Genomic DNA, 115,343 nt, shown 5'->3' on the forward strand with positions numbered 1-115,343 from the left:
TTCTTCAGCCATTGCCGCGATTCAAGTTCTCCTTGTTGCTTTAAGAGATCAGGGCGAAGTAATGACTGATTCTAACGATAGCTTGTCGTCTGGTGCAGGAGCAGTTCTATGATCGTTGGTATTGCTTTTGTTGTTCTGGTTTTGATCGGCATGCCCATTGGCTTTGCCTTAGGGTTGGCAGGTGTTATCGGGCTTATTGACATGGGGGGTGGGGCCTTTTTTGCACTGGCACCAAGCAAGATGTTCAATGGCCTGAATATCTTTCCTTTCCTGGCTATGCCTTTTTTCATCCTTGCTGGTGAGATCATGAACCATACCGGGATTACTCATCGTCTGGTAACGCTGGCGCAGGCGTTGGTTGGACATTTTCGGGGTGGATTAGCGCATACCAATATGCTTGCGTCTGTTTTTTTCGCCGGGTTGACGGGGGCGGCAACGGCTGATGCTGCCGCTTTTGGCAAGACACTTGTCCCGGCAATGGTCAAGCGAGGTTATAGCCGGGATTATGCCTGCGCGGTAACTGCAGCGGGGTCCATTATTGGTCCAACTATTCCACCGTCTGGTTTAATGGTTGTTTATGGCTCTTTGATGGGCGTTTCCATCGGTGGATTGTTCGCCGCGGGAATTCTGCCGGGTTTATTGATCTGTCTTGTTTGCATGATTGTTATTGCAGTCGGTGTTAAGGCGAACAATCTTCCGGAAGCTGAAGAAAGAGCGAGTTTCAAAGAGCTGTTGCAGATCTTCAGATCTTCGATACTGGCGCTTTTCATGCCGATTATCATTCTTGGCGGCATCCTGGGGGGGATTGTTACGCCGACAGAGGCTGCGTCTATCGCGGTCGGTTATGCACTGTTTATCGGTGTTGTTGTTTATCGAGCGATCACAGTTTCCGATTTTATCGGAATGTTGATCCGCACGGCCCGAATTACAGGTGTGATCTTTGTTATTATTGCCTTTGCCGCGATTTTAGGCTGGTGGATGAGCTTCAATCGTATTCCACAGGAAATTGCCGAAGCCATTCTGTCTATTTCGGATAATCCTTACATCATTATTGCTTTGGTTATTGTTCTGCTATTGGCGATTGGGATGGTGATGGATATCACAGCGATTCTGATCTTGCTGGCCCCGGTTCTTGTGCCGTTGACGGAACAAATCGGCCTGGAGCCTATTCATGCCGGGATTATTTTTGTCCTTGCCTTGAACATATCCTTGATGACACCGCCCGTGGGTGCCTGCCTTTTTGTCTTGTCCTCTGTAACGGGGGAACGGTTGGAACGTATTGCGGCAAAGCTATGGCCTTTCCTGATTGCCGAAGTCGTTATCCTGTTCATTTTTGCTTTTTGGGAGGATCTCGCCTTGGCCCTTCCGCGATTACTGGGATTTGCCTGATCCCAGCGAGATGAGGAGTGGCGACTGCTCCTTCACTTCTTAGAAACAACAGACGCAAGTTTGAAAAAGAAATAAATATAGGGAGACGTAAAATGAAGTTACTGAAAAAAGTGGCGACATCTGTTGCTGTGGGTGCACTGCTTTGTTCCAATGTTACAGGGGCAATGGCGGAACCAAAGGTTCTCAAATTCGGTCACGATAATAAAATGGACCCGTTTGAAAATCCCGCTCATGCCTGTACTGCTGTTTTTGCCAACATTGTTGAAGCTGATACCAACGGTTCTATCGAGGTTGAGGTCTATCCTTCGAACCAGCTCGGGTCAGCGAAAGAGCACGTTCAGTTGGTGCGGGATAATGTGATTCAGGCGACATTGACTTCCACTGGGGCAATCTCGTCTTACTATCCGCGCATTGATGTTTTGAACCTGGCTTTTGCTTTCGATCACAACGCCGCGACATATGATGTTTTTGATGGTCCCTTTGGTGCGGAGCTTTCCCGAGATATTGAAGAGACAGTGAGCGGTGTGAAGGTATTGGGTTTCCCTGATACAGGTGGTTTCTTTGCGGTGACAAACTCCAAGCATCCGATTAAAAATCTGGAAGATTTCAAAGGCATTCGTGTACGCACAATGACTTTGCCATCTCATCAGAAGATTATTCAATCACTTGGGGGTGAAGCTTACCCCTTGGCGTGGGGAGAGGTCTATTCCGGTTTACAAACAGGTGTGATTGACGGGCAGATGAACCCGGTGCCGATTATCTCTTTTGCCAAGTTCTCTGAAGTTCAGAAATACATGACTTTGACCAACCATCTTTTTGCGCCTTATACCTTTATGGTGTCCAAAACCTTCTGGGATGATCTGACTGCTGATGAACAGCGTGTTTTGAATTACGCAGCCAATTCCTGTGTGGTTGCCAGCCGTGGCCTTAGCCGTGTGATTGAAGCTTCTGATCGCGGCTTGGCTGGTTTGAAAGACAAAATTGAGGTCACAGCCCTATCAGCAGAATCTCGTGAGCAATTTAAATCTGCCGCACAACCGGTTGTTCTCAAACATGTCGAAGAAACGCTGGGTGAGAAAGGCGTTACACTTTTGGATCTGTTCCAGGAAGAATTGGGTAAAGCCAATACGCGTAATTATCTCAAATAATTGCCAACTTGACCCGAGGGAGTTTCTCCCTCGGGCTTTATTTAGAATATTTACACGATTAATTTACGAGGACTTCCTGTGCGAATATTTTGCGCATCAATCGCAACCGAGACAAATACCTTTTCTCCTCTGCGTGCCGATCTGAGTGATTTTAAGGAGAGCTTCTATGCGGCGCCGGGGGAACATCCTGAAACCCCAACGCTTTGCAGTGCTGTTTTTCCGGTGTGCCGAAGAAGAGCGAAAGAAGAGGGCTGGGAGCTTGTTGAAGGTACGGCGACCTGGGCAGAGCCGGGGGGCATTGTGAATGCCAAAACCTGGGATGCATTAAGAGAGGAAGTTCTGGAGCAATTACGAAAGGCTCTTCCTGTTGATGCTGTTATCCTTGGGTTGCACGGGGCGATGGTGGCCCAGAATTGTCAGGATTGCGAAGGTGCGTTACTAGAGGCCATCCGGGAAATTGTTGGTTCTGATGTTGTTATCGGGGCGACCCTTGATCCTCATAGTCATCTCTCGCAAAAGCGCGTTGCGAATGCAGATATTCTTGTTGCCTTCAAAGAGTTTCCTCATACCGATTTTGTTGAATGTGCCGAGAGTTGTGTTGATCTGGTTGTACGTACGGTGAGAGGAGAAATTTCCCCCGAGCTCCACGTGGCTGATTGCAACATGATCGAAGTTCTACCGACAAGCCGTGAACCAATGCGCAGTTTTGTTGATAAGATACAAGAGCTCGAAGGCCAAAACGGTATTTTATCCGTCTCGGTTATTCATGGTTTTATGGCCGGGGATGTGCCGGACATGGGAACAAAAGTACTGGTTGTTGCTGAACAGGAACAGGGTCATGCCCGGTTATTGGCCAAAGACCTCAGTCAGGAACTGTTTTCATTTCGTGGCAGAACACGTCCGGAGTTTTTATCTCCGGCAGAGGCGGTCGCGCGAGCAAAGGCTGCGCCAAATGGCCCGGTTGTTATCGCTGATGTCTGGGATAATCCCGGTGGTGGTGTTCCCGGTGATTCAACAATTCTTCTCCGTACCTTGGTTGCGCAGGAGGCCTTTGATGCCGCTGTTGGTACTATCTGGGATCCAATGGCTGTAAAAACGTGTATTTCTGCGGGTGAGGACGCTACGCTCAAACTACGTTTTGGCAGTAAGATGTCTGATACAGCAGGCCCCCCGATAGATGCGGATGTGACAGTTCTAAAAATTGTTCAGAACGCAACTCAGGATTTTGGTACATCCATTGTTCCGTTGGGCGATAGCGTCGCGATTGACTATATGGGAATTACGGTGATTCTTAATTCCAATCGCAGTCAGAGCTTTGATCCGAGCCTTTTCCGAAACCTTGGCGTTGATCCGAAATCGAAAAAAATTCTGGTGATTAAATCTACCAATCATTTTTACGATGCCTTTGTTCCCGTGGCGTCGGAAATTCTCTATGCCAGCGTTGACGGACCTTATCCGAATGACCCCAGAACAACGGATTACAAATTTGCCCGTACAGACATTTGGCCGAGAACAGAGAAGTGCGTTACGTAATCTTCTTTCCGTTTTCTGCAATATCCCAGAAAAGCCCGGCCATGTTTCTTAGGCCATCTCTTACGATCGGTTTGAGCAGGTGCTCATTGGGGGCATGTTGTGAACAACCGCCGTAAGAGTGAGGCACCCATACTGTTGGAAGTCCAAGAATTTCACTAAAGGTTTCGTTGGGAAGTGACCCGGCGAGATTGGGCAGTATGTGTGGGGGATTTCCGTTCGTACTTTCTATAGATCTTGCGGTAAACTGGACCCATGGGTGATCAGGGTCAAGGCGCGTTGCTTGGAAAAAAGCTTCTTTGCTTGGAATGATTTCAACCGAGGGAAAACCGGCTTTATCAAGATGTCTGCGCAGTGCAGGCAAAATATCATCCGTATTGGTTCCTACCACAAAGCGAAGTTGACAATGGGCGCTTGCATGGCCTGCAATGGCATTGACCGGCGCTTCGGGAACACCGCTTTTCATGGCAAGAACTGCAAAGGAATTCCAGCCAAAGGCACGTTGTGCCGGATCCAATCCTTCTTCTCCCCAGTTCAAATTGATTTCCGGGCCTCCATCTATGGGCAGATCCTTCAAGATTTTTTTGATGTCGCTTGTCAGGCTTGTCGGTCGCCATTCGGGGATTTCAATCTGACCTCTGGCATCTGTGATTGTTGCTATGGCGTGCGATAGTATTATCGCTGGATCCGCCAGCAACCCACCCCAGTTTCCTGAATGGTTAGCGCCTTCTCGTAAGTTTACAGAAAGATCAAAGTTAATGGCACCACGTGTCCCCATGAACAGGGTCGGTGTATCAGGTTGAAGCCTTGGACCGTCAGATGCAATCAAGACATCTGCTTTTAATAGATCTTTGTGACATTCAAAGAATTGGGCAAGGCCGGCTGACCCCGTCTCTTCCGACGTTTCTATGATGACTTTCAGGTTAAAGCCAAGAGATTCTCTTTCTTCTAGCAAACAAGATAGAGCTGCGAGATTGATAAGGTGCTGCCCTTTGTTGTCAGCAGTTCCCCGTCCATAGATTTTTTCGTCCCGGGTGACGACTTTGAACGGGTCCAGTCCTTCCTGCCATTGATCCGTCTGCGCACGTATAACATCGCCGTGGCCATAGGTAAGTATCGTTGGTTGATCAGGGGATTCCTGTCGTTCTCCGACTAGAAAAGGCCCCCCGGCAGGATCAGGGTTTTCGTATATGTTGCTCTTGATATCCAGTTTGTCCAAGAGTGGTGTTATTTCTTTGCTAAGATATCTGTAAAGTTCAGATCGTTGATCTGGGTTCTGGCTTTCAGTTTCAACAGCAATTAGGCGTTCGAGTTCTGCGAGAAAATGGCCATTGTCAAAATAATCTTCTGCCCGCTTTATGGTTGCTTCACGTGTTGCCATTATTTTGTATCTCTCTCTGCAACAGCATCGCCCCAGGGGGACATAACTTCTGTACATCCAGAGTTCACACCGTTTTCTCTGGAAACACCAGCCGGACAGGCAAAGGCGTAGGGAAATACGGTTCGCTTTGTTGTGGTGACGGTGTGTTTTTGGGATAGCTCAGAAATAATTTCGGGGGCGAGATCCTCATCAGCGATAATAACGTCACCACCGGAAACATCCATTCTGGGATGGTGGAAAGCGTCTTCGAGACTCATATTGTAATCTGTCATAAAAGAAGAGAGTTGCATAACGGCAGGCATGATTTTTCGCCCGCCCGAGGCACCAATCGCAAAACGTTGCAGACTCTGTTTATCTGTCCCTTGTTCTCTGATTACCTGCTCACCGATAACGGGACAGACATTCATCAAGCAGCGTTTGTTAGGTGCCAGAGAGTTCGGGTGCCCCTGTTCCGGATCAAACCACATGATGCCATTGTTCATAAGCAATCCGGTGCTTGGTGAAATAACACGAGATCCAAAAAGAGAAAGAAGAGTTTGGGTCATGGAGACCATGTTGCCTTGTCGATCAACGATAGAAAAATGTGTGGTACATGACGGGGCATGGGGCGCATCTTGATCCCCCATTGTTACAAGGCGTTTTTCGTATGCTTTGCTTAAGGCCTCGGCATAGGCGCCGAAGCTGTTCGCTGCCGGAGAACTGCCGGGGGTAAACATGTTTTCCATCTGGCACAAAGTATCCGCGAGCGTGGGCCCCGCTGTGAGTGTCGGTGTCGCAAAAATACGGCTGTCTCTATATGGAATAGTCAGAGGATCTTCGAATTCAATAGCATAGGATGCAAGGTCATCCAGTGAGAGAAAACCACCTTTGTCTTGAATGTCTTTTACCATCAATGCGGCGATATCCCCCCGATAGAAATCTTCGGGACCTTGTTCCGCCAAATGAGTAAGTGTGTTGGCAAGCAAGGACTGGTCTATGCGCTTTTCAGACAAGGCTGTCCACCCCGCGATGGTTGGCCATTGCCTGTCTTCCAAAAATGTTGCCGCTGCATCAGGATCTTTGGATAGAGCTTGAGTGGCTGATGCGATAATTAGGGCTGCATACCAATCAACGAGCAGTCCTGATTTTGCTTCTTTGATGGCTGGTTGTAGCAAATCTTTCCATGGCATCTTACCAAACGCGTTATGAGCTTTCCCCGCGCCAGCTACTGTGCCAGGAACTGCGATGGACAGAGGTCCTTGTACGTTAAGATCCCCCTTTACTGCTCGCCAAGGGAATAAGTCGGCAGCTTTTCCGTCTGCCGATAAAGGAAACGCATTGGGATCCAGAGACTTTGGTGATTTCATTCCATAGGTGAGGGCATAGGATTTTTGTTCAGCCTCGCGCCATATCATCATGGCACCGCCACCGGCCGGACCACTCATCCAAGGTTCGAGAACTCCCATTGCAAAGGAAACGGCTACGGCAGCATCCACAGCATCACCGCCCTGCTCGAGAATGTCTGCACCTATTTCCGCGGCTTTTACATGCTGGGCAGCGACAATACCACCTTCTGATTTTGTGGCAGGTTTACGGACGGTTTGAGATCTGGAAAAGCTATGTGACACAGGGAGAACTCACTGTAATTTTTGAAAGGCAGGTATGATTGGAAAAGTTATTCTGGCGATCTTATGGTGTCAGGTCAAAGATTTGCTGAAACGCATTGTGGTATAATGATAGACAAAGAAACAAACGTCGGATTCTGAAAATTAACCATATATATTCATTCTGGTTATATGCTGGAAGAAATTCAGACGAAAAGTGTTTTGATCAACGATTAAGAACACAAACTGATTTATAACGGGGAAGGGGAGAAGAATGATCGAGATCATATCGTTACTGGCAGCATCCGTAATAGCGGTTTTGTTGTTTAGTCGATTGGGTCTCGGGTCTGTTCTAGGGTATCTCGCTGCCGGTGCTTTCATTGGCCCTGCTGGTCTTGGCTTGGTGAATGATGCGGATTATATGCGTCATATCGGTGAATTCGGTGTTGTCTTCCTTCTCTTTTTAATCGGTATTGAAATTAAACCCCAACGCCTTTGGGTTTTGCGTAAGCTGGTATTTGGTCTTGGTGGGCTTCAGGTCACCGTTTCGGGTTTGATTATTGCTGCTCTTAGCTACTTTGCTTTTGGCATCGCGCGGGAAACGGCACTGGTTATCGGTTTTGGCCTGGCACTTTCTTCCACGGCTTTTGGCGTTCAAATTCTCGCTGATCAGCATCAAACGACCAGTCATTGGGGACGAACCAGTTTTTCTATTCTTCTTTTTCAAGATCTTGCCGTCGTTCCCTTATTAATTCTTTTACCTCTGTTATCGTTTGGTGAGATGCGGTTTTCTGTTTCTATGGGATTTGCGCTTCTACAGTCGGTGGGCATTTTTATTTCGGTTCTTATTGCCGGGCGTTATGCGATCAATCCGATGTTGCATGCTATTGCACATAGTAAAAACAGCGATGTTTTTGTCGCAACCGCACTTTTGCTTGTACTTGGTTTCGCATGGATTATGGAGCTTGTCGGATTGTCTATGGCGATGGGTGCCTTTATTGCCGGAGTTCTTCTTTCTGAATCAGAATACAAACAACAGATCGAAGCGGATGTTATGCCATTCCGCGGTCTATTGCTCGGGCTTTTTTTTATGAGCGTGGGCATGTCTTTTGTGCCGGAAACAGTTCTTGATAATTTGGAAACGGTTATTTTTGGTGCTGTTGCTCTTATTGCCGTCAAAGCCCTGGTTATCATTGTACTGGCGAAGATCTGGAAAACGCCTTTAGCGATTGCTGTTAAGTGTGGGTTCTTACTCTCCCAGGCCGGAGAGTTCGGGTTTGTGCTCTTTACTCTTGGCGATAGCTTGGGTCTGTTACCAGAAGACATGATGGAAACATTGATCGCTGTTATTGTTTTGAGCATGGTGACAACGCCAATGATGGTCAAGCTGGGGGAACTACTTGCAGGATGGCTTAAATCCCCTGCATCCTCGGCGATGGAGGTTTCTGAACCTGTGCCGGAACGTCCAGTTGTTGTCGCTGGGTTTGGGCGTGTCGGTGAAGTGATCGCCGGAATGTTGCGTAAGGTTGAAGTGTCAACTGTGGCAATTGATATGGACGCCAAGAAAGTCGCTGAAGGACGCCGTCTTGGTTATAACGTGCTTTTTGGGGATGCCAGTCGTCCGGAAATTTTGAAGTCTGTCGGGGCAGGTCGAGCGCGTTTGGTTGTGATAACATTGGATAACTACAAAGCGGCCGAAGGAGTCGTGCGCACAATGAAGCGGCTCTATCCTGATGTACCGCTGCATGTACGGGTCAGAGACTGGCCGGATGCTGATCATTTTACGGAACTAGGCGCGTCCCATGCTATCCCTGAGACTGTGGAAGCGAGTTTGAGGTTAGGAGCGTCGGCTCTGGAAGCGGCAGGTGTTGGAGAAGAAGAGCGACGCACGCTGTTTGATTATCTTCGAGAAGGAGATTACGAGAAACTTCGAGATTACCATAAACTCTAGTGGTGCCAGTGAATGCCGTATTTATCGGCAATCCATTTGTATTTTGGGCTAGTGGTGACAGCGTAGATGATCTTTTCCAATGTTAAGGCAGAGATCGAGGCGTTTTTCCTTACAATACCAACAAAGTTATATTCTTGGTCGTAATTTTTAGAAATCACGATCCTATCTGCATTTTCTCTGTTTTCTCTTAGATATTTCTTGAGGAAAGTTTCAGTGACGACACCGATCTCTATACGGTTTGCCAAGACTTGTTTTATGATTTGTTCCTGATTGGTGACCAAGTTTATGTCAAAGCGCTTATTTAGTTTCTGAGGGTCAGTTTCAAATTTTGCAAAACGGTAGTGATAACCAAGGATGGCACCAATTTTCTTTGATGAAATATCTTGAAAGAAGTCTGTTTTTTTCTGTGTGCTATTCGAGCTGATATAACGCTCTCCTCCTTTTAGATAGATATTGGTTGTCTCAACATTCTCAGAACTCCATCCCCAGTTCACATGATCGAACAGAGATACGTCATATAAGCCCTTCTGAAACATATCATGACGACGGCGTGGGCTTGTTTCTACAGTTTCGAATTTATACTCAGACTGAACATCATTCATCGCTGATATCAGATCCAGCCCAAGGCCTATTCTGGGATGATTTTTTTCAACAATAAAAAAGGGAGGGAAATGATAAATGCTGGTTTTTATTACTTTGGGATTGGCTTGGGTTTCTGTTGTTGCGGCAAGAACCATGAAAATACCAAAGCAGAAAAAAAGAAGCTCTTTTCCCTTGCCTTTCCAGTATTTTAAAACGGGGTTCTTGGGGGGCATCGTTTGCAATATCCAAGTTGAAATATGTTAATTATACTGTGAAATTTGAGAGGAAAGCTATCTTTTTTCGCTACGGCAAAAATCAGAGATATCTTTTGAGGAGAATGGTTTATGAACAAGACTGTCTATGATGATATTATTATCCGCTCAGCAGAACGGGATGATATGTCAAAAATTGTGAAGATGGCTGCAGAATTTGTGGACTATCTCTCCTCGTTGGGGGAACCACGGGCTAACTTTGATGCAGAAACCAATCTGGAAAAGCTCTTAAAACATGGCTTTGGAGCAAAGCCTCTCTTTTCTACACTTATAGCTGAGAATAACGGCGATGCTGTAGGATATGCGATTTATAGTTATGGATTTTGGGCAGATAGTTTTCAGGGAACTATTTTTATGACGGATCTATTTGTACGCCAAACTTGGCGTTCACAAGGTATTGGTCAAATAATGATAGAAGAGTTGCAACATATAGGCCGGAATAATGATTGTGAGTTGCTTATGTGGACGGTTTGGAATGATAATTCCCTAGCACGTAAATTTTACGATAAACTGGGGGCGATCTCTTTAGATGATGAGATTTTTATGAAGCTGGATATTTAACGGTTGGTTTTGTCACCATAATTTTCACGCATAAAAATAATCCTAATCTACTATATAAAAAATGCTTAGGACTGTACCAGATAACACCAAATAGGTATTATTATGGTGATGATGAGAAAGAGTCGTTTAAGTCAATGGAAATAAGCCCGTTTACAGGAATATTTTGTAGCGGGAACAACAGCGAGATGTGCTGTTTCTCTGGTTGGTGTAAATTTTAAAACATCAGCTTATTACTATCGGCGCTTCCAAACATCTATTGCAGTTTCCCGTGTAAAGGCTACGACCTTTGTTCCCATGTCGATTGAGGATTGAATTGATTTAGAAATTATCCATAGGAATTTAGGTTATTAATTTGATTAACTCGTTAATCTTAATTGGTTTAGATATATATTTGTTTGCCCCCATATCTAAGTATTTCTTTTCTGCGCCAGACATGGCATCAGCTGTAATTACAAAAATAGGTATATCTTTGAATGGTTGGTCTGATGCTCTTATTATTTTGATAGCCTCGTCACCGTTCATAATGGGCATTTGGATATCCATTAATACGAGATCAAACGTTGTTTTCTCAAGGGCTTCAATTGCCTCTTGTCCATTGTTTGCAATGGTAACTCGTTTGTCCTGTTGTACGAGTATGTCTGTTAAAAGCCTTTGATTAATCGGGTTGTCTTCTGCAACAAGTATGTTGTTAAATATCTGTCCTGAAACGAGGGCCGATTTGCCGTTCAGTTGTTCTGAAGGTTGTGATGTAATCTTTTTCGTATTTTCATTTTCACTAATTTTGCGTAGCGGTAGCGTAATTGTGAAATCTGTACCAATATCAATTTGACTGTTGAGCTCAATCGTTCCGCCCATAAGATCAACAGTGCCTTTGGTAATTGATAAACCGATACCGACGCCTCCGTATTCTCGAATAGACGAGCTGTCGGCTTGATAGAACCGTTCAAATATTTTGCCTTGAATCTCGTTTGGAATGCCGCAACCTGTATCTTTTACACAAATTACGACGTTTTTATTTACGTACTCTGCAGTGATATCAATGTGACCGTCATCTGTGAATTTGACGGCATTAGATAGGATACTTACAAGAATTTGTTTGATCCTTAGGAAATCACCAATGTATCTACCGTCATGTTCTTGTTTAATGATTATACGGTGTTTTAGTTTTTTTTCTTGTAATACGGGTTCAACGGTTGAAACAGCTTGTTCTATAACACTTTTTAAATTGAATGGTGCATTGTTAAGCTCCATGTTACCGCTCTCGATTTTCGAGAGGTCAAGCATGTCGCTAATAATAGATGATAAATTATTGCACGAAGATAAGATGATATCAGTATAGCTTTTTTGTTCATCGTCGAGCTGAGTTGTGTTTAACAGCTGTGCCATACCACAAATGCCGTTCATAGGTGTTCGTATTTCATGGCTCATATTTGCTAAAAATTCATCTTTTAATTTGTTTGAAGCTTCAGCACGGTTTTGTCTTATCCGAGCAACTTCCATTTCCTTACGAGCAATTTCAGCCTCTTGGAACAGTATTCTCTTTTCTTCTGTTTTTTCTTTTTCGATTAATTGTTTGTTTTTAATCATACTCTCTTTAAAAACTTGAACTGCCGCTGCCATTTGGCCAATTTCATCTTTATGGCCTTGCCCGGGAATATCAATATTACAATTACCTGCCGCTAAAGTACCCATCGAATTTGTTATCTCTTGAACGGGACGTGTAATTCTACTTCCTATTGCCCATGCGCTTATCGTACCGACAATTAATCCTGTTACCGTAATAACCAGGGTTGACCACAAAGCGTAATCGCTTGCAATTGTCGCTTTTGGCCCAAGGATGTCTTGTTCCGATTTGATGCTCAGTTTCAAGTTTTCCATTTCAGTTGCGACACGCGGACCTATCTGATCTAAAATACCTGATATGATGCTATTACGTTGAATAATAATATCATGAACTGCGATCAATGATGTGCGGTATTGCGATGCCAGTTGGCTTAAAGATGTGGTTATTGCTTGTTGAGTTGCATCTTGTGTATTGTTGGTTATTTGAGCAATATTTCTGCGCATTTGAAGCGATTCTGAAATCGCTCTGTCGTATTCATTTTGATCGTTTGTAACTAGAAATTTATACGCATAAAGGCGTAGTAATAATAAATTCCTCTGAATATCATTCATTCTGATCGCGGTTAAAATGTTCTTATTTTCAGAAGCATTTTCCATGATTGACGCCAGTTTTTGCTCTATTTGTGGGCCAATCACATCAAGGGAATTTATTACAAGTTTATTTCGTTTGTTTTGTAGATCAAGAACTTGTTCAAAAGCTAAAAGATAGGAACGTAAGTTTTGATCGGCACTGTCTACGATTGATAATCTTGATTTGTCCTGAATTAAATCATGGAATGTGCTATTAAGATCTAGTGCTTTATTAGCACGTTCTCTTACTTGAGTAGCATTCTTACTTGATGCGTCAATAATGAAATTCTTTACTGCCAAGCGAGCTTCTAATAAATTGGCTTGAACTCTACCTGCCTGATTGGTCTGTAAAGCAATAGAGCGGTATCGTTTAAAGTTTATATTGTCGTTGTTAACATTAATACTGCTAATAGTGCCTGTAATAAGTAGAAGAAAAAGTGTAATACCAAAACCACCAAAGACTTTCGTGGTAATATGGACGGATTTTAAAAAATCTAACACTCTTTTCCCTCACGTTTAAATCTTTATAAATTGTAATGCTCAATTTATTTGATGGGGTTTTTGTTTTTGATATAAAAGTTTTAAAACATAGTATAATTACAAAAACTGATGGGTATTTGAATTGATTTAAATCAATTATATGTGTTTTGAGAGAATTATTCCTGCTCTTAATTTCCTCATCTTGATCGAAGTCTCCAAGCTCAAATTATAGATATAATTTTGCAACAAAGGTATTTGTTGCACTGACTCTTCAATTCTGACTTAGTGCGAATACAGCTCTAGAAAATCTAAGATGTTGATTTTAATGATAATAGATTTACCGGATATCTCTGGTGAAATAATACATATCTGTTGAAAGGATCAGTGTTTCACTTTACCTCGGCCCTTTTTAATCTCACCGCGTTGTTTCTTTTTATCCGTCCGTTTGGTTTTCGCTGATTTTGAAGGTTTGGTTGGTCGGCGAGATTTTTGTTGTATTGTGGCTTTTTTGATTAAATCTGTAAGTCTGTCACGCGCATCCTGACGGTTTCGTTCCTGGGTACGATAGCTGTTTGCCGTAATAAGTATTTCGCCATCTTGTGTCATCAGGTGGCTGGCAATGCTCTTTAAGCGATTGAAGACAAAAACAGAAATAGCGGCGCTGGTTTTTGCGTTAAATCGTAATTGTACAGCAGTGGATACTTTGTTCACATTCTGCCCGCCAGAGCCTGAGGCTCTGATGAACGTTTCTTCGAGCTCTTCCGGGGCAATTTGTATAGTATTGGTAATTTTTAACATGATACTGCCTGCTATTGCCTGCGGAAAGCCCGTGTGATTTCACTAGAGCTGGTTGGCCCCGTCTATTGCGTTGATTTTAGGTATTTGTTCTATCAATCTAATATTTTCATGGGTAAGGTATCTTCTAAATTGAGAGATCTTCGGGGAAATAAGTAACAGGATCTCCTGTTGTCCAGACGGGATATTTTTTCAAAATAGTTTTGAAACGGGAAGAGCCGAGGAATTCATTCAACCAGGATTTCAGATACGCATAATCTGTCTGATCGAACCATGTGCGATCAACATTGGCGAATTGCCTGATAAAAGGTGCGATCGCCATATCTGCTAATGATCTTTGTGATCCAAATAGAAATGAATTTTTTGTGAGCAACTTGTCTAGTTCATCCAAAAAATTTTCTGCCTGTGTACGATGTGTTATAGGGTCGACCTCTTCATAACGTGGGGCGTATTTGTATCGATCCAGATGTCCCTTGAACTCGTTCTCACAGCGATTTATAAGATTGAGCATTTCATCCAAGGTGCCGATTTCAGGGCTGAGCCAGTTTTCCGGGTCATTTTGGTTAAGTGCCCAGAGCATAATATCAAGACTTTCTTCCAGAACGTCGCCATTGGGCAGTATGAGAACAGGTACTGTGCCTTTTGGTGAGGCCTCTAGCATTTCCGAAGGTTTGTCGCGTAAAACGATTTCTCTTAACTCACAAAGTTGCTGACTGCTTTGCAAGCCGAGTCTGGCTCGCATGGCATAGGGGCATCGTCTAAAGCTGTATAGAAGAGGAGTTTTTTGCGACATAATTAATCAGCCTAGAGAGAAAATAACTTTATAGGTTTACCGCTATCTTTCTATCTTTTCAATGCCTTATAAAGCGAACAATTTTGCTGTTTTAATGGGAAATTATTCTCTAGGTACTATTGCGAATAGCTATGAACTCTATATGTAAATATATATTTACAATAAGCGAGACAAGTCGTTGTAATTTTTACTCGCATTCGTTCATAAAGGTAATGGTTTAGTTGCATGCACAAAAATGTAACAGGGCTAAGAAATGAAACAGGATGGCATTCTGCTGTTGCAGTGCCAGTTGATGGGTCAATTTATAGAATGAAACCGAACTACGACAGATTGACAACACTGGATTTTCTGGACACCTGTCCAGACAGTATTCGGGCGTTCTATGAATATTGGGATTCAAAGCGTAAAGAGCGCTCTATGCCGTCACGTGCTGATCTCGATCCGGTTGAGATGAAGTCATTTCTGGCGAGTATGATATTGGTTGATGTAAAAAGAAAACCGCTTGATTTCATATATCGTCTTGTTGGCACAAAGGAAGTAGAGGCACGTGGATTTGATCCAACCGGGCGTACTGTCGCCGATGGTAGTTTTGGCGCAACAGTAGAAGAGGTTTTGACAAACTATCGTATTGTATCAGAAAAGAAATGCGTGGTTTATGACCGCGAAGGCGTTCCATCTGATATTCCGAACTTATGGCAAGGTGATGCCATTTTGCTCCCACTTTCGGATGATGATGAAACTGTAAATATGGTTGTTACATTCACGGATTTTATTCATCTTTAGCGTATAAATAAATCGTTTTGTGATACAAAAGAAAAAAGGCTGCCGAATAGACAGCCTTTCTTTTTGTATCGTTTGTTGCAAAGCGAGTTTTATGCCGCTTGACGCTTGGTAAACTTTTTCTGGGATCTGTTTTCACCATTGGCATTCTGAGCCTGACGTCCACCAAAGTTACCATTGCCGTTACCAGCGGAACGACCACGTCCACCCGGGCCGCCATTACGATTGGAATCATTGCGACCAGGGCCACCACGGCCACGGTTGCCGCCGGGTTTGCCAAAGTTACGGCCACGACGGTTGTTTGGTCGTTGGGAGTTTGCATCACGTTTGCTGATTTCAACGTGGAAAGGATGATCCTTTTCAACGGTGATATCCTGACGGATGGATTTTTCAATACGTTTCAGAGTACCGATTTCTTTTGGTGAGCAGAATGAATAGGCGTCACCTGTCGCTTCAGCGCGGCCTGTACGACCAATACGGTGAACATAGTTTTCCGGATCAGTAGGTAGGTCGATATTCACAACAACCTTAATGCCTTGCACGTCGATACCACGGGCTGCAACATCAGTAGCAACCAGAACATCAATATCACCGCGACGGAATTTATTCATCACCTTGGTTCTGATGCGTTGTTGCTTGTCACCGTGGATTGCATCCACACGACGTCCATCTTCGCGAAGGGCGTCGGACCAACGATCACATTCAGCTTTTGTTTGCATGAAAACAAGAACGCGTTCGCCCGGGTGTTTGTCCAGAATGTGGCTCAGAAGAGCTTGTTTCTGTCCGCCGTGAACATAAAATGCCCGTTGCGTAACGTTTGCAGCAGTTGTTGATTCTTTAGCCGTTTCAATGCGAACCGGATCTTTCAAAAGCTGTGTAATCAGGCGATCTACAGATTTTGGCATTGTTGCAGAGAACAGAACGGTTTGGTGTTCAGTTGGCAGGCTGTTTGCTATTTCAACCACTTCATCTGAGAAACCAAGATCGAGCATGCGATCTGCTTCATCAAGAATAAGCGTTGTTGTGTGATCAAATTTAACAGATCCGCGATTGACGTGATCGATCAGACGACCTGGTGTTGCCACAAGAATATGCACGCCGCGATTAAGGTCGCGGAACTGTGGGAACATTGGTGCGCCACCAGTAACCGTTGTGTAACGGATAGGTAGAAATTTAGACAGGCCGCGAAGAACGTGGCCAATCTGCATGGCGATTTCACGTGTTGGCGCAAGAATCAAGGCCTGGGGATGGTTGGCAACGTAGCGCTCATTTCGTTCAAACAGACGCTGTAAAAGCGGAAGAACGAAGGCTGCTGTTTTACCACCACCTGTTTGGGAAAGGCCAATAACGTCTTTGCCTTCCATAAGGGCAGGAATAGTTTTGGACTGAATCGCAGTAGGCGTCGTGAAACCTTGTGCGTCGATAGCACGTTGAAGCGGCTCAATCAGATTGAGCTCGGAAAACTGAGTCATGCAGGAAAGTTCCTTTAAAAGCATGGTGAAGGCTATACCTGGATCAATCTAGCTCTTCGCCGCACTTTTGGAGACATCAATGTCCAACACAAGGATAAGCGCTATCGATCTAGGCGGGATTATTACGCAATCCCATCAGAGCGAAAAAACATGTGCCGAAACACCACGATTTCTCGCGAAGTGACGCTTGAATATAGGAAGGGTCTCTTTGGGTCAAGCCCGATCCGCCGATATCTTTTGCATGGCGCCTATGCGTTGACAGTCATAGGTGGCAGGATTGGATACTGATTTATTGAAATATTTGGAGGGGTAAAGACACAGGATACTCTCTCGCCGGCGATAAAAAGTTGCCTGTTCCAACCCCTTCGACTACCGTATTCGCCATAATAATATAAGGAGGTTCCGGACTTTTAGTTGCTTTTAGTTTCGGGCCAATAATTCTGGGACGTATTGACGAGGCAAGTTCTTGGCTCGTTTTTCAAGGGGCGAAAAATGAAAAAAAACAAACATCTGTTACCAATGTTGATGGCGGGTGCAATGGCACTTAGTGCCGGTTTTGCATCTCCGGCTCTTCAGGCTGCGGAACCTGTTAAAATTGGTATGATCACAACATTATCCGGCGGAGGCGCTAGCCTTGGTATTGATATCCGTGACGGGTTCATGCTTGGCCTGAAAATGAAAGATGGCAAACTTGGAGGCGTTGAAACGCAAGTTATCGAAGTTGATGATGCCCGTAAGGTCGAAAACGCCAAGCAGATTGCAACGCGTATGATCAAGCAGGACGATGTTGATATTGTAACGGGGATTGTCTGGTCCAACCTGGCGATGGCTGTTGTTCCAAGTGTGACTCGTGCAGGCAAGTTTTACATCAGCCCCAATGCAGGTCCTTCTGCTTTGGCGGGTAAGAAATGCCATGAAAACTATTTTAATGTCGCATGGCAAAATGACAATCTGCACGAAGCTGCTGGGCAATATGTGACCGATAAGGGCTTGAAAAATGTGTATCTCATGGCCCCGAACTATCCGGCTGGTAAAGATGCGATTGCCGGATTTAAGCGGTTTTATAAAGGTAACGTCGCGGGCGAAGTTTATACGAAACTTGGCCAAGTTGACTATGCAGCAGAGCTGGCGAACCTGCGTGCGGCGAAACCGGATGCCGTTTATTTCTTCTTGCCAGGTGGTATGGGTATCAATTTTGTGAAGCAATATTCGCAGGCTGGTCTTAGTGCTGATACGCCGCTTTTCGGCCCAGCGTTCTCATTTGACGAAGGTATCCTGAAGGCTGTTGGTGATGCGGCTATTGGTGTTTACAACACATCACAGTGGAATAAGGACATTGATAATGCGGCAAATACATCTTTTGTAGAGGCATTCAAAGAAGCTTATGGGCGGAACCCATCTCTCTACGCCAGTCAGGGATATGATGCTGCGCTTTTAATTGATTCAGCAATTACTTCTGTTGGCGGGGATCTGTCTGATGACGACAAGTTCCGCGATGCCCTTCGCAAGGCTGAGTTTGATTCAGTCCGTGGCAACTTCAAATTTGGATCAAATCAGCACCCGATCCAGGACATCTATGTACGTGTTGTTCACAAAGATGGAGACACTGTCACCAACAAAATTGTGAGCAAAGTCTTCACGGCTCACCAGGATGCTTACGCGACAGAATGTAAGCTTTAAGTATCGCCAAAGCCTAATGATAGGCCCTTAATTAATGAGTATCAGGACTGGTTTCCATCTGGCGCAAGCGTTTTGCGCACTCAGAATGACAACCGGTCCTGATTTTATGTGAGGGTGTCTGGCTTGGTCATGTCTGGTCGTATCTGGCCATATTTGGAATGTATTTATGTTAACGATAGAGCTGTTTTTTGAACAGTCGCTGAACGGGCTTCAACAAGGAGTAATGCTTTTCCTTATGGCAGCGGGGTTGACGCTGGTTTTTGGAATTATGCACCTCATTAATCTGGCCCATGGTTCTCTCTATATGATCGGGGCTTATGTCGCAGCCAGTGTAACGCAGGCAAGTGACAGTTTTACCCTTGGTATTTTGGCTGCTTTAGTTGCGGCAGGGCTGACGGGAATGTTGTTGGAGTTCTCTGCGTTGCGAAGATTATATAACCGTGATCACCTTGATCAGGTGCTCGCAACCTTTGGCATGATACTGTTTTTTAATGAGCTCGTTAAAATTCTGTGGGGGCCTCAAGCTCTCTTTCTATCAACGCCGGAATTCCTTTCAGGAACACTTGAATTTATTCCCGGCGCTCCGTATCCATCCTATCGGCTGTTTATTATTGGGGCGGGCCTTGTTGTGGCTTTGCTTTTGCGTCATCTGATCATTCACACCCGGGTTGGTATGTTGATCCGGGCGGGGGCAACACACCGTGAAATGGTGGGTGCCCTAGGGGTGAATATTGATGAGCTTTATACAATTGTCTTCGGGTTAGGGGCGATGCTTGCGGGCCTTGCCGGGGCGTTGGCTGGTCCGATGCTGGCGGTAGAGGTTGGGATGGGAGAAAAAATTCTGATCCTTACCTTTGTGGTGATTATTATCGGGGGAATTGGCTCTGTCCGTGGTGCATTGGTTGGTGCGTTACTGGTGGGGATGGTTGATACCTATGGGCGTGCCTTTTTACCGACCATTATGCGAGAACTTCTTGACCCTGCATCTGCGGATACCGTTGCCGCTTCCATGTCATCTGTTGCTATCTATGTGTTGATGGCTGTGGTGTTGATCTGGAAACCCCGTGGTTTGTTTCAGGCATACGGGAGCTAGATGGTCATATGTTTCTTAGTAAAATTATCGGCTCTGATGCCAGTTTTAGAACTAAAATCGTTACCTTGTTGGGGCTTTTGATCCTCTTTGCCGTTCCACTTCTTGCAAACCTCTTCAATGAACCTTTCCTGGTTGATATCGCAAGCCGGATCCTGATTTATGCCCTCGTGGCTGTAAGTTTGGATCTCATCCTTGGGTATGGTGGGATGGTTAGCTTTGGTCATGGTGCTTTTCTGGGTTTGGGGGCCTATGTCGTTGGTATCTTGACCCATCATAGCTACGAAGGAACCGCGGTGGCCTTTTTGCCGGGGGACTGGCAGGGGACAACACAGGCATTTGTTCAATGGCCACTTGCAATGATCCTTAGCGGTTTGTTGGCATTGATTATCGGGGCCTTGAGCCTGCGAACATCAGGCGTTTATTTCATCATGATAACGTTAGCCTTTGCCCAGATGCTGTACTTTTTCATGATCTCTATTCCGACCTATGGTGGTGAAGACGGCCTTAATATCTGGGAGAGAAGTGAGATCCCTCTGTTGGATCTTTATGACGCCAAAAGCTTTTATTTCATTTGTTTGGTTCTTCTGCTTTTGTGTCTTTGGTGTTGTTCGCGGATTGTAAAAAGTCGCTTCGGCATGGTTCTGCGCGGATGCCGCCAAAATGAAGTCAGAATGAAAGCTTTGGGATATCCTGTATATCGCTACAAGCTGATGGCTTTTGTTCTGTCAGGCATGATTGCCGGACTTGCAGGTGCGCTTTTGGCGAACCATACCGAGTTTGTTGGCCCCGGCCTGATGCATTGGACCCGTTCTGGAGAAATTATGATTATGGTTATCCTCGGGGGAATGGGGTCACTCATAGGGCCTGTTCTCGGTTCCGCGACTTTGTTGATGATGGAAGAAGTTTTGGCAGGTCTGACAGAACACTGGATGATTTTTCTGGGACCGATGCTGGTCTTGATTGTTCTCTTCGCGCGGAAAGGGCTTTATGGGCTTTTGATCGGGAAAGGGACAGATAATGGCTGATCCAATTCTTGAAGTAATTAGTCTGACAAAATGTTTTGGGGCTATTGCCGCGAGTGATGGCCTGACTTTTTCGGTAAAACGCGGAACTATTCACGGATTAATTGGCCCCAATGGTGCCGGTAAATCCACGGCGATTGCACAACTGTCGGGTGAACTACAATCTGATACAGGGCGTGTTCGTTTTGACGGACAGGATGTGACCCGCTGGGCCGTGGATAAACGGGCGAGATCGGGATTGCAGCGGTCATATCAGATAACCAGTTTGCTACCGGAATTCACCGCTGAAGATAACGTGGCAATGGCGATACAGTCTCAGCAAGGTCATAGTTTCCGCTTTTGGGAGAATGCGCGTAAGGACAATAGCTTGCGTACGCCGTCACGGAAAATACTGGAACGTGTCGGTCTCTCTGATTTTGCAGATAATCCTGCCATGGATCTGGCGCACGGACAGCAAAGACAGCTGGAGCTGGCCATGGTTTTGGCAACAGCGCCGTCTATGTTGTTACTGGATGAACCGATGGCAGGCATGGGGCAGTCGGAATCCCTTCGTATGATGGAACTTTTACGTCCTCTGAAGGGGGATGTCACCATGTTGCTAGTGGAACATGACATGGATGTTGTTTTTGCTCTTGCCGATATGATCACAGTCTTGGTCAAAGGACAGGTCTTGTTAACGGGAACACCTGACGAGATTAAGAACCATCCCGAGGTACGGCGTGCTTATTTGGGGGACTATTAAATGGGTGATTTAAAGCTCTCAGGCGTTGAAACCAGTTATGGCACCAGTCAGGTTCTGTTCGGCGTTGATCTGGAAATCAAGTCCGGAGAGGTTGTAACCCTGATGGGCCGCAATGGTATGGGGAAAACCACCACCGTTCGTTCGATTATGGGACTGACACCTGCGAAAAGAGGCGAAATATCTTTTGGTGGTGTCGTGATTCAGAATTCTCGAAGTCATAATATAGCGCAGTTGGGTATAGGGTATGTTCCCGAAGGGCGACAGGTTTTTTCGAACCTCACCGTGTTGGAAAATTTGGTTGCCACCGCAGCTAATCACGCGGGTGTTGATGATCCCTGGACTGTTGATATGGTCATGGATCTGTTCCCACGGCTCCGAGAGCGAGCCAAGCAATATGCCAGAACGCTTTCAGGTGGAGAACAACAAATGTTAGCGATTGGCCGTGCCTTAATGACGAACCCGAGTTTTATGATCTTGGACGAAGCGACAGAAGGGCTTGCACCGATTATTCGCGATGAAATATGGCACGTTCTGGAACACAATCTCAAAAAATCCGGACAGGCAATTCTTGTGATTGATAAACATCCGGAAGCAATGGCCCGTATTGCTGATAGGCATTATGTTATGGAAAAAGGTCGGGTTGTCTGGTCTGGTGTTTCAGAAGAACTTCTGGCGAATAAAGATATGCAGCATCGGTATCTGGGGGTGTAAGTCGTGATCATAAATCCCGAATTAGACAAGCTTTACAATGTGCGGGCAGCGATCCCTAATCACACGGATATTTTCGCGGATTGGGAACAACGATCTGTTGAGTTTAGTCAGAATGTGAAGGGGCAACTGGATTTACGTTACGGCAAAGGGCCGCGCGAAAAGCTTGATCTTTATTTAGCCTCGGAAAAGAACGCCCCGTTGCATGTCTTTATTCACGGTGGTTACTGGCAAGCAATGGATAAGAGCCAGTCAAATTTTCTGGGGAAAACTTTTCTGGACGCTGGGATTAATGTGGCCATGATTGGCTATGATCTTTGCCCCGATGTTACATTGAGAGAGCTTGTTGAAGAGATTAGGCGGGCTTTTGTCTGGTTGTGGAACCATGCTGAAGAGTATGGGTATGATCAAGGGAAAGTACAGATATCTGGCCATTCAGCAGGGGGGCATTTGGTCTGCATGTTGCTGGCAACGAACTGGTTGAGCTATGGCCTGCCAACAGATGTAAATCCTATTCACAGTGCAATCGCTATCAGTGGCCTTTTTGATCTTACACAGCTGGTCCCAACGTCTATTAATGCCAAGTTGGGTTTAGAGTTGGAAGAAGCAAAATTGCTAAGCCCCTTGTTTGTTGATCCACAAAATATCTGCCCTTTGTTGCTCGTTGTTGGCAGTGATGAAAGTAGTGGGTTTCATCAACAGTCTGATAATTTGAGTGTAGGGTGGGGGGAGAATTTCGAACAGCTTGATCGTATGAATGCGGTAAACTGTCATCACCTATCGGTTGTCGCTTTACTAGCTGAAAAACAAAGTTCCCTATTCCAATGGGCGATACGCCATTTGGGCAGCTGACCTTAGGCTGAGTATCTGGACATTATTCGCCGTTGGCTTGGTATAATAAACCTGTAAAAGTAACCTGAGATATTAGTCCCATTCGGGAAAATGGCCTTGCTTTGACAGGTCGGTTATCTGTGCTTCCAGCTTTTGCATGAAGAGATCTTTTTCTCCTTCCCAGAGTTGAGCATTTCCAACAAATATATCGCAAAAGAAGGGCACAAATACAGCGTCACCTTTGGGGAGAGCTTTGCCTAGCCCATGTAAGAATAGTGGCGTTATGGGGATCTCGGGGAATTTTTTACTGATGAGCGAGATGCCCTTTTTGAACTTTGTTAGTTCTTCAGGAACACCACGTGATCCTTCTGGATAAATAATAAGAATCTCATTATTGCGTAAGGCTTCAAAAGCTTGGTGTAACGGGTTTCCGCCTTTAGTCGCACGCTGGATAGGGATGATGCCAATAATTTTGGTGGCGAACCAGGCCAGGAATGGATTGCGCAGAAAGTAATCCGCAGCGGCAACTGGGCGTACTCTGGATAAGAGGCTTAGAGGGAAGAGGGACAGGATCACTAGTGTATCAAGGTGCGAATTGTGATTGGCAATAATCACAGCAGGTCCTTGGGTCGGTAGCGCTTTCCTGTTGCGGATATTAATCCCCAACCCGATCAGTACTAATGGGCGGACAAGTAGCATGAAAAAGAGTGATCTGAGAAGAGTATTGATCATCGTTAGTAGTAAAAATAGCGAAGGAAATGGAAGAAGACCGGGGCTGTGTAAGTCAAACTATCTACTCTGTCGAGCAAGCCGCCGTGCCCGGGTATTGTGCTGCCGGTATCTTTGACTTTCAGATCTCTTTTTATTGCTGAAATGGTGACGTCACCAATAAAACCTGTGAAGGAGATAATAACGCCGGCAAGGGCTGCCATGTGCAGGGACATTGGTGAGATTACAAGGGATAATAACATGGACAGTAGGGCTGTTGAGATAATGCCGCCTAAGAAACCAACCCATGTTTTCCCCGGACTTACCTTGGGAATAATTTTAGGGCCACCAATCAATCGTCCCCACACGTATTGAGCGACATCATTAAACTGTGTCAGCAATACGAGTAAGAACAATAGCGCAGCACCGCTTTTATCGAAAATGGGTGTATGATTTTCCGAGGCTGTTTCTGGTAGAACTATCAGATAAGCGGCATGGGAAAGACTGAAGACTGTCATCATCAATCCCCAGTTCAGAGTGCCAATAGCTTTGAGGAAACCGTCGGTCTCTCCCTTTAAAACCATTCGGAAGGGAAGGAAAAGGAAGACCCAAACGGGGATGAAGATAATGAACATGCCGTACCAACCGCTATAGACCCAGTAGTACTGCAAGGGGATGGCAATATAGGCCCAAAAGAGTACGCGCCGATCCGCGCGCCGCGTCGGGATCATCGACAGATATTCTTTTAGTGCCAAGTAAGATATCAGGCCAAGGAAGATAACCGATAATGCACGGTTTATGCAGATTGCAAAGGTAAAGATAGTGATCATATACCACCAGGACTTTACCCTGAGCCAAAGTTCCAGATGTTTTTCCGGCGCTTGTCCTCGACGCATCAAGGAAACAATAACTGTTGCCAGGCACAAGAGTACATAAACGCCAGCGATAATGTAGAGAAGATCTTGTGTAATAGGTAGCTGTTCTAGCAAGTTCATGATGTTTCCCCTGCTTCAATCAGTGCCTGTTTTGCCCGATTAAAGATTGTGTAACAAGACAGAACGATTAAAACAGAAAGTAATATATTCAACCACAGCACAGGTACAAAGCCCAAGGCGATCACGACGGCAATAAAACCAAAGACAAAAGCGCGATCACTTTTTCCAAAGGGACCGTCGTATCGTCTGGATGCTCCAATCTGAATAGAGACAACCCCGATCATTTCAACAAGAATTCCGAGTGTTACAATTGCAATGATCAGATAGGCATCTATACCGGGTATCAACGCAAAAGGTAGATATAAAAGGGCATCAGCGATAACATCTGTGAGCTCATTGAGTATAGCCCCGAGATTACTTTTTTGATTAAACTCCCGCGCCATCATGCCGTCTATGGCATTTAGAGCCATGCGGATAAATAGCAATACAGGCAAAAACAGCAAAGGCGCTGGGCTAGCCGGGTTAAACAGGATCGCGGCCCCACCAATCGCCGATAATAAAGTTGCGAAGATAGTGACTTGGTTTGCCGTTATCCCCATGACTACAAGCTTGCTACAAAGAGGGCGTAGAAGATTTTGGAACCTGGGTTTTAAATCATAAATAGTAATCACGTTTGGCCTGTGCTGATTATTTTTGACTCAGATAGAGTAAAATCACCATAAGGTGTTGGTGATCGGCTTGTAAATGTTTACGGCGTTATTCAATCAGGCGTTTTTTCAGCTTACTGTCTGGCAACAGACAACTGTCTGCCCGTCCAAATAAACGGTATCGGTTTTGTGCGATCAGATCATAAAGCCAAGTGTCCAGCGGAGAGGGAATATATTTTGCTAGACTAAGGAACTTTGCAGGATAGGGCAGTAGAGACGTGGTTTGCGAAAATGCAGACATCTTGGCATAGGCTTTGCCTCTTGAGATCAAAAGATTGGTTTCGAAATTTACGGTATCCAAGCCATAGTGTTGGAACAGTGCCTGGCCTAAACTGGATTGCCCTGTTGTAAACTGAAATTCTTCGCGTTTATCGTGCCTGATTACAAATTGGATAAAAGCAGAGCAAAGGGCACATTCACCATCAAAGACAATTGTCGGCCTTGTGTCATCAAAATCAGAGGCCTTGAGGTCATTGCGATAACTATAGGCTTTAAAAGGTAACGCGTTTGTCGACATAGGCTTTTCCCTTTTGAATTGAATACCAGTATTAACCAAACAGAAAATAAAGAAAAGTTGTTAACCTATTTGTGATATACTCTTTTGGTAGAGGGTTAAAAACATCAGCAAGACTGATGAATCTAACGAGGTTGGCGATGAAATCGCGCGTGTGTTCCGTTGTTTTCCTAGGCATCTTTGCGTGCTTCTGGGCGCAGGTTACTATTGCGGCTGGTTGTGAGAGATCTTACTCTATTGCTTACTCTAATAATTATATTCCCTATCAATACATTCCCAAAAATTCAGTTCTGACCGGATTAGATATTGATGTTGTGAAGTCAGTTATGTCTGAAATGGGTTGTGAATATAATTTGCTTTTGATGCCTTCCAAGCGGGCGCAAATGCTTTTGAAACGTGGAACACTGGATATTATGCCTGCGGCTTCGATCACCGTCGAACGCTCAGCCTATGCCTATTTTTCGGAATCCTATCGTGATGAGACAGTGGCGATGTTTGTTCGTGCTTCCGACTACAACAGCTATAAAGGTTATAAGCTTACGGACGCAGTCGATCAAAAATTAAGCATTACGGCTGGATTAGGAGGCTGGTATGGCCCCGAATATGGCGAAGAAAAGCAGCGAGCACTTGATGTTGGTGTATTGAGATTGAACGCAGAGACAGAGGTTCGTATCCAGCAACTATTGAATAACCGTGTGGATATGGTCATTGCTGATATGTATGTGGGATATCATCACGCCATAAAAGCGCGACGTTTAGATGCCATTCGGCCTTTACCCCATTTACTCAATGCTGATCCGGTTCACTTCATGCTGAGTAAAGAATCTGTGTCTCCAGGCTTTGTCGCAAAATTTAATCAGGCTTTGGCTACTGTTTTGAAAAGTCAAGCATACAAAGAACTTCTTGAGAAATATCAACCGGTTGAGGGTGCGCCATCCAATTAAGGAGCTTACTTACCCTTTGATTACGTAAAGAGTATGTACAAACCAAACCCACCAATAATGATGCCTGACGCGATGTTGATAGTGGAGATAATTTTGGGTGACAATCGTGTGCGTAAAACGCTGCCGATGAAAGCAATAACGATCCACCAACCCAGAGATCCGAAAAAAATTCCAACAGCGACAATCCACTTCCCTTCGTGAGAAACCTCGTCTCCTAATCCAGCAAATATCGCCAGAAAGACCAGTATGGTCATTGGGTTTGTCATCGTCAGGCCGTAGGCCGTAGTAAAAATCAGAATTAGATCTTTTGATGCAATGTTTTGGGGGAGTGGTTTGGATTTAGCAGCTTCTTTGCCTTTTTCCACTTTCAGGAGACTATGAATTGCAAGCGCGAGTAGGCCAACGCCACCGATCAAACGGATAGTTTCATTATAGTCCAGCAGGACTGTCATCAAGGCAGAGAAACCCAGTAAGGCAACGATGCCATAGGTCATGTCTGCTATGGCAATTCCCAATCCAGTCGCAATGCCAGATTTAATGCCTTTTTCCAGGCTGAGTTTTAAGCAAAGAAGTGCCATGGGGCCAACAGGGGCGGCAATGGCAAGGCCCATTAGAAGGCCTTTGAGGATAAGTGCTAACATTGTTTGATCTCTTCATTGGTTTGTTGAGCCAATGAAAACAATGTTTTGGCCAATGTTTACAGCGGCGATTAGGTTGGAAGGGCTGTTGTTTCTTTTTCACTTTGTAAAACAACGAGAGTTTCTGTTTGAGCGATACCTGGTTGTCGCTTGAGTTTTTGAGACAAGAAACTTTGCAGTCCTTTGGTGTTTTTGACGCGAACCTTGGCAAGATAGTTATGTTGCCCTGTCACGTGATGAAGCTCTTGTATTTCAACAAGGCTTTTCATTTGCTGTATAAAAGCCTCTTCATCGGCATCTTGGTGGAGATCAATGAAAAGGAAAGCGAGAAGCTCTAATCCTAAAACTCCTGGATCTAGGACAGCGCAGTTTTCTTTTATTGTGCCGTTGGTTTGAAGTTTACGCACACGATCGTTAACCGCTGATACACTCAGTTCTGCATGCTCTGCCAGAGTGGTCATCGAGGTTTTGTTGTCGCTTTGTAAGAGTGACAGTATTTTTCGATCCGTTTCATCCATTATAGAATATTGGGTGTATTTTGCTGGTGAGTCAATAAATTATCCTGATTATTTAAGTTTTTTCAGGAATATGTTTTGTAAATCAAAAGAATTGTATTGTTTTTGCCTGTTCGACTCGATTTGTTGGGGGAGTGTGTGAAGATAAAGAAAAAGCCCTGAAAGTTTTTCAGGGCTTTAGAGGAATAAAAAAGAATGAAGCTACTTAGGATATCTTCTTCCATACAGAAAGCTCTGCAAGCGTATGCTGGTATTTACGCTTGGTTTCCCGAATAACAAAAGGAACATCGACGGGTTGATCTGTGAGCTCAAACTCTGGAGCAAGTGCATCGCGCAATCCGTCCAGTGTTGTGTAGTTCTCACCGGTGTTCGCTTTAAAACCACCCAGCCAGTTATCTCGCTCAGTAAAGTCTTTTAACCAGGTGTAGGGGGATGCGAGGATCAAGTAACCACCAGATCTTATGCGATCCTTTATTGAGGCAATGAATTTTTGGGGATCATAGAGCCGATCAATAAGGTTACCGGCGAAAACGAGGTCGTAGTTCGTATATTTAGAGGCAAGATTACAGGCATCTCCCTGCATGAAGCTTATTTTGTCTTTGATATCTGGATAACCCTCAAAATCATCCAGATTGATTTCTTTGTAACTGACCAACTCACCTTCATCCTGGATGGTGTAGCGTTGTGTTCCTTTTTGTTGTAGTGCTGATGGGGCCTGAATCAACCGGGCAGAAAAATCGATCGCATCAACATGGTTGTATGCTTTTGCCAGTTCAAAAGATGCACGCCCCGTTGCGCAACCAAGATCAAGTGCTCTTTCTCGTCGAGCTTCTTTTGTATGTGTCAGGCAAATTTGTGCACAGGCAACGGGGAAGTTCGGAACCTTAAAGTATTCCTCGCCATAGTGGAATTCGATATATTGTGCGACGATATCGTCGGTCTCATACATGTTAACCTCGGTTTCGTGGAGCTCTGGTGCTTCGACGTAGCGCAGGCCTGAATATTGAAAAAAGTGGCGACGAAAAGCATATCGGGAATCTTTGAGTGCATAATTCCCTGTAGAAATCCAACAACCGCCTTTGAAGACATTGTGTTTACCATCAAAGGTCGGCGTTGAAAAATCGTCATAGATCGGATGTACTGCAAAGCCTTCATATCCGTCAATTGCAGTTTCTGTCCATTGCCAGACATTCCCGATTATATCAAAAAATCCTTGAGCGAATTCATTTCTGTTTACTGGGCAGGGTGACATTTCCTGCTCCAGATTAATATTTCCGGGGGCTTTGTGCCATGTGGATTGATCGTTAGGCTCCAGTGTGCGGAGCTGATACCACTCTGCTTCTGTTGGCAATCTAATTGAGAGTCCGGTTTTCTCTGACTTCCAATTGCAAAATGCCTTGGCTTCAAGGTAGTTGATATCGACTGGCCAGTTCCAAGGCATTGGAATGACTTCAAGCATTGTCCGGTATCTGAATTCACCGTTATGTTTGACCCAGTAGGCAGGCGCCTTTGCTTCGCGATAGGAAACCCATTTCCAGCCTTCTTCGGTCCAAAAATTTTCTCGACCGTAACCATTGTCTTTTACAAACTCAAAATACTCTTGATTTGAAACTAGATATTTACTGGCTTTGAAATCTTTGATCTCAACTTTATGATATCCATATTCGTTATCCCAACCAAAGTGCTGGTTGTTTTGACCTTTTCCTAACGTCAGCTTGCCGCCGTTTATGGGGAGGAGATCATTTTTGGGTGCTTCACCACTGCTTTGGCAAATCTTGCTCCAGATACGGTGTGGACGAATTTTATCCAACGGAAGTTCCCGTATGAGAACCGCTGAGGTTTCAAGGTGGATACGTTCGTGCTCAATCCCCATCATAATGATCCACAAAGGATCTGTTTGCTTGATGGGGACGGAAAGGTCACAGGTGCGAATAAAGTGGTCAACCAGTGTTCTTACTTTATCCCGGTAAGCTTTTACTTTTTTCGGGGTTGGCCAAGTGTAATTATTTTCATTTAGATCATCCCAGGACATTTCATCGACGCCGATAGCCAGCGTTGATTCCAGCGTTTCGTCAATTCGAGTATCTATAAATTTGGCAACGTTAAGTTTATTGATAAAGAAAACAGCCGTATGTCCGTAATAAAAAATCAAGGGATGGCGCAGTGAATTGGCCCGGGTATAAAAAGCATTGTCTCCTTTAAGGCACTCAAAAAGCGTTTCATAAAGGCTGAATGTCTTGTGGAAATAGTCGAGTATCTCCTGACGTTTTTCTTCCGGATTTCCTTGATCAAGAATGGTCGTATGTGTTTTTAGTAAGTTACTGTCTGAAAGGATAATACTGTTATCTTGGTGGTGTACGGCATCGGGTGACATACCGGGCTCCCTATTTTATTTGTTGGCGAACAAAACAAGTACAAATTAGACATATAGTTTCCGCCCGAGGGATTACATCAGTTCTAACAAAAGTGTGATAAATTTCGGTAGTTTTTCTGATTTTGGTAACTGGCTTGAAAAATAACCAAGTAATCATAATGTTTTAAGTTGTGTTTCTTATGCCTTTTAGGTGAAATCTATCTCTTGCTATTTTATTCAGGTGAAAGCTGTGTCAGGACATATTACACAATCGACAATTTTGAATGCTTACGATTTGATAAAAGAACATGTTCGCCGTACGCCTATTTTAAGAGTACCTGCCGGAGAACTCGTCGATGATGTCTCGATAACGTTAAAGTTAGAGCAGATGCAGCACTCCGGATCTTTTAAAGCCAGAGGCGGATTTAATGCTCTCTTGTCTGGTGGTGTACCGGCGACAGGTGTCATTGCTGCTTCTGGTGGCAACCATGGCGCTGCGGTTGCTTACGCAGCAAATAAACTAGGGGTACGTGCCGAAATTTTTGTACCTGAAATAGTATCTCCTGCAAAACTTGCAAAGCTGGAACAGTATGGTGCCCGGATTAATGTTATTGGGGCAAATTTCTCTGAAGCTTTGGTTGCGTGTCTTGAGCGTCAGAAAGAAACAGGTGCCAAGTTACTTCATGCCTATGATCAACAGGAAATTGTTGCTGGTCAGGGAACTGCTGGCCTCGAATTTGAAGAGCAAGCACCGGAGATTGATAGTCTGTTAGTGGCTGTTGGCGGCGGCGGATTAATTGGAGGTCTTGCGTCCTGGTATCGTGGCAAAATCAAAATTATTGCTGTCGAAACCGAAGGAACAGCGACGCTGCACTCTGCATTGAATGCAGGTCAGCCCGTTAGTGTTTCTGTCTCTGGTCTTGCAGCGGATGCTTTGGGGGCTAGCCTGATTGGTGACTATGGTTTTGACGCTGGGCAAAACTTTGTCCACCAATCGGTTCTTGTTACCGATGCCGATGTCAAAGCCGCGCAGGATTGCCTTTGGAACAATTATCGTCAAATTGCAGAACCAGGTGGTGCAACGGCCTTGGCTGCATTGTTGTCCGGTGTTTATGCTCCTGACAAAAACGAGAAGGTTGGCGTCTTGATTTGTGGCGGCAATGCTTCGCTGTCAGGTTTTTAGTGCAATTATTTGATTTCATCTGAAAACCCAAAAAAAACGACTAACCAAATAAGTGGTTAGTCGTTTTCTTTTGAATAGACCCTTCCGGGGGGAGGAGCGGCCTATTCCGTAACCTTCGGGAGAGTTTAGGTTACTTTAGACTTGCAACGCCAAGAGGAACGTCGAATTTTTCACACCAAACATAAATTTCGTTAAAGTTTGCTGGGTTAATACTTGCAGGCAGGCTGTATTCCTGTTTACCTGTTTTGCTTTTAAGCGGTGCGAAGATTGTGCTTTTGTCCACGCCATCTTTACCAAAGGCTAGTTTGGGATCCGGCGCGCCATCAAGTGAGAAGTTATCCGCAAGAATGACAATGTAGCTGCCGTCACTTGCTTTTTTAATCTCAACATTACCTGTGGTTATGTGGTCGCTTCTGCCTTCAAAAGATCCTTTTGAAACGCTACCGCCTGCGTGGGCAGATGTGATTGAGAAAGTTGTTGCTGCCAAGAAAGCTACGGCGAGGAATTTGAATAAACGTTTCATTTTTTATCTCCACAATAAAGAAGTACTGAACGGTCTTAATCAAGCCATCCATTATCTGATTTAGATCACTACCCAATCGGACACTTGATCCGGCTTCCTAGCTAATATAGTATTAGGAACTGATCAGTCCAAAACACAAAAGCGTGATGATGATGTTATATCAATGAGATCTAATATCTAAGAGGCATCATTTGATTAAATGAGTAAGCTTAAAAGGTAAGATGATTTGGCAAGACCACGTGAGTTCGATGAAGCGGATGCCTTGGATAGAGCAATGCAGGTTTTCTGGACGAAAGGCTATGAAGGGACTGGAATCAGTGACCTTCTGGAAGCCATGCAAATTGGCCGGGGGAGTCTTTATAAAGCTTTTGGCGATAAAAAAGGGTTGTTTCTGGCTGCGTTGAAACAATACGAAAAAAACTGTATTGAACCGGGTTTGCAGTTTTTAAACGATAGAAATATCCCTGATGGTGCGCAACGTATTCAGATGCTGTTGGAAACGGTTGTTGCTGTTGTTGAGAGTGACAATGACCGCCGAGGATGTTTCCTGTGTAATACTGCTGTTGATCAAGCCCCCCATGATCCGGAAATAAGTAAGACCTGTCAGGATATGATGGGGAAAATGGTACAGGGATTTTATGGAGCCCTGAAAGATACAACTCGACATAAGAATCTCGGTGAAGAGGCTTTACAAAAAAAGGCAATGGGATTGAATATTGCCTACAACGGTCTTCGCATTATGGTCAAAGCAGGATATGCACCGGAAGATGTACGAAAAACAATTAATACGATCTTGGCCGAGTTTGATCTGCTGACATAAAGCCGTCTTTATAGTTTAGGCAAACTTATACGGTCTCTTAAATAATTGTCGGGAAAATAAAGCCTAACAACCTTAATTGTGGCTTTTTTAAATTCATGCCTTGCTGAACTCTATCCCATGCCTTAGCGTCCTTTTGTCTGCGATAGATAAGATGATTTACCGTTGGCAATATCCCCTAAAACGCCTGAAAATGAGGTTGGCATGTCTTCTCAACGCTGGGCAATTCTGTTCTTGATAGTTGCACAACTTCTTTGGGCGGGGAACTTTGTTGTTGGTCGGGCCGTTTCAACAGAAATAGCGCCTCTGACACTTTCTTTCTGGCGCTGGACGCTTGCGCTTGCTTGCCTTCTCCCCTTTACAGTTGCTTCGTTAAAAAAAGATTGGCATCTGTTCCAACCGGTTATTGGGAAGATGATTATCCTGGGACTGTTGAGTGTTGCCAGCTTTAATACGCTTCTTTATTTTGGGCTGCAAACAACGGCCGCAACCAATGCTGCGCTGTTTAATTCGATGATTCCGGTTATCATTATTGGACTGTCATTTGTGTTTTTTGGTGACAGAATCCGGTCAATACAGGCTGTTGGAATCGTGATCTCTTTTTGTGGTGTGTTGACACTTCTCGTTCGAGGACATCCTGAAAACCTGTTGAACCTCACTTTGAATAAGGGGGATCTGTTCGTTCTTGGGGCTGTGTTGAGTTGGTCCTTGTATTCTTTGCTGCTCCGGTGGAAGCCGACGGGTGCATCACCGTTCTCGTTCATTTTGTTAAATGTACTTATTGGTGAAGCGGCTCTTGCGATGCTCTACTTACCCGGCTGGATAGAATCTACCCCATTGGAAATGACAACAGATAACCTGTTGGCAGTCTTTTATGCGGGCGTACCGGTCTCTATTGTTGCCTTCATTTGCTGGAACGAAGGGGTTAAACATGTGGGAGCCAGTTTGGCCGGGCAATTTATTCATCTCTTGCCTGTTTTTGCCGCAACGCTAGCTATTTTATTACTTGGGGAAAAACCGGAGATATATCACGCTGTTGGGGCTGTATTAATCGGGTTTGGAGTTTGGTTGTCGGTTCGAAAAAAACGTAAACCTGTGGTGGTTTCTTCCCAATAGTTGGTCAGACGACCGATACAAATCTGATAATCAAAGGGTATCAAAGATAAAGAGGTTATATGAGGCTGCTATCCAAACTGTTTACAGACATTGGGAATAGGGCCTCTCTGATTTTGGCGCTGAGTTTGCCTCTTTGTGCCTACCTGCCTTCCGCTGTTAGTAAGATGTTGTTGCCTTATATGACGCTTATCATCATTGGTCTTATCTCTTTGGCTATGATCAGGGTCGATTTAACACGCGTCATTGGCCATTTAAATAACCCGATTTCTTTGTCGCTTGCTCTACTAATTTTAATGCTTGTTTTTCCTTTGGGTGTGAATTGGATCGCGCTGTATTTTTCCCTTTCAGCTCCAATCCATATCGCGTTGGTTCTGATGGCTTGTGCACCGCCTTTGGGGGCTGCACCAAATCTTGCGTATATTTTGAAGCTTGATGGTGAATTGGTGTTCAATATCACCTTGGCAGGAACTGCAATTATTCCGCTAACAGCACCTTGGATTATCGGCATTACGCTAGGGGATCAGATGTTTTTTGATCAATGGGCACTTTTTCAAAAATTACTGATCACCGTGGGAAGTTCTTTTCTGATTGCGATTATCGTTCGAAAGGTCTTAGGGCGAGAGTGGATTAAAAAAAGTGGTACGCAGCTGGATGGCATAAGCACTGTTATAATGGTGCTGTTTGTGGCAACGGCAATGGCTGGTGTATCTGAAATTATAGAGAGAGATCCTTTGTATATGCTCTTTCTATTAAGTATTGCTGTTGCATCTAATTTTGGTGCCCAATTTCTATTTTCGATCATCGGGATTTTGGTTCGACGTGTTTGTCGCCCGTTTAATTCAATCAAGGATGTGAAAAGAGAGAGCGTCTTGTCTTTTGCGATGATTGCGGGCAACAGAAATTTAGGACTTGTTGCGGCAGCTATCCCGATCACTTTTCTAGAGGAAATACTTCCTTTTTTAGCTCTTTATCAAGTGCCAATCTATTTAACACCTATGGTGGGTGGCGTGTTGTATGGATATCTCTTGAGAAGAAAATAGTGGTTGAGAAGGCACTAATGATTGTCTGAACGTTATTCTTTTAACGAGTACGATTCGTAAGGGAATTAAAAAAAACGTTCAATATAATTTTATTTAATACATTGATAAATATTGAGTATTTTAATTTTAATTATTTATGACAATCAAGTTGTTCTCTTTTTGTTCTCTTTAGTGTATTTTTTGATTATGGAACAGATCACAGAGAAAACATCCGAAAATCAGGAAGGACTTGCAAAGGGCATTCTTCATCCCGATGCCCGTCGCGGACGTGGGGCAGTAACAAACCGGATGGGACGATTTGAATCATACCAGCGTGAGCGAACAGATGATGGTTGGGGTAGTCTGGACGAAGGTGAAAGATTGCAAACAGAGATCTCTCCTGACCCAAGTCGCTCTGTGATTTCAAAAAACAAATCTCCGGATATACCTTTTGAGCTATCTTTCAACCCATATAAAGGATGTGAGCATGGTTGTATCTATTGCTTTGCAAGACCGACGCATGCTTATCTAGGCCATTCACCGGGCGTTGATTTTGAACGCCTGATTTACGTAAAAGATGCCGCTGCCGAGTTGTTAGGTAAAGAGCTATCCAAAAAATCATACAAGTGTCAGGCCATTGCATTTGGTGCCAATACGGATCCCTATCAACCCATTGAACGCGAGCAAAAAATTACCCGACAAGCTCTGGAGGTTTGCGAAGCTTTTAATCAACCCGTTGGTATCATCACCAAAGGGTATCTGGTGATGCGGGATGCCGATATCCTACAGCGGATGGCACAGAAGAATCTGGTATCTGTAGCTATATCAGTAACAACCCTGGATCGTAAGTTGGCACGGGCGATGGAACCCAGAGCGAGTACTCCGTCTAAGCGTCTTGATGCTGTCCGGCAGCTGACGGAACTAGGCGTACCCGTATCTGTTTTAATGGCACCGATTATTCCAGCGTTAAATGACCACGAAATTGAACGGGTTCTCGGGCTTTCTGCGCGTGCCGGCGCAGTTTCCTGTAGCTATGTTTTACTACGGTTACCAGGTGAGATCAGGGACCTGTGGGTTGAGTGGCTGTGTCTGCATTATCCAAACCGGGCTAATCGTGTCATGGGAATATTGAAATCAATGCGGGGCGGGCGTGACTATGATGCGCGATGGGGAAAACGTATGCGAGGTGAAGGTGTTTTTGCGCAATTGATTGCCGATCGTTTTGCTTTGGCCCGTAAACGCTATGGATTGAACAAAAGATCCCTGCGGTATCTTGATGTCAGCCAGTTTACAGTTCCGCCTGATTTAAAGAAAACCGAATGCAAGAAGAGAACTCTTTCTTCTGATCAATTGGACCTGTTTGGCTGATGCTTCTTCAGAGCAACTTAATCCTGAGCACGCAAATAATACATGATATCAAGAGAAGGAGGAGGAACATCGGTCTGGCTTAAAAGGCAGTGCACTTGACCACGGTGATGCGTTTGGTGATTAAAAGCGTGTCGAAGAAGGGCGCTCATGGGGTCGCAGTGAGTATTGCCGGCAACATTGGTATAGGTAAGGTTATCATCCAGTGTGGTTTGAGCAATGTTTTGAGCATATTTGATAATGCGTAAATCTTCCGCCTCACGTGCTGTTTGTAAGCTGGCAAAGTCTTGATAGAGGATGTCGGATAAAGATAAGCTTTCTGGAGAGGCCTCGAAACGACCAAACCAAATCTTGTCACCAACAAGGATGTGGTTCAGCGTGTTATGGATTGATCCGAAAAAACTGGGGCGTTGCGCTTTGTAATCTGCTTCTGACAGTTTTGAGCAGCTTTTGTAAAGCGTTTGATTTGCCCAATGATTATATTCGGCGAGTTGTGCAAGTTCGTTAGGCGTCATGTGCTGAGGATCCCAATTTTTGACATAATGTTGAGCTATGTAGTGTGTGGTTAAATCGTTATCTTTTCAATATTATATTATCGTAATTTATTCATCTAAAAGGTTTTTTTGTGACTGACAGCATAAACAAAGATCATTTTGAAATACGTCTTGTCGAAAAACAGGAAATTCAATTTTTATGCGATCTAGCTGCGGGAGAAGGCTGGAATCCAGGTTTGAGAGATATTGAGTGTTTTTATCAGGCGGATAAAAGCGGCTTTTTTATCGGGCTATTAAACGGTGAGCCCATCGCGTGTATCTCTGCTGTTAAATATGGCGAAGATTATGGGTTTGTTGGGTTTTATATTGTCAGGGAACCCTGGCGTGGAAAAGGTTTTGGGCTTGCTATATGGGACTATGCGTTGGATAGCCTGAGTGGCAGAGTCATTGGCTTGGATGGTGTTGTTGATCAACAGGATAATTACATTCGTTCAGGCTTTAAGCTTGCACACCGTAATATTCGCTTTGAAGGAACGGCAAAGGCCGAAGGAAATAAAGCTAAAAGCCTTGTTGACGTGAAATCCTTGCCTTTTGAACAGATCGCCGCTTTTGATGCAGGCTGTTTCTTCGAAGAGCGTAAGAATTTTTTAAAGGCTTGGTTCGGAGAAGAAGGTCATGTTGGATTTGCCAAAATCAATGGCAAGGAAATAAAAGGTTACGGCCTCATCCGACCCTATTGTGATGGTTATAAAACGGGCCCTTTATTTGCTGCTGATCCAACTGTGGCGAATGATATTTTCAATGCCTTATGCACCGAAGTTGAAGGCAGTAACATCATTCTGGATGTACCAGAAAATAACACGAATGGGCTATTGCTGGCAGAACATTACGGGCTTGAACAAAGCTTTGAAACGGCCAGAATGTATAAGGGGGGTAATATTGATCTGCCGTTGGAGAAAATTTACGGGATCACCTCGTTTGAGCTAGGATAGTGATTCTGTAAGATAATACTGGGTAAGATGTGCTGCGACGTTGTGAAGCGTCACTTTGTTATCGTATGAAGCGTAATTAAAGGCTATTTATCATTCCATAACAAATCGGCCCGTTCTTTTTGAGCAGGATGTCGAAAAACAATGTGGAATTTAACATGCACGATACAGCAGAGAAAATTTATCCCAAACTGTCTTCTATGAAGACAGGTACCCGTGGGAAATGCCCTAGGTGCGGTGAGGGGAAAATCTTTGACGGATTTTTGACTGTTGCCAAAGGATGCAATGTTTGCGATCTTGACTATTCCTTTGCTGATCCTGCTGACGGTCCTGCTTTTTTTATTCAGATGCTGTTTTGTATTCCTGTTGTTGTCTTTGCCCTTTGGTTCGAGGTCAAGTTTGAGCCTGCAATTTGGGCGCATCTCTTAACAACAATGCCCTTGCTACTGTTAACCTGTATTCTTCCTTTGCGTCCCTTGAAAGGATGGTTGATTGCAAGCCAGTTCTTCTTCAAGGCCGAAGAAGGTCGGTTGGTTGTCGAGGGCGACGAAAAGTAAAACTCAATTCAAGATGTTTTAAAGTTGATCACAAAAGCTCTTAATCTAAGCTTCAAGTTCTCGGTTAAGAACCAAAGATGTTTTCAATTCGCTTACGACAGTATTGGCAGAAAGTCTGTTGCGCACATCATTGAGGGCTTCGGGGGTTTCTGCCATGACCTCGACCAGGAGGTCTGGTTCGCCAGCCAGGGAATAACACCGGATTACTTCCGGAAAACTGGATATTTCGGTGATTAAATCTTTTGCAGGTGTATGTGTCAGGTTCAAAAACAGGAAAGCCCGGAAACCACGGGTTGATGCATTTTTTAGCTCTACTCTGTATCCAGTAATGATTTGATCGTCTTCGAGACGTTGCAGACGGTGGCGAACAGTTGATCTGGCAATATTGGTTTGTGTCGCAATACCTTTGATAGTTTCGCGCGCGTTGTTACGCAATACCTGTAAAATCTGGCGATCAGTTTTATCTAAATCACGCATCAAAATGCCAATATCTTCTGCCAATTGCAAATACCGGGCAGAGAATATCAGGCACCTGTCATAAAAACAATCAAACGCGCATAATGGCGAAAGATGTGGGCGTTTATTTTTTTTATACTGCTTTCAAATAATTAACTGCAGTACAGGGTGCATGATATGTCTGTTGATAAACTCCATGTTTATACTGAAAGTGAAGCCGAAGCTCTTTTTCAGGAGTTTTATGGTATTGCAGCAAAGGCTTACAGCTTGCCAAGTGAGAGGGATCAGAACTTTCGAATGGATGCTGTGGAGGATAAGAGCTTTGTTCTTAAGCTCTATGCACCAGAGACAGATCTATGCTGGTTGGACGCACAGGATCAGTTGCTAATTGAACTGGCAAGTCAGGATGCTGGTCTACCGTTACCGAGAATAATTGAAAACAGAAAAAAAACGACAACCCATAAGATCACGGATTGCGACGGACAGGTTAGATTCATCCGCGCATTGACCTGGTTGAATGGAGAAGTTTGGAATAAAGTAGCACAGTCGCAGGATTTGGATTTCTCTCAAATTGGGGCATTGATGGCGCGTATGGATCTGGCGTTAAAATCTTTTATGCATGCCGGGGCCGACAGAACCTTTTTGTGGGATATTGCTCAAGCATCGGCACACACGGCTTTTATTGACTTGATTGAGGATGTCGCCATACGCGATGTCGTAGCATCTATTCTGGATAAATTTTCAAAAGAAACGGCGAGTGCTTTGAGCCGATTGCCACGGCAAATCATTCACAACGATGCAAATGACTACAACATTCTCGTGGATAAACGGGGCGAGATTAGTGGTCTTATTGATTTTGGTGATTTCATTCAAAGCCATCGGATATGCGAAGTCGCTGTTGCTTGTGCCTATGCCATGTTGGCCCAGAAGGATCCCGTCGGACGGATTTGCGATGTTGTGTCGGGGTATCACAGGGTAAATCCGCTTCAGGAAGAAGAGCTTGCCATTCTTTATGATTTGATCAGAGTGCGTCTAGCTGAATCATCCTGTATGGCAGCCCAGCAATATTCAGCCAATCCGGAAAACGAATATTTGTTGATCAGCCAGAAAGACATCCGGGATCTTCTGCTCAAGATGGAGCAAATCAATTCACAGGTTGTTCATTATCGTTTGCGTGACGTCTGTGGTTACGAGGCCTGTGCCGGATCACGGAAGCTGGAACAGTGGCTTTTGACCAATGCCGATAAAATCGGACCAATTTGCCAGCACAATCTTTCGCCTGAAAATGTACTGGTTCTCGACCTCTCTCCCCTGTCAGTAAACGACGAGGGGATCCCCCGCAGTGCTGAAGAAGCCACTGATGTTATCTTTGCTATGATGAAGGAAGCGGATACTGCCGTTGGGATTGGCAGCTATCTGGAAGATCGTGATGTGTATAAAGGGGACTTTTTTGAGACAGTAGATCCGGACGAAAAACGCACCGTTCATCTGGGTATTGATCTCTTCCTTCCTGCCTATGAGCCGCTCTATGCGCCGTTAGATGGTATTGTCCGTGTGCATAATGATAACACGCGGGATTATGACTATGGCCCGGTTGTGATTCTAGAGCACCAGACAGATGAGGGTCAGGTATTCTACACAAAATACGGTCACCTGAGCCGGACATCTTTGGAGCTTTGGGAGGATGGCAAGGCCTTTAAGAAGGGAGATGTAATCGGCTATCTCGGCCCCTATCCTGAAAACGGAAACTGGGCCCCCCATGTTCATTTCCAGCTTTTGCTAGATCTGATGGGAATGGAAAACGATGTCTGCGGTGTGGCTGCGCGCAGCGAAATCAATGTCTGGTCATCTGTTTGCCCAAGTCCAAATCTCATTCTCGGTATGAAAAGCAAATGTCAGGGAGATGTGTCGAGAAGCCCTAAAAGCATCCGTGAAGAACGCGCCAGGCATTTAAGTCCGAACCTGAGTTTGTCTTACGCGGAGCCTCTTAAAATTGTTCGCGGTGAAGGACAGTATCTCTATACTGAGCAGGGTGAAGAGTATTTGGATATGGTGAATAATGTTTGCCATGTAGGGCATTGTCACCCTCGTGTTGTTGCTGCGGCCACCGGGCAAATGCCTGTTCTCAATACAAATACGCGCTATATGCACGACAATATTGTCAACTATGCGCGTGAACTGTTAGCAACCTTTCCGGACTCTCTTGAAGTTTGCTTTTTTACGAACTCTGGCAGTGAGGCCAATGACCTCGCGCTGCGCCTGTCGCAGAACTATACGGGGCAGAAGGATATGCTGATTGTTGATCACGCATACCATGGAAACCTGACGTCTCTCATTGACCTCAGCCCTTATAAGTTCAATCGCAAAGGGGGCAAGGGCTGCCCGGATCATGTGAAAATCTGTCCGATGCCTGATGGATATCGTGGTTCGGTAAAATGGGATGATCCTGATTGTGGCGAGAAATACGCTGATATGGCAATTGAACAGCTAGAGGCATTACAAAAACAGGGGCGGAAACCTGCTGCCTTTATTGCAGAATCTTTGCTGGGGTGTGGTGGGCAGATTGTTCTGCCAGATGGGTATCTGAAACGTGTTTATGGGGCCGTACGAAGTGCGGGTGGACTTTGTATTGCGGATGAAGTTCAAGTTGGTTTTGGCCGCATCGGAAGCCATATGTGGGGCTTTGAGCTTCAGGATGTGGTGCCGGATATTGTTACCCTTGGAAAGCCGATCGGAAATGGTCATCCCCTGGGGGCTGTTATTACAACCCGGGCGGTTGCGGATGCTTTTTTCAATGGTATGGAATATTTTAATACTTTTGGCGGAAACCCGGTTTCCTGTGCAATCGGGCGGGAAGTGTTACAGGTAATCCGGGATGAACGTTTGCAACATAACGCTGGAAAAGTCGGGCAACATATTCTGGACGGCCTGACAGAAATGATGGATCTCTATCCGCTCATCGGTGAAGTTCGCGGGCGGGGACTCTTTATCGGGGCTGAACTGGTGTATGATCGGGACACCTTGGAACCAGCAACGGCTGAGGCCAGCAAAGTTGTTAATTTTATGAAAGAAAGAAATATTCTACTTTCAACGGATGGTCCCTTGGACAATGTCGTGAAGATCAAACCGCCGGTTTGCTTTACGATGGAAAACGCAGATCAATTCCTGAAAGAGTTTGATGACTGTATGGCTGTGATTAGTCAGGCCTGATCCATCTTAAGAGATGTTATGTGTTAACCCAAAGGAGCTTGAGCGGTTTCAAGTTCTTTTGGGTTTTCGTTTGCGCATTCAGTAGTATAGTGAGTGCTTAATCACAATTGGAATTGAGTTGATTAAGTTATGCGTGATGGCACGGCGACAAAAAACAAAATCAATCGAGTGGCGATGGAGCTCTTTGCCGAACAGGGGGTGACGGAAACCACGACCAAAGATATTGCATCCGGAGCGGGCATTGCCGAAGGTACAATATATCGCCATTACAAAAGCAAAGATGAATTGGTGAAAAAACTCTTCCTGTCGCTCTATGAAGAGCAGGGGAATTATTTACGCGACATTGCTGCGAGTGAAAAAGATCCCAAGCAGAAAATTGCCGACATGATTGCTCGGTTTTGCCAGCTGTTTGCAGAGGACAAGGCGCTGTTTACCTTCTTACTTTTGACGCAGCATGGACAGCTGAAAGAAGTTCCGGATGACATGGTAACCCCCGTCGTTGTCTTGCGAGATATGATTGCCCAAGGACAAGGCATTGGAATAATAAAGCAGGGTGATCCTGATCTGATGGCGGCGATGGTTTTGGGTGTTGTTGTTCAACCCGCTGTCTTTCATGTCTATGGGCGCCTAACACAAGACTATAAAAGTTTTACGCAGGATCTGACAGAAGCTGCGTGGGGTGTTCTTGGTCTTACTTGATAAGTACGTGTAATTTTCAGGTTTGCTACTGTATCTTCTGTTTTCGAGGCCATTTGGTGAAGACAATCAGGTTTCCGCCCAGAGCCAGTATAACGCCCAGAACTGCTGTCTCTGTCCAGACATAGCCTTCAAAAATGGTTGAGAGTGACAGGGCGACAATTGGGAACAAAACAGTGGAATAGGCCGCTTTTTCCGCACCGATCTTGCCAATAAGCTTAAGGTACATGGCGAAACCGATTACAGTCCCCGGGATGGCGAGATAAAAAAGAGCTCCCAGATATTTGTAAGAATTTTCTACGTCAAATGAGTAGCCTTGAAACAGACACCAAAGCCCAAGAGTTACACTGCCATAAACCAAAGCATAGGAGTTCGAGACAAGGACGTTACGTCCCGCCTTTTGCTGATGTTGCGAGACCAGATTGCCAAGAGAGAAGCAATAGGTTCCGGCAATGGATAAAAACAAACCCAGTAGGCCGGAATTGGACCAAGCACCCTGTTGCCAACTTCCCGGTTGAATATCATTCCAGAAGAGAGCGCAAACACCCAAAACGCCCAGGCTCGAACCAGCAAGGGATTTTATCGTTGGCGGTTTTTGTTGAAAAACAAAGGCGTTGATCATATTGAAGATGCTTGCCAGCGAAAAAACAACGGCGATCAGGCCACTTGGTAGAAATTTTGCAGCGTTATAAAAGAAAATAAAATTCAGGCAAAAGAGGCACCAGCCCTGTAGAACAAACCATTTATGCTGTTTGAGAGGAACCCAAGTGAGTTTCCTTAAGGCAAGCATAAAGAGGATTTGTACTAACGCTGCCAAAGAGAACCGATAAAAGGCTGAAACTTCGACCTGTATTGTTCCGATCTGGAAAGCAATTGCTAGCCAAGTGGTTCCCCAAATGAGGACTGTTCCCAGATACAGCAGTATGCTCACCAAACCATCCAGACAATTTACTGTTCGACATATGTTCAAGTCATAGAACGGAGAACTTGGGATGTATATCAGCTTTCTCTGCTTTTTTCACATTCTTGCGGTTAAGTGAAAACTGAACCCTTCTCAAAAGGAAATAAGGTGATTAAATTGAAGGAAACTTGTTTCGGCGAAAGTCATGCGACCAGAAGAGCTTTATGTATATAAAACCCTGAAAAAAGTGGGGGCGCAATCCAGTCAGACTCTTGATGTTGGATCGGGGCTCTCTTTGTCTGCATGGCACAATGACGGCGGTTATGCGGTATATGAGAAAGCAAGTCATCACACGCTGAGTTATTATCTGCAGGGTGGCAAGGGGACGCGACGCCATAATGGAGAACGCTCACTGGGGAAGGGACATCCGGGTGCTGTTTGCATCATGCCTGCGGGTGTTCGTTCTGAATGGAGCATTGAGGCCCCTTTCAAGTTTATGCATCTCTATTTTGATCAGGCAGAGTTCGACCATATTGCTTTGGAAAGCTATGGTATTGATCCTAATCTGGTTGAGCTGGAAGATGTGGCCTTTCAAAGTGATCCTGTTATTGAACAGTTGTTTCGCCAGGTTATTCTGCCTTTGGATTGGCAGAACCCAGCTGATAGAATGAGCCTGTCTCATGCTGGACAGCTTTTGGTACAGCATCTCTTTCGCCACTATAGTAATAAAAATGCCGAACCGACGTTTGTCCGGGGCGGATTGTCTCCCTTTGTGATAAAAAGAGTTAAGGACTATATTGAAGAGGCTTTGGATCAGGGATTGGTCATTGAAGATCTGGCTGCAGTTGCTGAGTTGAGCCCTTTTCACTTTACGCGCATGTTTCAACTGACAATGGGGGTTAGCCCACATCAGTATGTTTTGTTGCGCCGTGTGGAACGAGCCAAGGATTTACTAGGCGATACTCATAATACGTTGAGTGCAATTGCGCTTCAATGTGGCTTTAGCAGCCAAAGCCATCTGACAACACGCTTCCGTCGAGCTACGGGCTTAACGCCGAGTAAATTCCGACAGCTATCTTAAGAATTTTATCTGCCTTAAAATTTTATCTGGCCTTGTTAATCTCTCTGGGTTCAAAGCCCGTCTCATGTTATGGCATATTTAGTCGATAACATTCTTGTCTAAAGGGGGAAGTAAGATGGCTTTGCCGGAAGATCAAAACAAATCTTTTCATGTCGTTGCTGTCGTTGGGAGTTTACGAAAAGATTCTTATAATCGTGCCTTGCTGAAGGAAGCGATCAGGGCTGCACCGGAAGGTGTGACCATCGACGTTTTTGATCAACTAGCAGATATGCCATTTTTCAACCAGGACCAGGAAGACATTGAAACACCTGCTGCGGCGTTGGCTTTTAAAGAGGCTATTCGCAAAGCGGATGGGATGCTTGTTGTCACCCCCGAATATAATAGTGGTTTACCCGCGGTTTTGAAAAATGCCATTGATTGGGCTTCTCGAGGGACACCGTCTGTTTTCAAAAACCTTGCCGTGGGTATTATGGGGACCAGTCCGGGGGCTTTGGGCACATCAAAAGTGCAGCAGCAATTAAAGCAAAGTCTTTCAGGGCTGGGGGCCTACCCTTTGGCGGCACCAGATTTTGTCTTGCCGTTATATAAAAGTCAATTTGATGATGAGATGAAATTGAATGACCCCAAAACGGTGACACGGATAACAAAATATCTGGATCGTTTGCGGGAACTCGGACTCTGCCTCAATGCCATCCGACCTAAATTATAGAGGTATAAGGTGGTGTTGTATTTCTGAAACATAAAACATAACCAAGAGGTTTACAGTGCCTGTAGCTAGTTTGGGGATGAGTGATGCAATTGCAATGCAGCTCAGAAGTGACATTCTCCGGGGTGAGATCGTTGGCGGGGACCGTTTACGTCAGGATCATATTGCTGCGCGATTTGGTGCAAGCCATGTCCCTGTACGTGAGGCGTTACAGAAGCTCGGTGCAGAAGGTTTGGTGCTTTTCCAACCGCGTCGAGGAGCAATGGTTACACCACTAACGCAGGAAGATGCTCAGGAAATTACGGACATGCGGGTTGAACTGGAATGTTTGGCTCTTAAAAAAGCAATGACTCTTTTCAAAATAACTGATCATGAAGAGGCACGAGAGGCTATTGCAAGAGGTAACACATCAGAGGATCTTGATCAGCTAATGTCAGCGAACTGGGATTTTCACCGGTCAATTTATGCCGGAGAGCAACAACCCAGATTAATGAATTCCCTTAATGAGTTGTGGTTGCATAATGAGCGTTATCAGCGATTGGTGTTCGAAACAATGCCCTACAAATTAAAATCTCAGCAAGAACATGTAGATATTTTGACGGCGGTTGAGTCTGATAAGTGTGATGACGCGGTTGACTTACTTGTGAAACATATCTGTGAGGGCGGAGCGATGATGACACAAATCTTAAGAGATCGGCTGGCTTGAATTTCCTTGCCGCGAATAGTTTTTTCTCGACTGGAAAGTTTATAATTCGGATGTTAAATCTAGAGGCGCAATATAAATAGCCATGCATAATATTGCCATAATATTGGTGCATTTCGTTTAAACATACTCTTACCTCCCACAAAAAGGTTCTCTCGTGTCGTTTCAAAATTATTGCCAGACTGTTGTGAAAAACTTTGAAGCTCTCAGTGCTTTGGGGGATGTCATGGATGAGGCTGCTGATATTTGGGTGCAGGCACTTAAGCGTGGTAATAAAATCATCTTCTGTGGTAATGGAGGCTCGGCTTCAGATTCACAACATCTGGCCGCTGAGTTGGTAGGACGTTACATTATCGAACGTGATTCTCTTCCCTCTATCGCCTTAACCGTAGATACCTCTGCTTTGACGGCGATTGCAAATGACTATGGATATGAACAGGTCTTTGCACGTCAACTAAGTGGATTGGGTAGAGAGGGCGATGTTTTTGTTGGCATTACGACAAGCGGTAACAGTGGGAATATTGTTGCCGCCGTTGATGTGGCAAAAAAGATGGGGATAACAGTGATGGGCTTTACCGGGCAAGGTGGCGGCAAACTTGCCGAGCTTTGTGATCTCTGTATCAAAGTACCATCGGATACAACAAACCATATTCAGGAAATGCATATTGCTGTTGGGCATTATATCTGCGGTGTGACGGAAATTAGATTGCGTGACGAGAAATAAACAACATGCTTTGTGTTGTTAGCTGTAACTCTTCCAGAGTAATTCTCTTTAATTCCAGGATTATACTAAGGTTCTTAAGGTGCTCTATTTTTGAGAATAAGCATATATACTGCTTTTTGACCTACTCAGATTAAAAAACAAAAACTTCACGACATGAACAGCGGCAAGCTTTGAGCGTCTTTAATCGAATTAACTTCCTGGATTTGGTAATTCGAACTGGATAGCTGTTTTGAGAGTGTGACTTCTCCTTCGCGAGAACCGTGCCCGGTTAAAACATGCAAGCCTCCTGCAAGCCCTGCTTTTTTTCCTGCTTCAAGATCTGAGGCTCGATCACCGACAATCCATGATTGTTCCATGTTGATGGACAACATGTTTTTTGCCCGCATCAGCATACCGTTATTGGGCTTTCTTGCTTCGTGATTTGGGTGTCCGCCCCAAGTTGTTTGGCCCTTTTGGTGAAAGGGACAGGCATAGACCGCGTTTACATAGGCGCCTTGGCTTTCTAGTTCTTTGTGCATTTTGTTTTGGACGAGCAGAAAATCCTGCCAACCAAAATAACCATAGGCAATTCCAGCTTGATTGGTGACGACAACCACGGGGATATTTCGCTTGTTTGCTGCTTGAATCGTCTCGGCAGCACCAGGGATGAGTTCTACATCATCCGGATTTTGAAGATAGTTCACTTCTTTAACGATAACGCCATCACGATCCAGAAATAGAGCAGGAGTATTGTCTGACACCGTTCGGCCTCTGATGTCCCTTTTCTCACACCAGATGCCATCTTCCTGAATATGAGGCAGCGTTGTGTAAGGAAAATTGGGATCATTAAAAAGGATGTTCATGTCTCTCATTTTATCCGGGAATCTGAAGAAGAATATATACCCTGAGTATCTTGCAGAGGACAAATTCTCAAGTTCATAAAACGAAGAAATTAAATTTAAATACATTTTTTAAGTGTTATTTATGATTTTTTCTTTGATTTTGAGAGAAGGAAGTTAAAGAGATATTTTATTAAAATATTGATATAAAATACAAATTTTAATTTTAATTAATAACATTAAAAATATGTGTAATATTAATATTTATCTTTCCATGTTGTTAAATAGGGTGTAATAACTATTTAACAGATTGAGATGGTGTTGATTTTGTTTATCAACATATTTTTAGTGTTTAATTTGTAGCTCTAAGTTTGACTAAGAACTTGACATTTGCTGAGTTTGTGGCTGCTTTGGGGCTGTATTTTTGTATTTATCTGCTTGAGAGCAGTAATTCGGAGAAAACGGTGAGCGATCCGTATCTGACACACTTGAAACAGCTGGAAGCTGAGAGCATTCATATTATTCGAGAGGTCGCGGCAGAGTTCCGTAACCCTGTGATGCTCTATTCCATTGGTAAAGATTCTGCCGTTATGTTGCATCTGGCACGTAAGGCTTTTTACCCTTCAAAACCTCCTTTTCCTCTGATGCATGTTGATACGACATGGAAGTTCAAGGAAATGATTGCTTTCCGTGACAAGATAGCTGCGGAATATGGGTTTGATCTCATCGTACATACTAATGAAGATGGACGTGAAAAGGGAATGAACCCCTTTGATCATGGTTCAGCGCTTTATACGGACGTGATGAAAACCGAGGCTTTGAAACAAGCGCTGGAGAAATACAAGTTTGATGCTGCTTTTGGGGGCGCGCGGCGGGACGAAGAAAAATCCCGTGCTAAAGAACGCGTATTCTCTTTCCGATCAGAAAATCATCGTTGGGATCCGAAAAATCAACGTCCCGAGCTATGGAATGTGTACAACGCCCGTGTAAAACCGGGTGAGAGCATTCGTGCCTTCCCGATATCTAACTGGACCGAGCTGGATATCTGGCAATATATCTATCGTGAAAATATTCCGATTGTCCCGCTTTATTATTCTGCGGAACGTCCGGTTGTTGAGCGCGACGGCGCTTTGATTATGGTCGATGATGATCGCATGCCGTTGAAGCCGGGTGAAACGCCAGAGATGAAATCTGTCCGTTTTAGAACGCTTGGGTGTTATCCGCTTACAGGCGCGGTTGAATCAGAAGCTGCGACACTGCCGGACATCATTCAGGAAATGTTGCTGACAACAACTTCAGAACGCCAGGGACGTGTCATTGATCACGATCAGGCGGGTTCAATGGAAAAGAAAAAGCAGGAGGGCTACTTCTAATGGCCCACAAAGATACCCTTATTTCCGAAGACATTCTGGCCTATCTTAAAGCGCAGGAAGAAAAAAGCCTGTTGAGGTTTATTACCTGTGGCTCTGTGGATGATGGAAAATCAACCCTTATTGGTCGATTGCTTTATGATTCAAAGCTTATTTTTGAAGATCAGCTAACCGCACTGGAAAGTGATAGCAAAAAAGTAGGCACCACGGGCGAAGATATCGATCTGGCCCTGTTGGTTGATGGCCTTCAGGCTGAGCGAGAGCAAGGCATTACCATCGACGTCGCCTATCGCTTTTTCTCGACGGATAAACGCAAATTTATCGTCGCTGATACGCCGGGTCACGAACAGTATACCCGGAACATGGCAACGGGCGCATCAGGGGCAGAGCTTGCGCTCATTCTTGTTGATGCGCGCAAAGGTGTTCTGACCCAAACCCGACGTCACAGTTATATCGTATCTCAACTTGGCATTAAAAATGTTGTTCTGGTGGTCAACAAGATGGACTTGGTTGACTATTCCCAGGACAGATACAACGAGGTAGTTGAAGAGTATCTGTCCTTTGCTGACAAGCTGGATATTCCAAATATTATCACTGCGCCGATCTCTGCACTTAAAGGTGAAAATGTTATCGAACCAAGTGCTGAGATGGACTGGTACAAAGGTCCAACTTTGCTTGGTCACCTTGAGACTGTTGATGTTACAACGGATATAACCGAGACAGCTTTCCGGATGCCTGTTCAGTGGGTAAACCGTCCTAATCTTGATTTCCGGGGTTTTAGCGGAACGATTTCATCCGGGCGTATAAAGCCGGGGGATGATATTGCCGTTTCTCCGTCGGGTAAAACATCGAAAATTGATCGTATTGTTACCTTTGATGGTGATCTGGAAGAAGCGATTGCCGGGCAAGCTGTGACAATCACCTTGAAGGATGAGATTGATATTAGCCGCGGCGACATTCTCTCCAAAGCAGATGAAGTGCCGGAATTAAGTGATCAGTTAAAGGCGCATATTTTGTGGATGCAAGAAGATGCCTTGTTGCCGGGTCGTCCGTACCTTTTAAAAACGGCAGCAACCACAGTGCCTGTGGTGATTTCGGATCTTCATCACAAGGTAAATGTGAATACACTGGAAGAACAAGCTGGTAAAACACTGGAATTAAATGAGGTCGGTGTCTGTAATCTGGCTCTTGATCGGGCCATTCCATTCGATGCCTATAAAGAAAACCGGGAAACAGGTTCTTTCATTCTGATTGACCGCTACACCAACTCAACGGTCGGTGCGGGTATGATTGACTTTGGGTTGCGCCGTGCAAGTAATATTGTTTGGCAAGAGCTGGATGTTAACAAAGGTAATCGAGCAGAGCAGAAGGGGCAAAAGCCCTGTGTTCTATGGTTTACCGGTTTATCTGGCGCGGGTAAGTCAACTGTCGCCAACCTGGTTGAGAAAAAGCTCTTTGCTGAAGGTCGGCATACCTACACGCTGGATGGTGACAATGTTCGTCATGGCTTAAACAAGGATCTTGGCTTTACAGATGCAGACCGTGTTGAAAACATTCGTCGTGTTTCAGAAACTGCAAGTTTGTTTGTCGATGCCGGGTTGATTGTTCTCGTGTCTTTCATTTCGCCTTTCAGAAGTGAACGTCGTATGGCGCGTGAACTGATGGGTGAAAGCGAGTTTCTCGAAGTCTTTGTGGATACACCACTGGAAGTTTGTGAAGAGCGGGATCCAAAAGGGCTTTATAAGAAAGCCCGCGCCGGAGACATCAAAAACTTCACCGGAATTGATTCTGCTTATGAAGCGCCTGTGAATGCCGAGATTGTTTTGGCTGGAGGAAGTGCTGAACCGGAAGTTTTGGCTGATCGGGTCATTGCCCAGCTCAAAGAGCGCGGATTTGTATAAAGCAAACCGTGTTTGTTAACAGGAAAAAGGGGCTGGTGATTATACCAGCCCCTTTTTTACGCCTTAATTTTACGCGAAAGTAAGTAATATTAATACTACCTTAGCCCGTATTATGGTTTACTTGATGGTGTGAGGATTCAGAGGTGATAACTCTTGATCTCAGAATTGTGATTTTCAACTGGGGATGACCGTACACAGATAATTACTATAAAGCTGCATTCTAATATCATAAGGGTATTGAGAGAAACGGCTTAGGTGGGGAGATGGATACAGAACTGGACCTCGACTTTAAACCAACATACGACTGGTGTGTGAAGGCTTTTTCTTTGGTCAAAAAGCGCCTGGGCATCAACATCTGCTTGCATGATGATTACGATAAATTTGCCGAAGGTGATATTTATCTTTTCAATCATTTTGCCCGGTTCGAAACCATTATTCCTCAATATCTTATTCATGAAGAAACAGGCCAGTATTGTCGGTGTGTCGCGGCGGGTGAGTTGTTTGAAGGCAATGAGTCCTTTGCCAGCTTTTTATACGGCGTTGGTGCTGTACCCCATAATCATCCGGGATTACTTCCGTTCCTGGCTGCCGAAATTCTGCGAGGCCGCAAAGTCATCATTTTTCCCGAAGGGGGAATGGTTAAAGACAGGCACGTTGTTGGTCCATCAGGCGAATATAGTATTTTTTCGCCAACTGCGAAGATCAGACGTAAGCACCATACTGGGGCCGCTGTTCTTGCGTTGACGGTGGAGTTATTCAAACAACGTGTTTTATCTGTTTTCGAAGCCAAGGAATATGCCCGCCTTGAACGGTGGGCAAAGGCGCTGGAAATGGAAACAACAGAAGAACTTTTGGCTGTTGCTAGTAAGCCAACCGAGATTATCCCGGCAAATATCACCTTTTATCCGATCAGGGCGAGCGATAACATTTTAAGTCGAAGCGCGGAATTCTTCAGCAAGGGCAGCAATCCGAGGCTCGTTGAAGAAGTCCTGATCGAAGCGAATATGATTCTTAAGGATTGCGATATGGATATCCGTGTCAGCAAACCACTGGATGTGACACATGTATGGAAATGGTGGGAAAAACGCCTTCTTTCCAGAGTATTTAGTCAAATCAACTCGCTTGATGATTTTTTCAAATTATCCCATGCGCCGGATACATTGAACGAAAAGATATTCAAGCTGTGTAGCTCTCGCGGAACCAATCGCCTGCGTGATTACTATATGGATGCGATCTATACCGGGGTTACGGTTAATCTCTATCATTTGGCATCTTCTTTAATTCGATATCTTGTTTTGAAAAAAGAACCACGAATTTTAAAGGGAAACTTTCATAAGGCACTCTATCTCGCCATTAAATCCTGTCAGAAAAAAGAAGATGTTCACCTGCACCGTAGCCTGACAAAGCCGGAAAATTATTGGAACTTGGGTAGCGGGCAGATCTGTGAGTCATTGAAGAAGTATATGTCTGCCGTAGGCTGTGCTGAACATATCAGACAAGATGAAGATTATTATCACTTTGATGAAACAGTTATTGAGATAACAAGCTTTAATACAGTGCGCCTTGAGAACTTGATACGTGTCTATGCCAATGAAGTTATGCCGATAAAAGAAGCTGTTATCAGTGTTGAGGAAGCGTATGAAACGTTATTGGATGTTGAGCGGGATACATTAGCATATCACCTTCTGGATGATGAGTATGTATCGCTCGAATGTGACCGCAAGACCTATACAAAACCGCATCATGTGGAAATTAATGCTAAGGAAATGGCTTGCGCCCCGGCTGAGCCTTATCTGATTGTACCGGAAAATTGCCGTAATACTGGCGTGCTTATCGTTCACGGTCTTTTGGCCTCACCTGCGGAACTTTATGAATTCGGACGGGAAATATCCGAACTTGGCTATGCTGTCATGGGGGTTCGTTTGAAGGGGCATGGTACATCCCCTTGGGATTTGAGGGATCGACATTGGCAGGATTGGATGAGTTCCATTGCACGAGGGCGTCAAATTTTATCTGCTTTTGTGGATGACATCAGTTTAGTTGGCTTTGCAACTGGTGGCACCCTGTCGTTACTTGAAGCGGCTAATAACCCGGAAGGTATATCATCGGTTTCCGCCGTTTCTGTCCCTTGGCAGTTTAAGACTAGTAATCTGTTGTTTGCGCATTTGGCACATGGTTTGGAAAAGTTGACAAGCTGGGTTCCGGCGATCGAAGAAAAGGGGGTTTTCAAAGAACATCCTGCCGAAAATCCAGAAATAAATTATCATAGTGTCCCTGTGCGAACGACATATGAACTTTACCAACTGCATGAGCAACTCCGAGAAAACCTTCCGCATGTTTCCTGCCCGGTGAAACTTTTCCAGGGGATGGAAGATCCGATTGTAGATGCCAAGGGGATTAATAAAGTTTTCGATTTGATCGGTACTCAGGATAAAGAGCTGATTATGGTCGAATCAAAGCGGCATGGAATTCTGCACGAGAACATTGGTAACTGCCGTCAGGGTATTCGTGGTTTCTTGGAAAGTATTGACCAACAAGCGGCAGAACGTCAGGAGATTGCGCAAGAAAAACGCTTAGAAGCGCATCTGCAGGAACAACGAGGTGTCAGGTCATGAGCAGAAAGGGTAAAAAAGCATCTCATATCGGTACTTACCCCGAGGCTTCTTTAGCACGGGATGATGCCGTTCAATCTGATAACCAGTCTCTTTACCAAAACCTGGAACAGGTTGTCGCGCGGTTCCCTGATCGTTCTTGTGTCGAGTTTCTTGGCCGGAGCTACAGTTACGCTGATATTTTTGATCAGATACAGTCTGTTGCTGCTGGCTTGCAAAGACAAGGTGTTGGTAAGGGGGATTGTGTGGTCTTGTTCTTGCCGAACTGTCCTTATTTTGTGATCTGTTACTACGCGCTTTTAAAAATTGGGGCAGTCGTTGTTAATTCAAACCCCTTGTACGCGCCTGAAGAGTTGGAATATCAGTTGAATGACTGTGGCGCGAAGCTTTTGATTACACTGGATGTTAAAGAACTTTGCGAGAAAGTTGAAAAACAGTTTTCCCAAACGCCGCTGGAAAAGGTCGTTATCTGTAGGCTAGCACAGGCAATGCCGATGCTTAAGGGGACGCTATTTTCTTTATTACAGTTTCATAAGATATCGCATCCCTCGGGGCCAGAGTTCATAGAATTTACGGATCTGGCTGAAAGTACAGACGGCGCTTACCCCGTGGATGTCTCACGTAAAGATAAAGCGGTATTACAATATACTGGCGGGACCACAGGTAAGCCCAAAGGGGCGATTTTGAGTCATGGGAATGTTATTGCCAATACATCACAGGTTGTTGCCTGGTTTTCAGATGCTGTTCCGGGCGAAGAACGTATTCTTGGTGTTTTACCGATGTTCCATGTTTTTGCCATGACGACGGTCTTGAACATGGGGGTTGCTCTTGGCGCAGAATTAATTCTGCTTCCCCGCTTTAAATTGGGACAGATGCTGAAGACAATTGATCGATTAAAACCGACGCTAATGATGGGGGTGCCAACCCTTTATGGTGCGGTCAATAATTCACCTATTGTCGGGCGGTATGACCTTTCTTCGATTAAGTACTGTATTTCTGGTGGGGCGCCTTTGCCCTTGGATACCAAAATACAATTTGAAACCTTTACCGGGTGTACTCTTGTTGAAGGCTATGGATTGAGTGAGGCCTCGCCTGTTTGTGCCTGTAATCCTGTTGGTGGACAGAACAAAGAAGGATCTATCGGGCTTCCTCTGCCAGAAACCTGTTTTGAAATTAGAGATATCGAAGCGCCCCATGCGTTGCTTGATATTGGCGAAATGGGTGAACTTTGTGTTTCGGGGCCTCAAGTTATGCAGGGCTATTGGAATAACGATGAAGCAACTGGTCGTGCGATCAAGGGAGGCTATCTTCATACCGGGGATGTAGGTTATATGGATGACGAAGGTTATGTTTTCCTTCTGGACCGTCTTAAAGACTTGATTATATGCAATGGATACAATGTTTACCCCCGAAATATTGAGGAGGCGATCAATCGTCATCCGTCTGTAGAAGAAGTCACGGTCATTGGTATTGCAGAGGCCGAACACGGCGAAATTCCAAAAGCATTTATCAAGCTGAGAGAAGGTGCAAGTATAGAAAGTGAAGAGCTTTTAGAGTTCCTGAAAGAGTACTTATCCCCAATGGAAATGCCGAGAGAAATTGAATTTAGGTCTGAACTGCCAAAAACCATGATTGGCAAACTTTCCAAGAAAGAGTTACGGGAAGAAACGTCTTCGATGTGATGGTTTAGGGAGAAGAGTAAAAAAGATTGAAATACAGAGCATAGGTTCTGAGAACAACAGAGGTAAGAAGATGGTCGATATTGTTATTGCAGGCTACGCACGCTCCCCCTTTCATTTTGCGAACAAAGGAGCTTTGGCAAAAGTGCGACCTGATGATCTTGTCGCACAAGTCATTAAAGGATTGGTGCACAAAACCGGGATTGAAGGCAAAGCCATTGAGGCCGTTTTCATGGGGTGTGCTTTTCCCGAAGGCGAACAGGGATTAAACGTCGCCCGGCTGGCTGTGTTCTTGGCTGATTTACCGCAATCCGTGGGCGGTGCTACGGTCAATCATTTCTGTGGTTCATCCATGCAGGCCATTCACATGGCAGCGGGCGCGATTTCAATGGGTGCCGGGGATGCTTATGTTTGTGCAGGTATCGAATCAATGACACGGGTGCCGATGATGGGCTTCAATCCCTTGTTGAATCCGGCGCTCGCAAAAGAGTATCCCCCGGCCTATGTTTCCATGGGGGAAACGGCAGAAAATGTTGCTGATAAATATACTATTAGTCGTAAGGATCAGGATCAGTTTTCTCTTAACAGTCATCTGAAGGCGGCTGAAGCGCAGGGCAAGGGAAACTTCAGGGATGAAATCATTCCCATAAAAACCGATGCTGGCGATATGGTCGATCAGGATGGTTGTATTCGAGGGAACAGTACGATTGAAGGATTGGCCGGACTTTCGCCTGCTTTCAAAGAAGAGGGCAATGTAACGGCCGGATCTTCATCTCCGCTTACTGATGGGGCAACGGCAGTTATTGTTTGTACGGCTGATTTTGCAAAAGCGCAGGAACTGGATGTGCTTGCCAAAATTCGCAGTATTGCGGTTGCAGGCTGTGCGCCAGAAATAATGGGTATTGGTCCTGTTGCGGCGACAAACAAGGCAATTGCGCGCGCAGGCATTACACTTTCTGACCTGGACGTTATTGAACTCAACGAAGCTTTTGCCAGTCAGGCACTGGCCTGTATGGCTGATTTGAATCTGGACGAGAGTAAAATCAATCTGGATGGTGGTGCGATTGCCATCGGACATCCCTTGGGGGCAACCGGAGCCCGTATTACAGGTAAAGCAGCCCAGTTGTTAAAGCGGGAAAAGGGCAAGTTCGCCCTAGCCACTCAGTGTATTGGCGGCGGTCAAGGAATAGCGACTGTTCTGGAGGCTGTTGGATGAAGGGGATAAATAAAGTTGCTGTTATTGGCGCAGGTGTTATGGGGGCAGGCATTGCAGCGCAGATTGCGAATGCTGGCGTACCTGTTCTTCTTTTCGATCGCCCGGCAGAAAAAAAATCTGTGGATAAAGCAGAGCGTAATCAGATAGCTACAGATGCCATTGGTAAGCTGATCAAAAGTAATCCGGCTGCTTTGATGAGTAAAAGGAATGCAAAACGCATTACCCCTGCGAATACAGAAGATGATCTGGGACTTTTAACGGACTGTGACTGGATTATTGAGGCGATTATTGAAGACGTCGAGATTAAACAGGCACTCTATAAGAAAATCGACAAATTTCGCAAGAAGGATGCAGTTGTTTCGTCGAACACTTCTACCCTTTGCCGTGAACAGCTTGTTGCTGGCTTACCTGAAAGCTTCAAGCGCGACTTTCTGATCACTCACTTTTTTAACCCGCCCCGTTATATGCGTTTGCTTGAACTTGTCTCGGGTCCTGAAGTTTCCGAAGAACAGTGCAAACTTATTGAAAGGTTCTGTGATCACAGCCTGGGTAAGGGAGTGGTTCAATGTAAAGATACACCGGGTTTTCTTGCTAATCGTATCGGTATTTTTTGGCTGCAATGCGCCGTTGTCGAAGCCATGCAGCAGAATATTTCCATAGAGGTTGCAGATGCTGTGATCGGGCGTCCTTTTAGTATTCCCAAAACAGGTGTTTTTGCGCTACTGGATATGGTCGGGTTGGATCTTATGCCCCATGTCCTTTCCTCAATGTCAGAAAGCTTGCCACCCGAAGATCCTTTTCATGAAATCTATCAGGAACCGGAACTGATCAAGACCCTTATTGCCGATGGCTATACCGGACGTAAAGGCAAGGGAGGTTTTTACCGTCTCAGGCCCGATAGCTCAGACAAGATAAAAGAGGCGATTGATTTAAACACAGGCAACTATGCGAAAGCGAAACGTCCATCGGTTGCTATTGTTAAAAAGGCCGGGCGCAAGAACCCGCGCAAGGTTTTGGAAGATGACAGCGCTGCCGGGCGCTACGCCTGGTCTGTTATGTCAAAAACTTTGGCCTATGCAGCATCATTAGTGCCAAGTGTTTCCGATGACATTGAAGCCATCGATGAGGCTATGCGGTTGGGGTACAACTGGAAATATGGCCCCTTTGAGCTGTTGGACCAAATCGGAGCGGAATGGTTCTGTACGAAGTTGCAGTCTGAAAAGGTAGATGTCCCAACCGTTTTAAGAAGTGTTGGAAAGGGTAAGTTTTATCGTAAATCCAAGGGCTTTAGAGAGGTCTTCGGGTATGAAGGACAGTATTTAAAGCGTTCTCCCAATGCCGGGGTTCTCAGGCTTGATGATATTAAAGCCAGATCAAAACCTGTCATGCGTAACCCGTCTGCATCCCTATGGGATCTGGATGATGATGTTTTGTGTCTGGAATTTCATAGCAAAATGAATTCTCTCAATCTTTGGACCTTGTCCATGATGGATCGCGCCAGAGAGAAAATTGAAAACAGTGAATACAAAGCACTGGTTGTTTATAACGATGGAACCAATTTTTCTGTTGGGGCTAATATTGGTTTAATGTCTGTTGCGGCAAGGCTTTGGGCCTATCCCTTTATTGATTACATGGTCCGCCGCGGTCAGGAAACTTACAAAGCATTGAAGTTTGCACCTTTTCCCGTTGTTTCAGCGCCTTCGGGGATGGCCTTGGGTGGGGCCTGTGAACTGCTGTTACACAGTGATGCTGTGCAGGCGCATGCAGAAACCTATACGGGACTGGTAGAGGTTGGTGTTGGCATTATCCCGGGATGGGGCGGGTGTAAGGAAATGATGTGCCGCTGGTCTTTGGCATCCGATACACCGCGCGGGCCAATGCCGGCTGTGTCGAAAGTCTTTGAGTTGATCGGGTTGGCACAGGTTGCCAAATCAGCAGAAGAAGCGCGGGATATGAAAATCATTCGGGCGGATGACAGGATTACGATGAACCGTGATCGTGTTCTTGCAGACGCCAAAGAGCGAGCACTTGAGTTGGTTGCAGGATATCATGCGCCAACAGCGGTTGAAATAACGCTACCGGGTGAAAGTGGTAAAGTTGCTTTGGATCTGGCCGTGGAGGGCTTCCGAAAATCAGGAAAAGCCACACCGCATGATGTCGTTGTTTCGGCTGCACTTTCAACGATCCTGAGTGGTGGTGATACGGATATGACAGGCAAAGTCAGTGAAGACAGGCTGTTACAGTTAGAGCGGGAGGCGTTTCATACCCTGTGCCGCCACCCTGATACGATTGAGCGTGTACATCATATGCTCAAGACCGGTAAGCCTTTGAGGAATTAGGTATCGTTCGTAAACTTGGCCAAAGTTTTGAAATTACAAAATAAGAAGAGGTCTCCGTTATGATTATCCTTTTCACGTTCATACTTGCGATCATTGTTTTCGCGACATTGTTGTATCGCGGGCAAGGGTTTTGGGGATGGGTGCTGGCTCTTCTTGTGCTCATAGCTGGCGGAGACCTTGCCGGGATGCCAGTTGTCATGACAGGATGGGCAATCATCTTTACGGCTGTTCTTTCTGGCTTGTTTGGCGTTCATGCCATCAGGCAACCTTTTGTAACTGCTGCGTTGATGAAAATTGTCAAACGTAGCCTGCCAAAGATCAGTGAAACAGAACAGACTGCATTGGACGCCGGTACAGTGTGGTGGGACGCTGAAATATTCAGTGGGCGACCTGATTGGGATAAGCTCGAAGAATTTAATGTTTCCGGACTAACAAAAGAAGAGCAGGCGTTCTTAGATGGCCAGGTAGAAGAAATTTGCCGGGAAACGGATGACTGGAAAATTGCTCAGGATCGTGATCTTCCCGAAGAGCTATGGCAAAAACTAAGAGATATGAAGTTTTTCGGGATGATCATTCCCAAAAAATACGGGGGGCTGGGGTTTTCTGCACAGGCGCATTCTGCTGTGGTTTTGAAGCTCTCATCCCGTTCTCTGCCTTTGTCGGTTATTGTGATGGTGCCGAATTCTTTGGGGCCTGCTGAGCTGTTACTCCATTACGGAACGGAAGAACAAAAAGATCATTACCTTCCTCGTTTGGCTTCGGGGGAAGAAATGCCGTGTTTTGCTTTAACGGAACCCAAAGCAGGGAGCGATGCAGCCTCTATTCAAAGTCATGGTGTGATTTGTGAAGAGAAGATAAAGGGCAAGAAGGTTCTGGGCATTCGTCTTAACTGGCGCAAGCGCTATATTACATTGGCCCCTGTTGCAACGGTTATTGGTCTGGCGTTCAAGCTGAGCGACCCCGATGGTTTGTTAGGCAATAAAGAAGATCTTGGAATAACTTGCGCCTTGATCCCGCGGGATACAAAGGGCATGTCAATTGGTCGACGCCATGACCCGATGGGTATTCCTTTTCCAAATGGTCCTATTGAGGGCAAGGATGTTTTCATTCCAATCAGCTATGTTATCGGTGGTGAAGAAGGTGTTGGTCAGGGCTGGCGTATGCTGATGGAATCACTTGCTGCTGGTAGGTCCGTTTCTCTGCCGTCTCTGTCGTTGGGGGCTGCACAATTGGCAACCCGTGTGACTGGGGCTTATTCCTCTGTCCGTCGACAGTTCGGATTGCCAATTGGTAAGTTTGAAGGGGTTGCTGAACGACTGGCCCGAATTGGTGGTTTGACCTATGGGATGGATGCTGCGCGTCAATTAACCTGTGCCGCTGTTGACGCGGGTGAGCGCCCGTCAGTGTTATCGGGAATAGCCAAGGCTTATTTAACAGAAAACATGCGGACGGTTTTTCTTGATGCCATGGATATATTGGGCGGTGCCGCCATTTGCCGAGGCCCTAAAAATCTTCTGAGTCGAGCCTATGATGGGTTACCAATTGCCATTACGGTTGAAGGGGCAAATATCCTGACTCGTTCCATGATTATCTTTGGACAGGGATCCATTCGTGGTCATCCCTTTGTCCCAAAAGAGCTGGAAGCGGTTGCTAAAAACAGTCTCAAAGATTTTGATGATGCTTTTTGGGGGCATATCAATTTTACAGTTTGTAATGCGGCCAGAGCTGGCATTGACGGTTTGACAGCCGGGCGTTTTCTTAAGGTTAAGGGCACGGCAAAAGCGCGCCGCCACAAACAGTTGATTACTCGTTATTCATCGGCTTTTGTCTTGGTGGCGGATGTTTCCATGTTGCTTCTGGGCAGCAGTTTGAAACGACGAGAAACTCTCAGTGGGCGCCTGGCGGATGCTTTATCTTGGCTTTATCTAGCGACAGCAGCAGTAAAGCGCTTTGAAGATGAAGGCAGTACCAAAGAAGACGAACTTTATCTGGACTGGTTCTGTGCCCATGCCTATCAGGAAATTGAGCAGGCATTGCTGACAATAACGCACAACTATCCGGTAAAATTTGTCGGAACGATGCTGCGGTTATGCCTGTTCCTGCTTGGACGAAAAGCCCATGGTCCAACAGATATGCAAAACATAGCACTGGCTAATCGGATGATGGGTGATCTCGGTGGGCGCGAAAAACTCTCCAGTGATATTTCTGTCTCGGATAACCCTGATGATGCCATGGGTGCTTTGGAAGAAGCCTATCGTAAAATACAGGCGGTTATCCCGTTGGAGGCTCGTATCCGCACATCACGGAAAACAGGTGTTTTGAGGGGTGTCGCGCGTGAAGACCTTTATCACGTTGCTTTGCAAAAAGGTGTTGTTGATGAAGAAGAATTTCAGCAGGTGATGGCAGCGCAAAGTCTGGCAGATGCCGTCGTAGAAGTGGATGACTATAGCCAGGCCGCCTACAAACGGCTAAAGGGGTAACAGTTGTATCAGGTAGATGAGATTAAAGAAACGGGTTGTAAGTACAGGTAAATTATAGCACTTATCAGCCTCGGAATAATAAGCTAATTTAATTAGGTGATGAGTAGCTCTCGCATCTTAATATCTAGGGATGGCTTTTATTGCTATCCGATTGATGTTGATCAATAGAGATTGAATACACCTTGCACTATATAAGCTGTCGTATGAAGGAAATATCATCCGAGTTCTTCAATGACTTTGGGTGCTTTAGCTGAGTTTGTTAAAATAAAACTCGACATAGAAGAAAGATCGCTGGGGGAAAGTATGGAACGATATGAACTTGTTGTTATCGGAAGTGGGCCATCAGGGCGGCGTGCCGCTGTTCAGGCTGCGAAATGGAACAAACGAGTTCTTGTTATCGAGAAAAGCCCTGCCATCGGCGGAGTCTCTGTCCATACGGGGACGTTGCCAAGTAAAACGTTGCGAGAAACCGTTCTGAACTTGTCAGGTTGGCGTGAGCGTACTTTCTATGGTCGTTCCTATCGTGTGAAAGATAACATTACCGCGGGTGACCTGCTGGAACGTTTACATATGACGTTGCAGCACGAGGTGGATAATCTGGAACACCAGTTTGTACGCAACAAGGTTGATTGGATACAGGGGCTTGCGCATTTTGTCGATCCGAACACGCTTGAAATTGTTGATGACGATGGCGAGATAACATCTGTTCATGGCGATAAAATTCTGATTGCTACCGGAACGCAACCACACAGGCCGGATTATATTCCCTTTGATGGGGAGACGATCATTGATAGTGATGAAATCATTGATTTAAAAACATTACCAAGGTCGCTTGCCGTGATTGGCGCCGGGGTTATCGGTATTGAGTACGCCACCATTTTCAGTGCATTGGATGTCGCGGTAACGGTTATTGAACCGCGGGAAACAATGCTCGATTTTATTGATCGTGAACTTATTGCAGAATTTACGCATCTGCTCAGACAACAGAATGTTACGTTCCGTTTTGGCCAAGGGGTTGAAGCGATTGATAAGGTCGAAGGTGGGGGTAACATGATTACGCTTGAGAATAAGCGTATCGTTAAAGCCGATATGGTTCTCTTTTCTGCCGGGCGAATGGGTGCGACAGATAAGTTAAGCTTGGATAAAGCCGGTATTAAAGCCGACCATCGCAACCGAATTCAAGTGAATGAAAATTTCCAGACTGAGGTTGATCACATCTATGCGGCGGGGGATGTTATTGGCTTCCCAAGTCTGGCTTCGACTTCGATGGAGCAAGGACGTATTGTTGCCTGCCACGCCTTTGAGCAAGATGCTTATGATGCGCCAGAGTATTTCCCTTATGGTATTTATTCTGTCCCGGAAATGTCGACGGTTGGTATGTCAGAGGAAGAAGTACAACAGCGCGGTATTCCATATGAATGCGGTGTTTGTCATTTCCATGAAACGGCACGGGGGCAAATCATGGGCCTTAGTCATGGTATGATGAAAATGATTTTCTCGCTTAAAACCCGTCGTCTTCTAGGGGTTCATATTGTTGGGGAAGGGGCGACAGAGCTTATTCATATCGGGCAGGCCGTTCTCAATCTAAAGGGAACATTGGAATATTTTGTTGAAAACACATTCAATTATCCAACGCTTGCCGAGGCCTATAAAGTCGCAGCCTTGGATGCCTGGAACAGAATGCCGTCTGAATAGCCCTCAATAGGGCGTGATCACGGTCAATTTTGCTATAGCTGATCGTGGATAGGTATAACTCATTTATGTTTTGGGTTTTATCTCTATTTTTATTTGTGGTTTGTGATGCACAGGGAAGTTTACTGATCTGGCAATAAAGCAGAGTTTATTTGCTTCATGATGAAGCTGAATGGCTTTTTCTTTATCTGAACCTTCGGTGATTGTGGCAATCGGATTAAGTGTTGCCGCAGAGAATTGCCCGCCCCCATCTGAGTTCATGGTCATTATTGCTGCTGATGTATCTTGATAATCGACCACAACGATTTTACTAATCGAACAGAGATGCAAATACCACAGCATGTGACAGGATGAAATCGACGCAAGTAAAAGGTCTTCCGGGTTATGTCGCGTCGGATCTCCACGAAAAGCAGGATCAGAAGAACCCGACAACGTGGTTTTGCCTTCGATTATAATATCATAGTTGCGGTCATAAGCTTTGTAGTTACTTGTTCCACTTCCCTTGTTTCCTGTCCAGGAAAGGTGCGTTTTGTATTGGTGCTCTTGGCTCATCGGCGTGATCCTGTCGCAGATTGTTCATTCAGGTAGAAGCATACGAAATTAATTTCATAAATAAAAATGTTTGTTTTTGGTCTTAATTAATACAAAAATGAATAGATGAGCGATTGGGATGATTATCGATATTTTCAGGCCGTGATTAAATGCGGTGGGCTTTCTGCCGCTGCGCGAGAGCTAGAGGTGAGCCAGCCAACGGTTGGTCGACGCATTACAGCTATGGAAGAGCGGCTTGGGCAACAGCTTTTGGAACGCGATGGCAAGTATGTTCGGCCAACGGCTTATGGACTTCTACTTGCCAAGCGAATTACGCCTCTTGTTGAAACGGCTTTTCGTCTCGAAAGAGAATTGGAGAGTTTTGGGCGGCGCGATTATCCTCCGGTACGTTTGACAGCAACCGAGGGGCTGGCAACCTATTGGCTGCCGAAGGTTATTGCTCAACTTCATGAGCGGGAGCCGGATCTGAAGGTTTTACTGACGCCCGGGAACCAAGTGGAAGACATACATCGGGGCGATGCTGATATTGCGTTCAGAATTGGTGGACGAAAAGAAACAGAACTTGTTGAGAAACAGATATTTGCTTTGAAAAATGGATTGTGGGCATCTGAAAAATATCTGGAGACTTATGGAATGCCTCGCTCTAAGGCGGACCTTGGCCTGCATAAGCTTGTTGCCTTTAACGAGGCTTATATGTCGATGCCCTCTATGGAAAGTTTTGCATCACGGGAGGTTTCCCGGAATATTGTCTTTCGATCGGATAATGTACCTGTTCAGGCGCAGGCCGTACTAGCCGGGATCGGGGTAGGTATTTTGCCAAGCTATATCGCAATCCCTCTGGGGCTTTGTCGTATCCAGTGGCAAGATTCAATACCTGAAACTCAGGTTTCAATGCTGTGTCATCCTGAGGCACTGAAAAATTCCCATGTTAACTTCCTCTGGCATAGATTCTTACAGGACGGAGCTGGTTTGATGGCTTCACTGCAAACTTAGGGTGCCATCGCGACATTCTAATCGTGGCACCCTAAGAGTTACTGCTGGTGAGTTTGATATCACACTTTCTGTTTTTGAGAAATTATCGTGATGATAATTCCGATGGCTATTATACCAGCTCCGCCCCATGTAAAGAGGCTGTAGCGCTCGCCTAAAATAACGGTAGCGGTTATGAGGCCTACTGCGGCGGCAACATACCCAATTTGGCTGAGAAGAACAGGTCCACCCTTTTGTTGCAATCTAAAGAAAACCGGAAAAGTCAGACCTGCAACAACGGCTTGAGTTACAGCGATCCATGGGATTACTGCCAGTTCTGAAATGGGGATTGTTCCCGTTGTGGAAAGAAGCAAGCCAATGAACACAACTATTGCAAAACTATGGCTCCAGAATGCGAGACTATCGGGCAAGGCATCTTCCGGCCAGTCAATCGTTCTATAGATATTTCCACAAGCCAATGTCAGGGGGATCAAGATTGCTGCGATAATCCAGATAAGGTCTGGTGCCTCGGCTGAACCTGCCCGGGTGATACTGACCACGACGGCACCAATTAGGCCAATAGCGATGCCAACTAATCCCAGAACATTGGGTGTTTTTAACCTGAATAAAGTCGCAAGTGCTAGGGTGAACACAGGGGAGAGTGCAAACATTAACCCTGTATAGCCGGCTCCGGCATGGGGGATAACGCTAAAAAGCAAAAGGTTTGGAATCACAAAAGAAATAAGAGCAGATAAAATCGCATATCGTAGGGTTTTTCCTCTGGGGAGAATAAGCTGTTTCCGAAAGAGCAAACTTGGCAAAATCAGGCTACAAACCCCGAATGATACAAGAAGAGACCAGATCATCGGCGAAACGTTTGCTTCACCAGCAATCTTTCCCAAGGGAAAGTTGAAACCGATTAAAGTACCGGTGATCAGGAGAAGGCTGGTTGGGTTTTTCAGTATACGGGCACCCTTAACATTCTTGTCGTTAGTATTCTTACTTTGGCCATTGTGTGTGGTTGATAGACTCATTTGTTTTCTCCTGAATACTAGATCAGTCTTCATTTAACCTAAAGCAGGAAAAATGCTTAGGGTATGAAACCCTATTAACGTGTCGTCTTATGAAAAGGTACCTGCAAAAATAATATCATTGCTTGCAAGGCGTTGACTGGGGATTTCTCTTTCCTGTAATTCAGGCGCAAGAAAATCCGGAGTGATGTTTTTACCGATGGCAACGGCAATTTCTACTTTGTACCTTTCGGGCAGTTTAAACACCTGTTGTGCTTTATCGAAATAAACACCAGCCATAGCATGTGCTTTATATCCGCTGATAGAAGCCTGAAGAGCCAATTGTGCCCAGGCAGCACCGGTGTCAAAGCTATTGTAATTTGATGGACGATCGGGCTCCGTACCATTCCCAGAAATAATTTTGTCAGATATTACAAAAACCAGTGCCGAAGCATTTTGTGCCCAGCTTTTGTTGAAAGGATCGAGTAGATCCAACTGCGTATTCCAGTATTCATCGCCACGATGTGCATAAACAAAGCGCCAAGGTTGCACATTAAATGCAGAAGGGGCCCATCTTGCGGCTTCCAGAATGATTTGAAGATCTTTGTTGGGGATCTTGCTGCTGTCAAAGGCCCGGGGGGACCATCTGTTGATGAATATTGGGTCGATTGGGTGGTTCGGTGTGCGGTGTGGAAGTGATGTATCTGGCATAACGCAATCCTTTACAGTCGATGGGCCTTTAGAGCTTATGTGGCCTTTACAATTTTGAGGGCGTCATGTATCTCTATCTGGGATAATTTGATATAAGATATTTTGACGTCAAATAATTTGATATCAAAATAAATAAGGATTGTTTTGATATGAGTCAAGACCCTAAAAAGGTGAATTCAAAAAAGGATACTTCTTCAGAGGCAGTAGAAGGCGGCCCGATGGAAGGAATTTTAACCCAATGGCGTAGGGAAAGGCCTGATATCGATCCGGCGCCTATGGCTGTCTGCGGAGAAGTCTGGCGGGCAGGGGAAAAGCTACGTCAGGGGGTCTTGGATAATATCGCGAGCTATAATTTGGACTTTGCTGGCATGGATGTGTTGTTTACACTGCGTCGTCAAGGGGAAGGAGAGACATTATCCCCCTCACTGTTGGCAAAAGATATGATGCTCTCGACATCTGCCATGACCAACCGGCTTGATCGCCTTGAGAAGCGCGGTCTTGTGGAGCGAATGATGGACCCAAATGACAGACGGGGACAGATGGTTGCCTTAACCAGTGAAGGCTTTGATCTTGCTAATGAGGTGGTTGTGACGCATGTGGCACGGGAAGAAAAGATGCTGTCGAACCTGTCAGATCAAGAACGACAGCAACTTCGAACATTATTGGAAAAAATAGTCTGATTAATGCATTTAAAAGCGCTCAGACGTCATCGTTAGGCATGATAATAACCATTCGGTTTTAGCGGATCAGGCAAGTTTTCTTCATTAAGTGTTTCGAGCAGATTGACCTCAATACTATGGGACATTGTGGTCAGTGCCAGATCGTGTGCAGACGTGCCAAAAGGATCTTCCAATTCTTCACCCAAGGCGTCTAACCCGAAGAAGGTGTATGCGATTATTGCTGTTACAAAGGGTGTCATGATACCGATGGACGTAACGAGGCCAAAAGGAAGGCAGAAGCAATAGATATAGGCCGTTCTGTGAAGGAGGAGATTATAGGCAAAAGGGAGGGGTGTATTACGGATACGTTCACAAGCAGCGAGAATAAAAGATAATGATGTCAGGCGTTCTTCGAGATTACGTGCTGAGATTTCACTAATAAACTCTTTTTGAAGCATCTGCTGTAGCTCTTCGCCCATTAAATTTAAAATGAAATTGGGTTTGTGCCGTACTTTGTTAAGCCGATTGAGATCTTCTGCGGATAGGAATTGGTGAACATCATCGTTATAATCTGTGCCCCTGAGGTGATGCCGTAATGCATGTGAAAAGCTAATTGCGAGCTGAACAAATCGCTTTTGACGAGCTTTACATTGGAAAGTTATCTCATCGAATTCATTCGTGGTATTGAGGCGTGATTCATTATCTCCGATATCTTCTTCCGAAGTATCTTTTACCCATGCATATGTTTGAATCTGCCTTGCAAGAGAACGTGTATCTATAATCAATTGTCCCCAAAGTTTTCTGGCTTCCCACCATCTTTCATAAGACGCGCGGTTCCTAAAGCCGAGAAAAATTGAAAGCGTAACGCCCAGCAAGATAAAGGGCGTTACAGTCAGGTTTGGTAGATAATTCAGGAAGTGACTGTGAGCCAAATAGGCAAACAAGCCTACCAAAGCTGAAAACAGGATTTGAGGCGCGATTGTTGGAACAACAGATCCTTTTAGAACGAAAAAGAGCTTAAACGCGTTGGGTTTATCCCGGATAATCATTAGGAAGCTTGCCTTGGATATAAGAAAGTTATCCGCAAGATTTATGATAATGTGTGATCATGGCAATTCGTATATTTGGTATATGAATTTTGATATTTCGAACAGAAAAAATATGGGGCTAATTTTTGCGTAAAAATACGGCTCTTTCTTTTGATTGGCAGAATAAAATTAGCGTTCTTTGTATCGTGAGTGTGCAGTGAAGAGTGTCCATTCAACAAGCTTCTTTGTCACTTTTCCCAAGCCTTCATCAAAGGCGGCAACGACAGAGTTCAGCTGATCAGATCGGGCTGGAATGTTTGCTTCAAAGCTCTGTGAGCCAATAATCGTTCGACGAGGCATTTGTACGATCTTGGCATTGAGGACAACTCTGACTTCTGGAGTGTTTCCTAAATAGAGAGTTTGGAATTCACGAAGTTCTGTTTTTAAAATAAAATCGGATCGCAAGCCAATTGTTTCCCGCCCGACAGCGACGATTTTTCCTGTATTTTCAAATGACTCCACCAAAAGTGTTTGAACCATAATAGGCGCTTTATCAACCCATCCCGCGTTCGCGTAGTATTCCATCTGGTTGGCTTTACGCTGTAGGGCAATTTTCGTTGTATTGAGGCTGGCATTTGCAGAGGTTTGTTCCAAAACCAGTTGCCAGGGAACTTCCGGTAAAGCAACATCAAAGGTACTTTTAGGAGACAGGCGATAGAGGTCGGGAAGAGGACCTTGTCCAGGAATAAGTGTTGAACATGATGTGAGAAGTCCAGAGACAGAGAGCAGGCTTGCAAGCTTTAGGAAGTGGCGTCGATTATTTTTTTTTGTATCGTTCATTGGACTCACTTGTTCTACCTCATGTCATCATAGTTTTGGGGACCGTGACGAAGCTGTTTTAAGGCTCTTTAATGGTCACTATTCCTATATATTACAGATATTCTTATTTATTATTCTGGCGGTTCAAAGCCTTTTTGCTTGTCGCCGAAGAAGAATCTTGCGGGATCACGTTCAATTTCTCCAGCGATGAGTTGTAAATCCCTCACAAGGGTTCTGGTTTCAGACAAAAGGTTTGAAAATTCATAAAGACCCGTAGAAGTGAAATCCTGAAGAGGTTCTCGGTTTTCATTTATTAGAGCTTCAACCTGATTACTGGTCTTTGCAAAGCTACGGGCTGTTTGTTGAAAATCCTGGACCAGAATTTTTATTTCAGGCGAACTTTCAGCGACGAGCTTGTCAATGGATACAGCAGCATTATCCAATGATGTGATGGCATTTTTGGTTTTTCCGATTATCTCTGAACTACCTTGTTGCAATTCTTGGGTTAGATCTCTTACTGATACGGACACAGCCTTCATGTTGCTGGCGGTCATTGCCGTGTCATCTATAAGGCGAGCGATCTGGTTTTCCTTCTCAGCAAGCGCTTTTGTAAGAGCTTCTATATTTTGCAAGGTTTGCGCGATGTTTGCTCGGTTTTGGTCGTTAAGCAGGTCATTTCCACGAGCAAGAAGGACGTTAGCATTTGAGACAAGTTCTGGTGCACCTTCCAGTAATTGGTCTAATGCTGATGTTTTCGACTGGATAACAGGATGTCCATAAGGTCCTTCTTCAACCAGAGGTTCTGATTGCATGTTGCCGATCGTTAACTGGATAGATTTTACGCCTGTAATTCCTTCGAGTTGCAGGGTCGCAGTTGTGTCTTTTTTGACCGGTGTGCCTTCTTCGACTTCGAGAAGAATAACAACTTCTTCTGCGGGTTTGTCGGGCGATAAGGCGACATCGATGACTTCCCCGACGTTGACCCCGTGGTAGCGGACGGAGCTACCGGGCTTAAGACCTGTCACGTCTCCACGATAGATAATGTTGTAATGGGCATAGCTGCGATCTGCTTCAAACTTGGCGAGCCAGATAACAAAAACCAAAGCCCCTATAAAGAAAGCAATGACAAAAGAACCGACAATCATATGGTTTCCGCGGGTTTCCATTATATCTCCTCGGCAAGGCAAGATGCCCCTGTATCAGCTTTTGTTAGAGTATAGGCTTTTGTGTGATCGCTGTTAAAAAATCTCAAAAGAGTGTCGGTCATTATTTTTATAATATCAATCATGTGATCTTGTCGCAGCACGTCCTCTGGGCCCGCCAAAGTATTCTTTTATCCAAGGGTCTGCTTCCTTGGTTAATTCAATGATCGTACCAACCTTTATTTTTTTATCCAATAAAACGCCAATACGATTACAGATAGCATGAAGTGAATCCAGATCGTGGGTGATCATCACTACAGTAAGCCCCAAGGTGTCTTGAAGCTTTGCGATTAAGGAATCAAATTGTGCGGCACCAATCGGGTCGAGACCAGCGGTTGGTTCATCGAGAAAAAGGATGTCGGGATCAAGGGCTAAGGCGCGTGCAATGCCAGCCCTCTTTCTCATGCCGCCTGATAATTCAGATGGATACTTGCCACCGGCTTCGATCGGTAGGCCAGCCAAGGCGATTTTCAGGGCTGCAACCTCTCGCACAAATTGGGCAGGAAGTTTAGTATGTTCATTGATTACAGCTTCGATATTTTGCGAAACAGTAAGCGAGGAAAAGAGTGCGCCATCCTGAAAGAGAACACCCATACGTTGTCTTAAAACACCAAGCTCTGTTTGAGATACTTGATCTACGTCTTGCCCAAGGATTTTAATCGTCCCGGCAGCCTTTTGATTAAGGCCGACGATTGTGCGCATAAGAACCGATTTTCCGGTTCCTGAGCCTCCTACAATACCTAAAACTTCGCCTTTTCTGATATCCAAATCGAGATGGTTATGGAGGATTTGATCGCCAAACTGATTACGAATACCTTTGAGAGAGATGACAAAGTTTTGAGGTTTAGCTTCTTTGGGCATTCTCATATTCCCATGACAGAAAAGAGAATGGAAAGAAGAGCATCCAGGACAATGACAAAAAAGATTGCCTCGACAACCGAGCGTGTTGTTTGTCGTCCGACTGATTCTGCACTTCTGCTTACCTGAAGCCCCTCGTGACAACCAATCAAAGCAATTACAAAGGCAAAAACGGGTGCTTTGACCATGCCAACAAAAAAATCACCAAGAGAGGCTGCATCCTGAAGATAACGGATGTATTGAAACAGGGATAAGTCCAAGGTGATCATGGTCATGGCCGCACCACCAAGTAACCCCATGATATCGGCATAGAAAGTGAGTAGTGGTAGGACGAGAATGAGGCCGAGGATACGGGGAAGCACCAAAACATCAATCGGGTCGAGGCCAATGGTTCGCATGGCATCAATTTCTTCGTTGACCTTCATGGTGCCCAATTGGGCTGTGAAAGCACTACCCGATCGACCGGCAACGATAATAGCAGTTAACAAAATGCCCATCTCTCTTAACACGCCAACCGCGACAAGATTAATGGTGAAAATCTGTGCGCCAAATCGTTCCAGTTGCCCCGCCCCTTGAAAAGCAAGGACAACGCCAATAAGGAAGGAAATAAGACCCACAATAGGAAGTGCATGAATGCCGATTTGTTCCATCTGCGCGACAAGGGGTGTCCAGCGGATCCGCTTGGGGTTGATTAGCTGTTTAGCAAATGCGTTGAGGACAAGCCCCAAAAAAGTGACCAGTGCGCGCCCTTGATCGATAATCTTGAAAAAGCTTTCGCCCGTATCTGTGAGTAGCTTTCTTATTCCTTTGAGTGAGGTTTCTGGCGGACATTCTTTGAGGCGATGGTCTTGTACGGTATCAATGATTTGTCTGACATGTTTGGGTACATTCTTAAGTGATGTCTTATGCCCGTTAGCTTCAACGCTGTCTTGATGTTGTAAAAAATAGAGCGCGCCCGCTGTATCCATGATTTCAACGGCTTTGAGGTCAAAAATTTGTTCTTGATGGTCTGATTTATTTTTATCTGGTGTTTGGTTGATGACGTTTGCAAGCTCTTGCGTTGTCCAGGAACCGGAAAGAGAGCAGGTCAGGGTCGTTTTGTCAGAGGAGAGCTTGATTTCCGGTGAAGTCAAATTATCAGAGGCCGCATTTTTTGTTTCAGGTTGGTTTGTGGATATATATTAAGCTTTCTTTTCCTAAAAAGACCAGTTTTAAAGAATGTTAGGTTACCCGGTATGTTGAAATCAACTCTTGAACGGCATCTTCGCCAGCAATAAAAGCGGCTTCAACTTGTCTGGCATAATCAACGTGCAAAAGGCGTTTGTTTGAGAGTGTTTTGTCGTGCCGTCCTGTGCCCCCCAAAACATAATCCTTTATCAAGGCAGGCGGTGTTGGAACTGTTCGTTGAGCTTCGGGTAGTTCTACTTCAGCTAAAGAAAAATAGGTTTTTCCCTGGTTCTTCAAAAAATCCACGTCCCATGTCGCATCATCGGCGACGAATTTAAAACGAATTTTTGTTACATCATATTCGCGGACAGACCAAAGACGATTAAAGTCTTCTTTGGAAATATCGGTCTCTACTTCGATAACATCATCATCAACGCGATGTTTATAGGTGAAAATATAGCGGATGGTTTCAGTCTGAAGGTCGTGCCATTCACGAATGCGAGCGCCTTTTCGAATATAGCCCTGCCGTATGCCGACCCGAAAACAATTCGAGGCCAACAACTTTGCTTCAAGTTTGCCCTCTGGATCGTGGAGCGCGAATTTATACTCGTTTTCAACTGGCACTTTCTTGCCTTTCTCCTTTGTAGAGAGGATTTATTACCTTTTTCCGACTGTGCAAGCCAGCGCAAGAAGTTACTGTCATAATAGTTTCATATTTCTCAATTTTCTTTAAATTACAATGTAAATATCTCCTCTTAATATAACACTTGATGGTAAGTGGGATTGTTGTAATGATCTGCTTACGTTTAAAGAGTTCTCGTCTGGTTGCTTGCGTTTATGAAATTGTTTTCCTTTTTTGTGTTGATGACAGTGTCATTGACAAGCTACGGCTTTGCAGCGGGTGCCCCCTTGAAAGCAGTCGTACTCGCCGAAAAACCTTGGGGTTTTTATAATGAGTCAGGACATCTGGACGGGATTACGGTCTCTTATTTCAAAACACTAGCAAAGTTCTTGGGTGAACCGATTGAAATTGTTCTTGTGCCTGAACAAAGACTTATCCATGGGATTGAAAAAGGTAAATACGATTTAACGGTAACATTTCCAGAATATCTATCAGAAGAATTTGTAACATCTTTGGAGCCAACTATACGGCTTGATAAAATGCTTGTTGGTTTGAAGGGGGTAACGATTACATCAACGAATGATATTGAAAAGCTTCGTTTAGCGGTTGTCAGAGGGACAAGTACTGGTTCCTGGATAGATCATAATCGCTCAATCAAGAAGGTCAAAACGGCAAACTTTACTGAAGCTCTTTGGCTTTTGAAAAAAGGGCGGGTAGATGTGGTAACTGCGACTAAACAGGTTATTCACGCATCTTTGCCTAAAGTAGGTATGACCGTGGATGACATTGGGGAGCCTTATTTGTTAAGCTGTCAGCAAGCCATTTTGATGATTTCCAATGCATCAAGGAAAGTTGCCATGATGCCTATGATCAAAAAGGCTGCGAAAGACTTTAAAAACAGTCCAGAGTGGAAAGCATTGTTACTGGATGCGAAAAAGTTGGCACCTCATCTGTCTCACAGCCATAACCATTCTAATTAAAGCGGGCTTTGAGGGGTTCTTTTGTCAAAAGCATGGCAGCACAACAAAGCTTACATCAGTAAAAAAGATGATACCTGATGAAGTCTTAATGATTTTAAATGTGTTATGGGTTGGGGGGAACCTGTGATCAAATAATAGCTTAATTGTAAAGAGGTAGAGTGCCTTGGCGACTATCAAGCTTTGCTTCTTGCGTATGGTCGAGAATAACGAAGCTTGTTTTTACATGCTTGTTTTTGCGGGCTTCTTCTTTGACTTGTGAGGCTTTCCACTTTTTGGAAATTTTCTGACGCCATGCGGCATCTTTTGCCAAAGCCGCAAGATTCATGACCTGGCCTCTATTATTTTTAGGAACAAAGGTTTCTTGCGAAAACGCATGGCTTGAAAATGAAAAAGACATGAGGATAAGCGACACGATAAAGAAAGATTTTTTCATTGTAAGAACCAATCACAGTTTTAAGACGACGAATTCGTTTAATCTGGGCTGCTACTTGTTTGGGGCGGTATACCCTACAGCCTGTACTGCGTTCTTAACGCGAGAGATCGACGTTAAGCCTGCACGAAATAAACTTCATTTAGACACGGCATAAATACTGCAATTCGGGCTCCTCTTAATTTATCTGTTTAAACTCTAAACTACGATATTTCGTTCGTAGCGAGATAAACCTAATAGATGTGATGAGATCCGTGGTGTGATATTAAAAAGACAATCATTTGTTCACAAAGTGGCAGAAGAAAAGAAGTGCTTTTTAGGAAGAAATAGTGTTTGATTTAATGATTAATAACAATTGCTTATGTTGATTAACTTTGTAAGCGATCGCCCTTCACTCAAACAGGTTGTGTCACTGTCTGACACATAATTCTCACAGGATAACCCTGCCATATGTTGCTCGATGTCTCTTATAGCTTTTATATCGTTGCGGCGATTGCCGTTCTTATAACCGGGATTTCTAAAAGCGGATTTTCAGGCGGGATGGGGGCTTTAACTGTGCCGTTGATGGCGATGTTTATTTCACCTTTCAAAGCCGCGGCGATAATGTTGCCGATCCTGTGTTGTATGGATGTTCTTAGCATCTGGGCTTATCGAAAGAGTTTTCACCGTAAAAACCTGATTGTATTAGTTTTGGGCGCTTTATCCGGAATTGGTATCGGAGCTTTAACCTATAGTTATGTTGATGCGGATGATATCCGGATTTTGCTGGGTCTTCTGACACTCTTGTTTGGATTAAGTTATTTTGTTGGTAATCAGAAAGAAAAGAAGCAGACGCAGACATCAACGCCTGTCGGTGTTGGCTGTGGGATGATTGCGGGATTTACCAGCTTTGTTGCGCATGCTGGTGGCCCCCCGGTTAAGTTCTTCCTTTTGAGGCAACGGTTGGATAAAACGGTTTTTGTCGGGACAAATGTCGCCTTTTTTCTGATTGTTAATCAGGTCAAGCTGATACCCTATGCATGGATGGGCCAATTCTCTGCGGAAAACTTGCTGCTATCGCTTCTCTTTGTACCAATTGTGCCTTTGGGCATTTGGTTAGGGCTTAAGTTACACAAAATAATTGCCCCTGATTTGTTCTATCAAATCAGCTATCTGATGATGATCTTTGCGGGGGTAAAATTACTTTATGATGGAATGTTACCACTCGTTTGGTAAAAAATAAAAAGCTCGATCCATTTGGGCCGAGCTTTTGTTAAATGAAGATTGCTTGTCTTAGAATTAAGTGTACTTGCGCCCCAGAACGCGAAGACGGCTTTCAAAGTCACTTCTATCTACATAGCAACCTCGGAGGTGCCTTGCACCACTATAGCCTTCGCCCGCTTCGAATGCATTACGGCCATGCATGACCCTTCTGTTATCAAAGATGCATAGATCGCCTGATTTCATTTTTACGGAAATAACAAATCGCGGATCATTGATTAGAACCATAAGTTTTCTGAAGGCTAGATAGAAACTATCCATCATGCTCTCATCCATATCGAAAGTATCTACGAGGTGCGGGCTGTATCTCAATTCAACAAGTTGGCCGTTTTCATCTGCATTTATGATGGTGTTTCGTGTCCGAATATCGGTTTCTGTATCGTGGAAGCGCATGGGCACGGTGACAGTACACAACAGATGAAAAGCTTCCGGATCTGTATCTCTCAGTTCTTCGATAATCCTGAAGCCATCAGCATAGGTTGATTCACCGCCACGACTATCATTCACAAGGCAGTGGAGAAATTGATATCCTGGTGGAATTTCCTGATTGATCAGATCAATGTGCAAGGGCAAAGCTTCGGAGGTATAGGCGTTATTGATGGGGTTTGGTTTTGATTGTACATCAAAAACGGTTCCGAAGTTGGTTTGTCGCAGGAATGAAATACGATTGGCAACGTCCGTTACCCCTTCGTCTGTGCAGGGTACATTTCTTACATAAGAAATACCGGATTTTTGTACTGCTTTTAGCCAGTTAAAGAGGGCAAGGTCGTCCTGCATGAGATCGTTATATTCGACTTCATAGAGCTTATTTAGAATTTCTGTGCCCCAAGGCACGATAACGGATGTATCTGTTTTTTTGAAATCCGGAGAATAGGCATTTTCATAAAGCCATTGCAATCGATAGGCACTCTTGTGAGCCCCCTCTGACCAACTAATATAGAGCGTGCTTTTGTCAAAAGTACTGTTAACAGCATGAATGTCCGGGCTTATGGTTGTCAGGTTGAACAGGCGCTCTTGCGTGGAAGGGTGAAAGCCACTTGGGCAATTGTCGCGAAGCCATAGGTAATGGAATGTTGCAACCTTTCCATCTGACCACTTAACTTCCAGAGAACGTTCTAATAGGTTCAATGTTTCCACAGAAACGTCAAATTGTTCTTCTTTGGCGAGCGAACTCATTTTCTACTCCGTAAATAACTGCTCCGTCTCTAGTGAATAAGAGGGAGAATCTGTTGGTGATTTAAAAAAGAACTTGGAGGAGATCAACTTCATCGGGAAGTGATTTTATTTGATGAACCAGTCAGTTTTTTTCAGGGAAAGGTAAAAATGGTGCAATTCTAATAATAGTTTCAACTTTCGTTGTGTGTAAATCAGCTAAGGTGTTACTATTAATACAAGAAATTCTAAACGGGAGCCAATACCATGAAAGATGCCAATTCTGTCCTCTCTTCCTATAGTACGACTGTTTTTGAAGTGATGTCTCAATTGGCATTGGAACATGACGCTATTAATCTGGGGCAAGGTTTTCCCGATGAGGATGGGCCGGAAGAGCTGCGAAAAATAGCGGCCGATAGCTTGATGGAAGGGCCTAACCAATATCCGTCAATGATGGGCATACCCGAATTGCGTCAAGCTATTGCTGATCATGACAAGAGGTTTTATGGCATCAATCTGGATTGGAAGACGGAAGTGATGGTGACCTCTGGTGCGACAGAAGCATTGGCGGATTGTTTATTCGGCCTGATTGAACCCGGTGATGAAGTTGTCGTTCTGGAACCATCGTATGATTGTTATATCCCTCTGATTAAAAGGGCGGGCGGAATTCCGGTAATTGTGCCTATGTCGGCACCAGACTGGAAGCTACCGATTGAAGAGCTAGACGAAGCCCTTACCCATGAAACCAAGCTGATTATTATCAATAGTCCGATGAATCCGACTGGAAAAGCATTTCATTGGGATGAGTTGGAAGCATTGGCTGAATTGTGCCTGCGTTATGATATCTATGCGGTTTGTGACGAAGTTTATGAGCATCTTATTTTTGACGGGCGCAAACACTATCCCTTGATCACGCTTCCGGGCATGAGGGATCGGACCGTGCGTATCGGATCTGCTGGAAAAAGTTTCGCTCTCACGGGATGGAAAGTCGGTTATGTTTGTGGCGCACCAGATGTGTTGACGCCAATTATCAAAGCACATCAGTTTACGACCTTTACCACGCCGCCAAATTTACAAAAGGCTGTGGCTGCTGGATTGTCAAAAGATCAAAGCTATTTCGATAATCTGACAAAAGATCTGGAAACCAAACGAGATTATCTGGCTAAAGCACTCTCAGATATTGGTTTTGATGTCCTGCCTTGTGATGGAACCTATTTTGTCACCGTGGATATTCGCGGGGTTCACAATGGCAGGGATGAAGAGTTCTGTCGCTACATTACGACTGAGGCAAAGGTGGCCGCAATTCCGGTCAGCGTGTTCTATGATATTGAAGGGCCGTCCAACCTGGTTCGTTTTTGCTTTAGCAAACGGATGGAGGTTCTCGAAGAAGCTATGAAGCGGTTGGAGAAAGCCCTGTCGTAATTTTGGAGTCATAGCTTTTCGGGCATAACTTCGTGTGTACAATAAATTGTCAGGGGGCTTCTTAGGTTAGAGGATCTCTTTCAATATCCTGGCGACGCCTTTGATGCCATCGGAGATTTTTTCTTCGGGGGTGCCCGCAAAGCCGATCATAAAGCCTTTTTTCTTAAGCGGTTTCATGCAGTAATAATCCAGGTTGTTTACGGCGTAGCCTGCGGCTCGTAACGTTTGTTCTACCTGTTCCGGATCTGCATGATCGGGAAGCCAGGCGTTACAGTGAAATCCTTGTTCCACCGGATTTATTTCGACGAGGCCTTTGAGGTGTTTTTCCGCTGCTTCAATAAGAATTTGCTGACGCTGGTGGTATATCCGGCGCATCTTGCGCATGTGTGTGGCAAAGAAACCTTCGTTAATAAAGTCAGCAATAATCTGTTGAGTCAATTTGGGTGTAGAGCGCTGCAAAATAGTTGAAGCATGGGCAAAGTCCTCTGCCATTGATTTAGGGACGATCATGTAACCCAACCGAAGGCCGGGGTAGAGTATCTTGGTGAAGGAGCTGACATAAAGAACTCGCCCGTCCTTATCCAATCCTTGCAGAGCGGATAGAGGCCGCCCTGTATACCTGAACTCGCTATTGTAATCGTCTTCAAAAATCCAGGTATTGTTTTGCTGTGCCCATTCCAAAAGCTTGATGCGTCGGGTAAGGGGCATACGATAACCAAGTGGGTGCTGGCTAGACGGCGTTACATAGGCAAGACGTGCAGGTATATTTTTAGCTTCTTCAGGGCATAGGTCTGGATTAAAGCCGTGTTCATCGGAAGGAACGGGGACGACATTGGCGCCGGTACCTTCAAATACGCATCGCGCTGCCGTGTGGCCGGGATCTTCCATCCAGACCGTGTCACCGGGATCCAATAGCAGCTGGCTTGCAAGATTCAGGGCTGATTGGGTTCCAGAAGTGATAATAATTTGCTCGGGCGTGCAGCGCACAGAACGTGATGTTTTCAGATAGCTTGAAATTGCTTCCCGTAAAGGCATAAACCCACCCCGATCTGCGTAGGTTAAATCGTCGTTGGACGGCTTGCGCTGATACCTGTTGGTCAGGCGAGAGAAAATATCATGGGGCAACAGCTCGTAGGCTGGCTGGCTAGGCCTAAAGGTGTAGATGCCTTCTGGTTCATATTGATGAGGCAGTTCCGAATATTTAAGTCCACGGTTTGAAAGTGTTAAATCAGGATCTTCTTCGAAAGAATCGGGGTCGTCATCGCTGGCGGATTGGTAGAAATCTGTCATCGCGGATAAACGATGGGTTACATAAGTACCGGCACCCCGACGTGTTTCCAGAAAACCTTCGGAAATCATTTGCTCAATTGTATTGATAACCGTCGTTCTGGAAATTTCGAGTTCTGTGGCGATTGTTCTACTCGCCGAAAGTTTGGTTCCGGGGGGTAAGTCACCGGAAAGAATAAGTTTTCTGATTCCACTATATAGTTGCCTATAGAGTGGAGTTTGTGATGTCGGGTCCAGTTTGATGCCTTCGAGTAGAGCGCCGGATGCAAATTTAGCCATGATCGTGAACTTAATATAAAATTGGTCTGGTTGGGTGCCTAATAATGGATCTTAAAGTGATGCCACTATCTGTGTAGTATTTCCAAAACAACAAAGCCGCAAGCAAAACTGTGTAAAAACGGAATTGCAAACAAAGTTCAATGTCACTGTAATACATGCCCTGTAGGTGTGCATTCACGATAGGAAAATGTTCATTCTGAACATTGAAGTCAGACTTGGAGAGCTCTTGTTCGGTGAATAAAAAGCCCTTTGGGGGCCAGAACGCATTCGAACATGCGCATTTTAAAACACGGAGGTTTTTTTATGATTAACACGAAAGCCAAGCTTTCGCTTAAACAGGCAATTCTGGGTGTCACTGCAATTGCAGGTCTAGCATTCGCCGGTCAGGCACACGCAGAAGAACTACGCCTTCTTACCTGGGGTGGTTATGCACCTGAATCTGTTGTTAAACAGTTCAAGGAAGAAACTGGCATCGATGTTAAGGTTACTAAATCTAACAACGAAGAAATGATCGCAAAGCTTCGTGCAACTGGTGGTGGCGGGTTCGACCTTGCTCAGCCAAGCCAAGACCGTATTTCCAGTGCGCAGGCTGAGCACAGAATTTACAAGCCAATTGATCTTTCCAAGATTGATTCCAACCAGTTTATCGGTTCTATGCTTGAAGCAACTAAGGTGAACACGACTTACAAGGGTGATGTTTATGGTGTGCCACATGTATGGGGTACAAGTGGTCTGGTTCTGAACACAAAGCTGGCTAGTACTGTTAAAGATTATACAGATCTTTGTAACGATGCTGTTGCTGGTAAAGTTTCTTACCGTCTAAAACGTCCAACATTGATTGGTTTTGCTTTTGCTCTTGGTCACGACCCATTTGCTGCTTATGGCGATAAAGCAAAATACGCAGAAATCATGGGCGATGTTGAGAACAAGCTTATCTCTTGTAAAGCTAATGTGAAAACTTACTGGGACGGCGGCGATTCCCTTCTTAGCTTAGTTCGTTCAAGTGAAGTTGTAGCTGCCATGGCTTGGGATGCTGGTGGTTGGAAGCTTAATAACGATAATGCAGACGTAACCTTTGTTGCCCCTAAATCTGGCGCTCTTGGTTGGATGGATACTTTTGCTCTGCCAAAGAAAACTGAAAACGAAGCTGCGGCTTACAAGTGGATCAACTTTGTGATGCGTCCTGAAATCGCTGCACAGATTACCGCTGCTGCTGGTAATTTTACAGCATCTAAAGGTGCTGATGAGTATGCTGATGACAAACTGAAAGCTCAGTTCCAGGGGAGCTTCCCACAGGCTGATCTGGACAACATCAAATGGTACCCAACTGTACCACCAGGGCTTGAAACTATCGAAGGTAAAGTTCTGGATCGTGTAAAGGCTGCTTCTTCTAACTAAGAAGATGGTGTCATACGATGCACAAACGGCAGCCCCCGGTCTTGTAGGAGATCGGGGGTCTTGCCATCAGCTACTTGATGAATATTCAATAGCTAAAGTCCTAATCTCGAGGGACTTTAAATAATGCCCAGCATAAAAGGTCAACAGACCTGATAAAACAAAACGTCCTTTCGTAGGTAAGTAAAAAATATGAACAATCAATTGGATCTTGAGTGTCGCCGGCTGGTGAAATCCTTTGGGAAATTTACAGCGGTTGATAATGTGTCTTTGGAAATTCCAAAGGGATCTTTCTTCTCAATACTCGGTCCAAGTGGCTGTGGTAAAACCACTCTTTTACGTATGCTCGCCGGTTTTATTGAGCCGTCTGCAGGTGACATTGTTATCAAAGGACAGTCCATGTTGGGCGTACCCCCGAACAAGCGTCCTGTGAACATGGTTTTCCAGCATCTCGCGCTCTTCCCGATGATGAATGTGGCTGAGAATATCGCCTATGGCTTAAAACGTAGAAAACTGCCACAGGCCGAAATAGATAAAAAAGTTGCAGATGTTCTAGAACGGGTCAGTTTGCCTGACGCAGGGTCAAAGGACGTGACCCAACTTTCCGGTGGGCAGCGTCAGCGCATTGCCATTGCGCGTTCCCTTGTTCTTGAGCCCGCTGTTTTGCTTCTTGACGAGCCATTAGGGGCGCTTGATCTTAAGCTTCGCGAGCACATGAAGGTCGAACTGAAACAGCTTCAGCATGAGGTCGGAACAACCTTTGTGTATATTACGCATGATCAATCCGAAGCATTGGTGATGTCTGACAATGTTGCCGTTATGAACGAAGGACGTTTTGAGCAAGTCGGATCGCCTCAAGACCTTTATTATAATCCGAAAACGGCTTTTGTTGCTGGATTTGTGGGTGATTCAAACCGCTGGAGTGGCCGAGTTGATTCCATTGATAAGGGGCAGGCTTTGGTGTCTTTGGATGATGGTGGCGTTATTGCCGGGATTACTGGGAACGAAAAAGTACTTGCCGCTGGTGACAAAGTTGAACTTTTTGTTCGTCCGGAAGCGATTATCATTGAGCGGGATAGTTCTGCACAGACAGGTGCTCATCTTGAAAATGGCCAGAATACGCTGTCCGGGATTGTAGAAAATCTTCTCTTTGACGGCGCAAACAGTCGGGCGCAAGTTCGTGATCAACAAACAGGACATCAAGTAACGGTTTCTTTGCCGCAGACAGGTGCGTTTAGCGACCTTAAGTCTGGGGAACAGCTCCGTCTTTCTTGGGGGGTGGATAAGGCACGTGCCTATGGATCTCAAACAGGTGCATCTCAGCCCGGTCTTGGTAAGGAGCAGGCGGCATGAGTACATTCCAGATGACCTCTGGAACAGAAAAGAGTGACACCATCCCGATGCTCAAACTCGGGACTTTCCTGTTGATGTTACCGCTTTTGCTCTGGCTGTTCCTTCTTATTATTTTACCACATCTTGATCTTCTGACTGTCTCTCTGCGCGAAAAACTCGGGTATCGGGAATATGCGTTCAGTCTTCAAAATTATATCGAATTCTTTACCGAACCTCTTTACTGGAACACTTTTGTTCGTACAGCTGTTATGTCAATTGTCGCAACGATGATCACATTGGTTATCGGCTTTCCGGTATCTTATTACATCGCCAAAGTGATTAAGGGTAAAAAGCGTAACCTGTTATTCATGATGTGCCTGATTCCTTTTTGGGTTTCAGAGCTTGTCAGAACCTTTGGGTGGATGATTTTGCTGCGTGAATCTGGTGTAATCAGTAGCTTCCTCCAATGGGCTGGCTTGGTTGATGGTCCAGTTGAGCTGCTTTACAGCGATGCAACGTTAATGGTTGGTTTGGTCTATACATCCATGCTCTTTATGGTCGTGCCGTTGGTGTCTGTGTTGGATACGCTGGATGATAGCCTGATCGAAGCCGGGTATGATCTTGGGGGCAGCACCTATTCTATTCTGCGTGAGATTGTCATCCCGCATGCCATGCCGGGCATCGCTTCTGGCTGTATCGTTGTTTTTATGCTGACGCTTGGGAACTATCTGACGCCAACGCTTCTTGGTGGGAAAGACAGCTTGTGGTTTACCGAGCAGATCTACAATCAGTTCATCACACGTTTTAACTGGGAATCTGGTTCTGCCTTTGGTTTCCTTCTTTTGTTCCTTTCATCTGCGATTGTTTTTGTTGGCTTGAAATTAAGTCGCCAAACACTTGCTGATACCGTGAAATAGGGGACTTTGATATGATACCGTCTCTTCCTCAGTCAAAGTTCAGTACCCGTCTTTATGCCGCTTATATAACGCTGTTTTTCATCTATCTGGCGGCACCACTTGTGGTGGTTGGCGTGTTTGCGTTCAATGATAGTCTGTTCCCATCCATGCCTTGGAATGGCGTTACCTTTGACTGGTTCATTGGTACAGAAGCCCCTCGCCTTGGTGTGTTTAATGATGGGCAGCTTCTGGAATCAATTGGTTATTCCGGCTTTATTGCCATCTGTGTGACACTGCTGTCCGTCTTTGTCGGAACCTGTAATGCGTTTTTGTTCGAACGCCATACCTTCCCAGGTAAAAATGTACTCTATATCTTCGCCCTAATGCCATTGGTTATCCCAGGTGTGATTTTGGGGATCTCGATTTTGATTTTCACAAACTCAATCGCCAATGGTGTCGAAGATAGCTTTGGGCTGGATCTGGACTTCCTACGCCCGGGCTTGTTTATCGTTATTATGGGGCAGTTTGCCTTTGTGACGACGATTACGACGCTAGTGATTTCTGCGCGCCTGCGCAAGTTTGATACCAGTTTAGAAGAAGCTGCCTTGAACTTGGGGGCAACAAAATGGGAAGCGGTTAAGACCATTACACTTCCCTTTTTGAAGCCCGCAATGATTGGGGCGGGGATTGTTTGTTTCCTGATGTCTTTTGAAAACTTCAACACAACCCTGATGTTGGTGGGATCGGACTCTCCCCTGACAATCACAATGTTTGACCGCCTCAAGCAAGGGTCGACCCCTGCGTTGAATGCTGTGTCATTGATTTTGATGGTCGTATCAGGTGTCTTGGCCTTGATTTCTGTATTTGTCCAGCGAGATAAAAAGGTGCCGGACAGTGAGTAATAGCGTGGTGCTGTTAAGGAATTGAGAAATTCCTGTGCTGATTGACCACAAGAGTTATGCGTCGGTCGATCCGAAAGGTCGACGCATAAAAAGGAAGTTGCTCTTCGAGTAACTTACCCCACATGACTTGACCGGGCTTTCTAGCCCGGTCTTTTTTTGTCTCCGGCTTTTTTTATTTCTGACTTTTTTATCTCGAACTTTTTATCCGTTACATCATAAGTTCAGAGTTACTTTCTGAGTGGCTTTTTTGTGGCGGGCCTATTATGCTGCGTTTAAATGCTTGTTGGAGGCTTGGGGACTGATCTCTAACAAGAGTATGATTTGTATTTTGATGAAGTTTTATTTAACCAAATCAGACAAGTGGATTAAGTGGGGGCTTGGTCGCATGTCTCGATCAAGAATGTATTAGAAAGTATCAGTCCATGGTCGTGCCGTATCGCCCACTTGTTCAAAGCCTATTGACTTCTCGTCGATCTCATTCCGAGAAAAGCACTGTTAGAGCAAAAAAATCAGATCATGAAATTAGTCGTCGTCATCTTTTAAAAGGTACGATTGGTCTTGCCGGGATTGGTTGTGCATCATCCTTTCTTGCATCACCTTCTCTTGCATCACCGGCCATTAGCGCAGAACAGGAATTAGAAGTCTTTTCCTGGCAGGGGTATTTCAGTGATGAAATGATTGCGGAGTTCAAAAAAGATACCGGCATTCAAATTTATTTGACGGAATACGACAGTAATAGTGAAGCCCTGCTTACCTTGAAAGCGACCAAGGGGTACGGATTTGATCTGGTTTTTCCGTCGTCTTCCTTTTTAACAAACTGGTATTTGGCCAAAGATCTTTTACGGCCGATTGAAGAGGAAAAACTTAATCTTGACCTTATACATAGCAGTATTTTGAAGAATGCTGAAAATATGGGGACGATATACAGGGGGCGGAGATATGCATTACCTTTTGCCTGGGGCTGCGAAGGTATCGTGTTCGATAGCATTTTGAGAGACTATCAACCGGGTGAACTTTCGTGGAATGACCAATGGTCAATTGAAAACAAAGGCTTTGTCGCAACGCGTCCAGAATCCGCACTGACGTCAATGGCATTGATGCTGGATGGTACTGGTGAGCGTTTGAATTCAGCCTATGTCAACGAAGATCTTGCCCGCCAGATTCTGGGGGAAGCCCTTCTTTTTGCCCAAGAGCATAAATCACATGTCCGCCAATTTTGGATGGATACAGAAGGTTTAGCCTCGGCCTTTACACTTAATAATTGCGTTATTGGACAAGGTTGGGGAGGTGCAGCGCATACACTATGGAAGCAAACAACCAGCAGGTTTAAATTTCTGGCCCCGAAAGAAGGAGCGCTCGCATGGATGGATACACTTGCCATTCCAGAGGGAAGCCAGAATGTGGATCAGAGCTATGAGCTGATCAACTGGCTGTTCTCGCCAAAGGGAGCTGGAATGTTTATGGCCTATTCTGGGTATAATTCTGCTGTGAAAGATGCCCATGAAGAGTTGGATCTTGCAGCACAGGAACGATTTAATTTTTCGTATGATGACGGCAAGATGATCGACGATCTCTATTGGCTTAAACCCGAGGTCGCTTGGTTCAAAGATTTACGGGATGTGTATGTGCGGAAATACATAGAAGCCTGATTTTTCTATTCAGTTTCTTGAAAGGTAAAAAATTGCCTTTTGCCGCAATGCTGGCATTAGAATGAATGCTGGCAGCATAATTCGGGTATTCGACTTCAAATATTGTGTATACTGTTGATGGTAAAGGCTAACTTGTAAGATGGGTCGAGTTTAATTTTTATGTGAATTGAAATTTTATGTTATTAAAAGCCACAATAAAGTCGTTTTTGTACAAACAGTAGAGGGTTTGCGATCTATACTAACTATATGATGCACAGGAAAAGGAATTGTGACATGGCGAATACCATTATCCTTACAGTTATTGGCTCTGACCGGCCTGGGTTGGTTGATGACTTGTCCACTATGGTAAATAAGCATGGTGGGAATTGGCTGGAAAGCCGGATGACCAGATTATCAAATACCTTTGCAGGTATTGTTCGCGTTTCAGTTCCTGAAGCTAATCATGAAGCGCTTGAGCGTGATATTCAATCTCTGGGGTGCGCAAACTGCCAGTTGATCATCGAACAAGAAGCTAAATCAGGTTCTGATGAGACACTACGTGAGCTTAGCCTGGAAATTATTGGCCCGGATCACCCCGGAATCGTTCAAGATATTTCCCATGCTCTGGCAGAGAAGAAAATAGGGATCAATGAAATTTCTACTGACTGTCAGGATGGCGCGATGTCTTCTGAGAGGATTTTCAGCGCCGAGATTAACATTGCTATCCCGTCATCTGTTCCTGTTGATAGTATTCGTGATCAGCTGGAAGATCTGGCAAATCAGTTATTTGTCGATATCACAATGGATGATTTACAAGGAACTGTGACACGGATTTAAACCCGTATTCTATCGATCATTTATAAAGACAGTCAAAAGCTGGTTCTGAAGATACTATGGATTTTCAGGAAGTAACCAGTTGATGGCTGTCTTTTTTTGTTGTTCCAAATAAGTATTTGCTGTTGAGAAATGCTGATTGCCAAAAAAACCGCGATGTGCGCTGAGAGGGGAGGGATGCGGCGATTGCAAAACAAGATGTCGATCACGATCAATGACGGCACCTTTCTTTTGCGCATAACTTCCCCATAGCATAAAGACTAATCCGTCATGCCGATCGTTGAGCGTTTCGATTATTTTGTCCGTGAAGAGTTCCCAGCCGCGCCCTTGATGTGATCCGGCTTTGTTTTGCTCGACGGTTAAAACTGAATTAAGCAGTAAGACGCCCTGTTCGGCCCAAGAGTTTAGGAAGCCATGGGCAGGTTGATGAATATCAAGATCCTGTTCCATTTCTTTATAAATATTCCTAAGAGAAGGCGGAATGGGGACATCGGGTCTTACTGAAAAACACAAACCATGAGCTTGCCCTGGTCCGTGGTAAGGATCTTGTCCTAAAATAACGATTTTGACTTTATCGATCGGTGTGAGATCAAGCGCCTGAAAGTACTCATTTCCCTTGGGGAAGATAACTTTTCGATTGTCCTTTTGCTGTTTCAAAAAAACTTTCAAGTTGCGCATGTAATCTTTGCTGAACTCAGAAGACAGGGCTTCTTTCCAGCTCGGGTCGAGCTTGATGGTGTCTGATGGTGTACTCATCACAGATATTGGTTGGTCTCTATCGTTAAGAATGGTTTCAGCTTTCTTGTCCAGCTTCATGCAACAGTTTTTCGACATCCAAACGCTTGGTATGTTTGAAGAACTCTTTGGCAATGGGCGAACTCGGTTCTCTTTTTGCGATAATCATACCGATCTTATTAACAAGTCTTGGCTCAGAAAGCGGGATGGCAACAACGCCTTCCAAATTTCGCAGAACATGAATCAGGCTGATAGGAACGATGCTGGACGTATTCCCAAATCTCGTTTCATGCAGAAGCTGTGTAATGGAATTTGTTTGCGTGTGGGGAGTGACGAAACAGTCTAATTCTTCAAAAGTTTTGTCAATAATGCGGCGGTACTGCATATCACGCGTCAAAAGGCTGAGCGGGATTTCGGCGGCTTCCTGCCAGGTAATCGTCTTGTGATCTTTCAGAGGGCCGTCTGCTTTGTGAATGAGGGAGTATTCTTCGTGATATAACTCGTGGCTCTCGACGTTGGTACTAAGTTCGCTGCTCAGATAAGTGACGCCGACTTCTAGATCGAATTTTTCCAAACCTAGCTGAATCTCTGCTGAGGAGAGAGATAAAATGGAAACGGTTATGTTCGGGTGGGCTTCGCAAAAAGGATTTTTGATGAGTGACATCATCGGCATGGCTGATGGAATGGCCCCGATACGAAGATGCCCGGCCAAGCCTTTACTCATTTGGCTTAGGGATTGTTTCAAAGTACGGGCTTCTGCCAAAATGCGCTGTGCGATGGAGACAACCAGTTCTCCCTCGGTTGTTAATCCCTGAAAACTGCGCTCTCGCTTGACGATTGGAACGCCAAGTTCATTTTCCAGCTGTCGAATTCTGGCGGAAAAAGCGGGCTGTGAAATGTTGCAGTTTTTAGCTGCTCGTCCAAAATGCTTTTCGCGCGCCAGCGCACAGAGTAGTTCCAATTGGCGCAAATCCAAGGTCGTCACCTCCTGTGGTGCAGTGAGTTTATTGTTTTGTTATTATTTTAGAACTACGGCGTGCCGAATTCCTGACATAAGGATATATATAACATATCCCTAAAAGATATAAGGGGATATGTTTTGAAAGCCATTCATCAAAGCGCCAATGTCATATAACTCTGGCGACATTCGTCGATTATTTTTTTATTTCCTTGCCAGTCATTAGACTTGGGGTGCCTAGGGGAGACGTCATACCTGATTTCATCATGAAATGGCGTAAGGGGGCAAAATTCCGGACTGCGGACAACCCAAGATCCCGGACCTTGTGCAGGATTGCGCTGTCATTAGATGCAAATCTGTTTAGGCCGTCTGCTGCGGCTAAGCGAGTAAAAACATCAAAGCGCCTGGCTCTGTCATATTCTTCGAGCAACTGAATGTCACCGAGATCGTTTCCTTTATTGTTTTGGTCAATTAGTAGTTCTGCAAGAACAGCGACATCTCGTAAGCTAAGGTTAAGTCCCTGGGCAGCAATCGGGGGCAACGCGTGTGCAGCTTCCGCAATCAGGGCAAAGCGTTGATCGTGAAAGGAATTGCTGAGCATGGCAGAAATGGGGAAACCGCCCCGTTTTCCAAACAGCTTTACAGTTCCCAAACGTCCTTTGATTTTCTCTTTAAGTGCCTTGGTAAAACCTTCTTCATCCAAACCAAGTAGTTTTTTTGCCAACGAGGTTTCTTCTACCCAGACAATGGAAGATCGTTTTCCCATCATGGGAACGAGGGTGAAAGGACCTGCGGGGTAATGGGTTTCTGTTGAGACGTTTTGGTGTGGCTTGCTGTGTTCTATATAACAAGTTATCGCTGTCTGTGGGTAAGGCCAAGACATGGATTTAATGCCGACGGCTTTACGGCTGGGGGAATTTTTTCCGTCTGCGCCAACCGTTAATTCTGCTATAGATTTCTGCCCGTTGGATAGATTGAGAATATAACCGTTTTCTCTGGCCTCTAGGGTTTCCATCTTTGTTGAGGTCAGGTGCGTGACAGAAGGGAGTTCATTTAATCTGTTACACAAAGCTCTTCGCAAAACGGCATTTGGTACATTAAAACCAAAGGCGCTGTCGTTTATTTCCCGGGAATCAAAATTTGTTGAACTAGGGTATTTTTGTTTTCCCCGGGGCAGATTAACAATTCGCATGACGGTTAGAGCTGTGGCGTATTCTTCACACCCAACCCAAGTGCCACAAGCATTGAGTAAATTGATCGAGTTTTGGATTAGTGCTGTTGTGCGGTTATCTTTTGCATCTTGATAAGGGTTTTCCGGCAAAGGAGGTTCAAGGTCAATCAGAAGTGTTTTTATGCCCGCTGTTCCAAGCGCTGCACAAAGACTTAACCCAGCCAATCCTCCACCGATGATCTGAACCTGATTTGTTAGCATTGGGAGAGGGTTCTGGTTAGTCATTGTTTCTGGTTACACTTGTGCTGAATGCGAAATATATTGTTTTATATTTGAGGTACTCTCAAACTAGCAGTGGTGCAAGGCGTTGTCTTGTCACAGTTCTAAGATTTTTCATAATATGACAAAAAAATGGAGCCACTTATACTCAAGGGCTCCATTTTTATTTACGTCTAGTCGATTAGCATAGGGTTTATTTAGTCGCCAAGCAGACCTTTTAGAGCATCTCCAGCACCATCGGCTGCGTCTTTTAGGCCTTCGCCCGCACCTGAAGCAGCATCGCCCACTGTATCCGTGACTGCCGACGCACCATCGGCGACGCCATCGGCAACACCTTTGACCCCATCAGTTACGCCCTTGGCTAACCCTTTCAGGTCAACAGATCCTAAAGCACCAGTGATGTTTTTGCTAACTGCGCCAAGAGCAGCTTTTAAAATAACATCAGGGCTGGCACCGCTGTCACCTTTGCCAATGTCTTTGAGATGGATGTTAGGTAAAGCAACATCAATTGTTTTGTCGCCAAGTGGAGCGGCGGCAACAGAAATTTCGCCGTCATTAAGATACAGGTGTTCAACGATAAATTTAGGGCCTGAATCTGATCCACTATCTGAACTCTCAGACGAGTTACTATTTGTCTGGGCATTTTCGTTGATTGTATCAATGTTACTTTTCGAGGGGCCAACTTCATAAGTTATATGAGGAGCCGTTATTCTGATTTCGTTGATTATGACGACATCGTTTGCGATAGAGGTCGGGTCAACTTTGATGCTGATGTTCTCGAATTTAAAAGCATCATCGGACTTAAAGCCTTCTGGGTTACTCATGGTAAAGCCGCTTAGGCTTCCCTCACCGGTGGTTGGAGAGATTGAGACATTATCCAGTGTGACTTCTGTCTGAGTCATGTCCGAAGCAACGCTTTCAACGGCTGCTTTGACGATTGAATCCAGAGATGAATATATAAAAATGACACCAACAACGATCAGTACAGCGATCGAGATGAGTGTGATGCCAGCAACTTTAATGGTCTTGTTCATTGTTTCAGGCTTCCCCGAGGTTTTTGTGATAGGGCACTTAAACATCTGTGACAGCTAAAATCTATAGGTAGATGCCGCAAAACGATGTCATTTCTGAGTAAAATATTGGAAGGACGGGGGGTAATTGGCTGAGTGAATCCATATAAACCAAGAGGTTTTAGTATAGTAAATATGGTTAACGCTTGAAGTAAAAAGGTTAATTTAAATAAGAGGTGTTTTAAGACTGTTTCGAATGCTTTTTGCCAGTTGTAATTTTGTCACAGGGGGCTTTTTAAATAAAAATTGTTAACGTGAAGAATTCATTGAAAAAGGATCTTTCTTTAAAAAGTGTTATTTATCAATTGATTGATTGTTTTCAATTTTCTTGGAAGCGAAGTCTCATTTTTATCACAATAAATAAGGTCGCTTTTCATTAGGTAGCATAGGGACCATGCGAAAGTTGCATGGCTTATTATTTTTTATTTAAAGTAATAACGATATTTTTAAAGTAATAGATGTTTTTAGTTTGTGTATTCATTGGTGATATAAGTAATTTTGTGTGCTTTTGTCTCTAATTCATGATAAATATTTCTTTGACTCTTGATGTTAATCTCTTGTAAAGATTTGAACGTAGCAAGCGACATAGGGTTGTTTGTTTTCTATTCATCCCCATATCGGGGTACGCTCACAATGATACAGGCTGTGTGAGCACGGGCTTGAAGAAGCTGCTGAAGTGATAAACTGAGGTACTTAAATGAGACGTGGTTTACGACAGATCAGACGGATGGGATATCGGCTACGTGGCCAATTCCGCAGTCATTGGTATGGATTTTCATCATTCCTTTTTGCGCTTGTTATCAGCGCTGGTTTGATTGCACCAGATGCACAGAAGAACGCGCAAGCTGTTCAAGTTGCTGAAGGTGACTTTATTTCCCCTGTTGATGTGAGGCCTTTAGCACGTGATTACGCTGTTCTGCCAGAGCTGGAACGCCGTCGCCCAACACCAGCTAGCTATGATACTGAATTAGAGTGTCTGGCACAGAACATCTATTTTGAATCTCGTAGTGAGAATACAAGTGGGAAACGTGCTGTTGCCCATGTTGTTCTCAATCGCGTTGCTAGCAAAAGATTTCCTTCGACTATTTGTGGTGTCGTGCAGCAAGGTGGATCTTCTCGTCTAAACAAATGCCAATTCTCTTGGTGGTGTGATGGCAAGAAGGACGAGATCAAAGATCAGGCATCTTGGGAAGAAGCGCAAAAGCTTGCACGCTATGTATATTGGGGCGTTTCCAATGATGTAAGCGAAGGAGCTCTTTGGTATCACGCTGATTATGTGAATCCTAAATGGCGTACCGCTTTTGATGAAGGACCAACAATCGGGCGTCACATTTTCTATCGCGAGAAAACGGATGATCTGGAAGTTGCTTCTCTTGAAGTGAAGTGATTTACTGCTGAAGTCAAAATGTAAAAAAGCGCCAATTTCTATGGCGCTTTTTTTGTATCGGAATGATTTTTTATATAACCACTATTGTGTCTTTTGAGCTTCAAAAACTTCTTTTGCCGTATTTAATCCATTAATTGCAGCAGGTAAGCCACCGTATACGGCCATTTGCCAGATTGCTTCTGCAATTTCTTTTTTATTGGCCCCACTTTTGAGCGCATGCTCGATATTGATTTTAAGCTGAGGTGCTGTATGTCCACCCAACACAGTTAATGCAGCAACCGTACAGAGCTGTCTGGTTTTTGCATCAAGGCCTTCTCGGCAATAATGGCGCCCATAGGCCCATTCAATAAGACTTTCTGACATGTCCGGAACCATAGCATCATAACGCTCTCCTAAAATTTTCTCTATATTTGGGGCCAAATTTTCTGCTGCATAGTCACGTCCCTTTTGGAGTGCTGATTTATCCATTGTTTTAATCGTCATTTTTCAAAATACCTTTGGTTTGAACTCCGGCTTCCAGCGGGGAGTTTACTTTACTATCGGATGCTTCTATTTTTTTGTACAAATCAATTTTGTAATTCAACAAATTCAGGCAATCAGAAAGTTCTGTGATCTTGTCTTTGACAATTTCCCGCCTTTCTTCAAGCATCTGGCGTCGCTGACTTGCAGTCTCTGGCCCAAGTTCTCTCAAAGCGGCGTAGTGGGCCATGTCCTTGACGCCCATTCCAGTGGCCCGGAGCTTCTTTAAAAAGCTGATCCAGTCTTTGATGGAAGGCTGGTACACTCGCCGTCCACCGTGATCTCTGTTGGTGTCTGGGATCAAACCGATCTTTTCGTAATAACGAAGAGTATCTATGGAGAGACCACTCTGGGCTGAAAGCTCACCGATATACATAACTTTTCTCGTCCATTTGTTCGCGAATAGAAGCGTTTACCTGCATCGTGCTTTTGGGCACTGCGTCAACGCTCTCTATGCTCTTTGGGATAGATAAATTATATCGTAAATGCTGGAGCACACTCTAGGTCAAGAGTGTTTTTATAAAAGAATTTAAATATGTAGGGAGTTGTAGGATTTTATGCGTCAGTTGGGGATTGATTTATGAATCAAGTTTGTGGTCGTCAACGATCTTTGCCTGACGTTTATTTTCGATCTTGGAGGCTTCTTTTTCTACTTTTGTTCGGCCGAATTCAATCCGGTTGTCAGCGGCCTTTACAGCCTTTTCTTCGCGCGCCTTGTTCTTACGAGCCTGCTTTAAATTGATAACATTACTCATGAAATGTTTCTGCCTTTTATAAGCGCTGTTGTCAGATGCAATTTCCTGTCGTTTCTTGTTTCATAATATGATGTAACCATTTAATGCTTCTGTACCAGAACTTTTTTATGACCAGATGGAACCAAGATGAGCAGCCGCCTTGTATCTGAAAATACCTTTGCCCCAAAAGCGGAGCAAAAACCTTACGTACATGAACTTCACAATGATCGACGCGAAGATCCTTATGCGTGGTTGCGGGCGGATAATTGGCAGGAAGTTATGCGGCAACCGGATAAGCTGGCGCCAGATATTCGGAACTATCTTGAACAGGAAAACGGTTATTGCAAAGCTGTTATGGCTGATACAGGCGATTTGCAAAAACGATTGTTTGAGGAATTGAAAGGGCGGATTAAAGAGGATGATTCATCTGTGCCATCGCCCGATGGTCCATGGCTTTATTATGTTCGTTATGAAGAAGGACAACAGCACCCGATTTTCTGTCGTAAACCAATAGATAATCAAGGAAACGAAGAGGTTCTTCTTGATGGTAACAAAAAGGCCGAGGGCAAAGATTTTTTCCAGATTGCGAGTTGTACTCACAGTCCGGATCATCGTTATGTCGCCTATAGTGTCGATGAAAAGGGATCTGAATATTACACCCTGAGAATTAAGGATCTGGTGACGGGGGCGGAACTGGACGATGTAATCGACAGTACATCGGGGTCAGTGGTTTGGGCAGCTGATAATCAAACACTGTTTTATACTGTACTGGATGATAATCATCGTCCGTCAAAAGTTCTTCGACATTATCTGGGCGATAACGAAAACCTTGATGTGCTGGTATATGAAGAAAACGATTCTGGCTTTTTTGTTGGCATCGGTAAAAGTGAGTCCGGCAAGTTCATTCATATATTGGCGCATGATCACCAAACATCAGAAGTCCATTTAATTCCTGCAAATAATCCTGCATCAAAACCTGTTGTCGTATCAGTACGTGAACCGGGTATTGAATATGATGTTAGTGATCATGAGGGGCGTCTTCTTATTTTGACGAATGCTGATGATGCAGTGGATTTCAAAATCTGTGAAACGTCTTTAGACAAGACGGAACGGGGAAATTGGAAAGATCTGATTGCTCACAAACCGGGCGTTTTGATTCTGAGCCTGATTGTGTTCAAGGACTTTATGGCAAGACTGGAGCGTGTTGAAGGTCTGCCTAAAATCATTGTGACGCACTTTTTTGATGACCAGGAGCACGAGATCGCTTTTGATGAAGAGGCTTACAGTCTTGGTATGTCCGGTGGATATGAATTTGATACCAAAACACTCCGCTTTAGCTATTCATCGCCGTCGACACCGGCGTGCGTTTTTGATTACGATATGGAAAGCCGGGAGCGGACACTACGCAAAGAAGATGAAATTCCGAGTGGGCATAGTCCGGACGACTACATTGTTCGCAGGCTATTGGCTCCTTCGCATGATGGCGCGCTCGTGCCGATCTCTCTGATGCATAGAAAAGATACTGAACTGGATGGCAAAGCACCGCTCTTGCTCTATGGCTACGGATCTTATGGGAATGCCATTCCTGCAGGTTTTATGCGCAACAGCTTTTCACTGGTGGACCGTGGTTTTGTCTATGCCATTGCTCATATTCGCGGTGGTACAGACAAGGGCTATGGCTGGTATCTTGATGGTAAAATGGACAAGAAGAAGAATACCTTCATCGATTTTATCGCCGCGGCAGAGCATCTAATTGCGGAGGGCTATACCGCTGCGGGGCAAATCGCGGCACATGGCGGGAGTGCGGGCGGTATGCTAATGGGTGTGATTTCCAACATGCGGCCAGATCTATTCAAGGCGATTGTTGCAGATGTGCCTTTTGTGGATGTGCTGACAACCATGTGTGATGAAACCTTGCCGTTGACGCCACCTGAATGGCCGGAATGGGGCAACCCGATTGCCGATAAAGCGGCATATGATTACATCAAATCCTATTCCCCTGTTGATAATGTAAGAGCACAAGATTATCCGAATATACTGGTAACGGCTGGATTGACTGATCCTCGCGTGACCTATTGGGAACCGGCTAAATGGGTTGCGCGTTTACGTGAACTTAAAACAGATACCAACCATCTGATCTTCAAAACCAATATGTCCGCAGGCCACGGCGGCGCATCCGGGCGTTTCGAGCGGTTGAAAGAAGTGGCCCTGATGGATGCGTTTTTATTGAAAGTGTTTGAGATTTAAAAGAATTTTCGAAGCTGAGGAAGATGGTATGAAGAAAAACTATTTCCGTTTTTTGAAGATGTTACCTCTCCTTTGCGCTTTTACAATTCTTGAAGCCAAAGCCGATGAGAGTTCACAAACTCAGATCGTGAAAGAGTTGGTTTATAAAGAGTTCCACGATCCGGGTTATGTGTATTTCCTGACCGAGAAGGGCAAAGAACTGGAAGCGGCTTTCTATTATCGCTTTATTACTTATGAGCAAATTGAGAAATGGAGTGTTGGTGAGAAATTTGAATTGGTGATTGATGCAAACAAAGGTGTTGGCGTGCGTCATAAGTCAGAGGCCGAATTCTTTAAGGTCGTCTTCGCTCGACCAGATAATCCAATAGGGCTTCTTGAGAAGACGTGCCTCGAAACAGCAGTGACGACCTTGGATATTGCAGGGTGTTTTCATCAAAGTGCAGAGCGCTGGCGCCGTGAAAGTGATTATTTATTTCGCGAGCTTTCAACAAGTGCCTCTAAAACTGTGTTTGGACAACTTTCCGACGCGAGGACTAAGTGGTTGGCTTATGAAGCTAGTTTGATGGATAGCTTTTATACATATGGGCAAGAGCAAGGTGGTTCTATTATGAAAATTCACAGCGCATCCCTAAAAAGTGAACTTGCTCAGTCTTTCTATTATCAAACAGTTCGATTTTTTGAGTAGGTGGCTTCAGGCTTCTTCTGAAGTATAAGAGGGGCCAGATTTATTTAATCTGGCCCGAACTGTAATAGATAATCACAATGATATACTTATTTAAATTTGCTCTATCGCTGTTTGAATATCAGAAACCTTTGGGCCTGCTGCGGCAAGTCTTCTGCTAGAGTTGACAATAATTCTCTTCAGATCTGGAGTTAAAGCCTTTACATCATCTGGTTTAGCCCCTTGTTGACCGATGCCCGGGGCAAGAAAATAGGCGTTAGGCAGGACATCAAGAGCGTATTTCAAATCTTCTGGAACAGTTGCCCCTACTACGGCACCGATGGTTTTGTTATTACGGGCTGCTTCCCAATTAGCAATATCATCAAGAATAGAGTGCCATAATTTAGGTGAGCCGTGTTCCTGTAAAGCAGTGCCTTCAGGGTTTGAAGAGCGTGTTACAACAAAGACATAAGCGCCTGTGTCATAGGCTCTCTCAAGCAAAGGAGCTAGAGAGGCGAAGCCAAGATAGGGTGTGACGGTGATCGCGTCTACCTGCATAGGGGCATCGTTGCCAAGCCAGGCTCTGGAATAAGCATCAACAGTAGAGCCGATGTCTCCTCTTTTTGCATCTGCCAGCACAAGGAGGCCCATTTTCCTTGCCTCCTTAATGATATCAGTTAGTGCTCTATAGCCTTCGACCCCAAATCTTTCGAAGTAGGCGACCTGGGGTTTTACAATAGAGGCATTATTGTGAGCTGCTTCTAACATCGTCAGCGCAAATTTTCGAGCACCAGCAGCGGTGTCATCCAGTCCCCAAGCTGATAGTGTATCTTGGGTAGGATCAATCCCGACACATCTGGTTAGAGCATCATATGGGGCTTTTGATAAGGTTTCGAATAATGTCATAATTGATGCTCCCTTCCAAATGTCTTGCTGCTGATTAGATTATGTCGTTGTTAGTTTATCTTGTTCACAAACCGCCGTTGCCAAATAGGGCTTTCCAAGTTCGGCGGGGTGTGATGACAAAGGGCGCAGTTGGGCAGTGGTTCATAATCCGGTAAATCGAAATGATGTTTGATGGCCCCATAGAGACCACCGTGGGCAGCGATTAAAACTGGACCGGGTCGATTGATGGCTGTGTTGACTGCATTTGCTGCGCGTTCGATAAACACTTGCCTTGTTTCTGCCCCTTCAGGGGTGAATTCGCCGTCTTTCCAGGCTTCGAACCATCCGTCGTCGACAAGCCCTTCTTGATTGCCAAAGCCTGCTTCTTTTAGATCATCAATAATGACGATTTCGCAATTGAGAACCTGATTAAGAATTTGTGCGGTTTCGAGTGCCCGTCCCAATGGACTTGCACAGATAGTTTGGATTTTTACATGTTTAATGGATTCAGCCGCTTCGTAAGCTTGTTTACGCCCAGTGTCATTCAAGGGAATATCTGTAAAACCCTGCATCAAACCCTTGGCGTTCCAATCAGTTTGTCCATGGCGAATGTAATAGAATTCTTTGTGAAGCAGCATAGAAAATGAATCCATTTTATAGTTGTTTGGCTTAACTCTTACCCGTCGTTGTTTCATTGTTCGTGTCGCTTTACCTACACTTCTTTCTTCACGCCTAACGCAAAGATTAAACAAACCGACGATATAAAATAATACCCGGTATCTCAAAAGAGGTACCGGGTATTATTTAGCCAAAAAATTGTGGCTTAAATATATTCAATCTTGACGATCTCGTAGCCTTTTTCACCCGCTGGTGTTCTGACTTCAACGGAATCGCCTTCTTCTTTACCGATCATTGCGCGTGCCATCGGTGATGTGATAGCGATGCGTCCCGCTTTTACATCTGCTTCCAGATCGCCAACTAGTTGATAGGTGGATTCTTCATCAGTATCTTCGTCGGCAATGGTTATGGTGGCGCCAAACTTCACGGTTGAACCGCTCATAGCAGCGACGTCAATAACCTCTGCACGGGAAATTCGAGCTTCGAGCTCAAGAACACGACCCTCGATAAAGCTCTGCTTTTCACGGGCGGCGTGGTACTCGGCGTTTTCCGATAGGTCGCCGTGTTCGCGTGCTTCGGCGATTGCGCGAATCACTGCCGGACGCTCGACAACTTTCAGGTTACGGAGCTCTTCTTCAAGGCGGGCAAGGCCCTCCTTGGTCATAGGGAACTTTTCACTCATTCGCTTTTCCAGGCGTATTTACAAACAGTTACTCCCGATTCCACCGCCGTTATAGGGCAGAATCGGGAGCCACTTAAATTAGAACGAAGATTTAAAATAAGCCTGAAGTGGCTCGACTTCAAGTAGGCCTTCTCTTTTTGCTTTCAAAGCCTCTACCATGGCGCGGGCACCATTAGCAGTTGTGAAGTACGGAACCGAGCTATCAAGGGCGCCGCGACGGATATCAAAACTGTCCGCAATGGCCTTGGCACCTTCGGTTGTATTGATGATCAGGTGAACTTTGCCGGATTTGATGGTATCGGCAATGTTTGGTCGACCTTCACGAACCTTCAGAGCGCGCTCAACTTCGAAGCCTTTTTCCTGAAGATGGGTTGCAGTGCCGCTGGTTGCGACAATCTTGTAGCCCATATCCAGTAAATCTTTTGCGAGGTCTTCCATGACTTTTTTGTCACGGTCTTTTACAGAGATGAAGACTGTTCCCTCATCTGGCAGATCAATGCCAACAGCCATCTGTGCTTTGAGGAAGGCTCGGCCAAAGGATGTGTCCAGACCCATAACTTCGCCTGTTGACCGCATTTCAGGGCCAAGCATGACATCGACACCAGGGAAACGATTGAAGGGGAAAACAGCTTCCTTGATGGCAATATGGTCACCGCGTTCTGTGATCAGGTCGATATTGGCAAGTTTTTCTCCAGCCATGACACGGGAGGCAATTTTAGCTACCGCATTTCCAGTGGCTTTCGCAACAAACGGAACTGTTCGGCTGGCGCGCGGGTTTACTTCTAGGATGTAAACAACATCATCTTTAACCGCGAATTGCACATTCATCAGGCCAACAACATTAAGCGCGAGGGCCAGTTTATGGGCTTGCGCATTAATCTCGGCAATAATGCTTTCAGACAGGCTGTAAGGCGGCAGGGAACAGGCTGAGTCACCAGAGTGAATGCCGGCTTCTTCAATGTGTTCCATAATCCCGGCAACGAAGACATCTTTGCCATCGCAAATCGCATCAACATCCACCTCAATTGCGTCCTGCAGATAGCTATCAAGAAGCACAGGGTTTTTACCGGATACTTGCACCGCGGTATTGATATAACGCTCGAGCTGGCTGGTCTCGTGAATAATCTCCATGGCACGTCCCCCCAGAACATAGGACGGGCGGATAACAACCGGGAAGCCAATGCGTTCTGCGACGGCGAAAGCTTCTTCTTTGGTCGTTGCTGTGCCGTTGATTGGCTGACGAAGATCAAGTTCCTGCAAGAGCTTCTGGAAGCGCTCCCGATCTTCGGCAAGGTCAATGGCATCCGGGGACGTTCCAAGGATCGGAATACCCGCATCTTCGAGAGCCTGAGACAGTTTAAGCGGTGTTTGGCCGCCAAACTGCACAATTACACCCTTGAGTGTGCCGTTGCTTTGTTCCTTGCGGGCAATCTCAATAACGTCTTCACCTGTAAGGGGCTCGAAATAGAGACGGTCCGAAGTGTCGTAGTCCGTGGAAACAGTTTCAGGATTACAGTTGACCATAATGGTCTCGTAACCTGCGTCGCTAAGGGCGTAGGCCGCATGGACACAACAGTAATCAAACTCGATACCTTGACCGATACGGTTTGGGCCACCGCCAAGGATCATAATTTTTTCGCGGTCAGTCGGCTCTGATTCACATTCGGCTGGGTTCACGCCATCGCCTTCGTAACAAGAGTACATATAAGGCGTTGTGGACGGGAACTCACCTGCGCAGGTATCAATCCGTTTGAAGACCGGGGATACGTTCAGGCTATGACGGTGTTTGGTGACCTCTGCTTCGTCCTGATTGGTCAACTCGGCAAGGCGCGCGTCGGCAAAGCCCATTTTCTTTAGGGTCAGGAAGGATTGACGATCTTTTGGCAAGCCGTTTTCACGAATATCATTTTCCATCAAGACAATGTCTTCGATCTGGCGCACAAACCATGGATCAAACTTTGTGACGTCAAAAATTTCTTCAACGGTCAAGCCGTGACGCAGTGCCTGAGCAATGGTTAGCATTCTGTCTTTAGTTGGCTTCGACAGGAAGGAACGAACGGTGTCTTTGTCGACATTGCCGTTTGCATCAACAGCACCAGGGATATCGACTTCATTAAAGCCGGTTAAGCCGGTTTCCATGGACCGTAGCGCTTTTTGAACTGATTCGCCAAAGCAGCGACCGATAGACATGGCTTCACCAACAGATTTCATCGCTGTGGTCAGGTAATCTTCAGCACCGGGGAATTTTTCGAAGGTAAAGCGCGGGATCTTGGTCACGACGTAATCAATTGTCGGCTCAAAAGATGCCGGTGTTACCTTGGTAATGTCATTTTTGAGTTCGTCCAGTGTGTAACCAACCGCAAGCTTTGCTGCGATCTTGGCAATCGGGAAGCCTGTTGCTTTGGAAGCCAGAGCGGAAGAGCGAGACACACGCGGGTTCATCTCAATGACCACGAGCTCACCATTTTCCGGGTTGAGGCCGAACTGCACGTTCGATCCACCAGTATCGACACCGATTTCACGTAGGCAGTCAATCGAAGCATCTCTGAGAATCTGGTATTCTTTATCTGTCAATGTCAGAGCCGGAGCGACAGTCACTGAGTCGCCGGTATGAATGCCCATAGGATCGATGTTTTCGATGGAACAAATGATGATGCAGTTGTCTGCGCTGTCGCGGACAACTTCCATCTCGTACTCTTTCCATCCCAATACAGACTGTTCGACCAGAACTTCTGTCGTCGGTGAAGCTTTCAGACCGTTTTTGACAATCTCTTCAAACTCTTCCGGGTTATAGGCAATGCCACCGCCTGTACCGCCGAGAGTGAAAGATGGACGGATAATTGCAGGAATGCCGACCGTTTCCAGAGCTTCTAGAGCTTCTTCGTAAGAATGGACAACGCTTGAACGCGGGGACTTCAGGCCAATTTTTTCCATAGCTGTTCTGAACAGCAAGCGATCTTCGGCTTTTTCGATAACATCAGCTTTAGCGCCGATCATTTCAACGCCGTGTTTGTGTAATGCACCAGAGCGTTCCAGAGCAAGACCTGTATTCAAGGCTGTCTGGCCACCCATTGTTGGCAAAAGTGCATCGGGTTTTTCTTTCTCGATGATCTTTTCAACGACTTCCGGTGTGATCGGTTCGATGTAGGTTGCATCGGCGAGACCGGGATCCGTCATAATCGTTGCCGGGTTCGAGTTTACCAGAATAACCCGGTAGCCTTCTTCGCGTAGCGCTTTACAGGCCTGTGCGCCGGAATAGTCAAACTCACAAGCCTGACCGATAATGATCGGCCCTGCGCCGATGATCATGATGGATTTGATGTCTGTTCTTTTAGGCATGGTCTGCTGTACTCATCTTTTGTCTGTTTGCTCTTGCCTTATTCAGGGCAGTGAGCTTTTCAGCTGTCTCGTAAAACAATGGCGGCTGCTGTCGAAAGCGCCGCCATTGCAAATTATTTTCGGCGGTCTGCCATAAGATCGCGGAACCGCTTGAACAGATACTGACTGTCCTGTGGCCCGGGTGAAGCCTCTGGGTGATATTGAACAGAGAACACCGGGCGATCTTTCAGACGGATACCTTGATTGGTGTTGTCGAAAAGCGAAACATGGGTCTCTTCAACACTTTCCGGCAGGCTGTCTTTGTCGACCATAAAGCCATGGTTTTGACTGGTGATCTCTACCTTGTTGGTGGTGAAGTCTTTGACAGGATGGTTTGCACCGCGGTGGCCAAGATGCATTTTCTTGGTGTCTGCACCAAGTGCAAGTGCAAGGATCTGGTGACCAAGACAGATGCCAAAAATAGGCAGATCTTTCTGGTCCAGAAGTGCTTTCACCATTGGGATGGCATATTCACCTGTCGCAGCCGGGTCACCCGGGCCGTTAGAAAGGAAGACACCATCTGGTTTGTGGTTAAGGATCTCGTCTGCTGTTGCATTTGCAGGTACGACGGTTACACGACATCCTTGTGAACTGAGTGAGCGCAGGATATTGCGTTTCGCCCCAAAATCCACTGCGACGACATGAAACTCGGGATTTTCTTCGCTCTGGTATCCTTCTTCGAGGGTCCAGCGTTTTTCATTCCAGTTTGATGTCTGTGCGCAAGTGACATCTTTGGCAAGGTCCATACCGTTCAAGCCAGGGAAGTCAGCGGCCTTCTTGCGGAGTGCTTCCAGATCAAACTTGCCGTCAGCATGATAGGCAATGCAGCCGTTAGGCGCGCCATTGTCACGGATCAGGCGGGTAAGGACACGAGTGTCGACACCTGTGATCGCACTGAGGTTATGAGATTTTAACCAAGCATCGAGATCGCGGGTTGCGCGCCAGTTAGACGGCTGGGTGATGTCCATTCGGAGAATGGCGCCGCGTGATGAAGGGGTGATCGTCTCGATGTCTTCATCATTGACCCCAACATTCCCAATGTGTGGGAAGGTAAAGGTAATGATTTGTCCTGCATAGGAAGGGTCGGTCAGGATTTCCTGATACCCTGTCATCGAGGTGTTGAAGCAAACTTCTGCAACGGCTTCACCTTCTGCGCCCAAACCCTTTCCCCAAAACACTTGCCCGTTGGCAAGAACGAGGACCGCGGTTGCTCCCGCAGGTTGTTTGCAGGCAGAATCAATAGCCCCTGTCTGAGAGACGGAGGTTTCTTTTGATGTCATAATACTCATGGATGAGGCGTCCTTTAGGCAGACGTAATCGTCAGCGATTTAATAGCTGAGGCCTTTGTATAAGCATAAGTGGCTTTTAGGTCAAGAAAAACACGAAAGAAAATAGTGTTTAATAACAGCGGCTTATAAAGTTTTTAAAACTTTGCCATTTCTTTCTTTTTAGAGTAGGTTCTGGTCCTTTCTAAACATGTTCGGGGCAAATGATGCTACGTAACAGCTTGAATGATGCTCTCAAAGAAGCTATGCGCAACAAAGATAAGCAAGCGATATCAACGCTTAGGCTTATTCTGGCTGCTTTAAAAGACCGCGATATTGCGGCGCGCGGCGAGGGGAGTGATCCTATTGGTGAGGAAGCGGTTCTGGAAATGCTCCAGAAAATGATTCGCCAAAGAAGAGATTCGATTGAAATGTACGAGAAGGCTGGTCGTACAGAACTCGCAGAACGCGAACAGAGTGAGATTGAGATCATCGAAAAGTTTCTTCCGAAGCAAATGTCTTCTGAAGAAATCGAAAAGATTGTCGAAGATCTTATCGCAGAACTCGGGGCGGATTCCATTAAAGATATGGGAAAAGTCATGGGTGCGCTCAAAGGTAAGTACGCAGGTACAATGGATTTTGGTAAAGCCAGTGGTGTCGTAAAAGCCAAACTGGTTTAAATCTGCCAAAAACGGATTATATGTAAACAGAACTCATGGGATGCCTATGGGTTCTGTTTTCTTTTGCACTGCTGTGATAAGCTAACTTTCAGATCAAGGTACTGTTGGTTTGGGAACACGCCCTTCAATGTCATTCACGCCTGAGTTTTTAGATGAACTGCGCGCACGTGTGCCGGTTTCCGGTGTGGTTGGCCGTAAGGTCAAACTTATCAAGCGTGGTCGGGAATTCAGCGGCCTCTGCCCATTCCATAATGAAAAAAGCCCTTCATTTACTGTTAATGATGATAAGGGATTCTATCACTGCTTTGGCTGTGGTGCCCACGGCGATGTCATTACCTTTGTCACAGAGACAGAGGGCCTTTCTTTTCCCGAATCTGTTGAACGCCTTGCCGAACAAGCGGGCCTTCAAGTGCCAAAGGCAACGAAGGAAGAAGCCGAAAGATCTAAAAAACGTGCCAGCCTTTATGATGTGATGGAAGAAGTCGCCAAGTGGTTCGAAGAGCAACTGGCAGGTGATGCAGGTAAGGAGGCGCGTGACTATGTTAATCGTCGAGGATTAAGACCGGAAACCGTCAGTCGTTTTCGTTTGGGTTATTCCCCTAACCAGCGTGGCCTGATTCGCAAGGCTATGAACGCACGCGGGATTGATGACGAGCAACTGGTTGATGTCGGGGTGATCAAGCTCAGTGATGAAGATAAACGTAAAGATGGTAACGAATACTGGGATTATTTTATTCATCGTCTGATGTTCCCGATAACTGATCGTCGCGGCAGAATTATCGCATTTGGTGGGCGTGCACTTGGTGACAGTAAGGCTAAGTACCTGAACTCGCCGGATACGATCCTCTTCCACAAAGGTAAGGTACTCTATAATTTGGCAAGTGCGCGGCAGGCTGCTCATGACCTGGGCGAGGTCGTTGTTACCGAAGGGTACATGGATGTCATCGCCCTATCACAAGCTGGTTTTCCATCGGCTGTTGCGCCATTGGGGACGGCGGTAACCGAAGACCAGATACAGGAACTCTGGCGTATGGTGCCGGAACCAGTGTTATGTCTTGATGGTGATACTGCCGGTATTCGGGCAGCGAACAGAGTGGTTGAACGGGCTTTGCCTATCATTCAGCCGGGTAAATCGCTTAGCTTTGCGACATTGCCGGAAGGAGAAGATCCGGATAGCCTTATTCAGACACAAGGTCCTGCCCAGATGCGGGAAGTTCTGCGCACGGCAAAACCCTTGTCAGAAATGCTGTGGCGGAAAACGACCATGGGCGTGGATATCGAAACGCCTGAAAGGCGTGCTGCTTTGAAGGCGGAACTGCGCAGACAGTTCAGTGTTATTACCGATAAGGATTTGAAGTTCGAATATCAAAAGGAAATGTTTCGCCGCTTTGATGAACTAACGGGAGCAACCAACAAAGGTGCGACGCAATCTGCTGCTCAAGCTTATGGCGGGTCCAGTTATAATCAGGGCTCTGGTTATGGCGGAAATAACTATCAAGGTTATAACAAGCCCTTCAAAAAACAGGCCGGGCGGAAGAAGAATCGCAACAGCCAATGGGGGAAGAAGGATTCGTTTGAATTGGACCCGCGTATCCCCCGACCGAATTTACCCGCGAGAAAATTAGCGCAGCGACAGGAACAGCTTTTACTGGCGACGCTGATCAATCATCCCAATGTTTTGTCCAAACAGCTAGAGGATCTGGCGAGTTTGAAGCTTCCGAGTGACGAATATAACAGGGTGTTACAAGATCTCGTGGATGTTATTGTTCGAGACCCAGATCTTGACAGAGAGGCACTTAAATGCCAACTCTGCGATAAGGGATATTCTCGACTAATGGATGAACTCTTGAGTCCTGCTGTTATGGATCACGGAAAATTTGCGCGACCGGCAACGGACAGCTACGCAGCTGAGCACGGTGTGACGCATATAGCGGCTATGTTCCGCGAGAAACAGGCAGAACAGGAAAAAGGTGTTCACAGTCGCGAATTTGCGGCGAATATGGATGAAACGGGATTGACTCAGCTAGAGGCGCACAAGCAACTCCGGCAAGAGACATCCGGTATAGCTATTGATTTGGATAGTTATGACCCGGATGCCTATGAAGACAGTCACTAAGCGTTACGAGAGAGCACGTTGGCTAATTATCGAATCGGCTAGCGTGCTAAATTGCTATTTGGGGTACAAGGTTATATGGCGACCAAGGCGACCGAAACCGCTGAAAAAAGCACGGAAAATCGGGAAGAAACTTCCGACGGACCTCTAATGGATATTACATCCGCGACCGTCAAAAAGATGATCGCGAAGGCAAAAGAAGTTGGCTATGTCACATATGACGAGCTCAACAAGGTTTTGCCATCTGATGAGATGTCATCCGAGCAGATCGAAGACATCATGGCCCTTCTTTCCGAGATGGGTATCAATGTTGTCGAAAATGAAGAAGCAGACGAAGCCGTTGATGAAGAAGCGAAGCCTGACGAAGTTGTTGTCGGTAACGTAAAGGAAGAGGACGCCGGACGTACCGATGATCCTGTCCGTATGTATCTTCGTGAAATGGGCACGGTTGAATTGCTGTCTCGTGAAGGCGAGATTGCGATTGCAAAGCGTATCGAAGCTGGCCGGGATAAAATGATCGGCGGTATTTGCGAAAGTCCGCTGACAATTCGTTCATTGCTACACTGGCGCGAAGGCCTGATCCAAGGCGATCTTCTGCTTAGAGACATTATTGATCTGGATGCCACCTATGGCGGCGGACCAAACGACGATGATATCGCGTTTGAAGAATCCGGCGCGGGTGACAAAGCGGATGTCGAAGATGAAATCGTTAGTCAGCCTGGCGAAAAAGTTGCTGACGACGATGATGAAGACAAACCTGCACCTGCAGAAGGTGAGGCGGCGTCTGCAGAAGGTGGTGACGACGATGATGATGACGCAGAAGAGAACAATATGTCTCTTGCTGCCATGGAAGAAGCCTTGCTGCCACAGGTTCTCGAGATGCTCGAAAGCATTGCGGGTCATCAACAGAAACTGAGCAAAGTTCAGGAAAAGCGCCTGACATCCTTGCTTGCCGGTGACAAAGTCCCGGATGCTGTAGAGAAAAAATACAGCAAAATGAAGCAGGAAATGATCGAGCTTATGGAAGGGGTTCACTTTAACTCCAACCGTCTTGAACAGCTTATGGATCAGCTTTACGGTCTCAACAAAAACCTGATGTCTCAAGAAGGTAAACTTCTGCGTCTGGCTGAAAAATCAGGTGTTGCGCGTCAGGAATTTCTCGATACCTATTTCGGTAGTGAGCTTCACCCGAACTGGCTCGAAGAAATCAAAAGTTACAAAGGCAAGGGTTGGGACAAATTCGCGGAACGCTATTCCGAGGATATTACCAAAATCCGTGGCAGCATTTCCAAGGTTGCCGATGATGTTGGTTTGCCAATTCCTGAATTCCGTAAGACTGTTAAAGTCGTGCAGACCAGTGAAAAAGAAGCCAGTCGCGCCAAGACCGAAATGGTCGAAGCCAACCTGCGTCTTGTGATCTCTATTGCCAAGAAGTACACGAACCGTGGCCTTCAGTTCCTGGATCTTATTCAGGAAGGTAACATTGGTTTGATGAAGGCGGTGGACAAGTTTGAATACCGTCGCGGTTACAAGTTCTCGACTTACGCGACTTGGTGGATCCGTCAGGCCATTACCCGCTCTATCGCGGATCAGGCCCGGACAATCCGTATTCCGGTTCACATGATTGAAACCATCAACAAGCTGGTTCGTACCAGCCGTCAGATGCTTCATGAAATTGGCCGCGAGCCACAGCCGGAAGAATTGGCCGAACGTTTGGGCATGCCGCTTGAAAAAGTGCGCAAGGTCCTGAAAATTGCCAAGGAACCTATTTCACTTGAAACCCCGATCGGGGACGAGGAAGACAGCCATCTCGGTGATTTCATCGAAGATAAAAATGCTGTTATTCCGCTTGATTCTGCGATCCAGTCAAATCTGCGCGAAACCACAACCCGTGTTCTCGCCAGCTTGACCCCGCGTGAAGAGCGTGTGCTTCGCATGCGCTTTGGTATCGGTATGAACACCGACCATACGCTGGAAGAAGTTGGTCAGCAGTTCTCGGTAACACGTGAGCGTATTCGTCAGATCGAAGCGAAAGCACTGCGTAAGCTCAAGCATCCAAGTCGTTCGCGCAAGTTGCGCAGCTTCCTGGATACTTGATTACGGCGTAAAAGTATTACTGGGCCCTGAAGATGGCAGAAAATTCACTTCGGGAATCAGATGAAAAGCTAGAGGCGTTCTGGAAAAACTGTTGGGACTATATCCCGACAGAAGACCGGAACGCCTCTTTTTCGTCATGGTTCTTTGGTGATAGCCCTGAGTTGGCCGACGATCTTCTGGCTCTTGTTATGAAAGGTCAGAAAACGGCAACCTGTGGTGCGTTGTTTGATTACGAGCACGATAAGGAAGATCCCCCCGAAGAGGGGAGTTATCATATTCTCACCGATTTTGCGGGAAAGCCACGCTGCTTGATCCAGATGACATCGGTATCATTCGCTGCCTACAAGGACGTTACAGAAGATTTTGCGCTGGCAGAGGGAGAGGGAAGCTATCAGGAGTGGCAGCAAGTTCATGAGGAGTTTTTTACACGCCGTGCTGAAGTAACTGGAAACAGCTTTACGGCTGACACTTTGTTGGTGCTAGAGCGTTTCAAGCTGATCTATCCAATAAAATAATACCAATAAATATTATAGTTTCATTTGATACTTTTTCTGTGCAGAGTACAGAACCAGAAAGAAAGTTAAAAAAAACGTGCCATGACGTCCGCGTTAAGACGGACAGGATGTGACGGACAATAGGGAGGTAAAGATGGATATCACACTTTTGGGGACGGGCTGCCCGGCGGTTCACACGGAACGCTATGGGGCGGGACAATTAATCCGTCATTCTGGCGTGGATGGTGATACTGAAATCCTGATCGACTGTGGTTCCGGTGTGACGCAGCGTCTCGTCGGCACAGGATCATCAGGGGCCAAGCTGGATGCTATTTTACTTACCCATCTACACTCTGATCATGTGATTGATATCTATCAGGTTATCGTCTCTGCCTGGCATCAAGGCCGGACAACGCCGCAACGGATTTATGGCCCCACGGGAACACGCAAGTTTGTTGAGGGCTTGATGGCGGTCTGGAAAGAAGAACTGGACCTGCGCATCGCACACGAAAAGCGCCCTTCCACAGCGGCTCTGGAACTGGATATTACCGAAATCAAAGCGGGCGAACGCCTACAGTTTGGCGAAGTGACTGTTGATGTTGTCGCGGTGGATCACCAGCCGATTGACCCGGCCTTTGGCTTTGTCTTTGCAGCGCCAAAGGACGCTGGAAAGGATAAGGGAAGGGCAGCGACCAAGATCGCGCTGTCTGGCGATACCACCTATTGCCCGGCCTTGATTGAAGCAGCCAAGGGTGTTGATCTCTTGGTACACGAGGTTTTTGTCCACCGGGAAATGCACGTGGTTGAGGGAGTTCGATCCGCCGAAACCATTGCTGCCGTTGCGGGCTATCATACTCTGTCAGACGAAGTGGGGAAGGTGGCAAGCGAAGCAGGCGTTGGATGCCTGCTCCTGACCCATATCGTTCCGCCAAACAGCAACCGCGATGACCTGCTTGCCGAAGTTCAGAAATCATTCGATGGCCCTGTACTGGTCGGCGAAGACCTGATGCGGGTTGATCCGGTCAGTAAATCCGTCTCCTACGGTGCGGCACGACTTTCCTATGCCTGATACACTGCGTGTACTATTTGGTTTATGAGCGTGTATGATGCAAAGCGTGATATCCATCGCCTGTCATTGGGCTCAATATTTGATGGGTAAAATTATCAAGTCGAAAATTTTTATAATTCTGTTATAGAATCGAACATTTAACACTTGAAGATTCCGAGCGCCTGAGCAACATTAGGCGCTCAAGTGGGCCTGTAGTTCAGTTGGTTAGAACCCTCCGCTCATAACGGAGATGTCGCAGGTTCAAGTCCTGCCGGGCCCACCAATTTCTTGTAATTGGTTTTTGTTCATGTCACCAACTTGAACGACCAACTTTTAGCACTGCATTCAAAAGTACTATCTCGAAAATAAAATAAGAAATTATCTAAAGTAGTATCCTTTTGAGCGTGATGTTGCCATGGTGTCGCATTTTCTTGTTCTTTAAAGTTTCTCTGCACAAGGTAAAACTCCCCCCAACTAGGAGCTAATTTGCTAAAGCGACATTCTCCTTTGTACCATGCCTCATCGTTAATATCTGTGAATCGAAAGCGTGAACAATTTGAAAATTCTATACAACCTTTATCTCCCTCGTTGTAATTTTCGAACTGATACGGGTTTAGGAAAAAATGAAGCTCTAAATTAGATTTTATCAGCTTTACCTGAGGGATTGGAGTGTTAGGTTCTGCATTCCAACCTTGGTTTAGTTTTACAAATTCGGTCATTTATTTCCAAGCCAAAATAAAAATTGAACTGCTGTTTTCTGGTTTCCTTGATTGGAAGATTTCATATTGATCGTATTATTGTTCAGAGGTTTAGCTCGCTTTCTTTGCTGCAACAAAATAACTCGTTGCTCCGTAGTATATATTTTCAGTTTCAATTGTTTGAAAATTCCCGTTTTCAATCATGTCGTTCACCTCTGAACTTTTAAATCTTCTTATAGATATGGGAACTATTCCAGTTTTGGATAATATTCGGAATAGGAAAATTTGGATGCTAACCAAAAAAGACATCTTTTCCTGCAAACAGGGTGTTGCTGAAATAAATAATCCTTCAGGCTTTAGTAGCTCATGTATTCTAACCATAATATCCTGAGGATTGGGGACGGTATGAAGCATATTGAAAGCCAGAACGACATCAAATGACTCTTTTTTATATTTTTCGTCAAATATAGTTGTTTTTAAGAAATTTACATTCTCTACTTTGTTTGCAACGCTTTTATTTTTCGCGATTTCAATCATTTTTGAGGATATATCAATAGCGTGAATTTCTTTTACCTGATTGGCAAATTCGCAAGATTTTGTACCTGTGCCACATCCATAATCTAATACAATGTCCGTAGCATTTAGATATTTCTTGGTATTTTGACTTGTTTTGCTATGAATATGTTCAAAGCGATCTTCTGTCTTATCGTAGTTTTTCGAAGCCTTATCCCAAAATTCCTCTGATTGGCTCATTGCTTTTTTCTTTCATTTATCAAACCATAATTGCTGGATCATGTCGTAGGTGTGTATGCGCCTAGTCTTTACAATTTTCTTTGAAAACTCTCCACTTAAGTCGCTAATATAAATAAGAAATATTTACGGTATCTTCCTCGCTACGATAAACACAGAATGGCTCTTTTGGGGCTCCCATGAACTGATGATTTTAAAGCCTGTATTGGCGATGCTTTTTTCCAGATGTTTGGTAGAGAAGAACTTTACCAGTGGCATAAATCCGAAAAGTCTTCCGATGGGCACTATTAATTGCAGGAATCTCATGATCCCGGTCAGGCAGACGGTGCTGCTGATGAAATAGCCGCCGGGTTTGAGCATTTTATGGATGTTGGCGATGGTGGCTTCTTTGTCTTCGAGTAAGTGGAGTACACTGTGGGTCATGATGATGTCATAGGACTGATCCGGGGCAATGAAAGTATCAATGGCTGCCTGAGCAAAGGTGACGTTTGTAACGTTCTGTTTCGCCGCTTTGTCTCTCGCGATTTCCAGCATCTTTTCCGAGATATCAACGGCGTGGATATGTTTTACAAAGGGCGCATGAATAAGCGCCGTTGTGCCAGTGCCACAGCCAAGTTCCAGAACTTCCATGTCAGGTGTGAAATAGCTTTGCGTGATCTCTAGCTTCTTTTCATAGGCGGCCTGATTGGAGACGGGAGATTTTGAATAACGATCGGCCATTTTGTTCCAGAATTTCGCGGAGGGAGCTTCTGGTGATGATGTTCTTTCTGGTGTCGTCATGCCTGTTTCTCTGGTTGCTTTGTTAATCACATACTTAGCGACTGCTCTTTAACGAGACTCCTCAATGAGAGGATGCTCGTACTGTGGCTTCATTTTAATATTGAGTCAAATATATTTGACTCTGAGTATTATTTGTTTAACATTATGTCGTAAATACAGGACACATTATGTGACAAAAATTAAACGAGATGGCAGGAAGATAACAACGATGTCTCAACAGGAAAGAAGAGTGGGTGTTTCCCTGATAACCACGTTGATTATGTTTGGGGTATTTGGCTTTTATATGCTTGGCTTCTATCAGGACGGGGCGATGGACGGGTCGGATGGATATCGTTTGATTGGGAAGAGCTTCTTTATTCTTGTGGGCGGGGGTATTGTGGTTAGCATTGTGGTGCATATCCTCTTTACCATTATTCATTCCATCGTGACCAAAGACTATGAACCGATGATGAATGATGAGCGAGACAAGTTGTTCGACCTCAAGTCCATGCAAATCATTTTGTTGGTTTTCAGCTTTGGTTTTATGGTGTCTATGGGGGTGTTGGCGCTGGACGTTCTTGCGCCTGGTCTGGTTTTTCTGTTGATCATCTTTTTCATGTTTATTGCCAATGTCATAGGTGATGTGGTTAAGCTGTTCCTCTATCGCGGTGGCATTTGATATGGTCAAAAGGGAAATGATTAAAGGGCAGATTACCAATAACATCCGCAGATTACGTTTTGACCATGATGAAATGACACAAAAGCAGTTGGCTGAAAAAACCGGCGTTTCCCGACAGACGATTGTGGCGATTGAAAAGGCAAAATACTCACCGTCGCTTGAGCTGGCGTTTCAGATCGCCCATGTGTTTGGCTGTTCGCTGGGGGATGTTTTTTCCTATGAGATCGGTGATTAACCAAGATCAATAAACATTTTCGGAAGCATTTTATCCTGTACTTCCGAAGGGACTTCACCCACGCGTTTGGCGCCCATAGTTTTGTAAAAACCTTCTGCATAGGTATCAGAGATGATCGTGAGGTTTGGCCAGCCAAGTTTTCGTGCTTCTTTGATCAGAAGATCAAAGGCCTGTTTACCATAACCTTTGCCGATATTTTCAGGCAGTAACCAGAAGCTGTCGATCATCGGTATGTCGTTCCACAGCAGGCTGCCCATGCCAATGATTTCGTCGCTTTGTAGGAACAGAAAAGTATAGGATTTTTTCAGGTATTCTTCTGTGTATTCCGCTTCAAAGAAGGTTTTGCATTTGTCCAGAAAGTCCTGGGGGTAATCCCAATGACTTTTGGATCTTAGGGCAATTGAGGGCAGAAGAGGAAGATCTTCAAGGCGGGCGGGAACAAGTTTCATCAGATTTCATCTTCAAAGGTGCGGATATGGAAGGGCGCAAGTTCCTGTAGATAATCGGCAAGAGAAACCAGTCCGACACAAGGCATTGCACCTGACGCTATCCTTTCGTTTCGGACAATTTTTTTCGCAAGGATGATGGCCGGAATTGTCGGGATCTGCGGGCCGTCACCGTCCAGCCCGATAATAAACCATTTTTTTGTCAGTGATTGACCGTTGTGATCTTTCCCTTTGAGGATGATATGCATACCGCCGTCGCTGGTACCAAAAATGTTGAACCAATTGCTTAGCTTTAGTAAAGAGGCAGCGTGTTTTTCAAGCCTTATAGGCAAACCCCAGCGAATAAGCCATGATAGGCCCCATAAGCCAAGGTGTATCAGGCCAAGTTCCATACCTGCTGAAAATTGCAGAGACTTGATGTTGTACTGTGACTGCAAAAGATCGAGATCGGGAATGTCGCAATTCGCCATCCAGCGTTTTCCGAGTAAAGGGAATTCCTGGCGATAAATATCCTGCCATCCATAACGTGATGCTGATGATCCCTGCGTAGGGGAAAGCTTCTTGCCCAGATAACTCAGTATTCCTTGTGTTGTGGCCAGGCCGCGTTCGGCTCCTTGTCCGGGGGAAATGCCATAGATCATCTGGTCAATTTCTGAAAAGAGATCTTTGTATCTATCCAGTACGGCAGATGACAATCCGGGAACAGTCGAAGCACCTGAAATTACAGGTATTCCTGCTAATCTGGCTTTATCATCTAAGGCTTTGATGCCGAAAACAAAATCCCGTCCATCTGCAAGATCAATATAGGGAACAGCCGCCCTAATGCAGATTTTTGCTACCTCATAGTTATTGTTCTGAAAGGGACCACAGGTATTGATGACAACCGCTGGATTAAGACGCTGAAGCTCGATAGCAAGGTCCTTGTAAACATCAAAACAAGCTGTTCGCGTCAACTTACCGGGGAGTTGATTTGCAAAGTCATTGGCTTTTTCTGCATTTCTGCCCGCGATGATAACCGGAATATTGTCACGCGTTAAGGCAGAGGCAATGCGCTTACCAAAGTTACCATACCCCCCAAGGATCAGTACTGGCCGTTGTGGTGTTTCTACTTCTGGCATTTGACTTCCGTGACTTTAAAAGTACCTGCGTAACCAAAGGTCGGGCCGAATAGAGAGTGTTTGGCGTGGGTCCACATGGAAAAATCGTCATCGGAAAGCGGCGTTTCTTCAGCATGACCTTCACCCATTACCCATGAGAGAGGTAGCGGGAGTAGTTTGCCAAAGAGCCGCCAGACATAGCCTTTGTGGCGGAGAATAACTTTTTTACCGTCCCACTCGTAAGCGAGCTTCCAGCCAATGCCAAAGCGCATGAATTCAACAAGTATATTACCTTGGATCTGTTCCATGCGTGAGCGAAAAGTGATGTCGCCACGATCAGGAAAATGAAAAGTACGATCAAAGTAAAAGGGCGTATTCGATACAGAGGCACTGGCATGATTATCACTTCTGAACACAACGGTAACGGGGATGTTTTTGCCAGAGTACGCGAGAAGCATGCCGCTAATCCGTGCCATCAAGCTGACTATTGGCGATATTTTTACATCCAATTTACCTTTGACCACTACACGGTCACGACTGTTTGAACGCACGGCGTAATGCTTTTTCATCACAGATGGAAGTTTGTCCCAGTCTTTTCCGAAGACAGATTTAAATATGGGGTCACCTGTGGGCACGTGTTGCTCCGAAATGTGGGGTTGGGAAACGTATACAGGAATTAAATCAGTTTAGGCTGGATTTTGTTTGTGGGACAAGATGAAAACAAACTAATCTTTCAAATGCTTATGAATGTTAAATTCATTAAATGAGGGTTAAGTGAAGCTATGATCAATGGACTATGATCTACTGAAATGGATACATATTCTGAGCTCAACAATCCTATTTGGTACTGGGATTGGCAGTGCTTTTTATATGTTTATGGCTAATCGGAGCAGAGATTTACCCGCTATGTATTTTGCGGTGCGGCATGTAGTTATTGCTGATTGGCTGTTTACAACGCCGTCTGTGATTGTACAGCTTCTTTCTGGAATCGGATTAATCATTGTTACAGGTTATAGCCTGAGTGACACTTGGGTACTGTGGGGTGTAGGTCTTTATTTGGGCGCAGGTATTTGTTGGCTTCCTGTTGTGTGGATTCAAATCCGGATGCGGGAATTGATCAAGACTGCGATAGATAGCCACACGGATGTAGCTACTGAATATTGGATGCTGGATCGTTGGTGGATTTTGTTAGGGTCTTTGGCTTTTCCAATGATTTTAGTTGTTTTCTATCTTATGGTTTTCAAGCCGGGTTAAGTAAAGGTGTGTTATACTGATTAAGATAAGGGGCCCGAATAAGGAGAAAGCTCGCTGGAAAAG

The 115,343-nt window shown here is 45.2% G+C and carries 106 protein-coding genes and 1 tRNA gene (1 of these 107 only partly in view); 58 read left to right on the top strand and 49 right to left on the bottom strand.

Translation table 11 applies throughout. The features are described from left to right. The 4 genes from WH96_RS11590 to WH96_RS11605 all read left to right on the top strand — a co-directional run. Positions 1-112, top strand: partial view of a TRAP transporter small permease gene (locus WH96_RS11590; RefSeq protein ID WP_047764353.1) — the end only. Its footprint begins 413 nt before the window's first position; only the last 112 of its 525 coding nucleotides appear in the window; its start codon lies off the left edge, out of view; its stop codon occupies positions 110-112. Then, positions 109-1,389, top strand: a complete 1,281-nt coding sequence (locus WH96_RS11595) for a TRAP transporter large permease (protein ID WP_047764354.1) — start codon at positions 109-111, stop codon at positions 1,387-1,389. The genes WH96_RS11590 and WH96_RS11595 overlap by 4 nt, the downstream gene beginning before the upstream one ends. Before the next feature lie 92 nt (positions 1,390-1,481). After that, entirely contained in the window at positions 1,482-2,537 is a 1,056-nt protein-coding gene (locus WH96_RS11600; RefSeq protein ID WP_156176788.1) for a TRAP transporter substrate-binding protein, read from the top strand. Between the two features lie 78 nt (positions 2,538-2,615). Then, the gene (locus WH96_RS11605) at positions 2,616-4,070 is read left to right on the top strand and encodes a M81 family metallopeptidase (RefSeq protein WP_047764355.1); all 1,455 of its coding nucleotides are present in this window, start codon (positions 2,616-2,618) and stop codon (positions 4,068-4,070) included. On the opposite strand, the gene WH96_RS11610 is transcribed toward WH96_RS11605, so the two are convergent. Both WH96_RS11610 and WH96_RS11615 read right to left on the bottom strand, forming a co-directional pair. Beyond that, a complete protein-coding gene (locus WH96_RS11610) occupies positions 4,063-5,448 on the bottom strand; it encodes a M20 family metallopeptidase (RefSeq protein WP_047764356.1) in 1,386 nt (461 codons plus the stop codon). The two genes, WH96_RS11605 and WH96_RS11610, sit on opposite strands and share 8 nt — an antisense overlap. Further along, positions 5,448-7,055, bottom strand: a complete 1,608-nt coding sequence (locus tag WH96_RS11615; protein WP_047764357.1) for a gamma-glutamyltransferase family protein — start codon at positions 7,053-7,055, stop codon at positions 5,448-5,450. The genes WH96_RS11610 and WH96_RS11615 overlap by 1 nt, the downstream gene beginning before the upstream one ends. A gap of 250 nt (positions 7,056-7,305) precedes the next feature. Between WH96_RS11615 and WH96_RS11620 the strand changes: the two genes are divergently transcribed. Next, positions 7,306-8,982, top strand: coding sequence for a monovalent cation:proton antiporter-2 (CPA2) family protein (locus WH96_RS11620; RefSeq protein WP_047764358.1), 1,677 nt, complete (start codon positions 7,306-7,308; stop codon positions 8,980-8,982). On the opposite strand, the gene WH96_RS11625 is transcribed toward WH96_RS11620, so the two are convergent. Next, the gene (locus tag WH96_RS11625; protein ID WP_162200150.1) at positions 8,979-9,719 is read right to left on the bottom strand and encodes a substrate-binding periplasmic protein; all 741 of its coding nucleotides are present in this window, start codon (positions 9,717-9,719) and stop codon (positions 8,979-8,981) included. The genes WH96_RS11620 and WH96_RS11625 overlap by 4 nt on opposite strands. A gap of 189 nt (positions 9,720-9,908) precedes the next feature. Between WH96_RS11625 and WH96_RS11630 the strand changes: the two genes are divergently transcribed. Further along, positions 9,909-10,397: a GNAT family N-acetyltransferase gene (locus WH96_RS11630; protein ID WP_047764360.1), complete on the top strand. Its 489-nt coding sequence runs from the start codon at positions 9,909-9,911 to the stop codon at positions 10,395-10,397. Positions 10,398-10,736: 339 nt separating this feature from the next. Here WH96_RS11630 and WH96_RS21370 read toward each other — a convergent pair whose 3' ends face one another. The 3 genes from WH96_RS21370 to WH96_RS11645 form a co-directional block, all read right to left on the bottom strand. Next, positions 10,737-13,091: an ATP-binding protein gene (locus tag WH96_RS21370; RefSeq protein ID WP_053005864.1), complete on the bottom strand. Its 2,355-nt coding sequence runs from the start codon at positions 13,089-13,091 to the stop codon at positions 10,737-10,739. A 360-nt stretch (positions 13,092-13,451) separates the two neighbouring features. After that, positions 13,452-13,868, bottom strand: coding sequence for an alternative ribosome rescue aminoacyl-tRNA hydrolase ArfB (arfB, locus tag WH96_RS11640; RefSeq protein WP_047764361.1), 417 nt, complete (start codon positions 13,866-13,868; stop codon positions 13,452-13,454). 124 nt (positions 13,869-13,992) lie between these two features. Next, entirely contained in the window at positions 13,993-14,658 is a 666-nt protein-coding gene (locus WH96_RS11645; protein WP_082130449.1) for a glutathione S-transferase, read from the bottom strand. Between the two features lie 225 nt (positions 14,659-14,883). Here WH96_RS11645 and WH96_RS21375 point away from each other — a divergent pair, with 225 nt between their 5' ends. Next, on the top strand, positions 14,884-15,441 hold the full coding sequence (locus tag WH96_RS21375) for a PAS domain-containing protein (protein ID WP_053005865.1): 558 nt from the start codon (positions 14,884-14,886) through the stop codon (positions 15,439-15,441). An 89-nt stretch (positions 15,442-15,530) separates the two neighbouring features. Here WH96_RS21375 and WH96_RS11655 read toward each other — a convergent pair whose 3' ends face one another. Beyond that, positions 15,531-16,910 carry a DEAD/DEAH box helicase gene (locus tag WH96_RS11655; RefSeq protein ID WP_218045046.1) on the bottom strand — a complete coding sequence of 460 codons (1,380 nt, stop codon included), beginning with the start codon at positions 16,908-16,910 and terminating at the stop codon, positions 15,531-15,533. 492 nt (positions 16,911-17,402) lie between these two features. Between WH96_RS11655 and WH96_RS11660 the strand changes: the two genes are divergently transcribed. From WH96_RS11660 to WH96_RS11685, 6 genes are all read left to right on the top strand, one after another. After that, positions 17,403-18,590 carry an ABC transporter substrate-binding protein gene (locus tag WH96_RS11660; RefSeq protein WP_245629482.1) on the top strand — a complete coding sequence of 396 codons (1,188 nt, stop codon included), beginning with the start codon at positions 17,403-17,405 and terminating at the stop codon, positions 18,588-18,590. 166 nt (positions 18,591-18,756) lie between these two features. After that, the gene (locus tag WH96_RS11665) at positions 18,757-19,683 is read left to right on the top strand and encodes a branched-chain amino acid ABC transporter permease (protein ID WP_204248188.1); all 927 of its coding nucleotides are present in this window, start codon (positions 18,757-18,759) and stop codon (positions 19,681-19,683) included. An 8-nt stretch (positions 19,684-19,691) separates the two neighbouring features. Then, a complete protein-coding gene (locus tag WH96_RS11670; protein ID WP_047764364.1) occupies positions 19,692-20,708 on the top strand; it encodes a branched-chain amino acid ABC transporter permease in 1,017 nt (338 codons plus the stop codon). Further along, a complete protein-coding gene (locus WH96_RS11675; protein ID WP_047764365.1) occupies positions 20,701-21,447 on the top strand; it encodes an ABC transporter ATP-binding protein in 747 nt (248 codons plus the stop codon). Before WH96_RS11670 ends, WH96_RS11675 begins: the two co-directional genes overlap by 8 nt. Further along, the gene (locus WH96_RS11680; protein ID WP_047764366.1) at positions 21,448-22,158 is read left to right on the top strand and encodes an ABC transporter ATP-binding protein; all 711 of its coding nucleotides are present in this window, start codon (positions 21,448-21,450) and stop codon (positions 22,156-22,158) included. A gap of 3 nt (positions 22,159-22,161) precedes the next feature. Continuing rightward, a complete protein-coding gene (locus WH96_RS11685) occupies positions 22,162-23,007 on the top strand; it encodes an alpha/beta hydrolase (RefSeq protein ID WP_047764367.1) in 846 nt (281 codons plus the stop codon). Between the two features lie 72 nt (positions 23,008-23,079). Here the strand turns inward: WH96_RS11685 and WH96_RS11690 are convergent, their stop codons facing one another. The 4 genes from WH96_RS11690 to WH96_RS11705 form a co-directional block, all read right to left on the bottom strand. Beyond that, positions 23,080-23,685, bottom strand: coding sequence for a lysophospholipid acyltransferase family protein (locus WH96_RS11690; protein ID WP_218045047.1), 606 nt, complete (start codon positions 23,683-23,685; stop codon positions 23,080-23,082). A gap of 35 nt (positions 23,686-23,720) precedes the next feature. Beyond that, positions 23,721-24,689 (bottom strand): phosphatidate cytidylyltransferase, encoded by a 969-nt coding sequence (locus WH96_RS11695; RefSeq protein WP_047764369.1) that lies wholly within the window; start codon positions 24,687-24,689, stop codon positions 23,721-23,723. Beyond that, a complete protein-coding gene (locus WH96_RS11700; protein WP_218045048.1) occupies positions 24,686-25,228 on the bottom strand; it encodes a CDP-alcohol phosphatidyltransferase family protein in 543 nt (180 codons plus the stop codon). The genes WH96_RS11695 and WH96_RS11700 overlap by 4 nt, the downstream gene beginning before the upstream one ends. A gap of 157 nt (positions 25,229-25,385) precedes the next feature. Then, positions 25,386-25,853 (bottom strand): thiol-disulfide oxidoreductase DCC family protein, encoded by a 468-nt coding sequence (locus WH96_RS11705; RefSeq protein WP_047764371.1) that lies wholly within the window; start codon positions 25,851-25,853, stop codon positions 25,386-25,388. A gap of 137 nt (positions 25,854-25,990) precedes the next feature. Here WH96_RS11705 and WH96_RS11710 point away from each other — a divergent pair, with 137 nt between their 5' ends. Then, positions 25,991-26,794, top strand: a complete 804-nt coding sequence (locus WH96_RS11710; RefSeq protein ID WP_047764372.1) for a substrate-binding periplasmic protein — start codon at positions 25,991-25,993, stop codon at positions 26,792-26,794. 20 nt (positions 26,795-26,814) lie between these two features. On the opposite strand, the gene WH96_RS11715 is transcribed toward WH96_RS11710, so the two are convergent. The 3 genes from WH96_RS11715 to ovoA form a co-directional block, all read right to left on the bottom strand. Then, positions 26,815-27,435: a LysE family translocator gene (locus WH96_RS11715; RefSeq protein WP_047764373.1), complete on the bottom strand. Its 621-nt coding sequence runs from the start codon at positions 27,433-27,435 to the stop codon at positions 26,815-26,817. Between the two features lie 68 nt (positions 27,436-27,503). Continuing rightward, on the bottom strand, positions 27,504-27,950 hold the full coding sequence (locus tag WH96_RS11720; protein ID WP_047764374.1) for an Lrp/AsnC family transcriptional regulator: 447 nt from the start codon (positions 27,948-27,950) through the stop codon (positions 27,504-27,506). 202 nt (positions 27,951-28,152) lie between these two features. Then, positions 28,153-30,321, bottom strand: coding sequence for a 5-histidylcysteine sulfoxide synthase (gene ovoA / locus WH96_RS11725; protein WP_047764375.1), 2,169 nt, complete (start codon positions 30,319-30,321; stop codon positions 28,153-28,155). 229 nt (positions 30,322-30,550) lie between these two features. Between ovoA and WH96_RS11730 the strand changes: the two genes are divergently transcribed. Beyond that, a complete protein-coding gene (locus tag WH96_RS11730; RefSeq protein WP_047764376.1) occupies positions 30,551-31,483 on the top strand; it encodes a threonine/serine dehydratase in 933 nt (310 codons plus the stop codon). A gap of 130 nt (positions 31,484-31,613) precedes the next feature. Here the strand turns inward: WH96_RS11730 and WH96_RS11735 are convergent, their stop codons facing one another. Next, the gene (locus WH96_RS11735) at positions 31,614-32,006 is read right to left on the bottom strand and encodes a DM13 domain-containing protein (protein WP_053005866.1); all 393 of its coding nucleotides are present in this window, start codon (positions 32,004-32,006) and stop codon (positions 31,614-31,616) included. A gap of 226 nt (positions 32,007-32,232) precedes the next feature. Here WH96_RS11735 and WH96_RS21380 point away from each other — a divergent pair, with 226 nt between their 5' ends. The 4 genes from WH96_RS21380 to WH96_RS11755 all read left to right on the top strand — a co-directional run bounded on the left by WH96_RS21380 (position 32,233) and on the right by WH96_RS11755 (position 36,326). After that, on the top strand, positions 32,233-32,826 hold the full coding sequence (locus WH96_RS21380) for a TetR/AcrR family transcriptional regulator (protein WP_053005867.1): 594 nt from the start codon (positions 32,233-32,235) through the stop codon (positions 32,824-32,826). 201 nt (positions 32,827-33,027) lie between these two features. Then, positions 33,028-33,939, top strand: a complete 912-nt coding sequence (locus WH96_RS11745) for a DMT family transporter (RefSeq protein ID WP_047764377.1) — start codon at positions 33,028-33,030, stop codon at positions 33,937-33,939. 59 nt (positions 33,940-33,998) lie between these two features. Beyond that, complete coding sequence (locus WH96_RS11750; RefSeq protein ID WP_047764378.1) at positions 33,999-34,979, top strand: hypothetical protein; 981 nt, start codon at positions 33,999-34,001, stop codon at positions 34,977-34,979. Between the two features lie 186 nt (positions 34,980-35,165). Continuing rightward, complete coding sequence (locus tag WH96_RS11755) at positions 35,166-36,326, top strand: PA0069 family radical SAM protein (RefSeq protein ID WP_047764549.1); 1,161 nt, start codon at positions 35,166-35,168, stop codon at positions 36,324-36,326. A 17-nt stretch (positions 36,327-36,343) separates the two neighbouring features. Here WH96_RS11755 and WH96_RS11760 read toward each other — a convergent pair whose 3' ends face one another. Then, positions 36,344-36,838, bottom strand: a complete 495-nt coding sequence (locus WH96_RS11760) for a DinB family protein (protein WP_047764379.1) — start codon at positions 36,836-36,838, stop codon at positions 36,344-36,346. Between the two features lie 110 nt (positions 36,839-36,948). Between WH96_RS11760 and WH96_RS11765 the strand changes: the two genes are divergently transcribed. Together WH96_RS11765 and WH96_RS11770 are read left to right on the top strand one after the other, a co-directional pair. Next, the gene (locus WH96_RS11765; RefSeq protein WP_053005868.1) at positions 36,949-37,809 is read left to right on the top strand and encodes a GNAT family N-acetyltransferase; all 861 of its coding nucleotides are present in this window, start codon (positions 36,949-36,951) and stop codon (positions 37,807-37,809) included. Positions 37,810-37,964: 155 nt separating this feature from the next. Beyond that, positions 37,965-38,363: a DUF983 domain-containing protein gene (locus tag WH96_RS11770; RefSeq protein WP_047764380.1), complete on the top strand. Its 399-nt coding sequence runs from the start codon at positions 37,965-37,967 to the stop codon at positions 38,361-38,363. Between the two features lie 45 nt (positions 38,364-38,408). On the opposite strand, the gene WH96_RS11775 is transcribed toward WH96_RS11770, so the two are convergent. After that, positions 38,409-38,864 carry an Lrp/AsnC family transcriptional regulator gene (locus tag WH96_RS11775; RefSeq protein WP_047764381.1) on the bottom strand — a complete coding sequence of 152 codons (456 nt, stop codon included), beginning with the start codon at positions 38,862-38,864 and terminating at the stop codon, positions 38,409-38,411. A gap of 132 nt (positions 38,865-38,996) precedes the next feature. Here WH96_RS11775 and WH96_RS11780 point away from each other — a divergent pair, with 132 nt between their 5' ends. After that, the gene (locus WH96_RS11780; protein WP_047764382.1) at positions 38,997-42,029 is read left to right on the top strand and encodes an aminotransferase class III-fold pyridoxal phosphate-dependent enzyme; all 3,033 of its coding nucleotides are present in this window, start codon (positions 38,997-38,999) and stop codon (positions 42,027-42,029) included. A gap of 129 nt (positions 42,030-42,158) precedes the next feature. Beyond that, entirely contained in the window at positions 42,159-42,728 is a 570-nt protein-coding gene (locus WH96_RS11785; protein WP_047764383.1) for a TetR/AcrR family transcriptional regulator, read from the top strand. Positions 42,729-42,753: 25 nt separating this feature from the next. On the opposite strand, the gene WH96_RS11790 is transcribed toward WH96_RS11785, so the two are convergent. Next, on the bottom strand, positions 42,754-43,656 hold the full coding sequence (locus tag WH96_RS11790; RefSeq protein ID WP_047764384.1) for a DMT family transporter: 903 nt from the start codon (positions 43,654-43,656) through the stop codon (positions 42,754-42,756). A 175-nt stretch (positions 43,657-43,831) separates the two neighbouring features. Here WH96_RS11790 and WH96_RS11795 point away from each other — a divergent pair, with 175 nt between their 5' ends. From WH96_RS11795 to WH96_RS11810, 4 genes are all read left to right on the top strand, one after another. Continuing rightward, the gene (locus WH96_RS11795; protein WP_053005869.1) at positions 43,832-44,707 is read left to right on the top strand and encodes an AraC family transcriptional regulator; all 876 of its coding nucleotides are present in this window, start codon (positions 43,832-43,834) and stop codon (positions 44,705-44,707) included. 115 nt (positions 44,708-44,822) lie between these two features. Further along, positions 44,823-45,416, top strand: a complete 594-nt coding sequence (locus WH96_RS11800) for an NADPH-dependent FMN reductase (protein ID WP_047764385.1) — start codon at positions 44,823-44,825, stop codon at positions 45,414-45,416. A 55-nt stretch (positions 45,417-45,471) separates the two neighbouring features. Next, complete coding sequence (locus WH96_RS11805) at positions 45,472-46,119, top strand: GntR family transcriptional regulator (RefSeq protein WP_156176789.1); 648 nt, start codon at positions 45,472-45,474, stop codon at positions 46,117-46,119. 154 nt (positions 46,120-46,273) lie between these two features. Next, the gene (locus WH96_RS11810; protein ID WP_053005870.1) at positions 46,274-46,840 is read left to right on the top strand and encodes a D-sedoheptulose-7-phosphate isomerase; all 567 of its coding nucleotides are present in this window, start codon (positions 46,274-46,276) and stop codon (positions 46,838-46,840) included. Positions 46,841-46,986: 146 nt separating this feature from the next. On the opposite strand, the gene WH96_RS11815 is transcribed toward WH96_RS11810, so the two are convergent. Beyond that, positions 46,987-47,682: a D-glycero-alpha-D-manno-heptose-1,7-bisphosphate 7-phosphatase gene (locus tag WH96_RS11815; RefSeq protein ID WP_162200151.1), complete on the bottom strand. Its 696-nt coding sequence runs from the start codon at positions 47,680-47,682 to the stop codon at positions 46,987-46,989. 440 nt (positions 47,683-48,122) lie between these two features. On the opposite strand from WH96_RS11815, the gene cysD reads away from it, so the two are divergent. The 8 genes from cysD to sthA all read left to right on the top strand — a co-directional run bounded on the left by cysD (position 48,123) and on the right by sthA (position 62,950). Next, positions 48,123-49,031 (top strand): sulfate adenylyltransferase subunit CysD, encoded by a 909-nt coding sequence (gene cysD / locus WH96_RS11820; protein ID WP_047764554.1) that lies wholly within the window; start codon positions 48,123-48,125, stop codon positions 49,029-49,031. Beyond that, complete coding sequence (cysN, locus tag WH96_RS11825) at positions 49,031-50,929, top strand: sulfate adenylyltransferase subunit CysN (protein WP_047764387.1); 1,899 nt, start codon at positions 49,031-49,033, stop codon at positions 50,927-50,929. Before cysD ends, cysN begins: the two co-directional genes overlap by 1 nt. 263 nt (positions 50,930-51,192) lie before the next feature. Next, complete coding sequence (locus WH96_RS11830; RefSeq protein WP_053005872.1) at positions 51,193-53,544, top strand: serine aminopeptidase domain-containing protein; 2,352 nt, start codon at positions 51,193-51,195, stop codon at positions 53,542-53,544. Continuing rightward, positions 53,541-55,223 carry a long-chain-fatty-acid--CoA ligase gene (locus tag WH96_RS11835; RefSeq protein ID WP_047764388.1) on the top strand — a complete coding sequence of 561 codons (1,683 nt, stop codon included), beginning with the start codon at positions 53,541-53,543 and terminating at the stop codon, positions 55,221-55,223. Before WH96_RS11830 ends, WH96_RS11835 begins: the two co-directional genes overlap by 4 nt. A gap of 70 nt (positions 55,224-55,293) precedes the next feature. Next, positions 55,294-56,436: a thiolase family protein gene (locus tag WH96_RS11840; RefSeq protein ID WP_047764389.1), complete on the top strand. Its 1,143-nt coding sequence runs from the start codon at positions 55,294-55,296 to the stop codon at positions 56,434-56,436. Beyond that, entirely contained in the window at positions 56,433-58,775 is a 2,343-nt protein-coding gene (locus tag WH96_RS11845) for a 3-hydroxyacyl-CoA dehydrogenase/enoyl-CoA hydratase family protein (RefSeq protein WP_047764390.1), read from the top strand. The genes WH96_RS11840 and WH96_RS11845 overlap by 4 nt, the downstream gene beginning before the upstream one ends. 59 nt (positions 58,776-58,834) lie before the next feature. Next, positions 58,835-61,255 (top strand): acyl-CoA dehydrogenase, encoded by a 2,421-nt coding sequence (locus tag WH96_RS11850; RefSeq protein ID WP_082130453.1) that lies wholly within the window; start codon positions 58,835-58,837, stop codon positions 61,253-61,255. 231 nt (positions 61,256-61,486) lie between these two features. Then, positions 61,487-62,950 carry a Si-specific NAD(P)(+) transhydrogenase gene (gene sthA, locus WH96_RS11855; protein WP_342667235.1) on the top strand — a complete coding sequence of 488 codons (1,464 nt, stop codon included), beginning with the start codon at positions 61,487-61,489 and terminating at the stop codon, positions 62,948-62,950. Between the two features lie 63 nt (positions 62,951-63,013). Here the strand turns inward: sthA and WH96_RS11860 are convergent, their stop codons facing one another. Further along, on the bottom strand, positions 63,014-63,499 hold the full coding sequence (locus tag WH96_RS11860) for an OsmC family protein (protein ID WP_047764391.1): 486 nt from the start codon (positions 63,497-63,499) through the stop codon (positions 63,014-63,016). A 105-nt stretch (positions 63,500-63,604) separates the two neighbouring features. Between WH96_RS11860 and WH96_RS11865 the strand changes: the two genes are divergently transcribed. Continuing rightward, positions 63,605-64,492, top strand: a complete 888-nt coding sequence (locus WH96_RS11865) for a LysR family transcriptional regulator (RefSeq protein ID WP_053005873.1) — start codon at positions 63,605-63,607, stop codon at positions 64,490-64,492. A gap of 59 nt (positions 64,493-64,551) precedes the next feature. On the opposite strand, the gene WH96_RS11870 is transcribed toward WH96_RS11865, so the two are convergent. Both WH96_RS11870 and WH96_RS11875 read right to left on the bottom strand, forming a co-directional pair. Beyond that, complete coding sequence (locus WH96_RS11870) at positions 64,552-65,502, bottom strand: DMT family transporter (protein WP_082130454.1); 951 nt, start codon at positions 65,500-65,502, stop codon at positions 64,552-64,554. A gap of 87 nt (positions 65,503-65,589) precedes the next feature. Continuing rightward, positions 65,590-66,189 carry a nitroreductase family protein gene (locus WH96_RS11875; protein WP_047764392.1) on the bottom strand — a complete coding sequence of 200 codons (600 nt, stop codon included), beginning with the start codon at positions 66,187-66,189 and terminating at the stop codon, positions 65,590-65,592. Positions 66,190-66,338: 149 nt separating this feature from the next. Between WH96_RS11875 and WH96_RS11880 the strand changes: the two genes are divergently transcribed. Then, on the top strand, positions 66,339-66,869 hold the full coding sequence (locus WH96_RS11880; protein WP_047764393.1) for a MarR family winged helix-turn-helix transcriptional regulator: 531 nt from the start codon (positions 66,339-66,341) through the stop codon (positions 66,867-66,869). Between the two features lie 32 nt (positions 66,870-66,901). Here the strand turns inward: WH96_RS11880 and WH96_RS11885 are convergent, their stop codons facing one another. The 6 genes from WH96_RS11885 to WH96_RS11910 form a co-directional block, all read right to left on the bottom strand. Next, complete coding sequence (locus tag WH96_RS11885; RefSeq protein ID WP_047764394.1) at positions 66,902-67,897, bottom strand: bestrophin family protein; 996 nt, start codon at positions 67,895-67,897, stop codon at positions 66,902-66,904. A 168-nt stretch (positions 67,898-68,065) separates the two neighbouring features. Beyond that, positions 68,066-68,716: an ABC-type transport auxiliary lipoprotein family protein gene (locus WH96_RS11890; protein WP_047764395.1), complete on the bottom strand. Its 651-nt coding sequence runs from the start codon at positions 68,714-68,716 to the stop codon at positions 68,066-68,068. 110 nt (positions 68,717-68,826) lie between these two features. Next, positions 68,827-69,861 carry an MlaD family protein gene (locus WH96_RS11895; protein ID WP_047764396.1) on the bottom strand — a complete coding sequence of 345 codons (1,035 nt, stop codon included), beginning with the start codon at positions 69,859-69,861 and terminating at the stop codon, positions 68,827-68,829. A 114-nt stretch (positions 69,862-69,975) separates the two neighbouring features. Continuing rightward, positions 69,976-70,758: an ABC transporter ATP-binding protein gene (locus WH96_RS11900; RefSeq protein ID WP_053005874.1), complete on the bottom strand. Its 783-nt coding sequence runs from the start codon at positions 70,756-70,758 to the stop codon at positions 69,976-69,978. A gap of 2 nt (positions 70,759-70,760) precedes the next feature. Further along, positions 70,761-71,888 carry an MlaE family lipid ABC transporter permease subunit gene (locus WH96_RS11905; protein ID WP_245629483.1) on the bottom strand — a complete coding sequence of 376 codons (1,128 nt, stop codon included), beginning with the start codon at positions 71,886-71,888 and terminating at the stop codon, positions 70,761-70,763. A gap of 88 nt (positions 71,889-71,976) precedes the next feature. Beyond that, positions 71,977-72,546, bottom strand: coding sequence for a CYTH domain-containing protein (locus tag WH96_RS11910; RefSeq protein ID WP_047764398.1), 570 nt, complete (start codon positions 72,544-72,546; stop codon positions 71,977-71,979). Positions 72,547-72,759: 213 nt separating this feature from the next. Here WH96_RS11910 and WH96_RS11915 point away from each other — a divergent pair, with 213 nt between their 5' ends. Beyond that, positions 72,760-73,524: a substrate-binding periplasmic protein gene (locus WH96_RS11915; RefSeq protein ID WP_047764399.1), complete on the top strand. Its 765-nt coding sequence runs from the start codon at positions 72,760-72,762 to the stop codon at positions 73,522-73,524. A 139-nt stretch (positions 73,525-73,663) separates the two neighbouring features. Here the strand turns inward: WH96_RS11915 and WH96_RS11920 are convergent, their stop codons facing one another. Continuing rightward, a complete protein-coding gene (locus WH96_RS11920; RefSeq protein ID WP_047764400.1) occupies positions 73,664-73,957 on the bottom strand; it encodes a hypothetical protein in 294 nt (97 codons plus the stop codon). Positions 73,958-74,404: 447 nt separating this feature from the next. Between WH96_RS11920 and WH96_RS11925 the strand changes: the two genes are divergently transcribed. Continuing rightward, on the top strand, positions 74,405-75,169 hold the full coding sequence (locus WH96_RS11925; RefSeq protein WP_053005875.1) for a sulfite exporter TauE/SafE family protein: 765 nt from the start codon (positions 74,405-74,407) through the stop codon (positions 75,167-75,169). Positions 75,170-75,232: 63 nt separating this feature from the next. On the opposite strand, the gene WH96_RS11930 is transcribed toward WH96_RS11925, so the two are convergent. After that, positions 75,233-76,390 carry a TauD/TfdA family dioxygenase gene (locus WH96_RS11930; protein ID WP_053005876.1) on the bottom strand — a complete coding sequence of 386 codons (1,158 nt, stop codon included), beginning with the start codon at positions 76,388-76,390 and terminating at the stop codon, positions 75,233-75,235. A 243-nt stretch (positions 76,391-76,633) separates the two neighbouring features. Between WH96_RS11930 and WH96_RS11935 the strand changes: the two genes are divergently transcribed. Further along, positions 76,634-77,788 carry an aminotransferase gene (locus WH96_RS11935; RefSeq protein ID WP_047764401.1) on the top strand — a complete coding sequence of 385 codons (1,155 nt, stop codon included), beginning with the start codon at positions 76,634-76,636 and terminating at the stop codon, positions 77,786-77,788. Positions 77,789-77,854: 66 nt separating this feature from the next. Here WH96_RS11935 and pdxR read toward each other — a convergent pair whose 3' ends face one another. After that, a complete protein-coding gene (pdxR, locus tag WH96_RS11940; protein ID WP_047764402.1) occupies positions 77,855-79,354 on the bottom strand; it encodes a MocR-like pyridoxine biosynthesis transcription factor PdxR in 1,500 nt (499 codons plus the stop codon). A 303-nt stretch (positions 79,355-79,657) separates the two neighbouring features. Between pdxR and WH96_RS11945 the strand changes: the two genes are divergently transcribed. The 6 genes from WH96_RS11945 to WH96_RS11970 all read left to right on the top strand — a co-directional run bounded on the left by WH96_RS11945 (position 79,658) and on the right by WH96_RS11970 (position 86,344). Beyond that, positions 79,658-80,752, top strand: a complete 1,095-nt coding sequence (locus WH96_RS11945) for an extracellular solute-binding protein (RefSeq protein ID WP_082130473.1) — start codon at positions 79,658-79,660, stop codon at positions 80,750-80,752. Between the two features lie 189 nt (positions 80,753-80,941). Next, on the top strand, positions 80,942-82,102 hold the full coding sequence (locus WH96_RS11950; protein ID WP_047764403.1) for an ABC transporter ATP-binding protein: 1,161 nt from the start codon (positions 80,942-80,944) through the stop codon (positions 82,100-82,102). Beyond that, a complete protein-coding gene (locus tag WH96_RS11955; RefSeq protein ID WP_204248189.1) occupies positions 82,099-82,998 on the top strand; it encodes an ABC transporter permease in 900 nt (299 codons plus the stop codon). Before WH96_RS11950 ends, WH96_RS11955 begins: the two co-directional genes overlap by 4 nt. An 11-nt stretch (positions 82,999-83,009) precedes the next feature. Next, entirely contained in the window at positions 83,010-83,879 is an 870-nt protein-coding gene (locus WH96_RS11960; protein ID WP_047764404.1) for an ABC transporter permease, read from the top strand. 422 nt (positions 83,880-84,301) lie between these two features. After that, a complete protein-coding gene (locus WH96_RS11965) occupies positions 84,302-85,528 on the top strand; it encodes an extracellular solute-binding protein (protein WP_047764405.1) in 1,227 nt (408 codons plus the stop codon). Between the two features lie 273 nt (positions 85,529-85,801). Next, positions 85,802-86,344 (top strand): glycine cleavage system protein R, encoded by a 543-nt coding sequence (locus WH96_RS11970; RefSeq protein WP_047764406.1) that lies wholly within the window; start codon positions 85,802-85,804, stop codon positions 86,342-86,344. 54 nt (positions 86,345-86,398) lie between these two features. On the opposite strand, the gene ung is transcribed toward WH96_RS11970, so the two are convergent. From ung to WH96_RS11990, 4 genes are all read right to left on the bottom strand, one after another. Further along, positions 86,399-87,175, bottom strand: coding sequence for a uracil-DNA glycosylase (gene ung / locus WH96_RS11975; RefSeq protein WP_245629484.1), 777 nt, complete (start codon positions 87,173-87,175; stop codon positions 86,399-86,401). After that, positions 87,135-88,052, bottom strand: a complete 918-nt coding sequence (locus tag WH96_RS11980; RefSeq protein WP_047764407.1) for a LysR family transcriptional regulator — start codon at positions 88,050-88,052, stop codon at positions 87,135-87,137. The genes ung and WH96_RS11980 overlap by 41 nt, the downstream gene beginning before the upstream one ends. Positions 88,053-88,230: 178 nt before the next feature. Beyond that, on the bottom strand, positions 88,231-89,490 hold the full coding sequence (locus tag WH96_RS11985; RefSeq protein WP_047764408.1) for an FAD-dependent monooxygenase: 1,260 nt from the start codon (positions 89,488-89,490) through the stop codon (positions 88,231-88,233). 191 nt (positions 89,491-89,681) lie between these two features. Next, on the bottom strand, positions 89,682-90,518 hold the full coding sequence (locus WH96_RS11990) for a DUF748 domain-containing protein (RefSeq protein WP_047764409.1): 837 nt from the start codon (positions 90,516-90,518) through the stop codon (positions 89,682-89,684). A gap of 733 nt (positions 90,519-91,251) precedes the next feature. On the opposite strand from WH96_RS11990, the gene WH96_RS11995 reads away from it, so the two are divergent. After that, positions 91,252-91,941: a cell wall hydrolase gene (locus WH96_RS11995; RefSeq protein ID WP_053005878.1), complete on the top strand. Its 690-nt coding sequence runs from the start codon at positions 91,252-91,254 to the stop codon at positions 91,939-91,941. An 81-nt stretch (positions 91,942-92,022) separates the two neighbouring features. On the opposite strand, the gene WH96_RS12000 is transcribed toward WH96_RS11995, so the two are convergent. The 3 genes from WH96_RS12000 to WH96_RS21775 form a co-directional block, all read right to left on the bottom strand. Continuing rightward, a complete protein-coding gene (locus WH96_RS12000) occupies positions 92,023-92,424 on the bottom strand; it encodes a carboxymuconolactone decarboxylase family protein (RefSeq protein ID WP_082130458.1) in 402 nt (133 codons plus the stop codon). After that, positions 92,414-92,836, bottom strand: coding sequence for a MerR family transcriptional regulator (locus WH96_RS12005; RefSeq protein WP_047764410.1), 423 nt, complete (start codon positions 92,834-92,836; stop codon positions 92,414-92,416). Before WH96_RS12005 ends, WH96_RS12000 begins: the two co-directional genes overlap by 11 nt. A gap of 202 nt (positions 92,837-93,038) precedes the next feature. Beyond that, positions 93,039-93,215, bottom strand: a complete 177-nt coding sequence (locus tag WH96_RS21775) for a DUF4169 family protein (protein WP_082130459.1) — start codon at positions 93,213-93,215, stop codon at positions 93,039-93,041. 126 nt (positions 93,216-93,341) lie between these two features. Between WH96_RS21775 and WH96_RS12010 the strand changes: the two genes are divergently transcribed. Continuing rightward, on the top strand, positions 93,342-95,441 hold the full coding sequence (locus WH96_RS12010; protein WP_047764411.1) for a S9 family peptidase: 2,100 nt from the start codon (positions 93,342-93,344) through the stop codon (positions 95,439-95,441). A 28-nt stretch (positions 95,442-95,469) separates the two neighbouring features. Next, positions 95,470-96,126 (top strand): lysozyme inhibitor LprI family protein, encoded by a 657-nt coding sequence (locus tag WH96_RS12015; RefSeq protein ID WP_156176791.1) that lies wholly within the window; start codon positions 95,470-95,472, stop codon positions 96,124-96,126. A gap of 90 nt (positions 96,127-96,216) precedes the next feature. Here the strand turns inward: WH96_RS12015 and pyrF are convergent, their stop codons facing one another. From pyrF to carA, 5 genes are all read right to left on the bottom strand, one after another. Beyond that, positions 96,217-97,008 carry an orotidine-5'-phosphate decarboxylase gene (gene pyrF, locus WH96_RS12020; protein ID WP_047764413.1) on the bottom strand — a complete coding sequence of 264 codons (792 nt, stop codon included), beginning with the start codon at positions 97,006-97,008 and terminating at the stop codon, positions 96,217-96,219. Between the two features lie 50 nt (positions 97,009-97,058). Next, positions 97,059-97,625, bottom strand: a complete 567-nt coding sequence (locus WH96_RS12025) for a histidine phosphatase family protein (protein WP_053005879.1) — start codon at positions 97,623-97,625, stop codon at positions 97,059-97,061. A 185-nt stretch (positions 97,626-97,810) separates the two neighbouring features. Further along, positions 97,811-98,287, bottom strand: a complete 477-nt coding sequence (gene greA / locus WH96_RS12030) for a transcription elongation factor GreA (RefSeq protein ID WP_047764414.1) — start codon at positions 98,285-98,287, stop codon at positions 97,811-97,813. Positions 98,288-98,365: 78 nt separating this feature from the next. Next, complete coding sequence (gene carB, locus WH96_RS12035) at positions 98,366-101,626, bottom strand: carbamoyl-phosphate synthase large subunit (RefSeq protein ID WP_047764415.1); 3,261 nt, start codon at positions 101,624-101,626, stop codon at positions 98,366-98,368. A gap of 113 nt (positions 101,627-101,739) precedes the next feature. Continuing rightward, complete coding sequence (gene carA, locus WH96_RS12040; RefSeq protein WP_047764569.1) at positions 101,740-102,945, bottom strand: glutamine-hydrolyzing carbamoyl-phosphate synthase small subunit; 1,206 nt, start codon at positions 102,943-102,945, stop codon at positions 101,740-101,742. A 212-nt stretch (positions 102,946-103,157) separates the two neighbouring features. On the opposite strand from carA, the gene WH96_RS12045 reads away from it, so the two are divergent. The 6 genes from WH96_RS12045 (at position 103,158) to WH96_RS12070 (ending at position 109,645) form a co-directional block, all read left to right on the top strand. Beyond that, positions 103,158-103,610: a GatB/YqeY domain-containing protein gene (locus tag WH96_RS12045; protein WP_047764416.1), complete on the top strand. Its 453-nt coding sequence runs from the start codon at positions 103,158-103,160 to the stop codon at positions 103,608-103,610. A gap of 127 nt (positions 103,611-103,737) precedes the next feature. Beyond that, positions 103,738-105,726: a DNA primase gene (gene dnaG / locus WH96_RS12050; protein ID WP_047764417.1), complete on the top strand. Its 1,989-nt coding sequence runs from the start codon at positions 103,738-103,740 to the stop codon at positions 105,724-105,726. A 75-nt stretch (positions 105,727-105,801) separates the two neighbouring features. Then, positions 105,802-107,820, top strand: a complete 2,019-nt coding sequence (gene rpoD / locus WH96_RS12055; protein WP_047764418.1) for an RNA polymerase sigma factor RpoD — start codon at positions 105,802-105,804, stop codon at positions 107,818-107,820. 32 nt (positions 107,821-107,852) lie between these two features. Beyond that, positions 107,853-108,335 (top strand): ASCH domain-containing protein, encoded by a 483-nt coding sequence (locus WH96_RS12060; RefSeq protein WP_047764419.1) that lies wholly within the window; start codon positions 107,853-107,855, stop codon positions 108,333-108,335. Between the two features lie 133 nt (positions 108,336-108,468). Beyond that, entirely contained in the window at positions 108,469-109,383 is a 915-nt protein-coding gene (locus tag WH96_RS12065; protein ID WP_047764420.1) for an MBL fold metallo-hydrolase, read from the top strand. Between the two features lie 185 nt (positions 109,384-109,568). After that, a tRNA-Ile gene (locus WH96_RS12070) sits at positions 109,569-109,645 on the top strand. A gap of 22 nt (positions 109,646-109,667) precedes the next feature. Here the strand turns inward: WH96_RS12070 and WH96_RS12075 are convergent. The 3 genes from WH96_RS12075 to WH96_RS12085 all read right to left on the bottom strand — a co-directional run bounded on the left by WH96_RS12075 (position 109,668) and on the right by WH96_RS12085 (position 111,590). After that, positions 109,668-110,081: a hypothetical protein gene (locus WH96_RS12075; RefSeq protein ID WP_047764421.1), complete on the bottom strand. Its 414-nt coding sequence runs from the start codon at positions 110,079-110,081 to the stop codon at positions 109,668-109,670. 90 nt (positions 110,082-110,171) lie between these two features. Continuing rightward, the gene (locus WH96_RS12080) at positions 110,172-110,813 is read right to left on the bottom strand and encodes a class I SAM-dependent methyltransferase (RefSeq protein ID WP_047764422.1); all 642 of its coding nucleotides are present in this window, start codon (positions 110,811-110,813) and stop codon (positions 110,172-110,174) included. A 123-nt stretch (positions 110,814-110,936) separates the two neighbouring features. Then, positions 110,937-111,590, bottom strand: coding sequence for a class I SAM-dependent methyltransferase (locus WH96_RS12085; protein ID WP_047764423.1), 654 nt, complete (start codon positions 111,588-111,590; stop codon positions 110,937-110,939). A 169-nt stretch (positions 111,591-111,759) separates the two neighbouring features. Here WH96_RS12085 and WH96_RS12090 point away from each other — a divergent pair, with 169 nt between their 5' ends. Together WH96_RS12090 and WH96_RS12095 are read left to right on the top strand one after the other, a co-directional pair. Further along, positions 111,760-112,248 carry a hypothetical protein gene (locus WH96_RS12090; protein WP_156176793.1) on the top strand — a complete coding sequence of 163 codons (489 nt, stop codon included), beginning with the start codon at positions 111,760-111,762 and terminating at the stop codon, positions 112,246-112,248. Position 112,249: 1 nt separating this feature from the next. Further along, positions 112,250-112,483 carry a helix-turn-helix transcriptional regulator gene (locus tag WH96_RS12095; protein WP_281175852.1) on the top strand — a complete coding sequence of 78 codons (234 nt, stop codon included), beginning with the start codon at positions 112,250-112,252 and terminating at the stop codon, positions 112,481-112,483. Here the strand turns inward: WH96_RS12095 and WH96_RS12100 are convergent. Genes WH96_RS12100 through WH96_RS21385 form a run of 3 tightly spaced genes read right to left on the bottom strand, consistent with a single transcriptional unit; the run spans position 112,480 to position 114,661 of the window. After that, positions 112,480-112,932: a GNAT family N-acetyltransferase gene (locus tag WH96_RS12100; protein ID WP_047764425.1), complete on the bottom strand. Its 453-nt coding sequence runs from the start codon at positions 112,930-112,932 to the stop codon at positions 112,480-112,482. The genes WH96_RS12095 and WH96_RS12100 overlap by 4 nt on opposite strands. Then, entirely contained in the window at positions 112,932-114,047 is a 1,116-nt protein-coding gene (locus tag WH96_RS12105; protein ID WP_047764426.1) for a saccharopine dehydrogenase family protein, read from the bottom strand. The genes WH96_RS12100 and WH96_RS12105 overlap by 1 nt, the downstream gene beginning before the upstream one ends. Then, the gene (locus WH96_RS21385; protein ID WP_053005880.1) at positions 114,035-114,661 is read right to left on the bottom strand and encodes a DUF4166 domain-containing protein; all 627 of its coding nucleotides are present in this window, start codon (positions 114,659-114,661) and stop codon (positions 114,035-114,037) included. Before WH96_RS21385 ends, WH96_RS12105 begins: the two co-directional genes overlap by 13 nt. Before the next feature lie 154 nt (positions 114,662-114,815). Here WH96_RS21385 and WH96_RS12115 point away from each other — a divergent pair, with 154 nt between their 5' ends. After that, on the top strand, positions 114,816-115,280 hold the full coding sequence (locus WH96_RS12115) for a DUF2269 family protein (protein ID WP_047764427.1): 465 nt from the start codon (positions 114,816-114,818) through the stop codon (positions 115,278-115,280). Positions 115,281-115,343: the final 63 nt, after the last annotated feature.

The organism is Kiloniella spongiae, assembly GCF_001026905.1.
GTDB classification, from domain to species: domain Bacteria; phylum Pseudomonadota; class Alphaproteobacteria; order Kiloniellales; family Kiloniellaceae; genus Kiloniella; species Kiloniella spongiae.

Excerpts from the sequence above, each read along its gene's own strand:
- WH96_RS11595 (WP_047764354.1), top strand. The coding sequence starts at position 109 with ATGATCGTTGGTATTGCTTTTGTTGTTCTGGTTTTGATCGGCATGCCC.
- WH96_RS11600 (WP_156176788.1), top strand. The coding sequence starts at position 1,482 with ATGAAGTTACTGAAAAAAGTGGCGACATCTGTTGCTGTGGGTGCACTG.
- WH96_RS11610 (WP_047764356.1), bottom strand. The coding sequence starts at position 5,448 with ATGGCAACACGTGAAGCAACCATAAAGCGGGCAGAAGATTATTTTGAC.
- WH96_RS11620 (WP_047764358.1), top strand. The coding sequence starts at position 7,306 with ATGATCGAGATCATATCGTTACTGGCAGCATCCGTAATAGCGGTTTTG.
- WH96_RS11625 (WP_162200150.1), bottom strand. The coding sequence starts at position 9,719 with ATGGTTCTTGCCGCAACAACAGAAACCCAAGCCAATCCCAAAGTAATA.
- WH96_RS11630 (WP_047764360.1), top strand. The coding sequence starts at position 9,909 with ATGAACAAGACTGTCTATGATGATATTATTATCCGCTCAGCAGAACGG.
- arfB (WP_047764361.1), bottom strand. The coding sequence starts at position 13,868 with ATGTTAAAAATTACCAATACTATACAAATTGCCCCGGAAGAGCTCGAA.
- WH96_RS11645 (WP_082130449.1), bottom strand. The coding sequence starts at position 14,658 with ATGTCGCAAAAAACTCCTCTTCTATACAGCTTTAGACGATGCCCCTAT.
- WH96_RS21375 (WP_053005865.1), top strand. The coding sequence starts at position 14,884 with ATGCACAAAAATGTAACAGGGCTAAGAAATGAAACAGGATGGCATTCT.
- WH96_RS11655 (WP_218045046.1), bottom strand. The coding sequence starts at position 16,910 with ATGACTCAGTTTTCCGAGCTCAATCTGATTGAGCCGCTTCAACGTGCT.
- WH96_RS11660 (WP_245629482.1), top strand. The coding sequence starts at position 17,403 with ATGAAAAAAAACAAACATCTGTTACCAATGTTGATGGCGGGTGCAATG.
- WH96_RS11665 (WP_204248188.1), top strand. The coding sequence starts at position 18,757 with ATGTTAACGATAGAGCTGTTTTTTGAACAGTCGCTGAACGGGCTTCAA.
- WH96_RS11670 (WP_047764364.1), top strand. The coding sequence starts at position 19,692 with ATGTTTCTTAGTAAAATTATCGGCTCTGATGCCAGTTTTAGAACTAAA.
- WH96_RS11675 (WP_047764365.1), top strand. The coding sequence starts at position 20,701 with ATGGCTGATCCAATTCTTGAAGTAATTAGTCTGACAAAATGTTTTGGG.
- WH96_RS11680 (WP_047764366.1), top strand. The coding sequence starts at position 21,448 with ATGGGTGATTTAAAGCTCTCAGGCGTTGAAACCAGTTATGGCACCAGT.
- WH96_RS11690 (WP_218045047.1), bottom strand. The coding sequence starts at position 23,685 with ATGCTACTTGTCCGCCCATTAGTACTGATCGGGTTGGGGATTAATATC.
- WH96_RS11695 (WP_047764369.1), bottom strand. The coding sequence starts at position 24,689 with ATGAACTTGCTAGAACAGCTACCTATTACACAAGATCTTCTCTACATT.
- WH96_RS11700 (WP_218045048.1), bottom strand. The coding sequence starts at position 25,228 with ATGGGGATAACGGCAAACCAAGTCACTATCTTCGCAACTTTATTATCG.
- WH96_RS11705 (WP_047764371.1), bottom strand. The coding sequence starts at position 25,853 with ATGTCGACAAACGCGTTACCTTTTAAAGCCTATAGTTATCGCAATGAC.
- WH96_RS11710 (WP_047764372.1), top strand. The coding sequence starts at position 25,991 with ATGAAATCGCGCGTGTGTTCCGTTGTTTTCCTAGGCATCTTTGCGTGC.
- WH96_RS11715 (WP_047764373.1), bottom strand. The coding sequence starts at position 27,435 with ATGTTAGCACTTATCCTCAAAGGCCTTCTAATGGGCCTTGCCATTGCC.
- WH96_RS11720 (WP_047764374.1), bottom strand. The coding sequence starts at position 27,950 with ATGGATGAAACGGATCGAAAAATACTGTCACTCTTACAAAGCGACAAC.
- ovoA (WP_047764375.1), bottom strand. The coding sequence starts at position 30,321 with ATGTCACCCGATGCCGTACACCACCAAGATAACAGTATTATCCTTTCA.
- WH96_RS11735 (WP_053005866.1), bottom strand. The coding sequence starts at position 32,006 with ATGAAACGTTTATTCAAATTCCTCGCCGTAGCTTTCTTGGCAGCAACA.
- WH96_RS11745 (WP_047764377.1), top strand. The coding sequence starts at position 33,028 with ATGTCTTCTCAACGCTGGGCAATTCTGTTCTTGATAGTTGCACAACTT.
- WH96_RS11750 (WP_047764378.1), top strand. The coding sequence starts at position 33,999 with ATGAGGCTGCTATCCAAACTGTTTACAGACATTGGGAATAGGGCCTCT.
- WH96_RS11755 (WP_047764549.1), top strand. The coding sequence starts at position 35,166 with ATGGAACAGATCACAGAGAAAACATCCGAAAATCAGGAAGGACTTGCA.
- WH96_RS11760 (WP_047764379.1), bottom strand. The coding sequence starts at position 36,838 with ATGACGCCTAACGAACTTGCACAACTCGCCGAATATAATCATTGGGCA.
- WH96_RS11770 (WP_047764380.1), top strand. The coding sequence starts at position 37,965 with ATGCACGATACAGCAGAGAAAATTTATCCCAAACTGTCTTCTATGAAG.
- WH96_RS11780 (WP_047764382.1), top strand. The coding sequence starts at position 38,997 with ATGTCTGTTGATAAACTCCATGTTTATACTGAAAGTGAAGCCGAAGCT.
- WH96_RS11785 (WP_047764383.1), top strand. The coding sequence starts at position 42,159 with ATGCGTGATGGCACGGCGACAAAAAACAAAATCAATCGAGTGGCGATG.
- WH96_RS11795 (WP_053005869.1), top strand. The coding sequence starts at position 43,832 with ATGCGACCAGAAGAGCTTTATGTATATAAAACCCTGAAAAAAGTGGGG.
- WH96_RS11800 (WP_047764385.1), top strand. The coding sequence starts at position 44,823 with ATGGCTTTGCCGGAAGATCAAAACAAATCTTTTCATGTCGTTGCTGTC.
- WH96_RS11815 (WP_162200151.1), bottom strand. The coding sequence starts at position 47,682 with ATGAACATCCTTTTTAATGATCCCAATTTTCCTTACACAACGCTGCCT.
- cysN (WP_047764387.1), top strand. The coding sequence starts at position 49,031 with ATGGCCCACAAAGATACCCTTATTTCCGAAGACATTCTGGCCTATCTT.
- WH96_RS11830 (WP_053005872.1), top strand. The coding sequence starts at position 51,193 with ATGGATACAGAACTGGACCTCGACTTTAAACCAACATACGACTGGTGT.
- WH96_RS11835 (WP_047764388.1), top strand. The coding sequence starts at position 53,541 with ATGAGCAGAAAGGGTAAAAAAGCATCTCATATCGGTACTTACCCCGAG.
- WH96_RS11840 (WP_047764389.1), top strand. The coding sequence starts at position 55,294 with ATGGTCGATATTGTTATTGCAGGCTACGCACGCTCCCCCTTTCATTTT.
- WH96_RS11845 (WP_047764390.1), top strand. The coding sequence starts at position 56,433 with ATGAAGGGGATAAATAAAGTTGCTGTTATTGGCGCAGGTGTTATGGGG.
- WH96_RS11850 (WP_082130453.1), top strand. The coding sequence starts at position 58,835 with ATGATTATCCTTTTCACGTTCATACTTGCGATCATTGTTTTCGCGACA.
- sthA (WP_342667235.1), top strand. The coding sequence starts at position 61,487 with ATGACTTTGGGTGCTTTAGCTGAGTTTGTTAAAATAAAACTCGACATA.
- WH96_RS11860 (WP_047764391.1), bottom strand. The coding sequence starts at position 63,499 with ATGAGCCAAGAGCACCAATACAAAACGCACCTTTCCTGGACAGGAAAC.
- WH96_RS11865 (WP_053005873.1), top strand. The coding sequence starts at position 63,605 with ATGAGCGATTGGGATGATTATCGATATTTTCAGGCCGTGATTAAATGC.
- WH96_RS11870 (WP_082130454.1), bottom strand. The coding sequence starts at position 65,502 with ATGAGTCTATCAACCACACACAATGGCCAAAGTAAGAATACTAACGAC.
- WH96_RS11875 (WP_047764392.1), bottom strand. The coding sequence starts at position 66,189 with ATGCCAGATACATCACTTCCACACCGCACACCGAACCACCCAATCGAC.
- WH96_RS11880 (WP_047764393.1), top strand. The coding sequence starts at position 66,339 with ATGAGTCAAGACCCTAAAAAGGTGAATTCAAAAAAGGATACTTCTTCA.
- WH96_RS11885 (WP_047764394.1), bottom strand. The coding sequence starts at position 67,897 with ATGATTATCCGGGATAAACCCAACGCGTTTAAGCTCTTTTTCGTTCTA.
- WH96_RS11890 (WP_047764395.1), bottom strand. The coding sequence starts at position 68,716 with ATGAACGATACAAAAAAAAATAATCGACGCCACTTCCTAAAGCTTGCA.
- WH96_RS11895 (WP_047764396.1), bottom strand. The coding sequence starts at position 69,861 with ATGGAAACCCGCGGAAACCATATGATTGTCGGTTCTTTTGTCATTGCT.
- WH96_RS11900 (WP_053005874.1), bottom strand. The coding sequence starts at position 70,758 with ATGCCCAAAGAAGCTAAACCTCAAAACTTTGTCATCTCTCTCAAAGGT.
- WH96_RS11915 (WP_047764399.1), top strand. The coding sequence starts at position 72,760 with ATGAAATTGTTTTCCTTTTTTGTGTTGATGACAGTGTCATTGACAAGC.
- WH96_RS11920 (WP_047764400.1), bottom strand. The coding sequence starts at position 73,957 with ATGAAAAAATCTTTCTTTATCGTGTCGCTTATCCTCATGTCTTTTTCA.
- WH96_RS11925 (WP_053005875.1), top strand. The coding sequence starts at position 74,405 with ATGTTGCTCGATGTCTCTTATAGCTTTTATATCGTTGCGGCGATTGCC.
- WH96_RS11930 (WP_053005876.1), bottom strand. The coding sequence starts at position 76,390 with ATGAGTTCGCTCGCCAAAGAAGAACAATTTGACGTTTCTGTGGAAACA.
- WH96_RS11935 (WP_047764401.1), top strand. The coding sequence starts at position 76,634 with ATGAAAGATGCCAATTCTGTCCTCTCTTCCTATAGTACGACTGTTTTT.
- pdxR (WP_047764402.1), bottom strand. The coding sequence starts at position 79,354 with ATGGCTAAATTTGCATCCGGCGCTCTACTCGAAGGCATCAAACTGGAC.
- WH96_RS11945 (WP_082130473.1), top strand. The coding sequence starts at position 79,658 with ATGATTAACACGAAAGCCAAGCTTTCGCTTAAACAGGCAATTCTGGGT.
- WH96_RS11950 (WP_047764403.1), top strand. The coding sequence starts at position 80,942 with ATGAACAATCAATTGGATCTTGAGTGTCGCCGGCTGGTGAAATCCTTT.
- WH96_RS11955 (WP_204248189.1), top strand. The coding sequence starts at position 82,099 with ATGAGTACATTCCAGATGACCTCTGGAACAGAAAAGAGTGACACCATC.
- WH96_RS11960 (WP_047764404.1), top strand. The coding sequence starts at position 83,010 with ATGATACCGTCTCTTCCTCAGTCAAAGTTCAGTACCCGTCTTTATGCC.
- WH96_RS11965 (WP_047764405.1), top strand. The coding sequence starts at position 84,302 with ATGGTCGTGCCGTATCGCCCACTTGTTCAAAGCCTATTGACTTCTCGT.
- WH96_RS11970 (WP_047764406.1), top strand. The coding sequence starts at position 85,802 with ATGGCGAATACCATTATCCTTACAGTTATTGGCTCTGACCGGCCTGGG.
- ung (WP_245629484.1), bottom strand. The coding sequence starts at position 87,175 with ATGTCGAAAAACTGTTGCATGAAGCTGGACAAGAAAGCTGAAACCATT.
- WH96_RS11985 (WP_047764408.1), bottom strand. The coding sequence starts at position 89,490 with ATGACTAACCAGAACCCTCTCCCAATGCTAACAAATCAGGTTCAGATC.
- WH96_RS11990 (WP_047764409.1), bottom strand. The coding sequence starts at position 90,518 with ATGAACAAGACCATTAAAGTTGCTGGCATCACACTCATCTCGATCGCT.
- WH96_RS11995 (WP_053005878.1), top strand. The coding sequence starts at position 91,252 with ATGAGACGTGGTTTACGACAGATCAGACGGATGGGATATCGGCTACGT.
- WH96_RS12000 (WP_082130458.1), bottom strand. The coding sequence starts at position 92,424 with ATGACGATTAAAACAATGGATAAATCAGCACTCCAAAAGGGACGTGAC.
- WH96_RS12005 (WP_047764410.1), bottom strand. The coding sequence starts at position 92,836 with ATGTATATCGGTGAGCTTTCAGCCCAGAGTGGTCTCTCCATAGATACT.
- WH96_RS21775 (WP_082130459.1), bottom strand. The coding sequence starts at position 93,215 with ATGAGTAATGTTATCAATTTAAAGCAGGCTCGTAAGAACAAGGCGCGC.
- WH96_RS12010 (WP_047764411.1), top strand. The coding sequence starts at position 93,342 with ATGAGCAGCCGCCTTGTATCTGAAAATACCTTTGCCCCAAAAGCGGAG.
- WH96_RS12015 (WP_156176791.1), top strand. The coding sequence starts at position 95,470 with ATGAAGAAAAACTATTTCCGTTTTTTGAAGATGTTACCTCTCCTTTGC.
- pyrF (WP_047764413.1), bottom strand. The coding sequence starts at position 97,008 with ATGACATTATTCGAAACCTTATCAAAAGCCCCATATGATGCTCTAACC.
- WH96_RS12025 (WP_053005879.1), bottom strand. The coding sequence starts at position 97,625 with ATGCTGCTTCACAAAGAATTCTATTACATTCGCCATGGACAAACTGAT.
- greA (WP_047764414.1), bottom strand. The coding sequence starts at position 98,287 with ATGAGTGAAAAGTTCCCTATGACCAAGGAGGGCCTTGCCCGCCTTGAA.
- carB (WP_047764415.1), bottom strand. The coding sequence starts at position 101,626 with ATGCCTAAAAGAACAGACATCAAATCCATCATGATCATCGGCGCAGGG.
- carA (WP_047764569.1), bottom strand. The coding sequence starts at position 102,945 with ATGACATCAAAAGAAACCTCCGTCTCTCAGACAGGGGCTATTGATTCT.
- WH96_RS12045 (WP_047764416.1), top strand. The coding sequence starts at position 103,158 with ATGCTACGTAACAGCTTGAATGATGCTCTCAAAGAAGCTATGCGCAAC.
- dnaG (WP_047764417.1), top strand. The coding sequence starts at position 103,738 with ATGTCATTCACGCCTGAGTTTTTAGATGAACTGCGCGCACGTGTGCCG.
- rpoD (WP_047764418.1), top strand. The coding sequence starts at position 105,802 with ATGGCGACCAAGGCGACCGAAACCGCTGAAAAAAGCACGGAAAATCGG.
- WH96_RS12060 (WP_047764419.1), top strand. The coding sequence starts at position 107,853 with ATGGCAGAAAATTCACTTCGGGAATCAGATGAAAAGCTAGAGGCGTTC.
- WH96_RS12065 (WP_047764420.1), top strand. The coding sequence starts at position 108,469 with ATGGATATCACACTTTTGGGGACGGGCTGCCCGGCGGTTCACACGGAA.
- WH96_RS12075 (WP_047764421.1), bottom strand. The coding sequence starts at position 110,081 with ATGACCGAATTTGTAAAACTAAACCAAGGTTGGAATGCAGAACCTAAC.
- WH96_RS12080 (WP_047764422.1), bottom strand. The coding sequence starts at position 110,813 with ATGAGCCAATCAGAGGAATTTTGGGATAAGGCTTCGAAAAACTACGAT.
- WH96_RS12085 (WP_047764423.1), bottom strand. The coding sequence starts at position 111,590 with ATGACGACACCAGAAAGAACATCATCACCAGAAGCTCCCTCCGCGAAA.
- WH96_RS12095 (WP_281175852.1), top strand. The coding sequence starts at position 112,250 with ATGGTCAAAAGGGAAATGATTAAAGGGCAGATTACCAATAACATCCGC.
- WH96_RS12100 (WP_047764425.1), bottom strand. The coding sequence starts at position 112,932 with ATGAAACTTGTTCCCGCCCGCCTTGAAGATCTTCCTCTTCTGCCCTCA.
- WH96_RS12105 (WP_047764426.1), bottom strand. The coding sequence starts at position 114,047 with ATGCCAGAAGTAGAAACACCACAACGGCCAGTACTGATCCTTGGGGGG.
- WH96_RS12115 (WP_047764427.1), top strand. The coding sequence starts at position 114,816 with ATGGACTATGATCTACTGAAATGGATACATATTCTGAGCTCAACAATC.